At 71.0% G+C, this 113,161-nt stretch carries 99 protein-coding genes and 1 pseudogene (1 of these 100 only partly in view); 51 read left to right on the forward strand and 49 right to left on the reverse strand.

What is annotated here, in order from left to right; genetic code table 11:
- Positions 1 to 64: 64 nt before the first annotated feature.
- The gene (locus tag ACWDLG_RS31090) at positions 65 to 1,003 is read right to left on the reverse strand and encodes a hypothetical protein (RefSeq protein WP_449926731.1); all 939 of its coding nucleotides are present in this window, start codon (positions 1,001 to 1,003) and stop codon (positions 65 to 67) included.
- A 720-nt stretch (positions 1,004 to 1,723) separates the two neighbouring features.
- Positions 1,724 to 2,494, reverse strand: coding sequence for an SAM-dependent methyltransferase (locus ACWDLG_RS31095; protein ID WP_449926733.1), 771 nt, complete (start codon positions 2,492 to 2,494; stop codon positions 1,724 to 1,726).
- 1,676 nt (positions 2,495 to 4,170) lie between these two features.
- Between ACWDLG_RS31095 and ACWDLG_RS31100 the strand changes: the two genes are divergently transcribed.
- From ACWDLG_RS31100 to ACWDLG_RS31125, 6 genes are all read left to right on the forward strand, one after another.
- Positions 4,171 to 5,919: an ABC transporter family substrate-binding protein gene (locus ACWDLG_RS31100; protein ID WP_449926736.1), complete on the forward strand. Its 1,749-nt coding sequence runs from the start codon at positions 4,171 to 4,173 to the stop codon at positions 5,917 to 5,919.
- A gap of 263 nt (positions 5,920 to 6,182) precedes the next feature.
- Positions 6,183 to 7,625 carry an ABC transporter permease gene (locus ACWDLG_RS31105; protein ID WP_449926739.1) on the forward strand — a complete coding sequence of 481 codons (1,443 nt, stop codon included), beginning with the start codon at positions 6,183 to 6,185 and terminating at the stop codon, positions 7,623 to 7,625.
- Positions 7,622 to 8,620: an ABC transporter permease gene (locus tag ACWDLG_RS31110; RefSeq protein WP_449926742.1), complete on the forward strand. Its 999-nt coding sequence runs from the start codon at positions 7,622 to 7,624 to the stop codon at positions 8,618 to 8,620. Before ACWDLG_RS31105 ends, ACWDLG_RS31110 begins: the two co-directional genes overlap by 4 nt.
- On the forward strand, positions 8,620 to 9,693 hold the full coding sequence (locus ACWDLG_RS31115; RefSeq protein WP_354911111.1) for an ABC transporter ATP-binding protein: 1,074 nt from the start codon (positions 8,620 to 8,622) through the stop codon (positions 9,691 to 9,693). The genes ACWDLG_RS31110 and ACWDLG_RS31115 overlap by 1 nt, the downstream gene beginning before the upstream one ends.
- The gene (locus ACWDLG_RS31120) at positions 9,690 to 10,682 is read left to right on the forward strand and encodes an ABC transporter ATP-binding protein (RefSeq protein WP_449926746.1); all 993 of its coding nucleotides are present in this window, start codon (positions 9,690 to 9,692) and stop codon (positions 10,680 to 10,682) included. The genes ACWDLG_RS31115 and ACWDLG_RS31120 overlap by 4 nt, the downstream gene beginning before the upstream one ends.
- Positions 10,683 to 10,832: 150 nt before the next feature.
- Positions 10,833 to 12,386 (forward strand): glycosyl hydrolase family 18 protein, encoded by a 1,554-nt coding sequence (locus ACWDLG_RS31125; protein WP_449926749.1) that lies wholly within the window; start codon positions 10,833 to 10,835, stop codon positions 12,384 to 12,386.
- A gap of 93 nt (positions 12,387 to 12,479) precedes the next feature.
- Here ACWDLG_RS31125 and ACWDLG_RS31130 read toward each other — a convergent pair whose 3' ends face one another.
- The 8 genes from ACWDLG_RS31130 to ACWDLG_RS31165 form a co-directional block, all read right to left on the reverse strand.
- Positions 12,480 to 14,192: an ABC transporter family substrate-binding protein gene (locus ACWDLG_RS31130; protein WP_449926752.1), complete on the reverse strand. Its 1,713-nt coding sequence runs from the start codon at positions 14,190 to 14,192 to the stop codon at positions 12,480 to 12,482.
- Complete coding sequence (locus tag ACWDLG_RS31135; RefSeq protein WP_449926756.1) at positions 14,189 to 16,225, reverse strand: dipeptide ABC transporter ATP-binding protein; 2,037 nt, start codon at positions 16,223 to 16,225, stop codon at positions 14,189 to 14,191. Before ACWDLG_RS31135 ends, ACWDLG_RS31130 begins: the two co-directional genes overlap by 4 nt.
- Positions 16,222 to 17,064 carry an ABC transporter permease gene (locus tag ACWDLG_RS31140; RefSeq protein ID WP_354911100.1) on the reverse strand — a complete coding sequence of 281 codons (843 nt, stop codon included), beginning with the start codon at positions 17,062 to 17,064 and terminating at the stop codon, positions 16,222 to 16,224. Before ACWDLG_RS31140 ends, ACWDLG_RS31135 begins: the two co-directional genes overlap by 4 nt.
- 2 nt (positions 17,065 to 17,066) lie before the next feature.
- Positions 17,067 to 18,044, reverse strand: coding sequence for an ABC transporter permease (locus ACWDLG_RS31145; RefSeq protein WP_449926760.1), 978 nt, complete (start codon positions 18,042 to 18,044; stop codon positions 17,067 to 17,069).
- Positions 18,045 to 18,170: 126 nt separating this feature from the next.
- Positions 18,171 to 19,889 carry a malto-oligosyltrehalose trehalohydrolase gene (treZ, locus tag ACWDLG_RS31150; protein WP_449926763.1) on the reverse strand — a complete coding sequence of 573 codons (1,719 nt, stop codon included), beginning with the start codon at positions 19,887 to 19,889 and terminating at the stop codon, positions 18,171 to 18,173.
- On the reverse strand, positions 19,879 to 21,939 hold the full coding sequence (gene treY / locus ACWDLG_RS31155; RefSeq protein WP_449926766.1) for a malto-oligosyltrehalose synthase: 2,061 nt from the start codon (positions 21,937 to 21,939) through the stop codon (positions 19,879 to 19,881). Before treY ends, treZ begins: the two co-directional genes overlap by 11 nt.
- On the reverse strand, positions 21,932 to 23,962 hold the full coding sequence (gene glgX / locus ACWDLG_RS31160) for a glycogen debranching protein GlgX (protein WP_449926769.1): 2,031 nt from the start codon (positions 23,960 to 23,962) through the stop codon (positions 21,932 to 21,934). The genes treY and glgX overlap by 8 nt, the downstream gene beginning before the upstream one ends.
- Before the next feature lie 106 nt (positions 23,963 to 24,068).
- Positions 24,069 to 24,335: a hypothetical protein gene (locus ACWDLG_RS31165; RefSeq protein WP_449926772.1), complete on the reverse strand. Its 267-nt coding sequence runs from the start codon at positions 24,333 to 24,335 to the stop codon at positions 24,069 to 24,071.
- A gap of 142 nt (positions 24,336 to 24,477) precedes the next feature.
- On the opposite strand from ACWDLG_RS31165, the gene mscL reads away from it, so the two are divergent.
- Both mscL and ACWDLG_RS31175 read left to right on the forward strand, forming a co-directional pair.
- Positions 24,478 to 24,900, forward strand: a complete 423-nt coding sequence (gene mscL / locus ACWDLG_RS31170; RefSeq protein WP_449926775.1) for a large conductance mechanosensitive channel protein MscL — start codon at positions 24,478 to 24,480, stop codon at positions 24,898 to 24,900.
- Between the two features lie 30 nt (positions 24,901 to 24,930).
- On the forward strand, positions 24,931 to 25,602 hold the full coding sequence (locus ACWDLG_RS31175; RefSeq protein WP_449926778.1) for a hypothetical protein: 672 nt from the start codon (positions 24,931 to 24,933) through the stop codon (positions 25,600 to 25,602).
- On the opposite strand, the gene ACWDLG_RS31180 is transcribed toward ACWDLG_RS31175, so the two are convergent.
- On the reverse strand, positions 25,599 to 26,495 hold the full coding sequence (locus ACWDLG_RS31180; protein ID WP_449926781.1) for a threonine ammonia-lyase: 897 nt from the start codon (positions 26,493 to 26,495) through the stop codon (positions 25,599 to 25,601). The genes ACWDLG_RS31175 and ACWDLG_RS31180 overlap by 4 nt on opposite strands.
- Here ACWDLG_RS31180 and ACWDLG_RS31185 point away from each other — a divergent pair.
- On the forward strand, positions 26,494 to 26,799 hold the full coding sequence (locus tag ACWDLG_RS31185; protein ID WP_449926783.1) for an alpha/beta hydrolase: 306 nt from the start codon (positions 26,494 to 26,496) through the stop codon (positions 26,797 to 26,799). The genes ACWDLG_RS31180 and ACWDLG_RS31185 overlap by 2 nt on opposite strands.
- Entirely contained in the window at positions 26,796 to 27,767 is a 972-nt protein-coding gene (gene pip, locus ACWDLG_RS31190) for a prolyl aminopeptidase (protein ID WP_449926787.1), read from the forward strand. The genes ACWDLG_RS31185 and pip overlap by 4 nt, the downstream gene beginning before the upstream one ends.
- Here pip and ACWDLG_RS31195 read toward each other — a convergent pair.
- Both ACWDLG_RS31195 and ACWDLG_RS31200 read right to left on the reverse strand, forming a co-directional pair.
- Positions 27,691 to 28,269 (reverse strand): phosphatase PAP2 family protein, encoded by a 579-nt coding sequence (locus ACWDLG_RS31195; protein ID WP_449926790.1) that lies wholly within the window; start codon positions 28,267 to 28,269, stop codon positions 27,691 to 27,693. The genes pip and ACWDLG_RS31195 overlap by 77 nt on opposite strands.
- Before the next feature lie 88 nt (positions 28,270 to 28,357).
- Positions 28,358 to 28,675 carry a hypothetical protein gene (locus ACWDLG_RS31200; RefSeq protein WP_354911071.1) on the reverse strand — a complete coding sequence of 106 codons (318 nt, stop codon included), beginning with the start codon at positions 28,673 to 28,675 and terminating at the stop codon, positions 28,358 to 28,360.
- A 73-nt stretch (positions 28,676 to 28,748) separates the two neighbouring features.
- Between ACWDLG_RS31200 and ACWDLG_RS31205 the strand changes: the two genes are divergently transcribed.
- Positions 28,749 to 29,546, forward strand: coding sequence for a universal stress protein (locus tag ACWDLG_RS31205; RefSeq protein ID WP_449926793.1), 798 nt, complete (start codon positions 28,749 to 28,751; stop codon positions 29,544 to 29,546).
- A gap of 90 nt (positions 29,547 to 29,636) precedes the next feature.
- Here the strand turns inward: ACWDLG_RS31205 and ACWDLG_RS31210 are convergent, their stop codons facing one another.
- Both ACWDLG_RS31210 and ACWDLG_RS31215 read right to left on the reverse strand, forming a co-directional pair.
- The gene (locus ACWDLG_RS31210; RefSeq protein ID WP_449926796.1) at positions 29,637 to 30,779 is read right to left on the reverse strand and encodes a glycosyltransferase; all 1,143 of its coding nucleotides are present in this window, start codon (positions 30,777 to 30,779) and stop codon (positions 29,637 to 29,639) included.
- Positions 30,776 to 31,681 carry a glucosyl-3-phosphoglycerate synthase gene (locus tag ACWDLG_RS31215; protein WP_354911062.1) on the reverse strand — a complete coding sequence of 302 codons (906 nt, stop codon included), beginning with the start codon at positions 31,679 to 31,681 and terminating at the stop codon, positions 30,776 to 30,778. Before ACWDLG_RS31215 ends, ACWDLG_RS31210 begins: the two co-directional genes overlap by 4 nt.
- Before the next feature lie 105 nt (positions 31,682 to 31,786).
- Between ACWDLG_RS31215 and ACWDLG_RS31220 the strand changes: the two genes are divergently transcribed.
- Entirely contained in the window at positions 31,787 to 32,737 is a 951-nt protein-coding gene (locus ACWDLG_RS31220; protein WP_449926800.1) for a Gfo/Idh/MocA family protein, read from the forward strand.
- Entirely contained in the window at positions 32,730 to 33,821 is a 1,092-nt protein-coding gene (locus ACWDLG_RS31225) for a zinc-binding dehydrogenase (RefSeq protein WP_354911058.1), read from the forward strand. Before ACWDLG_RS31220 ends, ACWDLG_RS31225 begins: the two co-directional genes overlap by 8 nt.
- A gap of 18 nt (positions 33,822 to 33,839) precedes the next feature.
- Here the strand turns inward: ACWDLG_RS31225 and ACWDLG_RS31230 are convergent.
- The 3 genes and pseudogenes from ACWDLG_RS31230 to ACWDLG_RS31240 form a co-directional block, all read right to left on the reverse strand.
- Positions 33,840 to 35,018: pseudogene (locus ACWDLG_RS31230) on the reverse strand (MGH1-like glycoside hydrolase domain-containing protein); the annotation flags it as partial.
- Positions 35,015 to 35,800: a sugar phosphate isomerase/epimerase family protein gene (locus tag ACWDLG_RS31235; protein ID WP_449926803.1), complete on the reverse strand. Its 786-nt coding sequence runs from the start codon at positions 35,798 to 35,800 to the stop codon at positions 35,015 to 35,017. The gene ACWDLG_RS31235 and the pseudogene ACWDLG_RS31230, both read right to left, overlap by 4 nt.
- Complete coding sequence (locus ACWDLG_RS31240) at positions 35,797 to 36,834, reverse strand: zinc-binding dehydrogenase (protein WP_449926806.1); 1,038 nt, start codon at positions 36,832 to 36,834, stop codon at positions 35,797 to 35,799. Before ACWDLG_RS31240 ends, ACWDLG_RS31235 begins: the two co-directional genes overlap by 4 nt.
- A gap of 284 nt (positions 36,835 to 37,118) precedes the next feature.
- On the opposite strand from ACWDLG_RS31240, the gene ACWDLG_RS31245 reads away from it, so the two are divergent.
- The 4 genes from ACWDLG_RS31245 to ACWDLG_RS31260 are packed head-to-tail and all read left to right on the forward strand — an operon-like array spanning position 37,119 to position 41,470.
- Complete coding sequence (locus ACWDLG_RS31245) at positions 37,119 to 38,483, forward strand: ABC transporter substrate-binding protein (RefSeq protein ID WP_449926809.1); 1,365 nt, start codon at positions 37,119 to 37,121, stop codon at positions 38,481 to 38,483.
- Positions 38,480 to 39,469, forward strand: a complete 990-nt coding sequence (locus ACWDLG_RS31250; RefSeq protein ID WP_449926812.1) for a carbohydrate ABC transporter permease — start codon at positions 38,480 to 38,482, stop codon at positions 39,467 to 39,469. Before ACWDLG_RS31245 ends, ACWDLG_RS31250 begins: the two co-directional genes overlap by 4 nt.
- Positions 39,462 to 40,307: a carbohydrate ABC transporter permease gene (locus ACWDLG_RS31255; protein ID WP_354911045.1), complete on the forward strand. Its 846-nt coding sequence runs from the start codon at positions 39,462 to 39,464 to the stop codon at positions 40,305 to 40,307. Before ACWDLG_RS31250 ends, ACWDLG_RS31255 begins: the two co-directional genes overlap by 8 nt.
- A gap of 2 nt (positions 40,308 to 40,309) precedes the next feature.
- A complete protein-coding gene (locus ACWDLG_RS31260) occupies positions 40,310 to 41,470 on the forward strand; it encodes an ROK family protein (protein ID WP_449926816.1) in 1,161 nt (386 codons plus the stop codon).
- Here the strand turns inward: ACWDLG_RS31260 and ACWDLG_RS31265 are convergent.
- From ACWDLG_RS31265 to tpx, 3 genes are read right to left on the reverse strand one after another with little or no spacing between them, the layout of a single operon-like run.
- Positions 41,376 to 42,053, reverse strand: coding sequence for a phosphatase PAP2 family protein (locus ACWDLG_RS31265; protein ID WP_449926819.1), 678 nt, complete (start codon positions 42,051 to 42,053; stop codon positions 41,376 to 41,378). The two genes, ACWDLG_RS31260 and ACWDLG_RS31265, sit on opposite strands and share 95 nt — an antisense overlap.
- A gap of 16 nt (positions 42,054 to 42,069) precedes the next feature.
- Positions 42,070 to 42,813: a helical backbone metal receptor gene (locus ACWDLG_RS31270; protein ID WP_449926822.1), complete on the reverse strand. Its 744-nt coding sequence runs from the start codon at positions 42,811 to 42,813 to the stop codon at positions 42,070 to 42,072.
- Positions 42,814 to 42,867: 54 nt separating this feature from the next.
- Complete coding sequence (gene tpx / locus ACWDLG_RS31275; protein WP_449926825.1) at positions 42,868 to 43,368, reverse strand: thiol peroxidase; 501 nt, start codon at positions 43,366 to 43,368, stop codon at positions 42,868 to 42,870.
- A 138-nt stretch (positions 43,369 to 43,506) separates the two neighbouring features.
- Between tpx and ACWDLG_RS31280 the strand changes: the two genes are divergently transcribed.
- A complete protein-coding gene (locus tag ACWDLG_RS31280) occupies positions 43,507 to 44,916 on the forward strand; it encodes an LCP family protein (RefSeq protein WP_449926828.1) in 1,410 nt (469 codons plus the stop codon).
- 14 nt (positions 44,917 to 44,930) lie between these two features.
- Here the strand turns inward: ACWDLG_RS31280 and ACWDLG_RS31285 are convergent, their stop codons facing one another.
- A complete protein-coding gene (locus tag ACWDLG_RS31285; RefSeq protein ID WP_449926831.1) occupies positions 44,931 to 46,718 on the reverse strand; it encodes an N-6 DNA methylase in 1,788 nt (595 codons plus the stop codon).
- A gap of 76 nt (positions 46,719 to 46,794) precedes the next feature.
- Here ACWDLG_RS31285 and ACWDLG_RS31290 point away from each other — a divergent pair, with 76 nt between their 5' ends.
- From ACWDLG_RS31290 to ACWDLG_RS31315, 6 genes are all read left to right on the forward strand, one after another.
- Positions 46,795 to 47,565: a PP2C family protein-serine/threonine phosphatase gene (locus tag ACWDLG_RS31290; protein WP_449926834.1), complete on the forward strand. Its 771-nt coding sequence runs from the start codon at positions 46,795 to 46,797 to the stop codon at positions 47,563 to 47,565.
- 74 nt (positions 47,566 to 47,639) lie between these two features.
- On the forward strand, positions 47,640 to 48,161 hold the full coding sequence (locus ACWDLG_RS31295; protein ID WP_449926837.1) for a hypothetical protein: 522 nt from the start codon (positions 47,640 to 47,642) through the stop codon (positions 48,159 to 48,161).
- A 152-nt stretch (positions 48,162 to 48,313) separates the two neighbouring features.
- Positions 48,314 to 49,312 carry a CHAP domain-containing protein gene (locus ACWDLG_RS31300; RefSeq protein WP_449927077.1) on the forward strand — a complete coding sequence of 333 codons (999 nt, stop codon included), beginning with the start codon at positions 48,314 to 48,316 and terminating at the stop codon, positions 49,310 to 49,312.
- A gap of 53 nt (positions 49,313 to 49,365) precedes the next feature.
- The gene (locus tag ACWDLG_RS31305; protein ID WP_449926839.1) at positions 49,366 to 52,779 is read left to right on the forward strand and encodes a methylmalonyl-CoA mutase family protein; all 3,414 of its coding nucleotides are present in this window, start codon (positions 49,366 to 49,368) and stop codon (positions 52,777 to 52,779) included.
- Positions 52,780 to 52,890: 111 nt separating this feature from the next.
- Positions 52,891 to 53,505 carry a TetR family transcriptional regulator C-terminal domain-containing protein gene (locus ACWDLG_RS31310; RefSeq protein ID WP_449926841.1) on the forward strand — a complete coding sequence of 205 codons (615 nt, stop codon included), beginning with the start codon at positions 52,891 to 52,893 and terminating at the stop codon, positions 53,503 to 53,505.
- On the forward strand, positions 53,502 to 54,461 hold the full coding sequence (locus tag ACWDLG_RS31315) for a haloalkane dehalogenase (protein ID WP_449926844.1): 960 nt from the start codon (positions 53,502 to 53,504) through the stop codon (positions 54,459 to 54,461). Before ACWDLG_RS31310 ends, ACWDLG_RS31315 begins: the two co-directional genes overlap by 4 nt.
- 253 nt (positions 54,462 to 54,714) lie before the next feature.
- Here ACWDLG_RS31315 and ACWDLG_RS31320 read toward each other — a convergent pair whose 3' ends face one another.
- Positions 54,715 to 55,506 carry a GNAT family N-acetyltransferase gene (locus ACWDLG_RS31320; RefSeq protein ID WP_449926847.1) on the reverse strand — a complete coding sequence of 264 codons (792 nt, stop codon included), beginning with the start codon at positions 55,504 to 55,506 and terminating at the stop codon, positions 54,715 to 54,717.
- A gap of 269 nt (positions 55,507 to 55,775) precedes the next feature.
- Between ACWDLG_RS31320 and ACWDLG_RS31325 the strand changes: the two genes are divergently transcribed.
- The 10 genes from ACWDLG_RS31325 (at position 55,776) to ACWDLG_RS31370 (ending at position 67,457) form a co-directional block, all read left to right on the forward strand.
- Positions 55,776 to 56,675, forward strand: a complete 900-nt coding sequence (locus tag ACWDLG_RS31325) for a serine/threonine-protein kinase (protein WP_449926849.1) — start codon at positions 55,776 to 55,778, stop codon at positions 56,673 to 56,675.
- Between the two features lie 227 nt (positions 56,676 to 56,902).
- A complete protein-coding gene (locus tag ACWDLG_RS31330) occupies positions 56,903 to 58,213 on the forward strand; it encodes an ABC transporter substrate-binding protein (RefSeq protein WP_449926852.1) in 1,311 nt (436 codons plus the stop codon).
- A 60-nt stretch (positions 58,214 to 58,273) separates the two neighbouring features.
- Positions 58,274 to 59,227 (forward strand): carbohydrate ABC transporter permease, encoded by a 954-nt coding sequence (locus ACWDLG_RS31335; protein ID WP_354919035.1) that lies wholly within the window; start codon positions 58,274 to 58,276, stop codon positions 59,225 to 59,227.
- Complete coding sequence (locus tag ACWDLG_RS31340; RefSeq protein WP_449926856.1) at positions 59,224 to 60,033, forward strand: carbohydrate ABC transporter permease; 810 nt, start codon at positions 59,224 to 59,226, stop codon at positions 60,031 to 60,033. Before ACWDLG_RS31335 ends, ACWDLG_RS31340 begins: the two co-directional genes overlap by 4 nt.
- Positions 60,030 to 61,454 (forward strand): GH1 family beta-glucosidase, encoded by a 1,425-nt coding sequence (locus ACWDLG_RS31345; protein ID WP_449926860.1) that lies wholly within the window; start codon positions 60,030 to 60,032, stop codon positions 61,452 to 61,454. The genes ACWDLG_RS31340 and ACWDLG_RS31345 overlap by 4 nt, the downstream gene beginning before the upstream one ends.
- A gap of 74 nt (positions 61,455 to 61,528) precedes the next feature.
- Positions 61,529 to 62,866, forward strand: coding sequence for an ABC transporter substrate-binding protein (locus ACWDLG_RS31350; RefSeq protein WP_354919028.1), 1,338 nt, complete (start codon positions 61,529 to 61,531; stop codon positions 62,864 to 62,866).
- A gap of 132 nt (positions 62,867 to 62,998) precedes the next feature.
- Entirely contained in the window at positions 62,999 to 63,970 is a 972-nt protein-coding gene (locus ACWDLG_RS31355; protein WP_449927080.1) for a carbohydrate ABC transporter permease, read from the forward strand.
- On the forward strand, positions 63,967 to 64,881 hold the full coding sequence (locus ACWDLG_RS31360; RefSeq protein WP_449926864.1) for a carbohydrate ABC transporter permease: 915 nt from the start codon (positions 63,967 to 63,969) through the stop codon (positions 64,879 to 64,881). The genes ACWDLG_RS31355 and ACWDLG_RS31360 overlap by 4 nt, the downstream gene beginning before the upstream one ends.
- Positions 64,878 to 65,873 carry a LacI family DNA-binding transcriptional regulator gene (locus ACWDLG_RS31365; protein WP_354919023.1) on the forward strand — a complete coding sequence of 332 codons (996 nt, stop codon included), beginning with the start codon at positions 64,878 to 64,880 and terminating at the stop codon, positions 65,871 to 65,873. The genes ACWDLG_RS31360 and ACWDLG_RS31365 overlap by 4 nt, the downstream gene beginning before the upstream one ends.
- Positions 65,874 to 65,897: 24 nt before the next feature.
- On the forward strand, positions 65,898 to 67,457 hold the full coding sequence (locus tag ACWDLG_RS31370) for a sigma factor-like helix-turn-helix DNA-binding protein (RefSeq protein WP_449926868.1): 1,560 nt from the start codon (positions 65,898 to 65,900) through the stop codon (positions 67,455 to 67,457).
- Here ACWDLG_RS31370 and ACWDLG_RS31375 read toward each other — a convergent pair.
- The gene (locus ACWDLG_RS31375; protein ID WP_449926871.1) at positions 67,435 to 68,076 is read right to left on the reverse strand and encodes a TetR/AcrR family transcriptional regulator; all 642 of its coding nucleotides are present in this window, start codon (positions 68,074 to 68,076) and stop codon (positions 67,435 to 67,437) included. The two genes, ACWDLG_RS31370 and ACWDLG_RS31375, sit on opposite strands and share 23 nt — an antisense overlap.
- Before the next feature lie 75 nt (positions 68,077 to 68,151).
- Between ACWDLG_RS31375 and ACWDLG_RS31380 the strand changes: the two genes are divergently transcribed.
- Positions 68,152 to 69,255 (forward strand): serine hydrolase domain-containing protein, encoded by a 1,104-nt coding sequence (locus ACWDLG_RS31380; RefSeq protein ID WP_449926874.1) that lies wholly within the window; start codon positions 68,152 to 68,154, stop codon positions 69,253 to 69,255.
- A 20-nt stretch (positions 69,256 to 69,275) separates the two neighbouring features.
- Here ACWDLG_RS31380 and ACWDLG_RS31385 read toward each other — a convergent pair whose 3' ends face one another.
- The 5 genes from ACWDLG_RS31385 to ACWDLG_RS31405 form a co-directional block, all read right to left on the reverse strand.
- Positions 69,276 to 70,793: a glycoside hydrolase family 13 protein gene (locus ACWDLG_RS31385; RefSeq protein WP_449926877.1), complete on the reverse strand. Its 1,518-nt coding sequence runs from the start codon at positions 70,791 to 70,793 to the stop codon at positions 69,276 to 69,278.
- 7 nt (positions 70,794 to 70,800) lie between these two features.
- A complete protein-coding gene (locus ACWDLG_RS31390; protein WP_449926880.1) occupies positions 70,801 to 71,727 on the reverse strand; it encodes a carbohydrate ABC transporter permease in 927 nt (308 codons plus the stop codon).
- On the reverse strand, positions 71,724 to 72,629 hold the full coding sequence (locus ACWDLG_RS31395; protein ID WP_449926883.1) for a carbohydrate ABC transporter permease: 906 nt from the start codon (positions 72,627 to 72,629) through the stop codon (positions 71,724 to 71,726). The genes ACWDLG_RS31390 and ACWDLG_RS31395 overlap by 4 nt, the downstream gene beginning before the upstream one ends.
- 116 nt (positions 72,630 to 72,745) lie before the next feature.
- Positions 72,746 to 74,116: an ABC transporter substrate-binding protein gene (locus tag ACWDLG_RS31400; RefSeq protein WP_449926886.1), complete on the reverse strand. Its 1,371-nt coding sequence runs from the start codon at positions 74,114 to 74,116 to the stop codon at positions 72,746 to 72,748.
- A gap of 449 nt (positions 74,117 to 74,565) precedes the next feature.
- Positions 74,566 to 75,552, reverse strand: coding sequence for a LacI family DNA-binding transcriptional regulator (locus ACWDLG_RS31405; RefSeq protein WP_449926889.1), 987 nt, complete (start codon positions 75,550 to 75,552; stop codon positions 74,566 to 74,568).
- Positions 75,553 to 75,946: 394 nt separating this feature from the next.
- On the opposite strand from ACWDLG_RS31405, the gene ACWDLG_RS31410 reads away from it, so the two are divergent.
- Positions 75,947 to 76,807 (forward strand): TrmH family RNA methyltransferase, encoded by an 861-nt coding sequence (locus ACWDLG_RS31410; protein ID WP_449926892.1) that lies wholly within the window; start codon positions 75,947 to 75,949, stop codon positions 76,805 to 76,807.
- Positions 76,808 to 76,947: 140 nt separating this feature from the next.
- On the opposite strand, the gene ACWDLG_RS31415 is transcribed toward ACWDLG_RS31410, so the two are convergent.
- Positions 76,948 to 77,868, reverse strand: a complete 921-nt coding sequence (locus ACWDLG_RS31415) for a helix-turn-helix transcriptional regulator (RefSeq protein ID WP_449926895.1) — start codon at positions 77,866 to 77,868, stop codon at positions 76,948 to 76,950.
- A 117-nt stretch (positions 77,869 to 77,985) separates the two neighbouring features.
- A complete protein-coding gene (locus ACWDLG_RS31420; protein WP_449926897.1) occupies positions 77,986 to 78,483 on the reverse strand; it encodes a GyrI-like domain-containing protein in 498 nt (165 codons plus the stop codon).
- Between the two features lie 483 nt (positions 78,484 to 78,966).
- Here ACWDLG_RS31420 and ACWDLG_RS31425 point away from each other — a divergent pair, with 483 nt between their 5' ends.
- Entirely contained in the window at positions 78,967 to 79,911 is a 945-nt protein-coding gene (locus ACWDLG_RS31425) for an MBL fold metallo-hydrolase (RefSeq protein WP_449927083.1), read from the forward strand.
- Positions 79,890 to 81,410: an FAD-dependent monooxygenase gene (locus ACWDLG_RS31430; protein ID WP_449926900.1), complete on the forward strand. Its 1,521-nt coding sequence runs from the start codon at positions 79,890 to 79,892 to the stop codon at positions 81,408 to 81,410. The genes ACWDLG_RS31425 and ACWDLG_RS31430 overlap by 22 nt, the downstream gene beginning before the upstream one ends.
- Here the strand turns inward: ACWDLG_RS31430 and ACWDLG_RS31435 are convergent.
- The 3 genes from ACWDLG_RS31435 to ACWDLG_RS31445 form a co-directional block, all read right to left on the reverse strand.
- Positions 81,392 to 81,631 (reverse strand): DUF6343 family protein, encoded by a 240-nt coding sequence (locus tag ACWDLG_RS31435; protein WP_449926903.1) that lies wholly within the window; start codon positions 81,629 to 81,631, stop codon positions 81,392 to 81,394. The two genes, ACWDLG_RS31430 and ACWDLG_RS31435, sit on opposite strands and share 19 nt — an antisense overlap.
- 22 nt (positions 81,632 to 81,653) lie before the next feature.
- Positions 81,654 to 82,352 carry a maleylpyruvate isomerase family mycothiol-dependent enzyme gene (locus ACWDLG_RS31440; RefSeq protein ID WP_354918985.1) on the reverse strand — a complete coding sequence of 233 codons (699 nt, stop codon included), beginning with the start codon at positions 82,350 to 82,352 and terminating at the stop codon, positions 81,654 to 81,656.
- A gap of 174 nt (positions 82,353 to 82,526) precedes the next feature.
- Complete coding sequence (locus tag ACWDLG_RS31445; protein WP_354918982.1) at positions 82,527 to 83,249, reverse strand: hypothetical protein; 723 nt, start codon at positions 83,247 to 83,249, stop codon at positions 82,527 to 82,529.
- A gap of 188 nt (positions 83,250 to 83,437) precedes the next feature.
- Here ACWDLG_RS31445 and ACWDLG_RS31450 point away from each other — a divergent pair, with 188 nt between their 5' ends.
- Genes ACWDLG_RS31450 through ACWDLG_RS31465 form a run of 4 tightly spaced genes read left to right on the forward strand, consistent with a single transcriptional unit; the run spans position 83,438 to position 86,434 of the window.
- Positions 83,438 to 84,331 (forward strand): sugar kinase, encoded by an 894-nt coding sequence (locus ACWDLG_RS31450; RefSeq protein ID WP_449926907.1) that lies wholly within the window; start codon positions 83,438 to 83,440, stop codon positions 84,329 to 84,331.
- A gap of 57 nt (positions 84,332 to 84,388) precedes the next feature.
- Positions 84,389 to 85,660: an MFS transporter gene (locus ACWDLG_RS31455; protein WP_449926910.1), complete on the forward strand. Its 1,272-nt coding sequence runs from the start codon at positions 84,389 to 84,391 to the stop codon at positions 85,658 to 85,660.
- Positions 85,661 to 85,712: 52 nt separating this feature from the next.
- Complete coding sequence (locus ACWDLG_RS31460; RefSeq protein WP_449926913.1) at positions 85,713 to 86,081, forward strand: hypothetical protein; 369 nt, start codon at positions 85,713 to 85,715, stop codon at positions 86,079 to 86,081.
- An 11-nt stretch (positions 86,082 to 86,092) separates the two neighbouring features.
- The gene (locus ACWDLG_RS31465) at positions 86,093 to 86,434 is read left to right on the forward strand and encodes a YbaB/EbfC family nucleoid-associated protein (RefSeq protein ID WP_354918970.1); all 342 of its coding nucleotides are present in this window, start codon (positions 86,093 to 86,095) and stop codon (positions 86,432 to 86,434) included.
- Here ACWDLG_RS31465 and ACWDLG_RS31470 read toward each other — a convergent pair.
- The 11 genes from ACWDLG_RS31470 to ACWDLG_RS31520 form a co-directional block, all read right to left on the reverse strand.
- Entirely contained in the window at positions 86,431 to 87,306 is an 876-nt protein-coding gene (locus tag ACWDLG_RS31470; RefSeq protein WP_449926917.1) for a WXG100-like domain-containing protein, read from the reverse strand. The genes ACWDLG_RS31465 and ACWDLG_RS31470 overlap by 4 nt on opposite strands.
- A 68-nt stretch (positions 87,307 to 87,374) precedes the next feature.
- A complete protein-coding gene (locus ACWDLG_RS31475; protein ID WP_354918964.1) occupies positions 87,375 to 88,556 on the reverse strand; it encodes an MFS transporter in 1,182 nt (393 codons plus the stop codon).
- Positions 88,556 to 89,701 (reverse strand): YcaO-like family protein, encoded by a 1,146-nt coding sequence (locus tag ACWDLG_RS31480; protein ID WP_449926919.1) that lies wholly within the window; start codon positions 89,699 to 89,701, stop codon positions 88,556 to 88,558. The genes ACWDLG_RS31475 and ACWDLG_RS31480 overlap by 1 nt, the downstream gene beginning before the upstream one ends.
- Positions 89,702 to 89,733: 32 nt before the next feature.
- Positions 89,734 to 89,856 carry a hypothetical protein gene (locus ACWDLG_RS31485; protein WP_449926922.1) on the reverse strand — a complete coding sequence of 41 codons (123 nt, stop codon included), beginning with the start codon at positions 89,854 to 89,856 and terminating at the stop codon, positions 89,734 to 89,736.
- A gap of 51 nt (positions 89,857 to 89,907) precedes the next feature.
- On the reverse strand, positions 89,908 to 90,864 hold the full coding sequence (locus ACWDLG_RS31490; protein ID WP_449926925.1) for a hypothetical protein: 957 nt from the start codon (positions 90,862 to 90,864) through the stop codon (positions 89,908 to 89,910).
- Complete coding sequence (locus ACWDLG_RS31495) at positions 90,861 to 93,284, reverse strand: AAA family ATPase (protein ID WP_449926928.1); 2,424 nt, start codon at positions 93,282 to 93,284, stop codon at positions 90,861 to 90,863. The genes ACWDLG_RS31490 and ACWDLG_RS31495 overlap by 4 nt, the downstream gene beginning before the upstream one ends.
- Positions 93,284 to 94,423: an exonuclease SbcCD subunit D gene (locus ACWDLG_RS31500; protein WP_354918949.1), complete on the reverse strand. Its 1,140-nt coding sequence runs from the start codon at positions 94,421 to 94,423 to the stop codon at positions 93,284 to 93,286. The genes ACWDLG_RS31495 and ACWDLG_RS31500 overlap by 1 nt, the downstream gene beginning before the upstream one ends.
- Before the next feature lie 10 nt (positions 94,424 to 94,433).
- Entirely contained in the window at positions 94,434 to 96,185 is a 1,752-nt protein-coding gene (locus ACWDLG_RS31505) for an ATP-binding protein (RefSeq protein WP_449926931.1), read from the reverse strand.
- Between the two features lie 118 nt (positions 96,186 to 96,303).
- Entirely contained in the window at positions 96,304 to 96,990 is a 687-nt protein-coding gene (locus ACWDLG_RS31510; RefSeq protein ID WP_449926934.1) for a helix-turn-helix domain-containing protein, read from the reverse strand.
- Between the two features lie 60 nt (positions 96,991 to 97,050).
- Positions 97,051 to 97,776, reverse strand: coding sequence for a ThuA domain-containing protein (locus ACWDLG_RS31515; RefSeq protein ID WP_449926936.1), 726 nt, complete (start codon positions 97,774 to 97,776; stop codon positions 97,051 to 97,053).
- Positions 97,664 to 98,917 (reverse strand): MFS transporter, encoded by a 1,254-nt coding sequence (locus tag ACWDLG_RS31520; protein ID WP_449926939.1) that lies wholly within the window; start codon positions 98,915 to 98,917, stop codon positions 97,664 to 97,666. Before ACWDLG_RS31520 ends, ACWDLG_RS31515 begins: the two co-directional genes overlap by 113 nt.
- A gap of 66 nt (positions 98,918 to 98,983) precedes the next feature.
- Here ACWDLG_RS31520 and ACWDLG_RS31525 point away from each other — a divergent pair, with 66 nt between their 5' ends.
- The 3 genes from ACWDLG_RS31525 to ACWDLG_RS31535 all read left to right on the forward strand — a co-directional run bounded on the left by ACWDLG_RS31525 (position 98,984) and on the right by ACWDLG_RS31535 (position 103,323).
- Positions 98,984 to 99,925: a LysR family transcriptional regulator gene (locus ACWDLG_RS31525; protein ID WP_449927086.1), complete on the forward strand. Its 942-nt coding sequence runs from the start codon at positions 98,984 to 98,986 to the stop codon at positions 99,923 to 99,925.
- A 295-nt stretch (positions 99,926 to 100,220) separates the two neighbouring features.
- The gene (locus ACWDLG_RS31530; RefSeq protein WP_449926942.1) at positions 100,221 to 100,649 is read left to right on the forward strand and encodes a PepSY domain-containing protein; all 429 of its coding nucleotides are present in this window, start codon (positions 100,221 to 100,223) and stop codon (positions 100,647 to 100,649) included.
- A gap of 181 nt (positions 100,650 to 100,830) precedes the next feature.
- The gene (locus ACWDLG_RS31535; protein ID WP_449926945.1) at positions 100,831 to 103,323 is read left to right on the forward strand and encodes a heparinase II/III domain-containing protein; all 2,493 of its coding nucleotides are present in this window, start codon (positions 100,831 to 100,833) and stop codon (positions 103,321 to 103,323) included.
- Here the strand turns inward: ACWDLG_RS31535 and ACWDLG_RS31540 are convergent.
- The 3 genes from ACWDLG_RS31540 to ACWDLG_RS31550 form a co-directional block, all read right to left on the reverse strand.
- The gene (locus ACWDLG_RS31540; RefSeq protein ID WP_449926948.1) at positions 103,280 to 104,143 is read right to left on the reverse strand and encodes a 3-methyladenine DNA glycosylase; all 864 of its coding nucleotides are present in this window, start codon (positions 104,141 to 104,143) and stop codon (positions 103,280 to 103,282) included. The two genes, ACWDLG_RS31535 and ACWDLG_RS31540, sit on opposite strands and share 44 nt — an antisense overlap.
- Positions 104,144 to 104,189: 46 nt before the next feature.
- Positions 104,190 to 106,310, reverse strand: coding sequence for an SF1B family DNA helicase RecD2 (recD2, locus tag ACWDLG_RS31545; RefSeq protein ID WP_449926951.1), 2,121 nt, complete (start codon positions 106,308 to 106,310; stop codon positions 104,190 to 104,192).
- Positions 106,311 to 106,717: 407 nt separating this feature from the next.
- On the reverse strand, positions 106,718 to 107,065 hold the full coding sequence (locus ACWDLG_RS31550; protein WP_449926955.1) for a nucleotide pyrophosphohydrolase: 348 nt from the start codon (positions 107,063 to 107,065) through the stop codon (positions 106,718 to 106,720).
- 156 nt (positions 107,066 to 107,221) lie between these two features.
- On the opposite strand from ACWDLG_RS31550, the gene ACWDLG_RS31555 reads away from it, so the two are divergent.
- From ACWDLG_RS31555 to ACWDLG_RS31565, 3 genes are all read left to right on the forward strand, one after another.
- The gene (locus ACWDLG_RS31555; protein WP_449926958.1) at positions 107,222 to 107,884 is read left to right on the forward strand and encodes a nucleotidyltransferase domain-containing protein; all 663 of its coding nucleotides are present in this window, start codon (positions 107,222 to 107,224) and stop codon (positions 107,882 to 107,884) included.
- Positions 107,881 to 109,233 (forward strand): transaminase, encoded by a 1,353-nt coding sequence (locus ACWDLG_RS31560; RefSeq protein WP_449926961.1) that lies wholly within the window; start codon positions 107,881 to 107,883, stop codon positions 109,231 to 109,233. The genes ACWDLG_RS31555 and ACWDLG_RS31560 overlap by 4 nt, the downstream gene beginning before the upstream one ends.
- A gap of 77 nt (positions 109,234 to 109,310) precedes the next feature.
- On the forward strand, positions 109,311 to 110,213 hold the full coding sequence (locus tag ACWDLG_RS31565) for a hypothetical protein (protein ID WP_449926964.1): 903 nt from the start codon (positions 109,311 to 109,313) through the stop codon (positions 110,211 to 110,213).
- Between the two features lie 55 nt (positions 110,214 to 110,268).
- On the opposite strand, the gene ACWDLG_RS31570 is transcribed toward ACWDLG_RS31565, so the two are convergent.
- On the reverse strand, positions 110,269 to 110,673 hold the full coding sequence (locus ACWDLG_RS31570) for a hypothetical protein (protein WP_354918918.1): 405 nt from the start codon (positions 110,671 to 110,673) through the stop codon (positions 110,269 to 110,271).
- 214 nt (positions 110,674 to 110,887) lie between these two features.
- Between ACWDLG_RS31570 and ACWDLG_RS31575 the strand changes: the two genes are divergently transcribed.
- The 3 genes from ACWDLG_RS31575 to kstD form a co-directional block, all read left to right on the forward strand.
- Positions 110,888 to 111,535 carry a hypothetical protein gene (locus ACWDLG_RS31575; RefSeq protein ID WP_354918916.1) on the forward strand — a complete coding sequence of 216 codons (648 nt, stop codon included), beginning with the start codon at positions 110,888 to 110,890 and terminating at the stop codon, positions 111,533 to 111,535.
- Positions 111,536 to 111,545: 10 nt separating this feature from the next.
- Entirely contained in the window at positions 111,546 to 112,778 is a 1,233-nt protein-coding gene (locus ACWDLG_RS31580) for an amidohydrolase family protein (protein ID WP_449926968.1), read from the forward strand.
- Positions 112,779 to 112,865: 87 nt separating this feature from the next.
- Positions 112,866 to 113,161, forward strand: partial view of a 3-oxosteroid 1-dehydrogenase gene (kstD, locus tag ACWDLG_RS31585; RefSeq protein WP_449926971.1) — the 5' end (the start) only. It continues 1,477 nt past the right edge of the window; the window shows 296 of its 1,773 coding nt (coding positions 1–296); its start codon is at positions 112,866 to 112,868; its stop codon lies off the right edge, out of view.

A 113,161-nucleotide genomic window follows, 5' to 3' on the forward strand; every position in this document is an offset into this window, starting at 1 on the left:
GCACCGGGGAGTGTGCGTCGGTGTGGGGGGTTTGTCGACCCTGTTGAGGCCGGTGGTACTTCCGTCAGGGGGCGAGCAGTTCGTCGCGGCGGGCCAGGAGGGCGGTACGTTCGGCGGCCAGCTCGGCGCTCCGGCGGGCGATGGCCTCCACCGTCGCCCCGGCCCATTGCGCCACCTCCGCCACCGCGTCGCGCGTGCCGTCGATCCGCTGGTGCTTCAGTACGTCGGTGATGATGTTGTCGAAGAAGGTGTCCACGAACCACCGCGTGTCGACCTCGGGCAACCGAGGACTGGCGGCCACCCCGATGTCGGCCAGTTCCCTGGAGAAGACGTCCAGTGCCCGCTGCGCCTGCCACGCCGCCTGGTCCGCCTCCTCCAGCCGCCTGCGTTCGACCGCGTCCGCCATGTAGCCGCCGCCGAGCATGTCCCACTGCGACGCTCCACGCGCGCTGCCGAGCCGGTCGAGCACGTAGGCGAGTTCCCGCCCCGCGGCGACCCCCGCCTTGTGCGCTTCGTCGTGCTCGCGCAGGTCGGCGGCCCGGTCGCCGAGCCGTTCCGCCAGGTCTGCCAGCTCCCGGCCGCGCGGGTCGCCCGAGTCGATCAGCAGCCGTTCCTTCTCGGCGAGCAACATCGCGTACTCGTCGCGGACCGTGCCGAGCCGGGCCAGCTCACCGTCGATGGCTGCGAGGTCGGCCTCGAGCGAGGACACCCGGGCGCGCTGGCCGTCCAGCCGCTGACGTACGGCTTCCGCCTCCGCCCTCTCCTGGGTGAGCCGTTCCTCCTTCGAGCCGACCAGCTTCGCGAGGAACCCGGCGAAACCGGTCTCCAGGCGGGTCACGTCATTCTCTTCCTCGGCGAGGCGGGAGTGGAGGTCGGCGACCGCCTGCCGTACCTGGGACAGCTGGCCGGTGACCGCGCCTCGCTGCCGGGTGAGGTGGTCGAAGCGCCGCACCCGTTCCTTGGTCACCAGGAGCTGCTCGTCGATCCCCGCAAAATCCGTCATATCGGCTACGACGTAGGCCCGCCCACGATCGTTCCCACCCACACGAACCATCCGGGACCCGGCGAAGAGGGCTTGATCCGGCCGGCACAGGGCACACGCGAGCCGAACAAACCGCCCGCGACCCAAGCAACGGGACCCCACCGAACCGGCCGCAGCCGGGCAGGTCATCTCCCCGACATCGTGCACGTCGAGCCTCGCGTGGAAGCCGCACCACCAGGCCGCACAGGCTAACGCTGAGGCGGCCTGAGCGGACCGGCCGAGACCAGCGAAGGGGATCCGAACGAACGCCGCGACCGCACGAAGGCGAGCCCGACGAACCAGCCGAGAGCACGCGGAGGTGGACCGAGACGAACCGGCCAAGAGTGGGCGAAGACAAACCGAGCTGGTCGCGCGGACCGGGGCGATGGCGAATCAGCCTGAGGCCGGCCGGAGCCGGAGACCTGGACGGACATGTCCGAACAGTGGCCGTTCAAAGCTGCCAGCCGGTCAGAGCTGCCGGCCGGTCAGAACTGCCGGCCGGTCAGAACTGCCGGCCGGTCAGAACTGGCGGCCGGTCAAAGCTGGCGGCCGTGAGGGGCTCCGGCGGTTCGGAGCTCATGGCCGTCAGGACTCCGGCCGGTCAGAGCCAGAAGCCAGTCAAAGCCAGAAGCCAGTCAGAGCCAGATGCCGGTCAGGGCTCCGGCCGCTGGCGAGCACTGGTCGTTCAGGAGCGTGGGCCGTTCAGGTTTTGCGGCCGATGCCGGCCCAGCCCAGGATCGAGAACCGGCGCAGCAGATGGGCGGAGATGAACTTCCCCGAGTCGAGCAGCTCGAAGTCGCCGAAGAACCGCCTGATGTCGTCGAGGCTTCGGGGCACCACGCCCGAGCTCGCCTTCGAGTAGACCTGCCGTACGGTCTCGGTGTCGTCGCTACGTTCGTCCCGCATGGACAGATGCGTGATCACCAAGTGGCTGCCGGGCGCCATCAACTCCCTGAGCTTGGCGACCTCCTCGTACGGGTCCTCCAGGAAGTGGAGGACGGCGACGAGCAGTACTCCCACGGGTTGGCCGCCGTCGATCAGCCCGGTCTCCAGCGCGCGGGACCAGATCTCCTCCGGCCTGCGCAGGTCGCCCTCGACCATGGCGACCGTGGGCGAGTTGGCGAGCAGGGCACGGCCGTGCACGCACACGATCGGGTCGTTGTCGACGTAGACGGCCCGCGCCTCCGGGTTCACGCCGTGGGCGACCTGGTGCACGGTGCTCTGGGTGGGCAGCCCGGCGCCGATGTCGATGAACTGACTGATCCCCGCCTCTGCCGCGAGATGGCGAACGGCGTTGCCGAGGAACTCGCGGTTGAGCTTCACGCCCTCCCTCGATTCGGGGAACGCCTTGATTATCTGCTCGGCCGCTTCCCTGTCGGCGGCGAAGTTGTCCTTGCCACCGAGCATGTAGTCGTAGATTCGCGCGACATTGGGCGTGTTCACATCAATACCCAGGGGAGCGTTCTCGCTCATTCAGTCACCCCTGGCGCGCCGGTCGGCGCTTCTCGGTTACTGAGGTGATTCTCGCGGTTACCGAGATGAATCGACGAGAAGGCGGATGAGATGACGCCGGACTGGGACATCGCGCCGTCGGGCATGCGTGCCCGTGAACGCTGCGCCGCCGCATCGCGTGCCTCCCTCGCGAGGACCCCGTGCGATAAGGATCATGTACGTCCGTGATCAGGGTACCAGCCCGTAACATCCACATAACTCCGGATTTGGCAGGGGTTTCCGGTCATCGGCCCTTCGAGCTCGGATGTCCGGGCCGGGTGAATGACCACGACCTGCGGAAACGCCGCATGTCCGGCCGTTTCCGGGGATCATGCGACCACGCGTCCCCGCTGGCGAAGCGAGTCCGGTCGTTTTCGGCGATCATGCGACTGTGCGTCCCCGTTGGCGAAGCCAGTCCGGATGTTCTCGGGGATCACGCGACTGTGCGTCCCCGCTGGCGGGGCGCAACCGTCCGGCACGGCTCGCGGGAACGGCAGGAGCGCGACTCCGGTGACGACGGAAGGAAGACTGTCCGAGCCCGGCGAGCCCACCACCTGCTGGAACGCTCGGATTCCGCCGTTCCGGAGATCATGCGGCCACGCGTCCCCGCTCCTCGGGCAGCCGTCGGGCGGGCCGGCAGGACTTGCGGGAACGGCAGGGCGACTCCGGCGGGCGCGGGAGGAAGGCTGTCCGGGTCCCGCGGTGCGCTCACTGGGCGGGTCCGGACTCGGAAAGGGATGACGACCGCGCCAACGGTCGTGGCCGTCGGCGGACCGGACGCGGCGACCGCCGTACCTCGCGCGGATTTCCTCACCCAGGTCACGCGCTGCGACCGGTCGTCGGGCCACCTCCCCCGGCTCACTCCACGTGACCAGCGGTCCCCCTGACTCGCTCCAACCAGCCGCCGGGCCGGCGACCCCACGAGATCCCCACACAGACGCCCATCAGGCCGGCCAACCAGCCTTCCCACCGGTCACCCCACGGCGTCCTCACGCCGACACCCGCCGGGCTGACCGACCAGTTGCTCAGCCGGCCACCCCACGAAATCCCCACACGGGCACCCGGCGGGTCATCCCCCTGGTGGCTCGACGGCATCCCCAAGAGGCAGGCCGCATCGAGGCCCGGCAGGGGGAGCCGGTCACTCCAACCGGGCGGAGGGCCCCTCCCGCGAGCGGTCTTCCGGACCCTCCAGCAGCGGAGACGCACCCACGCGGCAGGAACGGCCCACCGCGGTCGGGACCACCGTGGCGGCCGCGGGCCGGACCGGCGCGCAACGCTCCCGGGAATCGTGCGCCTGAGGGGTGTGACGCTCGTGTACCACAGTGACTGCTGGGGAATGCTCCATCGAGGTTCCTCCCGGGTTGGGGGGTGGGGATCTCAGGATGGAGAATTGCGGCTTGACGGGCTGCGGCGAACGGGATTCTGTGGACGGTCAGGAGGGCTGTGGACGACCAGAGAACGCTCTCCCCCTCTCCGATCACCGTGGGTAACGAATATGTGGTGATTTGCACCTATTCGCCCCAGCTTTGTTACGGAACATGCCTTTGACGGCATCAGGTCTGCAACACTCTGCTGTGACCCCTTACCTCCGTCTACGGAGTAATGCTTCATTTTCCGCAAGACTGGCTGCGAAGTTTCAACCCCCAAGGAGTAAGTCCGTGTCATCTGCACGCAGGGCCGGAAGGTTCCTGGCAGCGGCGACGGGAGCAGCGATCCTGCTGACGGCCTGCGGCGCTACCGACAACGCGCCCGCCGCGGACCCGTCGGCCGGCGCCTCCGCTCCGGCCAGCGGCGCCGCGAACGCCTCGACGATCACGCACACGTTCGAGCAGGAGATCAGCTCCTACAACGCTCAGACCGCTGAGGAGTACTCCTCCAAGAACCACATCGTCCTCAACCGGGTCCTGGCGGACTTCTGGTACTACGGCGCCGACGGGTCCGTCACGCCGGACAAGGACATGGGCACGTACGAGAAGACCTCGGACGACCCGCTGACGGTGAAGTACACCATCAACCCGAACGCGGTCTGGTCCGACGGCAACGCCATCGCCTGCGACGACGTGATGCTCACCTACGCCGCGGCCTCCGGCAAGTTCCCCGAGTTCAGCTACATCAGCACGACGACGTGGGACAAGATCAAGATGCCGGACTGCAAGATCGGCGACAAGGAGGTGACGCTGAACTACACCAAGTCGTACGGTGACTGGGCAGCGGCCCCCGTCATCCAGCTGCCGGCGCACATCGTCGCCCAGCAGGGTGGGCTCAGCGAGCAGGAGCTGTTCGACGCCATCAAGGCCGAGGACCACGGCAAGCTCAAGAAGGCCGCCGAGTTCTTCAACAAGGGCTGGATCTTCAACGGCAAGCTGCCCGACAAGGCGCTCATCCCGTCCTCCGGCCAGTACGTGCTCGACTCGTTCTCCCCCGGCCAGTCCATCACCCTCGCCCGCAACGAGAAGTTCTGGGGCGAGAAGGCCAAGACCGAGAAGATCGTCATCCGCTTCATCGCGCAGGACCAGCAGGTCCAGGCGCTGCAGAACGGCGAGACGAACATCATCGAGCCGCAGTCGAACCCGGACGTCCTGGCTCAGGTGCAGGGTCTGCAGAACGTCACCGTCAAGACCGGTGAGCAGTTCCTCTACGACCACCTGGACTTCAACTTCAACAAGGGCCCGTTCAAGGACGCCAAGCTGCGTCAGGCCATCGCGCTCTGCGCCCCGCGTCAGCAGATCGTCGACAACCTGATCAAGCCGCAGAACCCGAACGCCGCCCCGATGAACGTCCGCAACATCGCGCCGTTCCAGCCGGGTTACGCCGAGGCCGTCACCGCCGCGGTCGGCACCAAGTACGACAAGGTCGACCTCGAGGGCGCCAAGAAGCTGGTGGCCGACTCGGGCGTCAAGACCCCGATCAAGGTCAACATCGGCTACAACCAGCCGAACCCGCGCCGCACCCAGGTCGTCGAGCTGATCAAGGCCTCCTGCGACCAGGTCGGCTTCCAGATCACCGACACCGGTAGCGAGAAGTTCTTCGACGACGCCGGTGACCTGGCCAACGGCAACTTCGACATCGCCCTGTTCGGTTGGGCCGGTTCGTCGCTGAACAGCGGCTGGACCTCCACCTACCAGACGCCCACGAAGTGCACCCCGTCGGCCAAGGGCAACAACAAGGGCTGCTACTCCAACAAGGAGTACGACAAGCTCGCCGAGCAGATCCTGGCCGAGACCGACCCGGCCAAGGTCGCGCCGCTGATCCAGCAGGTCGAGAAGATCCTCTGGGACGACCTGGCGACGATCCCGCTGTACTCGCAGCCGGCGCTGTCGGCCTGGAGCTCTAACCTCCAGAACATCCAGCCCAACCCCAGCCAGGCTTCCATCACCTGGAACATGCAGCAGTGGGCTGCCCAGTAGATTCGGCTTAACCGCCGGCTGACGCGGGGCCCGGTCTCAGACCGGCCCCGCGTCACGGGTGTCCACCCCACGTCGTCAACATCGTCAGCCCGTCGAAGCCGCGCCCACGAGGCACCGTGGCGGGCCCGGTTTCCGGCCCGAGACCGGCCACCTCCCGCTGTGGCACCGGAAGCCGTCACCTGCAGGAGGTCGGGGAATTGCTTGTATTCATCGCACGTAGGCTCGCGATATCGAGCCTGACGTTGCTAGGCGCCACATTCATCATGTTCTTCCTGGTGGCGCTGTCGGGAGATCCTCTCGCCGACCTACGCGAGAGCTCGGCCCCCGAGGCTCCGAAGCTCATGGAGGCGCGCATCGCCGCCATGCACCTGAACGAGCCGATCCCTGTCCGCTACCTGTCCTGGCTGGCGGGCATCTTCCAGGGCGAGCTCGGCGTGAACAAGGCGGGGACCACGGTCTCCTCGCTGCTCTCCGCGGCCATGGAGTCGACGCTCAAGCTCGTCGTCGTGGCCACCGTGCTCGGCGCGGTGATCGGTATCACGATCGGCATCATCTCCGCGCTGCGTCAGTACAGCACCTTCGACCACGGGATCACCTTCGCAGCTTTCGTCTGCTTCTCGCTACCGATTTTCTGGGTCGCCACGCTGCTGAAGCAGTACGTCGCGATCGAGTTCAACGACTGGCTGCGTGACCCGTTCATTCCGCTTCCCGTCATCCTGGCCGTGGCGGTGTTCGCCGGCCTGGTGTGGTCGTCGATCTACAACGGCGACCGCAAGGGCAAGCTGATCGCGGCCGGCATCGGCTTCGCCGTGACGGCCGTCATCCTGTTCACGCTGTCGGCGACCCGCTGGTTCGCCGACCCCGGTCTCGGCTTCCCGTTCATCCTGGTCGTCGGCCTGGCCACGGCCGCGGGCGTGACGGCGCTGATCGCGGGCGTCGAGCACCTGCAGCCGATGTACGCCGCGCTGGCCGCCGCGGGCGTCGGCGCGCTGCTGTACTACCCGCTGCAGCCGATGCTGGTTTCTCCGTCGTTCCTGACCCTGCTGGGCCTGTTCGTGGTCGCCGGCCTGGTCAGCGCGGCGATCGGCTGGCAGTTGGGCGGCCTGCTGCGCCGCCAGGCGATCCCGCTGGCGGTCTTCAGCGGCCTGTTCGTCGCCGCCATGATGTTCATGGACCGGCTGCTGGAGGCGTGGGACGGCTACGCGCGGGCGCTCAAGGGCCGTCCGGTGGCCACCATCGGCTCGGAGACCCCGAACTTCATGGGCAACTTCTGGCAGACCACCCTCGACTCCGGCATGCACCTGCTGCTGCCCACGCTGGCGCTGATCCTCGTCGGCCTGGCCGGCCACTCCCGCTACAGCCGGGCCAGCATGCTCGAGGTGATGAACCAGGACTACGTCCGTACGGCACGCGCCAAGGGTCTGCCCGAGCGGACGGTCGTCATCAAGCACGCCTTCCGCAACGGCATGATCCCGATCACCACGATCCTCGCCCTCGACTTCGCGGGCGTCTTCAGCGGCGCGGTCATCACCGAGGCCGTCTTCGGCTGGAAGGGCATGGGGGCGCTGTTCAGCCAAGCGCTGAGAGAGGTCGACCCCATGCCGGTCATGGGCTTCTTCCTGATCACCGGCACCTCGATCGTCGTGTGGAACATGCTGGCCGACATCGCCTATGCCTACCTCGACCCGCGGATCAGGTTGTCATGACAGAGAAGACCGAGACCGAGATGACCATCAACAGGGACGAGAGCACGTCCAGCGCCGCGCAGGGCATGACGATCGTCGCCCGCACGCAGGCCCAGCTCGTCAGGCGGCGGTTCTTCCGCCACCGTGGCGCCCTCGTCGGCATGATCCTGTTCGGCATCGTGTTCGTGCTGGCCTTCAGCTCGATCGGCTTCGGCCCGATCCCCGGCTGGTGGGACAAGCCGTGGACGGGTTCGGGCACCGTGGTCGACAGGGGCCGCCCGACGCTCAGCCTCATCCCCGAGTTCCTCGGCGGCGCGGGCATCCACCTGGGCGAGCACCCCTTCGGCCAGGACAACATCGGCAAGGACTACTTCGCGCTGACCATGCGGGGCGCGCAGATCTCCATCATCGTCGCGCTGACCATCGGCCTGGTCTCCACGGTCGTCGGCACCGTGCTGGGCGCCGCCGCCGGGTTCTTCCGGGGCAAGGTCGAGTCGGTCATCATGCGCTTCACCGACATCATGATCACCATCCCGGTGCTGGTGATCGCCGCGGTCGTCGGCAGCGCGACGGGCAACATGGGCCCCTACTTCATGGCCCTGTTCCTCGGACTGACCACCTGGACCAGCGTCACGCGCCTGGTGCGCGGCGAGTTCCTCTCGCTGCGCGAGAAGGAGTTCGTGGAGGCGGCGAGGGCGATCGGCACCTCCTCCTTCCGCATCATCTTCCGGCACATCCTGCCGAACACACTGGGCGTGATCATCGTCTCGGCCACGCTCGCGATCTCCGCCGGCATCCTGCTGGAGACCGCCCTCTCCTTCCTCGGCTTCGGCGTCAAGAGCCCCGACACCTCGCTCGGCCTGCTGATCAGCGACTACAAGAGCGCGATGCTCACCCGGCCGTGGCTGTTCTGGTGGCCAGGCCTGTTCATCATCGCGATCGCGCTGTCGGTCAACTTCATCGGTGACGGCCTGCGTGACGCCTTCGATCCCCGACAGAACAGGGTGCGCGACTGATGAGCTCCGTACACATCGCCAAGCGCCTGTCCGAGGCCACGCGCCCCGGCACGACCGAGGTGCTCAGGGTCGACAATCTCCAGGTGAGCTTCCCCACCGACGACGGCCTGGTCAAGGCCGTGCGCGGCGTGTCCTACGCGGTGCACGAGCGTGAGGTGCTCGGCATCGTCGGCGAGTCGGGCTCGGGCAAGTCGGTCTCCTCGATGGCGGTCATGGGCCTGCTGCCCAAGAGCGCCAGGATCACCGGCAGCATCTCCTACCGCGGTGACGACATCCTCAAGATGCCGGAGCGCAAGCGGCGGAGCCTGCGCGGCAGGAAGATCGCGATGGTCTTCCAGGACCCGATGACGGCGCTCAACCCGGTCCACACCATCGGCGACCAGCTCGCCGAGGCGGTGCTGGCGCACGAGCTGGTGCCGTACAAGCAGGCCCAGGCCCGGGCCAAGGAGATGCTGGACCTGGTCGGCATCCCGCAGGCGGCGGCCAGGCTGAAGTCCTACCCGCACGAGTTCTCCGGCGGCATGCGGCAGCGGGCGATGATCGCCATGGCGATCATCAACAACCCCGACGTGATCATCGCCGACGAGCCGACCACGGCGCTCGACGTGACCGTGCAGGCGCAGATCCTGGAGAAGCTGCTCGAGGTCAAGGACGCCGTCGACGCCGCGGTCGTGCTCATCACGCACGACCTGGGCGTCATCGCGGGCATGGCGCACCGGGTGCTGGTCATGTACGCGGGCAAGCCGGTCGAGATCGGCGACGTCGACCCGGTCTTCAACACGCCGCGCATGCCGTACACGGCGGGCCTGCTGGGCTCCATCCCCTCGCTGGAGGCCTCGGGCGACCGGCTGCGGCCGATCAAGGGCACCCCGCCCTCGCTGATCAACCTGCCGTCCGGATGCCCGTTCTCGCCGCGCTGCCCCATGGCGACGGCCGAGTGCACGGCGTCGGAGCCGGTCCTCGAGGAGACGGACAGCGGCGCGCATTACGCCGCGTGCCACCACTGGCCCAAACTGGCAGAGAAGGCGGATCCGACCGCCATCTTCCGCACGAACAGCGAGACCACCTCATGACCGAGAAACTGCTCGAGGTGACCGACCTCGTCATGAACTTCCCCGTCAGGGGGACCGGCCTCATGCGCCGCGTCGTCTCGCACGTGCAGGCGGTCAGCGGCGTGTCGCTGCACGTCGACAAGGGTGAGACCCTCGGCGTGGTGGGCGAGTCCGGCTGCGGCAAGTCGACCACCGGCCGGGCCATCCTGCAGCTGCACAAGCCGACCTCGGGTTCGGTGAAGTTCGGCGGCAAGGAGCTCACCTCGCTGTCGAACAAGCAGATGCAGGCCGTACGGCAGGACATGCAGATCGTCTTCCAGGACCCGTACGCGTCGCTGAACCCGAAGATGCCGGTCAACGACATCGTCGCCGAGCCGCTGAAGGTGCACGGCCGGTGGGACAAGAACGGGCCGAAGCGGGTCGCCGAGCTGCTGTCGCTGGTGGGCCTGTCTCCGGAGCACGGCAACCGCTATCCGCACGAGTTCTCCGGCGGCCAGCGGCAGCGTGTCGGCATCGCGCGGGCGCTGGCGCTGGAGCCGAAGCTGCTCATCCTGGACGAGCCGGTGTCGGCTCTCGACGTGTCGGTCCAGGCGGGCGTGGTGAACCTGCTGGAGGACCTGCAGGACTCGCTGGGTCTGGCGTACATGTTCATCGCGCACGACCTGTCGGTGGTGCGGCACATCTCCGACCGCGTGGCGGTGATGTACCTGGGCAAGGTCGTGGAGACCGGTCCTCGTGACGACCTGTACGACCGGCCGGCCCACCCGTACACCCAGGCGCTGCTGTCGGCGGCGCCGACGGCGAACCCGGAGGAGGAGCGCCAGCGCGAGCGGATCATCCTGACGGGTGACGTGCCGTCGCCGATGGACCCGCCGAGCGGCTGCCGGTTCCGGACGCGGTGCTGGAAGGCGCAGGAGATCTGCGCGACCGAGGAGCCGGCGCTGGTGGACCGGGGCAACGGGCACCCGGTGGCGTGCCACTTCGCCGAGGTGAACTCCAAGGTCGTCTGACGTCCGGAGTGGTTTCAGGGGCTCCGTCGCGGGATGCGGCGGGGCCCCTTTCCATGTCCCGGCAACCTGGCCTGTTGATGCCTATTGTAAGGAAACTTTCTTGTCCGGATAATCACCCGCAGAGCTTCACCCCGACAGAAGGGTGCCCCCGTGAAGCGAACAACGCGTCCCATCCTGCTCGCCGTGGCCTTCCTCCTGGCCGTCGCCGGCGTATTCGGCGCGCAGACGTCCGCCCGAGCCGCCAACCTCCTCGTCAACCCGGGCTTCGAGACCGGAACGCTGTCCCCCTGGTCCTGCGCCGGCGGGCTGGGGTCGGTGGTCGCCACTCCAGTCCACTCCGGGTCGAAGGCGCTGGCCGGGGCGGCCAGTGGCGCCGACAACGCCAGGTGCGTCCAGACGGTGACCGTACGGCCGAGCACCGCCTACACGCTGACCGCCTGGGTCCGCGGCGGCTACGTCTACCTCGGCGTCACCGGCGGCGGGTCCACCTGGACCTCCTCCCCCGCGGCCTACACCCAGCTGTCGGTCTCCTTCACCACCGCCTCCGGCCAGACGAGCGCCGAGGTCTACCTGCACGGCTGGTACGGCCAGGGCACCTACTACGCCGACGACGTCAGCTTCGACGGCCCCGGCGGCCCGACCCCCACCCCGACGGTCACTCCGACCCCGACGGTGACGCCCACACCCACGCCGACCCCGACGCCGACGCCGACACCGACACCGACACCCACTCCGACGCCGACCGACGCCACGTGCGCGGTGAAGTCACGCCCGGCGGGCAAGGTCCTGCAGGGCTACTGGGAGAACTGGGACGGCGCGGCCAACGGCGTGCACCCGCCGTTCGGCTGGACCCCGATCACCGATCCCCGCATCAAGGCGCACGGCTACAACGTCATCAACGCCGCCTTCCCCGTCATCCGCTCCGACGGGACCGTCCTGTGGGAGGACGGCATGGACGCCACCGTCAAGGTGCCCACCCCGGCCGAGATGTGCCAGGCCAAGGCGGCGGGGGCGACGATCCTGATGTCCATCGGCGGCGCCGCCGCCGGCATCGACCTCAGCTCCAGCGCCGTCGCCGACCGCTTCGTGGCGACCGTCGTGCCGATTCTCAAGCGCCACAACTTCGACGGCATCGACATCGACATCGAGACCGGGCTGACCGGCAGCGGCAACATCACCCAGCTGTCGCCGTCGCAGGCCAACCTCATCCGGATCATCGACGGCGTGCTCGCCCAGATGCCGGCCGACTTCGGCCTGACCATGGCGCCGGAGACCGCCTACGTGACCGGCGGCAGCGTCGTCTACGGCTCGATCTGGGGCGCGTACCTGCCGATCATCAAGAAGTACGCCGACAACGGCCGCCTCTGGTGGCTGAACATGCAGTACTACAACGGCAGCATGTACGGCTGCAGCGGCGACTCCTACGCGGCGGGCACGGTGCAGGGCTTCACCGCGCAGACCACGTGCCTGAACAACGGCCTGGTCATCCAGGGCGTCACGATCAGGGTGCCGTACGACAAGCAGGTCCCCGGCCTGCCCGCCCAGCCGGGCGCGGGCGGCGGCCACATGGGCCCGTCGCTGGTGAGCCAGAGCTGGAACGCCTTCGGCGGCGCCCTCAAGGGGTTGATGACCTGGTCCATCAACTGGGACGGGTCGAAGAACTGGACGTTCGGCGACAACGTCAGGTCCCTGCAGGGCCGCTAGCGCCAGGCCGCCCATGACCTGATGACGCCCGGCCGGGATCCCGGCCGGGCGTCATCAGACAGGCATGGTCAGACAGGCGTCGTCAGACAGGCGTCACTGGGTGAAGCCGACCGTGGACCAGTCCTTGGTCGCGAAGCCGAACGCCCCGTAGTTCGCCAGCGTCTTCTTCGTGGCGTAGATGGCGGGCCGCTGGTACAGCGGGATGGTGTGCACCTCGTCCCAGATCAGCTTGTCGGCTTGGTTGCCGAGCTCGATGTACTTCGCCGGGTCCATCTCCCCCGCCGCCTGCTCGATCAGCGCGTCCAGCTCCGCCGACCCGATGCGCGGGAAGTTGCTCCCGAAGTTGTCCTTGCCGGTCGGCTGCTTGTAGATCTGCGGCAGCGCCCCGTTCGGGAACGGCGTGCCCAGCCACGAGAACGGCACCAGGTCGAAGTTGCCGGGGATGATGTAGTCGTCGAAGAACTTGTCGTCGGGGACCGGCTCCACCTTGACCTTGACGCCGACGTCCTTCAGCATCGCCTGGGTCAGCTCGCCCTCCTGCTTGGCCAGCGGGTAGGCGGCAGGGACGACGAAGCGCAGCTCGAGCTCCTTGCCGTCCTTCTTGCGGTAGTCGCCCTCCATCTTCCAGCCGGCCGCGTCGAGCAGCTGCTTGGCCTTCTCGGGGTTGTACTTCCCGAGCTCTCCGGAGTTGTCGACGTAGCCCTTGTGGGTGTTCATGTACAGGTGGTTGTTGAGCACCTGCACCGGCCAGTCGAGGTCCTTGAGGTCGGACTGGGTGATGGCCTCGCGGTTGATGCCGAGCTGGACGGCCTGGCGGACCGACTTGTCGGTGAGGTTGGGCGCGGAGCCGTTGACGGTGATGTGCCGCCAGTTGGGCGCCGCGGCCTTGCGGATGTCGGCGTTCGGCACGTTCTTGGCGCGCTGCAGGTCGGCGGCGATGGGGCTGAGCTCCATCGCGTCGAGCTCGCCGTTGGCGAAGGCGTTCACGGTGGCGCCGGAGTCGAGGGCGCGGAAGATGACCTTGTCGAGCTTGGCCCGCTTGCCCCACCAGGCGTCGTCCCTGACGAGGGTGACGGTCTTGCCGGTCTGGTCGAGGGCGTCGACCTTGAACGGCCCCGCGGTCACCGGGATCCTGTTGATCCAGCTCTTGTTGAACGCGGTGGCGTCGGCGTTGGCGGAGGCCGGAAGGAGCGGGGAGAACATGCCCTTCCAGTCGGGGTACTGCTTGGCGAAGGTGACGACGACCTCGTGGTCGGTCGCGCCCTTCTCCACCGAGGCGACGCGGTCGTAGCCGTCGGTCGAGGTGGCCTGGAACTTCTTGTCGGTGCCGTTGAGCGCCTTCCACTGGGCGACGAAGTCCTTGTAGGTGATCGGCGTGCCGTCGGACCACTTCGCCTTGTCGTTGAGCCGGTAGGTGACGACCTGCTTGCCGCCCTCCTGCTCCGTCTTCCACTCGGTGACGTAGTCGGGGTTGTTGGTCACCTCGGCCTTGTCGTCGGCCTTGCCCATGCTGGGCATGACCGCGTCGAACACGTCGGAGACGGTCGCGTGCGTGCCGTTCACCTGGTTGTAGTTCCACTGCGTCTGCCACTGGGTCAGCGCGAGGGTGACGGTCCCGCCGTCCTTGACCTGCTCGTAGGCGACCGGGTTGACGGCGCTTCCGGGCAGCGCGGCGGCCTGCTCCTGCGCCTGTGCGGTGGCCTGCGCCGAACCGGCCTGCGGCTTGTCGGCACCGCCACCGCAGGCGGCGAGGGCGAGAGCCAGCAGGGCCGCGCCCGCGGCGGCCTTGTAGGCGACAACCTTCACGAGTTCCTCACTTCGGGGTAGTGGCAGGCGGCGCCGTGATCGTCGGCGTGCGCGAGCCGTGCAACGGGGGGCTCTTCGGCCGCGCACCGCGCGCGCTCCGGCTCGGGGAGCAGGGCGCGCTTGGGGCAGCGGGTGTGGAAGCGGCAGCCCGTCGGGGGCGCCGCGGGGCTGGGCAGGTCGCCGTCGAGGATGATCCTCTTGCGTGATCGCTCCAGCGCGGGGTCCGGCAGCGGGATGGCCGACATGAGCGCCCTGGTGTAGGGGTGGGCGGGCGTGCCGTACACCTCGGTGACGGCGCCGATCTCGACGATCTTGCCGAGGTACATGACCGCGACGCGGTCGGCCAGATGGCGGACGACGGACAGGTCGTGGGCGACGAACAGGTAGGACAGGCCCAGCCGGGCCTTCAGGTCCTCCAGCAGGTTGATGACGCCCGCCTGGATCGACACGTCGAGCGCGGAGACCGGCTCGTCGAGGACGACCAGTTTCGGCTCCAGGGCCAGCGCGCGGGCGATGCCGATGCGCTGGCGCTGCCCGCCGGAGAAGTGCTGCGGGTAGCGCTCGGCGTAGGAGGCGTCGAGGCCGACGAGGTCGAGCAGCTCGGCGACACGCTTGGCGACGTCCTTGTGGCCGTGGGCGCGCAGCGGCTCGGCCAGGATGTCGCCGACCGGCATGCGCGGGTCGAGCGCGGCCATCGGGTCCTGGAAGACGATCTGCAGGTCGCGGCGCAGTTCCTTGCGCTCGCGGGCGGTGAGCGTGCCGCTGTCCTTGCCGAAGACCACGACCTTGCCACCCTGGGCGGCCTCCAACTGCATGATCTGCTGGAGGGTGGTGGTCTTGCCGCAGCCCGACTCGCCGACGAGGGCCAGCGTCTCGCCGGAGGCGATGTCGAAGCTGATGCCGTCGACGGCGTGCACGGTGCCGACGCGCCGCTTGAAGACGGCGCCCTTCGTCAGCGGATAGTGCCGGACGAGGCCGTCGAGCTCGAGCACCTTGCCGCGCTCCGCGCGCGGCGCCGAGGCGTCGGGCCGGCCGAACCCCTCGGGTGCGGGGAAGACGTCGGCCCCCCTGAGCTTCTTCAGCTCGATCTCGTGGGAGCGGATGCAGGCCACCCGGCGCGCGCCGACTTCGACGAGTTCGGGCTCGGCGTCGTCGCACGCGGACACCTTCAGCGGGCAGCGGGGCGCGAAGGGGCAGCCCGGCGGCAGCGCGGCGGGCGAGGGCGGGGCGCCCTCGATCGGCACCAGGCGCCGGCTGTCCTGGTCCAGCCGCGGGATCGAGGCGAGCAACCCCATCGTGTACGGCATGCGAGGCTCGTAGTAGATCTCTTCGACCGTGCCCTGCTCGACCGGCTTGCCGGCGTACATCACCAGCACCCGGTCGGCGAGCCCCGCGACCACCCCCAGGTCGTGGGTGATCATGACGATACCGGCGCCGGTCTCCTTCTGCGCCGTCTTCAGCACTTCCAGCACCTGCGCCTGGATGGTGACGTCGAGTGCGGTGGTCGGCTCGTCGCAGATCAGCACGTCGGGGTCGTTGGCGATGGCCATCGCGATCATCGCGCGCTGCCGCATGCCGCCGGAGAACTCGTGCGGGAAGGCCTTGGCGCGCACGTCGGGGTGCGGGATGCCGACCAGGTCGAGCAGCTCGACGGCCTGCTTGGCGGCCTGCTCCCTGGTGACCTTCTGGTGGACGCGGACCGCCTCGGCGATCTGGTCCCCGATGGTGTAGACGGGGGTGAAGGCCGACAGCGGGTCCTGGAAGATCATGCTGATGGACTTGCCGCGCCGCTGGAGCATCTCCTGCTCCCGCATGCCGAGCAGCTCGTGGCCGTGCAGCCTGACCGAGCCGCTCACCTGCGCACCGGCGGGCAGCAGGCCCATGACGGCGAGCGAGGTCACGGACTTGCCGGAGCCGGACTCGCCGACGATGCCCAGGATCTCACCCCTGCCGACCTGGTAGGAGACACCCCTGACGGCCTTGACGCCGCCGCGGAAGGTCACGTGGAGGTCGCTCACCTCGAGGATCGTCATGAGTTGCTTCCCGGGTCGAGGGCGTCGCGCAGGCCGTCGCCGATGAGGTTGATGCACAGGACCAGCAGGACGAGCAGTCCGGCGGGGAAGAGGAACAGCCACGGGTAGCTGATCGCCTCGCTGCCGCCCGCGGCGGAGATGAGGGTGCCGAGCGAGACGTCCGGCGGCTGCACGCCGAAGCCGAAGTAGGACAGCGCGGTCTCGCCGATGATGGCGGCGCTGACGTTCATGGTGGCGTCGATGATGAGCAGCGACGACAGGTTCGGCACGATGTGCCGGAAGATGATCTGCCGGTCGCTGATGCCCATGTAGCGGGCGGCCAGCACGTACTCCCGCTCGCGCAGGGACAGCGTCATGCTCCTGACCACCCTGGAGGTGATCATCCAGGAGAAGGCGGCGAGCAGCACCACGAACCACAGCCAGGTGGCGCCCTTCAGGCGTGGCGACAGGACCGCGATGATCAGGAAGCTGGGCAGCACCAGCAGCAGGTCGGCGCCCCACATCAGGGCCTTGTCCAGCCAGCCGCCGAAGTAGCCGGCGAACGCGCCGACCACCGCGGCCAGGCCGGTGGAGAACAGGGCGACGAGGAAGCCGATGACGATCGACTTGCGCATGGCGTGCAACGTCACCGTGAACACGTCCTGGCCGATCTGGGTGGTGCCCCACCAGTGGTCGGCGCCGGGCGGGGAGCGGAAGGCGGTGAAGTCCTTGTCCTCCAGGCCGTACGGCGAGACCACCGGGCCCAGGTAGGCCAGGACGAGCAGCAGGAGGATTCCGGCCAGGCCGATGATGACCTGCGGCTTGGCCAGAACCCGGCGCAGGACGACCTTGGAACGCATCTCTAGCTCACCCGCACTCTCGGGTCGAGCGCCGCGACGAGCAGGTCGGACAGCAGTCCGGCGACCAGGACGCAGACGGCGGTGAACAGGGCGACGGCGGCCACGGAGTTGACGTCGTTGTGCTGGATCGACTCGACCAGCCAGGCGCCCATGCCGTGCCAGCCGAAGATCTTCTCGGTGAAGGTGGCGCCGGTGAGCATGGTGCCGAAGGCGAAGGCGAAGTAGGTGGCGGCCGGGATGAGCGCGGTGCGCAGGGCGTGCTTGTAGAGCGCGGCTCTGCGGGAGAGCCCCTTGGCCTGGGCCGTACGGACGAAGTCCTGGCCGAGCACGTCGAGCATCATGTTGCGCTGGATGCGGCTGTAGAAGGCGATCTGGCCGAGGCACAGCGACAACGTCGGCAGGATCAGGTGGTTGAGCCGGTTGAGCAACTGGTCGGTGCCGGTGAGCGCGGGGTTGTACTCGCCGGTGTACTCGATGAGCGTGTGCCCGAGCGCGTTGTTGATCCCGGTCGCGCCCATCGTCAGCAGGGTGGCCAGGACGAAGACGGGCACGGCCATGATGACGAACGAGGCCATGCCGATGGCCCTGTCGCTGAGGCGGTACTGCTTGACCGCGGCGAACGCGCCGACGGCCACGCCGAGGACGGAACCGAGGACGGTGCCGATCACCAGCAGGCGGAGGCTGACGCCGACCCGCCTGGCCATCTGGTCGTTGACCGACCCGCCGTCCCACGTCTTGCCGAAGTCGCCCCTGACCAGGCCGGACACCCAGGTTCCGTAGCGCTCGAGCAGGGGTGTCCTGTCGTTGAGGTTGTACTCGCTCAGCGTGCTGTCCACGACCCCGGCGGGGATGGGCGGCTGGCGCCCCTCGTAGTTGGCACGAGGGTTGAGGCTGCCGGCGGCGAGCAGGTACGCCAGGCTCGCGGCGATGGCGACCAGGATGACGCTCGACAGCAGCCTGCGCAGCAGGTACGTGCCCATTGCCCTCCGTTCGGACGAACGGGGGCCCTACAGCATGAAGCCGAGCGACGCCCCCACGACGAGAAAGCCGTGACCGTTCCTTGACGGGAACGTGACGACTCGTCGCAGGTTATCGGGCTGTCCGTATTACGGATTCATCTCGGACCGAAAGATCACCAGCGTCTGGCCCGGTACGGCGAGCCCGCCTGGAGCAGCGGAAACCCCCTCCTCGGAGGAAAGGAGAACCGACCCCACCGACACCGGCAACGTCACAGGATCCGTACAGAAATTTACCATGACGCTCAGTGACGATCTCTTGACAAGGAGCCATTTAGCCTGCTCATCGTAGTCGACCCGGGTCCGGTCCAGGCGCGGGTCCGTGAGCTCCGGCAGCGCCTTGCGCAGCGCGATCAGGTCGCGGTACCAGCACAGGACCGACCAGTGCTCCTCCTCCTTCAGCTCGCTCCAGTCGAGCTTGCTGCGCTGGAAGGTGTCCTCGGCCGACGGGTCGGGCGCGATCCAGTCGTAGCCGAAACCCTCGAACTCCTGAGCTCTGCGTTCGCCCTCGCCCTCGCGGAGGGCGGCCTCGACGTGGTCGGTGAAGAACAGGAACGGCGTGCGGGCCCCCCACTCCTCGCCCATGAACAGCATGGGGGTGAAGGGCGAGGTCAGCAGCAGCCCCGCGCCCAGCTTCAGCGCGGTCACGCCCAGACGGTCGCCGCCCGGCCGGTTGCCGATCTGGTCGTGGTTCTGCAGGCAGCACACCAGCCGGTAGCCGGGCACGCCGGTCAGCGGGGCGCCGTGCGAGCGGCCACGGAAGCCGGAGTAGCCCCCGTCGTGGACGAATCCCGACGCCAGGGCCTTGGCCAGGGCCGCCATCGAGGCGAAGTCCTCGTAGTAGCCGTGCCGCTCCCCCGACACGGCGGCGTGCAGCGCGTGGTGGACGTCGTCGTTCCACTGGGCGCTCATGCCGAGGCCGCCCGCCTCCAGCGGAGTGATCATGCGCGGGTCGTTGAGGTCGGACTCGGCGATCAGGGTCAGCGGCCGGCCCACCGAGCAGGCCAGCGCGTCCACCTCCTGGGCGAGCTCGGCCAGCAGGGGGACGGCGCGCCGGTCGTGGAGCGCGTGGACCGCGTCCAGGCGCAGCCCGTCGACGTGGAAGTCGCGCAGCCACTGCAGCGCGTTGTCGATGAAGTACCGCCTGACCTCGTCGGATCCCGGGCCGTCGAGGTTGACCGCCTCGCCCCAGAAGCTGCCGCGGTAGCCGCCGAAGTAGGGGCCGAAGGGGTGCAGGAAGTTGCCCGACGGGCCGAGGTGGTTGTAGACGACGTCGAGCAGCACGCCGAGCCCCGCCCGGTGGCAGGCGTCGACGAACTCCTTCAGGCCGTCGGGCCCGCCGTAGGTCTCGTTCACCGCGTAGAGGTCGACCCCGTCGTACCCCCAGTTGCGCCCGCCGGGCACCGGGGCGACCGGCATGACCTCGACGAAGTCGACGCCGAGCTCGACCAGGTGGTCCAGGCGCTCGAGCGCCGCGGTGAAGGTGCCCTCGGTGGTGAAGGTGCCGACGTGCAGCTCGTAGATGACCGAGCCGCGCAGGTCGCGGCCCTTCCAGTCGTGGTCGCTCCAGGTGAAGCGGGCATGGTCGTAGACGCGGCTGGGCCCGAAGATGCCCTCGGGCTGCCTGCGGCTGCGCGGGTCGGGGTAGGGCCCTTCGCCGTCGACCAGGTAGCGGTAGTCGGTGCCGTGCCCCGCCCCCGCCACCTCGGCCGACCACCAGCCGCCCGAGCCTGCCCGGAGCGGCTCCCGCCGGCCCATGGTCTCGATCTCAACGGAGGTCGCCTGCGGCGCCCACACCTCAAAGATCATGTCTCTCCAGGAGTGCGACGGGATAGCGGCTGAGCAGGTGGCCGACCGGGACGCGGCCGGTGTGGAGCTCGCGGGTCAGCAGGTCGCGCCAGCGTCCTGCGGGCAGCGTGACGGAGGTCGCGCCCCAGCCGCCGCGCCTGGCCAGCCGTACCGGCAGGCGGGTGGCGACCGCCACGGCGCGCCCCCTGCCGAAGACGACAGCGTGCTCGGCGGCCTCCCCCGAGGCCGCCATCGGCTCGTACGGCGCGGCGGGCCCCAGCCTGCGCCGCAGCCGCAGCGCCTGGGTGGTGACCAGCAGCTTGGCCGCGTCCCACGCCGACTCGGCGGCGCACGGGAAGGTGACGGGCCGCCGGTTGTCCGGGTCGACGAGGGAGAAGTCGGTGCGCTCGTTGCCCTGGTAGACGTCCGGCACGCCCGGCATCATGAGCTGCACCAGTTTCTGGCCGAGCGAGTTGGCCACGGCGTATCGGTCCACCTCGGCGGTGAAGTCGCCGACCGGCAGCCCGACCGCCTTGCGGGCGAAGGCGCGCAGCCCGTCCTCGTAGGCGGGGTCGGGAGCGATCCACGAGGTGGCGGTCTTGGCCTCGCGGGCCGCCTTGAGCAGGTAGTCGGTGAACCTGTCGACGGAGATCGGCCAGGCGGCCATCAGCGTCTGCCACGCCAGGTAGTCGAGGCTGGGGTCGAAGGCGAGCTGTCCCGCCCAGCCCTCCACGGCCGCCGCCCACTCCTCGGACAGTTCCGACAGCACCTGCAGGCGGGCGCGGACGTCCTCCGAGCGCTTGGTGTCGTGGGTGGACAGCGTGGTCATCGTGAACGGGCGCATCCCGGCGCAGTAGGCGTGGAAGTCCTCGACCGGCAGCCCGAAGTGGTCGGGCTCGCCGCCCACCTCGTTCAGGCAGGCCAGCGGGAACCACCGGTAGAGCGCGGTGTCCTCCACCCCCTTGGCCATGACCGGGCCGCAGGTCTGCTGGAAGCGGACGATCGCCTCGGGCGGGCCGTCCAGGACCGCGCGGGCGGTCTCCTGGTTGGGCGCGGCTTCCTCCACGATCCGCCTGGCCTGCGGGCCGGCCGGCCGGCCCGGCGTGACGTAGGCCCGGTAGACCGGCATGGCCACCAGCAGGTCGGCCAGGTCGCCAGCCCGCGCGCCGGTGACGCGCGACAGCCGGTCGAGCTCGCCGCCGAAGAACAGCTCGATGACCTCGCGCTTGGCGCGTGTCCGCACGAGCGGGTAGTCGGGGTCCTCGCCGGTCAGGCGGGAGAACAGGGCGACCAGCGGCGCCCTGCCCTCCGGGTCGACGAACAGGCCGTTGACGCGGTTGAGCGCGTCGTAGCCGGTGGTGCCGTCGCACGCCCAGTCGTCGGGCAGCCGCTCCTGGCCGATGAGGATCTTCTCCACGACCGTCCACACGCCGCCGGTCCTGGCCCGGAGCTTGTCCAGGTAGTCGCGCGGGTCGGCGAGGCCGTCGGGGTGGTCGATCCGCAGCCCCTCGACCAGCCCCTCGTCGAGCAGCCAGAAGATCACCTCGTGCGTCGCGGACAGCACGGACGGGTCCTCGACGCGCAGCCCGATGAGCGAGGAGACGTCGAAGAAGCGCCGGTAGCCCGGCCCCTCCCGCCAGTCGACGATGTGGTAGTACTCCGACTCGGGCAGGTCCTCGGCGAAGGAGTGGACGGCCACCCTGCCCTCGCGCCACTCGATGTCGAACCAGTGCGCGTACGGCGAGGCCGCGCCCTCGACGAGCACGCTCCTGAACTGCTCGTTGGCGGTGTTCATGTGGTTGGGCACGATGTCGATCACGATGCCCAGATCGTGGGCGGCCAGCGCGTCGGCCATCTCGCGGAACCCCTTGGCGCCGCCGAACTCCTCCCTGATCCGCGAGTGGTCGATGACGTCGTAGCCGTGCAGCGACTCGGGCACCGCCTGCAGGACGGGCGAGAGGTAGACGTGGCTGACGCCGAGGTCGCGCAGGTAGGGGGCGATGCCCGCGACCTCGGCGAAGCCGAAGTCGGGGGTCAGCTGGAGGCGGTAGGTCGAGACGGGCCTAGACACCGCGCAACACCCTCATCGAGCGTCCCGGCACCTGCAACCGCTCCCCTGCCCGCCTGACCCTGGTGTCCAGCATGATCGGCATCGCGGTGTCGATCTCGGTCAGCCACATCTCGCCGTAGTCCTTCGGGATCGTGAACCTGATGGTGTCGTGGTGGGCGTTGAACAGCACGAGAAACGAGTCGTCGACGATGGGTCTCCCCCTCCTGTCCGGCTCCGTGATCGCCTTGCCGTTGAGGTAGACGGCCAGCGACTTGGCGTAGCCCACGTTCCAGTCGGCCTCGGTCATCTCCTCTCCGGAGGGGGTCAGCCAGGCCATGTCGTAGTTGAAGCGCCTGCGCCGGAAGACGGGGTGCTCGCGGCGCAGCTTGGCCAGGCGCTGGGTGAACTCCAGCAGCAGCCAGTTGCGCCGCACGTCGGACCAGTCGACCCAGGTCAGCTCGTTGTCCTGGCAGTAGCCGTTGTTGTTGCCCTTCTGGGTGCGGCCCATCTCGTCGCCGTGGGAGAGCATGGGCACGCCCTGCGACAGGAAGAGCGTGGTCAGGAAGTTGCGTTTCTGCTGTTCCCGCAACGCCTCGGTGCCGGCGTCCCACGAGCGGTTGTCGTCGGTGCCGTCCCTGTTGTCCTCGCCGTTGGCCTCGTTGTGCTTCTCGTTGTAGGAGACGAGGTCGTGCAGGGTGAAGCCGTCGTGGCAGGTCACGAAGTTGACGGAGGCCACCGGGCGGCGGCTGTCGCTCTGGTAGAGGTCGCCGGAGCCGGTGAAGCGCGAGGCGAACTCGGGCAACGTGGCCGGCTCGCCCCGCCACAGGTCCCTGATCGTGTCGCGGTACTTGCCGTTCCACTCGGTCCACCTGGCCGGGAAGTTGCCGACCTGGTAGCCGCCGGGCCCCACGTCCCACGGCTCGGCGATCAGCTTGACCTGCGACAGCACGGGGTCCTGCTGCACCAGGTCGAAGAAGGCCGACAGCCGGTCGACCTCGTGCAGTTCGCGGGCCAGCGTGGCGGCCAGGTCGAAGCGGAAGCCGTCGACGTGCATCTCGGTGACCCAGTAGCGGAGCGAGTCCATGATCAGCTGGAGCACCTGGGGGCTGCGCATGAGCAGGCTGTTGCCGGTGCCGGTGGTGTCCATGTAGTGCTGGGGATCGCCGTCGACCAGGCGGTAGTAGGTGGGGTTGTCGATGCCCTTCAGGCCGAGCGTCGGGCCCAGGTGGTTGCCCTCGGCGGTGTGGTTGTAGACCACGTCCAGGATGACCTCGATGCCCGCCTCGTGCAGGTTCCTGACCATCGCCTTGAACTCCAGCACCTGCCCGCCGCGCTGCCCCTGGCTGGAGTAGCGGTTGTGCGGGGCGAAGTACCCGCTGGTGTTGTAGCCCCAGTAGTTCGTCAGCCCCTTCTCCTCCAGGAACTGGTCGGTGACGAACTGGTGGACCGGCATCAGCTCCAGGGCGGTCACGCCGAGCTTGGTCAGATGGTCGATGATCTCGGGGTGGCCGAGCGCGGCGTAGGTGCCGCGGATCCGCTCGGGGATCCTGGGGTGGGCGATCGTCAACCCCCGCACGTGCGCCTCGTAGATCACCGTGTCGTGGTACGGCTTGGCGGGCGGCCGGTCGTGCCCCCAGCCGAAGAAGGGGTTGATGACGATCGAGCGCGGGACGAAGGGCGCGGAGTCCTCGGGGTTGGGCCGGTCGCCGTCGTAGAGCGCCGCCTCCCAGGTGATGCCACCCTCGATCGCCTTGGCGTACGGGTCGAGCAGCAGCTTGGCGGGGTTGCAGCGCAGGCCGCGCGCGGGGTCGTAGGGGCCGTGGACGCGGTAGCCGTACCGCTGGCCGGGGCCGATGCCCGGCAGGTAGCCGTGCCAGACGAAGCCCTCGCACTCGGTGAGGGAGACCCGCGACTCCTTGTCGTTGTCGTCGAACAGGCAGAGCTCCACGCGATCGGCCACCTCGCTGAACAGCGCGAAGTTGGTGCCCGCGCCGTCGTAGGTGGCGCCGAGAGGATACGGGTCTCCCGGCCAGATCTCGATCATCGAGGCTCCCCTTACGCTCTGGCCCCCATGTTCGCCCAGGAGGCAGCGGCTGCCTAGATGCCCGCTGCGAAGCCACTGGTAACCCCGTCGCGGTCATCGTTCGCCTTCAGGGCCGCTGCCGTCCGGATCCCAGGCAGGAGTGGCAGGCGCCCCTCCTGGTGACCCCTTCCCCCGCGCAGCCGCCGCACGCGACCAGCGAGCCGAAGGCCGCGTGGCGGTAGACGTGGACGAGGGGCTGGGGCTTGACCACGGCCCAGCCCTGCGCCTCGGCCCTGCCGTCCCATCGGGCGAAGGTCCAGATGTCGAGCAGTTCGAGCAGGTTCCTGAACGGCAGGGTCAGCGCCGCTCTGACGTTGAGATCGCTGAGGCGCATCGGCACTCCTCTTTCCTCGCTGGAGATGTGCCCCGCTTGGCGGTCGCCAAAGGAATATGCCGGTTCTCCGCTTCTCGCTCCAGGAGTGGGAGAGTTCCGCGACGAGGTTTGGTGTGGCCCCCCACGGCAATATGCGTCCGCCATGGGTGGATTCAAGAAGTTCTTACTGAGGGGCAACATCGTCGAGCTCGCCGTCGCCGTCATCGTCGGGGCGACGTTCAGCGGGCTCGTGCAGGCGTTGGTCGCCGATCTCATCACACCGCTGATCGGGGCGGTCACCGGGGGCCGGGAGCCCGACTTCGCGCAGTACTCCTTCACCGTCAACGGCAGCGAGTTCAGGTACGGCGACTTCCTCAACCACCTGCTCAGCTTCATGATCATCGCGGCGGTCGTCTACTGGCTGGTCGTGATGCCGATGACCAGGCTGATCAGCCTCTTCGAGGGCGACAAGGCGGCCACGGTGAAGGAGTGCCCCGAGTGCCTCAGCGAGGTCCCCGTCGCGGCGAGTCGGTGCGCGCACTGCACGGTCGAGCTCGTGCCCGAATCCGACAAGCCCCAGGTCTGACCGCACCCGGCGGGCCTGCAAGATAGGGGCATGAGCATGGAGTTGATGGTCTGGCGCGCGGACGGTCCGGTCACCAGGGAGCGGGCCGCGGCCTTCTACCGCGCGGTCCGCGGCGCCGCACCCGCGACGGCGCAGACCGCCGCCGAGTCCACCGGGAGCGCCGGACCTGCCGAGAGCACCGGGGACGCCGGACCCGTCGCCGTCACCGGGCACGCCGAATCAGCCGAGGTCGCCGCGTTCGCCAAGGAACTGCCCGGCCACGCCACCGCCCTGGCCGGGCACGCGCTGGTCACCATGGCGCCCGAGGAGGTCGACGACGTCTCCAACGCGGCCTTCTCGTTGGCCCGGCAGTACGGCCTGGTCTGCTACGACCCGCAGCGCGACCTCGTGCACAACCTCGGGCCGCTCGGCGTCGACCCCGAGACCCAGCTCCACACCGGTGACGGCATGATGGTCGTCAACCCCGACCTGGGCCTGGTGCGTGACGTGCTCGCCACGCTCTCCCCGCAGAACCCCTTCGCCGTGCTGGTGACCTTCGGCCGCCACTTCATCCAGGTGTCGCCGGGCTACGAGCTGGAGTACAAGGAGGGCACGCTGCGCACCACGCTGGTGACCCGCCTGGAGGAGGTCCAGCGGGCCTTCGACGAGTACGCCAGGGGCGAGCGCGGCTTCCTCGACCGCTTCGCGTGGGTCGCCGGCTAGGGCGAGGGGTCCAGGTTGCCGCCCGACAGGACGGCCACCGTACGGCCCGGCGGCGTCCTGCCGGCCAGGTAGGCGGCGGTCGCGACCGCCCCGCTGGGTTCGGCGACCAGCCGCGCCCGGGCGGACAGGTGGCGCATCGCGTGGCGGATCTCGTCCTCCGTGACGGTCACGATGTCGTCGACTCGCGCCCGGACGTGGGCGAAGGTCAGCTCGGACAGGTCGGCCCGCAGCCCGTCGGCGATGGTGCGGAAGGTCCGCTCCGGCTCCCACGTGACGCGGCGCCCCGTTGCCAGGCTCTCCGCGGCGTCGGCGGCCAGCTCGGGTTCGACGCCGATCACCCGTACGGACGGGTCGAGCGCCTTGACCGCCGACGCGATGCCCGAGATGAGGCCGCCCCCGCTCACTGGGACCAGCACCACCTCGACGCCGGGCAGGTCGGCCATGATCTCCAGCCCGATGGTGCCCTGGCCCGCGATGACCGCCGGGTGGTCGTACGGCGGGACCAGCGTCAGGCCGCGCTCGGCGGCCAGTTGCTCGGCCGCGACCAGCCGCTGGGCCGGCGGCACGACGACCAGGTCGGCGCCCCACCCGCTGATCGCGTCGGTCTTGACCCGCGGGGCGCCCTCGGGGACGACCACGACGCAGCCGATGCCGCTGAGCCGGGCGGCGTAGGCGAGCGCCTGGCCGTGGTTGCCCGAGGAGTGGGTGACCACGCCGGGGGGTTCGAGGACGGCGAGCGCGTTGACCGCTCCCCTGATCTTGAAGGAGCCCACCCGCTGGAGGCTCTCCGGCTTGACCCAGAGGTCGTCGGCCTGGACCAGCGGGGTACGCAGCACGTGGGGGGCGACGCGGCCGGCGGCGGCCCGGATGTCGTCGATCGTGACCAGCTCCATGGCCCCATTGTCCGCGCCGGACCGCCCGCGGGAAGCCCGCCCGTCGGCCATGATCGACAAGGGGTTCCTGGAGGAGGGCCGGCTCATCCGCGACGTCCACACGATCCGGCACCTGCCCGCCGTCATCGTCCAGGGCCGCTACGACATGGCCACACCCGTCGCCACCGCGTGGGACCTGCACCGGACCTGGCCCGAGGCCACCTTCGAGATCGTGGAGGGGGCGGGGCACTCGGCCGGCGAGCCCGCCATCGCCGACCGGCTGGTCGCGGCCACCGACAGGTTCCGGTATGACAGGAGTCCATGAGCCTGTATCCGCCCATTGAGCCCCACGACTCGGGCCTGCTCGACGTCGGCGACGGTAACGAGATCTACTGGGAGGTCTGCGGCAACCCGAAGGGCAAGCCGGCGGTCATGCTGCACGGCGGTCCCGGCAGCGGCTGCTCGGCGAAGCACCGCCGCCAGTGGGACCCGCAGGCCTACCGGATCGTCCTGTTCGACCAGCGCAACTGCGGCCGCAGCAGGCCGAACGCCGGCGACCCCGGCGTGTCGCTCGCGGCGAACACCACCTGGCATCTCGTGCGCGACATGGAACGGCTGCGCGAGCACCTCGGGATCGACGTCTGGCAGGTTTTCGGCGGGTCATGGGGCAGCGCGCTGGCGCTGGCCTACGCGCAGACGCATCCCGACAGGGTGAGCGAGCTGATCCTGCGCGGCATCTTCACCCTCAGGGAGCACGAGCTGCGCTGGTTCTACCAGGAAGGCGCCTCGTTCCTCTTCCCCGACCTGTGGGAGTCCTACCTGGCACCCATCCCGGAGGAGGAGCGCGGCGACCTGATCGCCGCGTTCGCGCGGCGCCTGGACAGCGCCGACGAGCAGGTACGGGTGGCCGCCGCCCGCGCCTGGTCGCAGTGGGAGGCGGCCACCATCACGCTGCTGCCGGATCCTGAGCACGTCGCCGAGTTCGGCGAGGCCCACCGGGCCGTCTCCTTCGCCAGGATCGAGAACCACTACTTCGTCCACGGCGGCTTCTTCGAGCCGGGACAGCTCATCCGCGACGTCGGCAAGGTCAGGCACATCCCCGCGGTGATCGTGCAGGGCCGCTACGACGCCTGCACGCCGATGACCACCGCGTGGGACCTGCACAAGGCGTGGCCCGAGGCCGCCTTCCACGTCGTCGACGACGCGGGCCACGCGTTCACCGAGCCTGGGATCGCGGCTCGGCTGGTCGAAGCCACCGACTCCTTTCGCGGACCCGCCGTACGACGGGGATGAGGGCGCCGACGGCCAGCAACGCCAGGAGGGGCGCCATGAGCACGCCGAACAGGAAGCCGACGGCCACGTCGTGGGGGTAGTGGACCCCGACGAACACGCGGGAGAAGGCCATCACCGCGGCCAGCGGTAGCACCAGCCACGCCAGCCGCCGCCAGACCAGGACCAGTGCGCCTGCCGAGGCGGCGGCGAGCACCGAGTGGTTGCTGGGGAAGGACCAGTCGCCGACCGGCGGGCACGCCGCGATGGTGGCGATCCCGCCCCGGCACGGCCGTTCTTCCTTGATCAGCAGCTTGATGCCCTCGCTGAGGACGTAGGCGCCGATGACGGCGAGCGGGCCCGCGACGGCGAGCGCCAGGTCGCGGTCGGGTGCCGCCCGCGACCGCCAGGCGGCCAGCGCGAAGAGCGCGGCGAAGACCAGCAACCCTGCGTCCGTCCCGATCTCGGCGAGGGTGTGCACCCAGACCGGTGTGCTCATGGCGAAGCCGACGATGTCCCCGTACACGGTGGCGTCATGTCCAATCGGTGAAAGATCTATGAACAAGCCACCGTAGAGGGCGGAGCGCCCGTTCGCCTCGATCTTTCGGCCGATCTCAGGACCGTGTCAGGACCTGACGGTCGAGGTCGAGGTACTTCTGGCGTCGCTCGCCCTCGGTGATCAGGCCGCGGCGGTAGGCCTCGTTCGCCGCGTCACGTTCGGCGACGTAGTAGGCGGCCATGATCTCGCTGCGGAGCGGCGTGAAACCGTGCTCGACGCAGTCACAGAACACGTTGACCTTGCCTTCGACCAGCTCAGGTTCGACGGTGCAGGTCAGCTCTCTCGCTCTCAGCCTGCGCACCGCGTCGCGCAGGGTGGTCGGCCCGAGAGCACCGTTGAAACAGGTGTCAAGAGTGATCTTCGTCGTTCTCACCTTCCCCCGACGTCCCCCTCTGACAACCCTCGTGACGGCATGAATATTCCCAGGTCAAGCGGGGTACGGGCGCATGGTGATCGGAGAGCACGTCGTCGTCGGATACACGCAGGACCCGGGTGGGCGTGACGCCCTCGCGCTCGGGGCGGCCATCGCGCGGCTCACCGGCGGCGAGCTGACGGTGGCCACGATCCACCCTCCCGGCAGCCCCGGGCTCGCCGTCGAGGCCCAGGCGAACCTGGCGCACGCGGCGCAGGCGCTGGGCGAGGTCCCGGCCGAGTACGTCACCTTCGAGAGCCGCGGCGCGGGCCGGGGCCTGTCGGTGCTGGCCGGCCGCATCAGGGCCGACCTGATCGTGGTGGGATCCGCGCAGGGCGGGGTGAGAGGCCGCATCACCATCGGCAGCACGGCCGACCACCTGCTGCACATGTCACCGGAGGCGGTGCTGCTCACGCCGGCCGGCTACGAGCCGCCGGCCGAGCCGAGCCGGCTGACCCTCGCCTACGTGCACCGGCCGCAGGCCGACGAGGCGGTCGAGCGGGTGGCGCAGGCGGCGCTGCGGCTCGGCGTGCCCATGCGGCTGCTCACCTTCGACCTGCGCGTCGACGACCCGGGACGGCTGCGCGACGACCTGGCGCTGGCCGTACGGCTGGCCTGGGAGAGCACGGGGATCGAGGCGGAGGCCGAGACCGCGGAGGGGCACGACGTGGCGAGCGCCCTGGCCAGCGTGGAGTGGCCGGCGGGCGACCTGCTGGTGTGCGCGGCCAGCGAGGACGCCCAGCCGCACCGGGTCTTCCTCGGCGAGGTGGCCAGGAAGGCGCTGAAGGCGTCCACCTGCCCGGTGGCCGTGCTGCCTAGGGGCTTCACCTGAGCCTGGGGTTCCTTTCCGGAGCCGTGTGGCCACTCCTGAGCCGGCGGCGCGCCCGGTCCCGGCAGTGTCGGCCGGGGGCCGGGTTCGCGGTCAGCCGGCCGCGCGCCGGGGCGTGCTGCGTGCGGCGCAGGCCTCGCCGTACAGGCGCAGGTAGCAGTCGGCCATGACCGCGGGCGAGAAGCGCCGGCGCGCCTCGCGGCGGCACTCCTCGGGGTCGATCTCGTCCACCCGCAGCAGCAGCTCGGCCAGTTCCTCCTCGGTGTCGGCGAGCCATCCCGTGCGGCCGTGGTCGACCAGCTCGGGCAGGCAGCCGCGGCGCAGGCCGACGGGCGGCACGCCGAGGGCGAGCGCCTCGACCACGGCGGTGCCGCCGGGTTCGTCCCACTGGATGGGGAACAGGGCCGCCTTGGCCGAGGCGTAGAGCTCGTCCCTCGCGCTCCCGCCCACCCCGCCGATCCAGCGGACCAGGTCGCCGTCCAGGTAGGGGGCGACCTGGTCGTGGTGGTAGCGGACGTCGGGGTGGCCGTGCAGCGGATGGTCGGGATCCTGCAGGACGGCCTCCAGCTCCGCCGGGGTGTTCAGGCCGCTCACCGGGCCCGCCATGACCAGCGGCAGGCCGAGCTTCTGGCACACCCGGGCCGCCAGGTGCTGGCCCTTGAGCGCGCAGACCCTGCCCATGACGACGACCTGCTCGCCGGCGCCGCCGGCCGGGTGCCCGTCGGTGAGCGGCGTGGCCAGATGGACCGCGCCGAGGGCGGCCGCGCGCAGGGCCGCGGGCGCGCGGGCCAGCTGCGACTGGGAGACGCCGTTGACCGCGACGCCCGGCGGGAAGGCGCCGTAGAACGCCGGATGCTTGCGCAGGTCCCAGTGAAGGGTGTGGAGGACGGGCGGGCCGCCGAAGGCCGACAGCGTCGCCGGGCCCACCACCTCCAGGTGGTCGTGGACCAGGTCGATGTCGTCGCGGCTGCGCAGTTCCTCGAGCACGCGCGCCTGGTGCGCGTGGGCCAGGCCCATGACCTGGTTGTACGGCTTGTGCAGCTCGCCGAACCGCCCGTCGGGGAAGGTCCAGACGAGCTCGTCGGCCTCGATCGTGCTGGAAGCGACGGAGGCGAGCACGACGTGCACGCCGCGCGCGCGGAGAGCGGGCACCAGCGTGGCGACGACGTTCTCGATGCCGCCGTAGCCCGAGGGCGGGACCGCGAGCCATGGCCCCGCGTTCACGAGGATCTTCATGCCACGTCCTCCTCCATGACGTCGATCAGGGACGCGAGCGGTGGCCGCTCGGCGACCGACACGTCGGTGACCGTGTCGGGGTGGAACTGGCGCAGCAGGGTGGCCGGCGGCTCGGAGGCGACGATCCGGCCCTGGCGCTCCAGCCTTGACCACGCGGTGAGGATGATCTGGCCCGCCATCCGGCCGAGCGCCGCGGTGCTCTGGTGGGAGTGCTCGCGGGTGCCGAGGTCCACCTGGGCCATGGCGTCCAGGCCGATCAACTCCAGGAGATCGACGAGCAGGCCGAACTCGACGCCGTACTCGGTGACGAACGGCACGCGTTCGAGAACCGACCTCCTGGCGGCGTACTCGCCGCCCAAGGGCTGGGCGAACCCGGCGAGCTCGGGCCAGAACAGGTTGAGCAGTGGCCGTGCGACCAGCTCGGTGACCCGGCCGCCCTCGCCCGGCCGTCCGCGCAGGGGCCGCTCGTAGGCGCCCTTCACGAACTGGACCTTCGGCTCGGTCAGCAGCGGCCCGAGCAACCCCGTGACGAAATGGGAGCGGAAGTTGCGCAGGTCGGCGTCGATGTAGACCACCAGATCGCCATGGCTGGCGGCCAGGCCCTTCCACAACGCCTCGCCCTTACCCGACAGCGGCGGCAGTTCGGGCAGCACGTCGTCCTGGCGGACGACCTTCGCCCCGGCCTTGGTGGCGCGCGCGGCCGTGGCGTCGGTGGAGCGGGAGTCGACGACGAGGATCTCGTCGACCAGTGCGGACAGGTCTCTGCGGATCGCCGAGACGATCGCGCCGACGGTGCGTTCCTCGTCGCGCGCTGGAAGCACCACGCTGACGGTCGTGCCGGTCTTGGCCAGCAGCAACGCGTCAAGCGGCCAGTCGGCGGCGGTGCTGGTACCTGGTTCCATGCAGTCTGCCCCGATCTGATGACGTCATGGATGGCAGAACTGCCCCACCGATAGCGATTCGAACATCATTGTTTGCTCGACCGCAGGTGAGGCATATGCCAGTCCGTGACCTCACTCACCCGTATCGGCATCATCGGAGCGGGAAATGTCGCCGCACGCCACGCTGACGTCCTCTCCACGTTCCCCGACGTGACGATTGCCGGAATCGCCGACACCGATCCCCACAAGGCCGAGGCTCTGGCCTCACGGCATGGCTCCCTCGCCTACGGCGACCACGCCGACCTGCTGGCTGCCGGCAGACTTGATGCGGTTTACGTGTGTGTACCTCCTTTCGCGCACGGTACGCCAGAGCTTGACTGCGTGGAGTCCGATCTACCGATATTTGTTGAAAAACCGCTCGCGCTCGACCTCGAGACCGCCGAGCAGATCGGCGCGGAGATCACGCGCAAAAACCTGCCCTCGGCCGTCGGGCACCACTGGCGCTACCTCGACCTCGTCGACTGGGCAAGGGACCTGCTCGAAGGCCGTCCGATCCAGCTGGCCATCGGCCACTGGCTGGACAAGGTGCCGCCGGTGCCGTGGTGGATCAGGCGCGAGCTGTCGGGCGGCCAGGTGCTGGAGCAGGCCGTGCACGTGCTCGACCTGGCCCGGGTGCTGGTCGGCGAGGTCACCATGGTGCACGCCGTGCCCGGCGGGATCCCCGAGGACGGGGAGGTCGACAGGGCGACGGCGGCGCTGCTGCGGTTCGACTCGGGAGCGGCGGGGCTGCTCGCGGTGAGCTGCCTGCTGCCCGCCAAGGGACGGGTCGGGCTCGAGGTGTGCGCGGACGGGGTCTCCCTGGATCTCAGCGAAACCCGGCTCGTGGCCGACGGACGGAGCATCATGGAGGATCCGGGCAAGGCCAAGACGCGGGTGGACAGAGAGTTCGTGAACGCGGTCCAGGGCAGGGCGAGCGACGTGCGGGTGCCGTACGAGGAGGCGCTGCGCACGCACCGGCTGGCGCACGCGGTGGCGCGGTCGGCCACCGATGGGATTCCCGTGATGCTGAATGGATGAGATCCGCACGCTGAGCATCGAGGCGCCGGGCGAGATCACCTTCGTCGAGGAGAAGGCGGGTCCGCTGGAGGACGGCGGCTTCCGCGTCGAGACCGTCTACAGCGGCGTGTCCGCGGGCACCGAGCTGACCTACGTGAAGGGCACCAACCCCTACCTGAACGCCACCTGGGATCCGGTGCTGGGGCTGTTCACCGAGGGCGTGCCGTCGATCGGGTATCCGGTGCGCGGCATCGGCTACATGCAGGTCGGCATGGTCACCGAGACCAGGACCGGAGCCGTGCACGAGGGCGCCCTGCTGGCGATGGCCTACGGGCACCGCACCGGCTACGTGGCCGACCCGCTCAAGGACCGTTTCGTCGAACTGCCCGACGACCTCGATCCGCTGCTCGGCATCTACGTCGCCCACATGGGCCCCATCTGCGCCAACGGCCTGCTCCACGCCGCCGCCGACCTGTACGGCCCTGCCTTCCACAGCCTGGGCGACGGCGTCAGGGGCCGCAGGGTGGCGATCACGGGCGCGGGCGTGGTCGGCCTGCTCACCGCGTCCTTCGCGATCCGGCACGGCGCGGCCGAGGTCGTCGTGGTGGACGAGACGCCCGAGCGGCTGCGGGTCGCCGAGGCGCTCGGCGCCACGACCGTCGAGGAGGATCCCGCCGTCACGCTGAAGGAGCGCTGGCGGCACACTCCGGGCGACCGGGGCGCCGACGTGGTGTTCCAGTGCCGGGGGCAGGCCCGCTACCTCGCGCTGGCGCTGAAGCTGCTGCGGCCGCAGGGCACGGTGATCGACCTGGCCTTCTATCCGCACGGCGCCGACGAGGTGCGCCTGGGCGAGGAGTTCCACCACAACGGGCTGTCGATCAGGTGCGCGCAGATCGGCAGGGTGCCGCGCGGCCTCGCCCACGCCTGGGACAGGGAACGCCTGTCCTACGAGACGGTCGAGCTGCTCAGGAACGCCAGGGGGCTACGCGAGCACCTGGTCACCGACGTCGTCGGATTCGGCCAGGCCCCCGAGCTCCTCACCGACCTGGCGCATGGACGCCGGCACGCCGTCCAGGCCGTACTGAGCCAGGACGTCGAGGACTAGCGCGGCCGACCAACTGAAGTCGCGGCAGCCGTGTCCCTCCGCGGTGAACGGGTGGAAGTACTCCCTGAAGCCGGAGGTGGTCACCGCCCTGATCATCCCGTCGGCCAGCAGCTCGGCCAGGTCGGCCCTGCGGTGGCGCAGGCCCTGCCAGACCAGCCAGGTCAGGTTGATCCAGCTCGGCCCTCTCCAGTAGCGGACCGGGTCGAACTCCGGCGTGCCGGGCGCGAAGCTGGGCAGCAGCCCGCTCTTGATCTCGAACCGGTCGAGAGCGGTGCCGATGAGCGCGTTGACGATCTCGCGCGGCAGGTCGGGCAGGATCAGCGGCACCAGGCCCGCCGCGCTGTGGGAGCGCAGCAGGATGCCGCTGGCGGTGTCGCGGCTGTGGAACAGGCCGTCGTCGTAGAGGTGCGCGACCATGGCGGCGGTGATCCTGGCCGCCTCGGCGTGATGCGGCGCGGGGTCGTGGCCGCAGACGGCGGCGATCTTCGCGAGGGCGGACTCGGACGCGCCGTAGGCGGCGTTGAACAGCGGGTCCTCCACGGCGAAGGCGCCCGCCCTGCGGTAGCCGGTGTCGCGGTAGGCGCGGGCGAGCGCGGTGTAATGCTCGTAGTCGCGGTCGGTGGGCCGCTCGTCGGCGCTGACGTGGGTGAGGTCGCGGCGCGCCACACCCGCCGGCCCGGTGGCGACGGCGGCCAGCGGGATGTCCCACGCGGGGCTGTTGTCCATGCCCGACTCCCACGGGTGGACGATCGACAGCAGTCCGTCGGCCGACCGGCGCGCCGTCCGCAGGAAGTGCTGCTGGGCGACCAGGCGGGGGTAGAGGCGGCGCAGGAAGGTGGTGTCGGGCTCGGCGAGGTGCACCTGCCAGGCCGCGATGGCGTGCACGGGCGGCTGCACGATGCCCGAGGTGGCGCTGCCGGACGGCGCGCGGACCGCCCAGAACTCCGGTCCGGGGAAGTAGGCGCCGTCGGGCACGTCGGGGTTGAAGACGATGTGCGGCACCCTGCCGTCGCGCCACTGCGCCCCGAACAGCGACAGCAGCTCCGAACGGGCCCGGCGCGGCGACCACCGCGCGTTGCCGATGGCGATGAAGGCCGAGTCCCAGCTCCACTGGTGGGGGTAGAGCCGCCGCGAGGGGACGGTGTAGCTGCCGTCCCAGTTGGCGACCAGGACACGCACGGCGTCGCGTGCGATCATAGGAACTTCCTGATGAAGGCGGCGGTCTGCGGAAGGACGATCTCGGGTTCGCCGCGCAGGCGGCACTCCAGCGCGAGGTAGCCGTCGTAGCCGATGGCGTCGAGCGTGGCCAGCTGCGCCCCCCAGTCGAGGTGCCCGGTGCCCGGCTGGTTCCTGTTCGACTCGCTGATCTGCATGTGGGCGAGGTACGGCCCGGCCTCCACCAGCGAGCGGCAGGGGTCGTCCTCCTCGATGTTCATGTGGTAGGTGTCGCCGGCGATCCTGATGGAGTCCATGGCGCAGTAGGACACCGCCTCGGCCAGGGTGTTGACCATGTGGTTCTCGTACCTGTTGAGCGGCTCCAGCATGATCTTCACGCCGTTGCGCTGGGCGTGCTCGCCCAGCAGGCCGAGCGCCTCGGCCAGCACCTCGCGGTCCTGCTCGGGCCCGCGCGGCGGCTCGAAGGGCGGCAGCCGCCGCGAGAACTGCCCCCAGGAGGCGGGGGTCATCACGCCGATGCCGCCGAGCTCGGCGATCACCGTGAGCTGGGAGCGCAGCTGCTGGATGGCGTCCTTGCGCTTGGCCGGGTCGAAGTCGCCGATGAAGTGCGGCATGTCGACGCAGACCGTCGGCATGACCACCCCGTCGGCCAGCGCGCGTTTGAGCTCGGTCAGCCTGGTGGCGAACTGGAAGTCGCCCTTGCCGCGCAGCTCGATCGCGTCGAACCCGGCGTCGACCGCGAACGCGAACTTCTCCTGCAGCGTGCGCCCCGGCAACAGCTGCTCCTGTACGGCCAGCTTCATACTGTGTTTCCTTCGAAGGCGAAGACGAGTTGCAGAACGTCGGCCGGATGCCGGTCGAGCAGGTCGAAGGCTTCGGCGGCGGACTCGACGGGCATGACGTGGCTGACCAGCTCCCGCGCGTCGACCTCGCCGCGGTAGGTCAGCTCCATGAAGGTGCGCTGCAGCCGCTCGACGTCCCAGCGGTGCGACAGCCACGAGGCCACGCCGCCGATCTGCGAGGAGACCAGCTGCACCTGGTTGTGGTGGAACTCCTCGCCGAGCCGCAGCCCGATCCCGTCGCCCTGGTAGAAGCCCGCCGCGACGACCCTGCCGCCCTTGCGGACGGTCCTGATGGCCTCCTGCAGGCCCTGGTGGGTGCCGCTCAACTCGATGGCGGTGTCGGCGCCCTCGATGCGCTTGCGCACGAACTCGGCCACCGAGCCTGACCGCACGTCGAAGGTCTCGGCCGCGCCGAAGCGCTCGGCCAGGTCGAGGCGGCCGGGCAGGGCGTCGGCGGCGACCACGCGGGCCCCGTTGAGCACGGCGAGGCGGGTGGCCAGCAGCCCGATGACGCCCTGCCCGAACACGGTGACCTGGTCGCCGAGGTGGATGTCGGCGGCGTGGACGGCGTTGAGCGCGATCGCCCCGACCCTCGCGAAGACGCCGAGCAGCGGATCGACGCCGGGCGGGATCAGGTGGCCGACCAGCTTCTCGGCCGGCACGACCGCCTCGTCGCGGTGGCCCCAGATGCCCCACACCAGCGACCCGACGGGCGGGTCGGCGACGTCGGGCGCGGCCTCGACGACCTCGCCGACCTCCTGGTAGCCCCAGCCCGCGAGGGGGTAGGAGTGGCTCTGGCCCTCGACGAACAGCCGGCGCTCGGTGTCCCAGCGGCGGTTGAGGTAGGGGTTGGTCCCTCGGTAGGCGGTCAGCTCGGTGCCCGCCGAGACGCCTGAATACAGCGTGCGGACCCGCACGGTGCCGGGCGCCAGCTGGCCGGGCTCCTCCCGCGTGACGCGCACCAGACCCGGCTCTTGAATGGTGATGACGTGCATTCCCCACACTTACGCTTATTGATCAAACAAAAGTGGCTGATTTGGCGCATGATTGCAGACCATAGCTGCGCTCAATTCACACTTAAGTCTACGTCTTTAACCGAGCATTGCCGCGAATTGGAGGAGCTGTATCCGGAAAGCAACCTTTCCCATGATCAAACGCTCGGGCGCTGACCAGCCACGACGGCCCGCCGAGTTTCTCAACGGATGCCGGAAATTGCACAGGGCGTTGCTCGCCCTGCTCCAGGGGTACTCCAGGCACATCACCTCAGGAGGAGCGAGCCATGCCGTACAAGGTAACCGCCGTCCTCTCCGCCGCGATCCTGGCCGTCACCATGGCCGCGTGCGGCGGCGGCGCGGAGGGTCAGCCCGCCGACACGATCACCGTGTGGACCGAGGAGAACCTCGCCGACCGCATGGCGGTGCAACAGCAGATCGTCGCCGATTTCACCCGGCGGACCGGGATCAAGGTCAACCTGGTCGGCGTCGCGGAGGACCAGTTCAGCCAGATCATCACCTCGGCGGCGGCGGCCGGCAGGCTGCCCGACGTCATCGGCGCGCTCCCGCTCGCCTCGGTCCGCGAGCTGGAGGCCAACGACCTGCTCGACACCGAGACACCGGGCAGGATCGTGGACCAGCTCGGCCGCGACACCTTCTCGACCAGGGCGCTCCAGCTGGACAGCGCCTCGGGCAAGCTGCTGGCCGTTCCCAGTGACGGGTGGGCGCAGCTCATCCTCTACCGCAAGGACCTGTTCGAGAAGGCCGGGCTCGAACCGCCCGACACCTACGAGCGGCTGGAAGCCGCGGCCAGGAAGCTCCACACCGGCGGCATCGCGGGCATCACCCTCGCCATCGCACCCAAGGACTCCTTCACCGCGCAGAGCTTCGAGCACGTGGCCCTGGCCAACGGCTGCCAGCTGGTCGACGACGCGGGCACCGTCGCCCTCGAGTCCCCCGCCTGCGTGCAGGCCTTCGACTTCTACTCGCGTCTGGCCGGCCAGTACTCGGTGAAGGGCAAGCAGGACGTCGACTCCACCAGGGCCACCTACTTCGCCGGCAAGGCGGCGATGACGATCTGGTCGTCGTTCATCCTCGACGAGATGGCCGGGCTGCGGAACGACGCGCTGCCGTCCTGCGCGGCGTGCAAGGCGGACAAGCAGTGGCTGGCCGCCAACACCGGCGTGGTCACCGCGCTGAAGGGCCCCGCCGGCGGCACGCCCGCCCAGTACGGCGAGATCGTCTCGTGGGCGGTCACCAGGGACGCCGACGCCGCCGCCGCGCAGCGTTTCGTCGCCTTCATGATGAACGAGGGCTACGAGCGCTGGATCGGGATGGCCCCCGAGGGCAAGTTCCCCACCCGCAAGGGCTTCGAGTCGCGGTGGACCGCGCTGCCCGCGGGCGTCGACACCAAGAAGCCGCTGGCCGAGGTCTACCCCGCCGAGGTGCTCGAGGCGCTGCGCCGCAGCCCCGACACCTTCGCCCGGTGGGGCATCCCCCAGGGGCAGGGCAAGCTGGTCGGGGCCACCATGGGCGAGCTGCCCGTGCCCAAGGCCCTCAGCGCGATCGTGGACGGCTCGCTCACGCCGCAGGCCGCGGCCGCCCAGGCCGCGTCGGACGTCGAAGCGATCAAGCGCGGGATCAGGCAATGACCACCGGCATCGGCACCGGCGCGGGTCCCGGCCCCGTCACCGAGGAAAGGCAGGCGGGAAACCGGCCCGGCACGGCGGGCCGGACCAGGAGCAGGACGCTGCGGCAGCGGGAGGCGCGGGCCGGCCTGCTGCTCATCTCCCCCACTCTGGTCATCACCCTGGTCGTCGTGGTCGTCCCGCTGCTGTGGGCGATCATGCTGGCCTTCCAGGACGCCCGGCTCATCTCCATCAGGCGGACGGGCCTGTTCGGCGACTACACGCTCGAGAACTTCTCCTACGTCATCTCCGCGCCGGGCTTCTGGAGCTCCCTGGTCAACACGCTGGTCTACACCGTGGCGGGCACCGCCCTGTCGATCGCGCTCGGCCTGGTGGCGGCGCTGGCGCTGAAGAGCAGGTTCAAGGGGCGCACCCTGGTCAGGGCGGCCATCCTCATCCCCTACGTCGCCCCCGTCGTGGCCGTCGCCTTCCTGTGGGAGGTGATGCTGAACCCGCAGTTCGGCATCGTCAACACCTGGCTCAGCGAGCCGATCGCCTTCCTCACCCAGGCCAGGGGCAGCGTCCTCGGGCTCACCGTGCCGGTCGCGCTGCTGACCGTCATCGCCTTCGAGGCCTGGCGCTACTTCCCGTTCGCCTTCCTGTTCATCCTGGCCAGGCTCCAGGCGCTGCCCCGCGAGCTCGACGAGGCGGCGGTCGTGGACGGCGCGACGCCGACCCAGCGCTTCCGCCACGTGATCATGCCGCAGCTCTGGCGGGTGGTGGCGCTGCTGGCGGTGCTGCGGTTCGTGTTCACCTTCACCAAGTTCGACGACGTCTACCTGCTCACCGGCGGCGGCGCGGGCACCGAGGTGGTCAGCGTCAGGGTCTACACCTTCCTCACCGCTCGTGACGACATCGGCGCCTCGGCGGCCCAGGCGATCGTGCTGGCCCTGGTGCTGGCGGTCTTCCTGGTGGTGTACCTGAGGTCCTTCGGAGGCGAGCGTGAGTAGGGACCGCTTCGAACGCGCGCTGTTCAGGGTGCTCAGACCGCTCGTGATCGGGTTCCTGGCCGTGATCACCGGCTTCCCGTTCCTCTACATGGTGATGCTGTCGGTCCGCGACATCCAGGAGCTGATCCTCGACCCCGGATCGCTGTGGCCGCAGCGCTTCACCCTGGCGACCTACCAGGACGTGCTGGGCAGGCAGGGCTTCCTGACCTTCATGCGCAACAGCGCGATCGTCGCGGTCGCCTCGGTGGCGGTGACGCTGCTCATCTCGATCCCCGGCGCCTACGCGGTGGCCCGGCTGCGCTTCTTCGGCCGCCGTCAGGTGCACTTCCTGTTCCTGGCGGTCTACCTCTTCCCCGCGATCGTGCTGGCGATCCCGCTGTTCGTGCTGTTCACCATGCTCGGGCTGCGCGGGTCGCTGCCGGGGCTGATCCTGGTCTACATCGCCCAGATCGTGCCGGTCACCGTCTACATGCTGCGCAACTACTTCGAGACCGTGCCCCGCAGCGTGGAGGAGGCGGCCGCGATGGACGGCTGCGGCAGGATCGAGACGATCTGGCGGGTGGTGCTGCCGCTGTCGAAACCCGCCCTCATGGCCACCGGGCTCTACGCCTTCATGATCGCGTGGAACGAGTTCCTGTTCGCTCTGCTCTTCCTGGTGGAACGCAGGGAGAGCTGGACGGTCTCCCTCGGGCTGTCGCAGCTGGCGGGCAGTATCGAGATACCGACCACCGTTCTCATGGCAGGATCGGTCATCCTGACACTACCCATCGTCGTGGTGTTCTTCGCCGGCGAGCGGCTGCTGGCGGAGGGCCTGACGGCAGGCGCGGAGAAGGGCTAGTGATGCTGACGGCGGGACACGTCCTCCAGTTGATCAGGCAGGGCACGTGCCGTACCCGCAAGGAGCTGATCGACTACACCGGGCTGTCCAGGTCCACCATCACCGACAGGGTGGACCGGCTGATCGAGGCCGGCTACATCCGCGAGGCCGACAAGGGGGCGTCGGGCGGCGGGCGCCCTCCGTCGGTCCTCGCCCTCGACTCCACCGCCAGGGTCGTGCTCGTCGCCGACCTCGGCGCCGGCCACGCGCGGGTGGCGCTGACCGACCTCGCCGCCCGCCCGCAGGCCGAGGAGTCGGAGAGCATGCGCATCGACCGCGGCCCCGAGGAGGTGCTGGCCTGGGTGCTCCAGGCCTTCGAGCGCCTGCTCGACCGCACCGGCCGCACCAGGGAGCAGGTCTGCGGCGTCGGCCTCGACCTGCCCGGCTCGGTCGACCACACCTCGGGCAAGGTGCTCAGGTCCTTCCTGATGCCGGGGTGGGACGACCTGCCGATCAAGGCGGCCTTCGGCGCCCGGTTCGACGTGCCGATCCTGGTGGAGAACGACGCCAAGGCGATGGCGCTCGGCGAGTGGTGGGCCGCCTACCGGCACTCGCCGTCGCTGCTGCTGGTGAAGGTCTCCACCGGCATCGGCGCCGGCATCGTGCTCGACGGGCGCATCTACCGGGGCGTGGAGGAGGGCGCCGGCAACATCGGCCACGTACGGCTGCGCGAGAGCGACGACAGGGTCTGCACGTGCGGTTCGAAGGGGTGCGTCGCCTCGCTGGCCAGCGGCCACGCCGTGGCCAAGGACCTCGGGCAGAAGAGCAGCCGCGACGTGGTGCGCCTGGTGCAGGCGGGCGACCCCGAGGCCATCGCCCGTACCCAGGAGGCGGGGCGCACGCTCGGCCTGGTGCTGGCCACCGCGGTGAGCCTGCTCAACCCCGGCGTGCTGGTGCTGGCCGGCGACATGGCCGAGACGCGGGAGCACTACCTGACCGGCATCAGGGAGAGCGTCTACCGGCACAGCCTGCCGTACACGACGAGGAACCTGGAGATCGTCACCAGCGGGCTGGGCGGCAGGGCGGGCGTCATCGGGACCGCGGTGATGGTGACCGAGCATGTGCTCTCCCCGGAGAGCGTCGACGCGTCCCTGCGGGAAGCGCGGGCGGGATCGTCGGGGTGAGCACGGCGAGCACCGCGACGCCGAGCAGCATCCCCGCGACCACGTCGCTGACCCAGTGCACGCCGAGGGCGACGCGCGTGTAGGACACCGACAGCACCAGGAAGGCGGCGATCCCCCAGACCAGGACCAGGAGCACGGGCCTGCCGCGCAGCCTCGGGGTGAGCAGCAGCACGATCACCCCCGCGCCGAGCGTGGCGGTCAGCGCGTGGCCCGACGGGAACGACATGCCGACGGCGGTGGCGACCGGGTCGGGGAAGGCGGGCCTGGCCCGATCGATGACGATCTTCAGCGCCTCGCCGAGCAGGCCGCCGGCCACGATCACCGTGAGCGCCCAGGCGCCGGCCCCGAGCCTGCCCTTCCAGATCAGCCAGGCCGCGATCGCGATCACCACGATCCGCCATGTGGCCGGGCCCAGGGCGTCGGTCCACAGCAGCAGGAGGCGCGTCCACGCCGGATCGGCGAGCGCCCCGGCGTACAGGTCGTGCGCCACCGCCCGGTCGACCTGGTTGAGCGGCTGCCTGGCCAGCAGGAGCAGCAGCCCGAACGGGATCAGGGACACGACGAGGACGAGCCTGGTCAGCATCACCCCATCCTGCCCGCTACAGGCCGAGACTAGCCCGCAGGACGTCAGGAGCCTCCACCATCGAGGGTCCGTACCAGGTCAGCAGCCGCCCGCTGACCAGCGCGCTGCCGGCGAAGCACTCCGGCCCGTCGTCCGCGCCGAAGGCGTACGGCTCGTCCGGCAGCACCACCACGTCCGGGTCCTTCGCCACGAGCTCCGCGAGAGGGATCTTGGGATAGCGCTCGGGATGGGCGGCGTAGAGGTTGTCGACGCCCAGCCGCCTCAGCACGTCGCCGGTGAAGGTGTCGCGGCCGACCACCATCCACGGCCGCCGCCAGATCGGGATGATCGCGGTGCGCCTGACCGCGGGCTCCGGCAGGTCCCACGCCCGGCGCGCCCGCTCCAGCCACTCCGGCTCCGGGGTGCGGCAGGCCAGCTCGAACATCCTGCCCAGGGAGACGAACGCGGCCTCGACCGTCTCGATCCTGGTCACCCATACCGCGATGCCCGCCTGCCTGAGCGCCTCGAGGTCGGGTTCCCTGTTCTCCTCGGCGTTGGCCAGCACCACGTCGGGCGCCAACGCCATGATCCGGTCGAGGTCGGGGTTCTTGGTGCCGCGCACCCTGACCACGTCGAGGCCGGCCGGGTGGGTACACCAGTCCGTGGCGCCGACCAGCTTGCCGGTGGGCGCCATGGACTCGGTGAGGGAGGGCACGAGGGAGACGACGCGTTCGACCGTCGCGGGCACCCGCACCTCGCGTCCTGTGTCGTCGACGGCCACGGGCTCCTCCTTCGGGCCTGGCGGCGGACCCCGCGGGGGCCCGCCGCGAACGGGCTAGGCCAGGGCCTTGAGCGCGGCCTCGTAGTCGGGCTCCTGGGTGATCTCGGGGACCAGCTCCGAGTAGACGACCTTGTTATCGCCGTCGAGCACCACGACGGCGCGGGCGGCCAGACCGGCCAGCGGGCCGGACTCCTGGGCCACACCGTAGTCGGCCAGGAACTCCCTGCCCCGCATCAGCGACAGCGTCACCACGCTGTCGAGGCCCTCGGCGCCGCAGAAGCGGCCCTGCGCGAACGGCAGGTCGGCCGAGACGCACAGCACGGCCACGTCGGGGTGCTCGGCCGCCACCTGGTTGAAGCGGCGGACCGACGCGGCGCACACGCCGGTGTCGACGCTGGGGAAGATGTTGAGCACCTTGGTCTTGCCGCCGAAGTCGGCGAGCGTCACGTCGGACAGGTCCTTGCCCACGAGGCTGAACGCGGGGGCCGCGTCGCCGGGCTGGGGGAAGGTGCCGCCCACGGTGATCGGGTTGCCCTTGAAAGTGACATCGGACATGAGCGCCTCCCGGCGAAAAGGTGACAAAAGCCAAGGGCTCGATCCTATTGCTTCCCCTTGCTGCGGCTTCCGCCGTACCGGCGCCGTGTGACTCAGTACACTCGGCGAGGTTCGACTGGCCCTCCCCTGGAGTGACATGTGAGCAGCGGGCTCGTGGCCGCCCCGCATCCGCCGTCGCCCTCCGCCGAGCCGCCCGCCGGGCGGCGGCGCTGGCTTCGCCGGGTCGTGGTGGCGACGACGGTGGTGGCGCTCGCCGTCGCCGGCGCGATGGTCGGCGCGTACGTCAAGCTGACCAGCAACGTGAAGCACATCGACGTCACCGGCGACCTCGACGCCACGCGACCGCCGAAGGCCGCCACCACCGCGCTCAACGTGCTGATCGTCGGCTCCGACCAGCGCGACGGCAGGAACGCCAGATACGGCCGCGCCGTCGAGGGCGAGCGCACCGACACGATCATGCTGGCCCACGTGTCGTCCAGGCGCGACGGGGCCATGGTGATCAGCTTTCCCCGCGACTCGCTGGTCCAGCTTCCCCCCTGCCGCGCCAAGGGCAGGCTGCCGGGCCAGCCGGCCCATCTCGGCATGATCAACGAGTCGTTCAACTCGGGCGGCATCGGCTGCACGTGGAAGACGATCGAGTCGCTGACCGGCATCCACATCGACCACTTCGTGAAGGTCGACTTCACCGGGTTCAAGAGCATGGTCGACGCGGTCGGCGGGGTCGAGGTGTGCCTGCCCGAACGCGTCGACGACACCAAGGCGCTGCTCCACCTCGACGCGGGACGGCAGTCGCTCAACGGCGAGCAGGCGCTCGGCTACGTCAGGGCCCGCTACAGCATGGGCGACGGCTCCGACATCGGGCGCATCCAGCGGCAGCAGATGTTCATCGCCGCCATGCTCAGGAAGGTCATGAGCGGGCGCACGCTCACCGACCCGGCCAGGCTCTTCGGCTTCCTCGACGCGGCCACCAAGGCCGTCACCACCGACCCGGGGCTCACGCCCGGCGTCATGAAGGACCTCGCCGAGAGCGCGCGGGGCATGACGGCGGGCCAGATCCGGTTCGTCACGACGCCGTGGTACTACTCCGTCTCCCATCCCGGGCGGGTGGAGTGGGTGCAGCCGCAGGCCAGGACCCTGTTCCAGATCGTCGCCAAGGACCTGGAGGTGACGGGCGTCAGGGGCGGGCAGGAGAAGGTGCCGCCGTCGCGCATCCAGGTGGAGGTGCGCAACGGCACCTTCCGGCCGGGCCTGGCCGGCCAGGTGGCGGTGGGGCTCGAACAGCGCGGCTACCACGTCTCCAGGATCGGCGACGCCTCGCGCAAGCCGTACCCGAAGACCCAGCTCGCCTACTCCCCCAACGGGGAGACGCGCGTCCCCACGATCACCCGCGACCTGCTGTCGGCCACGCCGCGGCTGGTGGCGGGGGCGGCCACGCCGCGGCTGGTGCTGACGATCGGGGACGACTGGCAGGGCCTCAAGCCGATGCGGGTGGGCGCCTCCGAGGCGCTGAAGGGGTTCGACGCCACCCACGACACGTGCGCGGCCTGAGAGCGCCGCGCCGGTCAGGCCGGAGGTCGGAGGCGGCCGTCGGCCAGACCCTGGTGGCCGAGCCTGATGAGGGTCTCGCCGAGCTCGGTCGCCTCCCGCAGGGCGTCCTCCATGGCGGCCAGCCGGCGGAAGGCGTCGCCGTAGGCCCGCTGCTCGCTGAGCGACAGCCTGGGCAGGCGGGTACGGCGCGCGTCGACCCTGCTGGAGCCGGCCGGCACCCGGGCCCCGGCCGAGCGCAGAAAACCGGCGAGGAAGTGGGGGTCCACGCGGCGCTGGTCGACCCGGTAGAGGGTGAGCTGCGGGCCGAGGACGGCGCCGTCCTGGCCGACCACCCTCGCGGTGGCGTAGGTGGCCACGACGTCGCCGGGCTGGATCCTGACCATGCCGGGCTCGGCCGTGGTGGCGCCGGAGGGTGTGGTGGTGCCGCGCTCCACGTCGTCGGCCGTCAGCACCGGCAGGTCGCCGCCGTCGGCCGACATCCTGGGCGGCGCCTGGAGGATCGTGACCAGGCCTGCCTTGACCAGCTCGCCGATCGTGGTGACCGGCCGGTCGCGCGGCTCGTCGAGCACCACCAGATCGGGCGCGTCGACGGAGGCGGCCAGGAAACGGGCGCGGGCGTCGGCGAAGGCGCGCCCCAGGTCGGCTCCGCCGCGCGGGGCGTGGCGGGAGGGGCTGAGGTCCACCTCGTCGTCGAGCAGGTCGATGATGCGGACCCGGTGCGCTCCCTCGCGCAGGCCGGGCTCGACCCTGCTCAGGTCGCCCTCGGCGTCCATGATGACGATCTCGGACGGCGGGCGCTCCCCGCTCTGCGGCCTGCGCAGCAGCCACAGGTCGGGGCCGCCGGGCCAGAGCCCCACCACGGCGCGCAGGGCCCCGGCGCGCAGCAGGTTGCCCCTGATGCGGCGGCCGGCCCTGCGGCCGGCCGCGGCGACGGGCATGAGGATGGCCACCAGGCCGCCCGGCCTGACGTGGGTGAGGCAGTGCTGCACCCACGCCAGCTCGGACTCTCCGCGCGGCGGCAGGCCGTGCTCCCACCGCGGGTCGCCGGTGAGCTCGTCATAGCCCCACGACCGCTCGTTGAACGGCGGGTCGCAGACCACCGCGTCGGCCCGGGGGCCGGGGAAGGCGTCGCGCCTGAGCGAGTCGCCGTGGACGATCTCGGCCTCGACCCCGCGCAGCGCCAGCCGGGCGGCGGCGATGCGGGCCGAGGTGTCCTCCAGCTCCTGGCCGAGCACCCTCACGCCGTCGGGCGCCCCCGTGGCGCGGCCGCGGGGCGACAGCGGCAGCAGGAGGGTGCCGACGCCGCAGGCCGGGTCGAGGACGATGCCGCCGTCGGGGACGGCCAGCCGTACCATCAGGGCCGCGAGGTCCTCACGGGTGACGGAGAGCTTGCGGGAGTGGGCCTCGAAGTAGCGGGCGCACAGGAACTCGTAGGCGGCCGGCGCGCCCTGCTCGGCGGCCAGCTCGCGCAGCACCGCGACCTGTCCCTCGTCGAGCCCCTCGCCCCCGGCCCCGGGATCGGCGAGAAAACCTCCGGCGGCGGCCACGAGCTCGCCAAGCTGAAGATCTCCGGAAGCTTTCAGGCGTTGCCACGCGCGATCTGCCAGCGAGACCTGGTAGGACTTCCCATAGCGACTCAGCCATGCCTCGACCTCGCGCAGCGCGAAAAGCGGCTGTGCGGCGGTTCCGTCGACGGGTTTGGGGAAGTCGTCGTGGCGGCGGCGCCAGTTGCTCACCGCGGCCCGCCCGACACCGGCGAGCCGAGCGATGTCGCCGGCGTTCACGGTCGGGTCGTGGCTCATGGACGCCACATTAGTTCACAACACTCTTCAGCGCATCTGCTTGTGAAGTGTTTCAACCAATGATTTACTGCCTACTATGACGCACAACATCCGCTATGCCGCCGGGTCGGACGTGGGCCGACGAAGGGAGCAGAACGAGGATTCGGGCTACGTGAGCGCCCGCATGCTGGCGATCGCGGACGGGATGGGCGGCCACGCGGCCGGCGAGCTTGCCAGCTCCGCCACGATCGCGGTGCTGCGCGAGCTCGACGTCAGCTTGCCAGAGGCGGGGGCCGATCTCGAAACCGCCCTGGAGGCGGCCGTGCTGGAGGCGGGGCGCAGGCTTGCCGAACTGGTCGAGATCGACCCGGCTCGCAGGGGCATGGGCACGACGGTGACCGCCATGTTGTGGGACGGCGCGAGGTTCGCCCTGGCCCACCTGGGCGACTCGCGGGCGTACTTGCTGCGCGACGGCGCGCTCTACCAGATCACCAAGGACCACACGCTGGTCCAGTCGATGGTGGACGAAGGCCGCATCACGGAGGACCAGGCCGCGGTCCACCCGCGCCGCTCGATGGTGTTGCGCGTGCTCGGCAGCGAGGGCAGGGCCGAGCCCGACATGTCGCTGCGCGAGGCGGAGCTCGGCGACCGCTACATGTTGTGCTCCGACGGGCTGACCGACGTGCTCGGCCCCGAGACCCTCCACGAGATCCTGACCTCGTACGGCGAGCCCGACGCCGCCGTGCACAGGCTCATCGAACTGGCCAACGAGGGCGGAGGGCCCGACAACGTCACCGTCATCGTGGCCGACGTCGTACCGTCCGGCGAGGGCGGCACGTCGATGTACCGGGTGGGCGTCGGATCCTGATCGGTACGGCGGTTCTCAACCCATCTGAAAGCGCGGGAACCCACACTCTCGGTACAACGAGAAGGGAACTCCCGATGAGGACCAGCCGTACCATCCTGATCGCCGCCGCCGGCCTGCTGGCGGCCTTACCCGCCACCGTCGCGTCCGCGTCCGCTTCCGCGCCTGATTCCGCCCCCATCTCCGCGTCCGCCGCCACGGGCGTCGGGGCCGGCCCCAGCACGACGTGGGGCCCGACGTTCTCCTCCGGCAGGAAGGCCGTCGCCCAGGGCAGGCTCACCGTGCTCAGCCGGGACACGTCCACCACGCCGACGACCGCCACGGTGGAGATCAATGGCGCGATCACCGACCTGACCAAGGGGCCGGCCTGCGGCTGGGCGGCCTTCCGTGTCTCCTTCCTCAAGAAGGACGGAAGCGTGCCGACCAAGCACCTCTACAGCCTCGACTGCACCAAGGGCACCCCGAAGTCCTTCTCCTTCGTCGAGAAGCGGGTCGTCCTGGTCGAGACGAAGGTCTGCGGCGAGATCAAGGCCTCGAAGCCGTCGGCCACCTGCCTGTACGGCGGCAGCTGGAAGAAGCTCTACAGCTATCTCGACTAGTACGTCCCAGCAGCAACACTGCGCATATTTCGCCTCATATCTAGACACTTTCCGGATGTCCGGCCCGCGGCCACGACGGCACTACTACAGTCCCTCGTTAGTCGCCGGTCTTCTGGGAAGGAGTCGTCCTGGACCCGATCGCTGAAGGACTGCTGAAGGCGGCTCGCCCCGAGCTCGGCTACCGCGAGAAGGGCGGCCAGTACACCAAGTTCGGCACGTGGTACGCCGACCTCGTCCAGGACCCCCAGTATCGCAACGCGCCGTGGTGCGACATGTTCATCACCTGGGCCGCGCACAAGGCGGGCCTGCAGGAGTACGTCGGGCAGTTCGCCTGGACGCCCTCGCACGCGGCCTGGTTCATCCAGCAGGGCGCCTGGTCGCCAAAACCCGAGCCAGGCGCCCTGGTCTTCTACGACTGGAGGGGCGGCAAGAGCTACAAGGGCATCGACCACGTCGGGATCGTCGAGAAGGTCGCCGGATCGAAGATCCACACGATCGAGGCGAACGTCGACAAGGTCTGGCTCAAGCGCAAGGTCCGCGACACCGACAAGGTCGTCGGGTACGGGCTGCCCCGCCTGGTCAAGGAACATCCGACGCTGATCGAGGTACGCCCCTCCGACCAGCCGCTCGAGCCCTTCTCCGTCCAGGCGCACGTGCCGCCGGCAGCGACACGGGAGTCACCGTTCGACGTGCTGGGGACGCCGCAGGCCTTACTCGCCGCGATGGTACTCACCACCGTGGTCGTCTCGTTCCGGATGGCGGGACGCTCCCGCGGCTCCGGGCGCCATCGCCGGGAACTCGTCCCATGGGTCAGCCCCGACCCCGCGCCACCGCCACATGTCACCGCCGCCCGCACCACCCCCGCACCACCGCCGCGCGTGACCGCCGCCCGCCTCACGCCATCACTCCACGGTCCCGTCCCCGCCCTGCCGCCCCGGGCGCGCACCACGACCCCCGCACCGCCCGGCGTCCCCCGCACCCGCGTCCCGGCGGACGAGGCCCGCTCGCGCGCGCAGGCGGAACGCGCTCACCTGCCGTTGGAGCGTTCCGGCGAGCGCGCGCCCGCCGCGCCGGTCACTCCGCACCCGCTCACCCCGCCGGGCGGTACGGCCAGGCGGCGCAGGCCGTATGAGGCGGCCACTGGGAAATAGTAGGACGTCCTAGTATCTTCGAGAGGAGGCCCCTCACCAAGGAGTGATCAGGCGTGCACGTACCGGCCCATCCCGTCCGCTTCGTGACCGCGGCAGCGCTGTTCGACGGCCATGATGCCGCGATCAACATCATGCGGCGGATCCTGCAGTCACAAGGGGCGGAGGTCGTGCATCTCGGACACAACAGATCCGTCGACGAGATCGTCACCGCCGCCATCCAGGAAGACGTCCAGGGCGTCGCGATCAGCTCCTACCAGGGCGGGCACGTCGAGTTCTTCACCTACCTCGTCGAGCTCCTGCGTGAGCGCGGCGCCGGCCACATCAGGGTGTACGGCGGGGGCGGCGGCGTGATCGTCCCCGAGGAGATCGAGCTGCTGCACTCCAGGGGGGTGGCGAGGATCTTCTCCCCCGAGGACGGCCAGCGGCTCGGCCTCCCCGGAATGATCAACAAGCTGATCGAGGAATGCGACGCCGAGCTCGGCGACCCGCCGTCCGTGGAGGCCGTCGCGTCGGGCGACCAGGCGGCGCTGGCCAGGGCGATCACACTGATCGAGTCGGGGCGGGCGCCCGAGGAACTGCTCGCGGGGATCCGCGCCCTGGGCGGCGCGACCCCGGCCCAGAGCGCCACCGGTGTGACCGGCGATGCCGTGGCGGGGGCGGAGAACGTTCCGGGTGACGGTGCCGGATCGACCGTCCGGCGGGCGCCCGTCCTGGGCATCACCGGCACCGGCGGGTCCGGCAAGTCGTCGCTGACCGACGAGCTGCTGCGCAGGTTCCACGTCGACAACGACGACAAGCTGCGCATGGCGGTCATCGCCATCGACCCCACCAGGCGGCGCGGCGGCGGCGCCCTGCTCGGCGACCGCATCAGGATGAACAGCCTCGGCGGGCAGACCTACTTCCGTTCCCTCGCCACGCGAGGCGCGAGCGAGGTGCCCGACTGCCTCGACGACGTGATCGCCGCCTGCCGCGCGGCCGGGTACGACCTGGTCGTCATCGAGACACCCGGCATCGGGCAGGGCGACGCGGGGATCGTCCCGCACGTGGACGTGCCGATCTACGTGATGACGCCGGAGTTCGGCGCCGCCTCCCAGCTCGAGAAGATCGACATGCTCGACTTCGCCGAGGCCGTCGTGATCAACAAGTACGAGCGGCGCGGGGCCGAGGACGCGCTGCGCGACGTGCGCCGCCAGATGGTGCGCAACCGGTCCGCGTTCGGGGTGTCGCCCGACGCGATGCCGGTGTTCGGCACCATCGCCGCCCGCTACAACGACGCGGGGGTGACGGCGCTCTACCACCACCTGCGCGACCAGCTCGTGGAGCGGGGCATGCCGGCCGGCGCCGGCCTGCTGCCCAGGGTCGAGGGGCGCACCTCCAGGACGGCGGCGGCGGTGGTGCCGCCGGCACGGGTCCGCTACCTCGCGGAGATCGCCGAGACGGTGCGCGGCTACCACGCCGAGACGACGGCCCAGGTGGAGGTGGCTCGGCGCCGGCAGCAGCTGGCGGCCGTCCGGGCGCTCCTGGGCGAACCCGCCGGTTCGGCGGGCGGGGGGCAGGCGGGCGGGGCGCAGGCGGTCGCCCCCGCCGACAGGCGGGACGTGACGGATGCGCGTCTGGACGAGCCGGCTGCCCCCGCCGACAGGCGGGACGTGACGGATGCGCGTCTGGACGAGCTGGCTGCCCAGGCCGAGCGGGAGCTGTCCGACGAGAGCAGGGCGCTGCTGGCGGAGTGGCCCGCGTTGCGGGAGCAGTACACCGCCGACGAGCTCGTCGTACGGGTCCGCGACAGGGAGATCCACACCCCGCTGTGGCGCGAGACCCTCTCCGGCAACAGGATCCCGCGCGTCGCGCTGCCCCGCTTCGAGGACCACGGCGAGCTGCTGCGCTTCCTGCGCTCGGAGAACCTGCCGGGCCGCTTCCCGTTCACCGCGGGCGTGTTCCCCTTCAAGCGGGACGACGAGGACCCGACCAGGATGTTCGCCGGCGAGGGCGACCCGTTCAGGACGAACCGGCGCTTCAAGCTGCTGTCGGAGGGCCAGCCGGCCACCCGGCTGTCCACCGCGTTCGACTCGGTGACTTTGTACGGCCACGACCCCGACGTCCGACCCGACATTTACGGAAAAGTCGGGACCTCGGGGGTGTCGATCGCGACGCTCGACGACATGAAGGTGCTCTACGACGGCTTCGACCTGTCCGCGCCGAACACCTCCGTCTCCATGACCATCAACGGCCCCGCCCCCACGATCCTGGCCTTCTTCCTCAACGCCGCGATCGACCAGGCGCTCGAGCGCTTCGAGTCCGCCCAGGGCCGCCCGGCGTCCCCGCAGGAGGCGGCCGAGCTGCGCGCCAGGACCCTCGCCACCGTGCGGGGCACCGTCCAGGCCGACATCCTCAAGGAGGACCAGGGGCAGAACACCTGCATCTTCTCCACGGAGTTCTCGCTGCGCATGATGGCCGACATCCAGGAGTGGTTCATCCGCAACCAGGTGCGCAACTTCTACTCGGTGTCCATCTCCGGCTACCACATCGCCGAGGCGGGCGCGAACCCCATCAGCCAGCTCGCCTTCACCCTCGCCAACGGCTTCACCTACGTCGAGGCCTACCTGGCGCGCGACATGCGGATCGACGACTTCGCGCCCAACCTGTCGTTCTTCTTCTCCAACGGCATGGACCCCGAGTACTCCGTGCTCGGGCGGGTCGCCCGCCGGATCTGGGCCGTCGCGATGAGGGAGCGGTACGGCGCGGCCGAACGCTCGCAGAAGCTGAAGTACCACATCCAGACCTCCGGCCGGTCGCTGCACGCCCAGGAGATGGACTTCAACGACATCCGCACCACCCTGCAGGCCCTCATCGCGATCTACGACAACTGCAACAGCCTGCACACCAACGCCTTCGACGAGGCCGTCACCACCCCCTCGGCCGAGTCCGTACGGCGCGCGATGGCGATCCAGCTCATCATCAACCGCGAATGGGGCCTGGCGAGGAACGAGAACCCGCTGCAGGGCTCGTTCATCATCGACGAGCTGACCGACCTGGTCGAGGAGGCGGTGCTGAGCGAGTTCGAGCGCCTGTCGGACCGCGGCGGCGTGCTCGGCGCGATGGAGACCGGCTACCAGCGCGGCAAGATCCAGGACGAGTCGATGCTCTACGAGACCCGCAAGCACGACGGCTCGCTGCCGATCATCGGGGTGAACACCTTCCGCAACCCGCGCGGCGAGGTGGAGCACGGGCCGCTGGAGCTGGCCAGGGGGACCGAGGAGGAGAAGCACTCCCAGCTCGACCGGCTGCGCGGCTTCCAGGCGAGAAACCGCTCCACCGCGCCGGCGGCGCTGCGCCGGCTGAGGGAGGTGGCCATGTCGGACGACAACGCGTTCGAGGTGCTGATGGACGCGGCGAGGGTGTGCTCGCTCGGCCAGATCACCGAGGCCCTCTTCGAGGCGGGCGGCCAGTACCGGCGCAACGTCTGACCCCGCCGGAACGACAGGCCTCCCGGGGGCGCGTCACGCGCTCCCGGGAGGCCTGTCCGGTTGTGGGGCCCATGGCTTGACGAAATCAATATGAACGTCCATATTGGACTCATGGCGAGACCATCGAAGAAAGACCAACTCCTCGACCAAGGGATGGAGGCCGTCCGCAGGACGGGGCTGGTGGGCGCGAGCGTCCGCACCATCACGGCGGCGGCCGGCGTCCCGCTCGGCTCGTTCAGCAACCACTTCGCCTCCAAGGAGGACTTCGGGCTGGCGGTGATCGACCGCTACTTCACCGACGTCCGCGCGATCGTCGCCGCGACCCTGGACGACACCGGCAGGCCTCCGCTGGAACGGCTGCGCGCCTACTTCGACGCCATCACCGAACGGCTGCGGGCACGCGAATGGCACGACGGATGCCTGATCGGCAACACCAGCCTGGACTCGACCGAGACCAGCGAGGCCATCCGCACGCACCTGGCACAGATCTTCACCGAGTGGCACGAGCCGTTCGCACGCTGCCTGGACGAGGCGCAGCGGGCAGGCCAGATCGCGCTGCCGCTGCCCGCGCCCGACTTCGCCGACTTCCTGATGGCCTCCTGGCAGGGGGCGATGCTGCGGATGAAGGTGGAGCGCTCGTCCGATCCGCTGGAGCGCTTCACCACCGTGGTGTTCGGCACCCTCCTGGCCCCTTCCACCTCACCGACCGAAGGACGACACCCATGACCGCGAGCACCGTCACCGACACCGTCTCCGCCGCCGTCACCGACGCCGACACCAGCACCAGCCCCGCCGTCGCCGTCACCGACACCGGCACCATCTCCGCCGCCGACCCGCACCCGCGGCGGCAGGTGCGCGTGCTGGGCACCCATCTGAGCCACGTGGACACCGGCGACGGCGAGCCGGTGGTGTTCCTGCACGGCAACCCCACCTCCTCGTACCTGTGGCGCAACGTGATCCCCTACCTGGCCGACGTCCGCCGGTGCCTGGCGCCCGACCTGGTCGGCATGGGCCGTTCCGAGCCCGCGGCCGACGGGGCCTACCGGTTCGCCGACCACGCCCGCCACCTCGACGCCTGGTTCGACGCGGTGCTGCCCGAGGGGCAGGTCACGCTGGTGCTGCACGACTGGGGTTCGGCGCTCGGCTTCCACTGGGCGCGCCGCCACCCCGAGCGCGTGCGCGCGATCGCCTACATGGAGGCGATCGTCCAGCCGCGGCTGTGGGCCGACTTCCCCGAGGGCCGCGACACGCTGTTCCGCGCGATGCGCGGGCCCGAAGGCGAGGAACTGCTGCTGGGCCAGAACTTCTTCGTCGAGACGGTGCTGCCCCGAAGCGTGCTGCGTCCGTTGCGGGAGGAGGAGATGGCGGCCTACCGCGCGCCGTTCGGCGACCGGGACTCGCGCCTGCCCACGCTGGTCTTCCCCCGCGAACTGCCCATCGACGGCACGCCTCGGGACGTGGCCGAGGTGGTGGAGGCGTACGGGAGCTGGATGGCCCGCAGCGCCGTCCCCAAGCTGCTGATCTCCGCCGAGCCCGGCGCGATCCTGGTCGGCAGGGCGCTGGAGTTCGCGCGCACCTGGCCGAACCAGCGCGAGGTCGGCGTGCGCGGCATCCACTACGTCCAGGAGGACTCCCCGCACGAGATCGGCGCGGCGATCAGGGACTTCGTCCTGCGGCCGTGACCGACCGGCCCCGCCACCCGACTCCCACCCGACTCCCACCCGGCGCACCCACCCGGCACGCCCATCCGGCGCACCCGCCCGGCACGCCCGCCCTGCCCGCCCGCCCGGCACGCCCGCCCTGCGCGCCCATCCGGCGCGCCCGCCCGGCACGCGCGCCCATCCGGCGCGCCTCTCCGTCGGCCTGACGCGCGTGTCCATCCGGCCGCCCGTCAGCCCGCCCGGCAGCCCGCTCGTCCGTCCGGGAGGGTGAGCGTCAGGTCGCCGGCGGACGGTGCCACATCGTCAGCCGCATCAGCCGCAGGTATCCCATCGCCTCGTAGACCGGCCGGCCCTCGTCGCTGGCGATGAGCATGGCCGGCTGGTACGGCTCGGCGAGCGTGGCGGCCCAGGTGACGGCGGCGCCGATGCCCCTGCCGCGATGGGAGGGCAGCGTGGACACCCATTCGACGTCGACGATGCCGTGCCCGAGCCGGGATCCGGACGTGGCGACGGGCCGGTCGCCGGCGTATCCCACGAACAGCTTGATCGGGCCGTCCAGGACCCGCGCGTCGCCGAACACCGTGCCCTCCGCCTCCGGCATCGGGTAGGCCTCGACGAGCGTGCGGACGAAGTCCGCCAGGCCGCGGCGGTCGGTGACGGGGACGATCCTGAGCCCGTCGGGAAGGGGCGGCGGGCTCCCGCCCTGCGGGCGCAGCATGAGCGGAGGATGGCCCATCAGCCGCAGGCCCGCCGTGGACAGGTCCGGCGTCGGCCAGACCGACAGGAACACGAAGTGGCGTTCGGGCGGGTAGAAGGCGAGCAGCCGCCGCAGCGTGTCCGCCAGGTCGATGTACGGCGGTGGCGCCAGCAGCACGGCGGCGTTGTCGAACAGGACCGGCGAGGCGGGGTCGGCGACCGCGAGGTCCTGCCAGCGTTCGGCGCGCCCGCCCGCGCAGGCGGCGACGAAGGCGTTGCGGTCGGCGTTGGCCAGCACGAACCTGCGCACCAGGGAGTCTCCGGCGTCGAGGTCCTGCTCCCAGCCATGGGTGAGATGCTCGTCGGACACGCGGCGCACCTGCCTCTCGTCCGGGCGACGAGGTCCACGCTCGAGTCTAGAACCGTGGGAGGCCGACGACGAGCCGCGGGCGGCAACGGCCGCCCGCGTCCGCGTGAACCGCCGTGATCTCCTGACGCCCCATGGGCCGATCGTCGGCGGCCACGTCCGGCGCCCGCGGGACCGGGCCCGCGCCGCACGGCGATCAAGATCCACCTGGTTGCTGTAGATTCCCCGGAGAGTCTCAAGCGGGCTGGTCGTGGAGGGGGCAGGAGAGGCGGATGGTCATCGGTGACCGCTACGTGCTCGACGACCTTCCTCTGGGCCGGGGCAGCATGAGCGCCGTCTACCGTGGCCACGACCGGCATCTCGACCGGCGGGTGGCGGTCAAGCTGCTGTACCCGCTGCCCGGCAAGGACGCCGACGAGGAGCTGGAGCGGCGCTTCACCAGGGAGGCGCGCATCCTGGCGCGCCTGGAGCATCCGGGGGCGCCCGTCCTGTACGACTTCGGGACGCACGAGCAGCGGCTGTTCCAGGTGATGCAGTTCATCGACGGGGTCACGGTCGCCGACCTGCTGAGCGAGCACGGCCCGCTGCCGGTGCCGTGGGCGGTGGCGATCGCGGCGCAGGCGTGCGCGGTGCTGTCGGCGGCGCACGCGCTGGAGATCTGCCATCGCGATCTCAAGCCGACCAATCTCATGCTCTGTCGCGACGGCAGCGTCAAGGTGCTCGACTTCGGCCTGGCGATGTTGCGGGAGGCGAACGGCACGCAGTTCACCAGGATCGGGCAGATCCTCGGCACTCCGGCGTACATGGCGCCCGAGCAGATCCAGCGGGGTGTCGCCGAGCCGCGCAGCGATCTCTACTCGCTCGGCTGCGTGCTGCACGAGATGCTGACGGGGCGGCAGCTGTTCACCGGCCCGACGGAGTACGTCGTGTTCGAGAGGCAGGTGAAGGAGCGGCCGCCCCCGGTGCCCGGGCTTCCGGCCGCGCTCGGGAAGGTGCTGTCCGACCTGCTGGAGAAGCCGGTCGAGGACAGGCCGCGCGACGCCAACGTGCTGTACGAACGGTTGCAGGCGTTCGCGGTCGATCTGCCGATGCTGCCGGGGTTCCTGACCTCGCCGGCGACGCCGAGCCCCGGCCGGATGTACGCCAAGGTGCTCGGCCGCGTCCTCGGCTGAGAGAACGCTCTCCCGCTACAGGTAACACTCTGGAAACGGGCCGACCCTCTGGGAGCGCTCCCACCGCTCCGAGGCGTGGCCGTCACCTGCGGAAACGCCGCCACAGGTGAGAGAGCGCTCTCTTGTGCATCCCTGAAACCCTCCGTTGACATGGCAGGCCCCCGACCCGCAACCTCTGAGAGAGCGCTCTCTCACCGTCACTCCCCACCGCCCTCGAGGAGGGTTCCATGGCCACGCCGTACTCCCAGGCCCGCCGCTTCGGGCGGCTCGCCGTACCGGTGCTCACCGCCTCCGCACTCGCGCTCGCGCTCGCCGCCTGCGGCGGCGGATCACAGCAGACCGCCGCCACGGGCGGCGGCACCGCCGAGAAGGTGACGCTCAGCGTCGCGCTCTTCGGCGACTTCGGCTTCAAGCCGCTGTACGAGGAGTACAGGAAGACCCATCCCAACGTGGAGATCGTCGAGCGGGTCACGCAGTTCAACGACCACCACAACAACCTGGTCAAGCGGCTGGCCACCAACGCGGGCGCGGCCGACGTCGAGGCGGTGGAGGTGGGCTACATCAGCTCCTTCACCTCGCAGCCCGACAAGTTCCACGACCTCAAGCAGTACGGCCTGGACAAGCGGCAGGGCGACTACCTGGACTGGAAGTGGCAGCAGGGCCTGTCGAAGGACGGCTCCCGGCTGCTCGGCCTCGGCACCGACGTCGGCGGCCTGGCCATGTGCTACCGCAAGGACCTGTTCGAGAAGGCCGGGCTGCCCACCGACCGCGAGAAGGTCGCCGAGCTCTGGCCGACGTGGGAGCAGTACATCGAGACCGGCAAGAAGTTCGCCGCGAACGTCAAGGACGCCAAGTTCGTCGACTCCCCCGGCGAGATCTTCCGCGCGATCGTCAACCAGGCGCCCGTCGGCCTCTACGACGCCCAGGACCAGATCGTCGTCGCCACCAACCCCGAGGTCAAGAAGGCCTGGGACCTGTCCAACCAGCTCAGCCTGAACGGCCTGAGCGCCAAGCTGGCCGCCTTCTCCCCGCCGTGGAACACCGGCTTCGCCAAGGGCTCGTTCGCCACGATCATCTGCCCGGCCTGGATGACCGGCTACATCCAGGAGCAGGCCAAGGACGCGGCCGGCAAGTGGGACATCGCGAAGGTCCCCGGCGGCTCGGGCAACAGCGGCGGCTCGCACCTGCTGCTCCCCAAGCAGGGCAAGCACCCCAAGGAGGCGGCCGAGCTGATCGACTTCCTCACCTCGAAGGACAACCAGGCCCGCGTCTTCAAGGAGGAGGGCACCTTCCCCTCGATCCCCGCCCTCTACGACGACCCGTCGATCCAGAGCTTCACCAAGCCGTTCTTCGGTGACGCGCCGATCGGCAAGATCTACTCCGACGCGGCGCGCACCCTCAAGCCACAGCACCTCGGCCCCAAGGAGGGCGACGTGCGCGTGGCCGTCGGCGACGGGCTGGGCCGGGTCGAGCAGGGCAAGCAGACGCCCGACGAGGCGTGGGCGCAGGTCGTCGCGGACGTCCAGAAGATCAAGTAGCCCCCGGTACGGCGGGGCGCGCCCGTCCCGCCGTACCGCATCGACCTGGAGGACTTCCGCATGGCCACCCTGCCGGCCGCGGTGCCCGGGAGGCGCCGCCGCCTCGTCAGGCACGCGCTCGACCTCAAGCTCTCCCCGTACGCCTACGTGGCCCCGTTCTTCCTGCTGTTCTGCGCCTTCGGGGTGTTCCCGCTGATCTTCACGGCGTGGGTGAGCCTGCACGAGTGGACGCTCACCTCCGACACGCACACCTTCATCGGGGTGGAGAACTTCGGCACGCTGCTCGGTGACGGCTACTTCTGGAACGCCACGTTCAACACCTTCTCCATCGGCGTCCTGTCGACGGCGCCGCAGCTCGTGCTGGCCATCTGGCTGGCGCACCTGCTCAACCGCCCGCTGCGGGCGCAGACGTTCTTCCGCATCACGCTGCTGGTGCCGAACGTGACCAGCGTGGTCGCGGTCGTGGTCATCTTCAGCCAGCTGTTCGGGCGCGACTACGGGCTGATCAACTGGATGCTGTCGTGGTTCGGGATCGAGGGCGTGGCCTGGGCGGAGGGCACCGCGACCTCGCACGTGGCCATCTCGGTGATGATCATGTGGAGGTGGACGGGCTACAACGCGCTGATCTTCCTGGCGGCGATGCAGGCCGTCCCCAGGGAGCTGTACGAGGCGGCCACGATCGACGGCGCGTCGAACCTGACGCAGCTCAAGAAGATCACCATCCCGATGATCCGGCCCACGATCATCTTCGTCGTCACGGTCTCGACGATCGGCGCGATGCAGATCCTGGCCGAGCCCCTGCTGTTCGGGGCGGGCAGCGGCGCGGGCGGCATCACCAGCGGCGGGCCGGACCGCCAGTTCCAGACGCTCGCGCTCTACGTCTACGACCTGGGATTCACCAAGTTCGACTTCGGCTACGCCTCGGCCGCCTCGTGGGTGATGTTCCTGTTCGTCGTGGTCGCGGCGGGCGTCAACTACCTGCTGACCCGCCGGCTGGGAGGGGCCTTCAAGTGAGACGACGCCTCACTTATCTGACGCTGCTGGCGGTGGCCTTCTTCTCGGTCTTCCCGCTCTACTACAGCGTGGTCGTGGCCTCGCGGCACAACTCGGCGCTGGCCGAGGTGCCGCCGCCGCTGCTGCCCGGCGGCAACTTCCTCGCCAACGTGCAGCGCGTCTTCGACACCGTGCCGTTCGCCCTGGCCCTGCTCAACTCCTTCCTGGTCGCCGGGTCGATCGCGATCGCGGTGATGTTCTTCTCGACGCTGGCCGGGTTCGCCTTCGCCAAGCTGTCCTTCAGGGGCAGGAACATCCTGCTGCTGATCACGGTGGCGACCATGATGGTGCCGGCCCAGCTCGGGATCATCCCGCTCTACATGCTCATGGTGAAGATCGAGTGGACCGGCTCGATGTACGCGCTGGTGGTGCCCGCGCTGGTGAACGCCTTCGGGGTGTTCTTCATGACGCAGTACCTCTCCCGCGCGCTGCCCACGGAGCTGCTGGAGGCGGGCAGGGTCGACGGCGCGACGACCTGGGGGCTGTTCTGGCACGTCGTACTCCCCGCGGCGCGGCCGGCCGCGGCGGTGCTCGGGATGCTGACGTTCATGTCGGCGTGGAACGACTACTTCTGGCCGCTGGTGGTGCTCACCCCGGAGAACCCGACGGTGCAGGTGGCGCTGTCGACGCTGGCCAGCGGGTACGTCAACGACTACGTCCTCGGCCTGTCGGGGACGGCGGTGGGTACCCTGCCGCTGATCCTCGTGTTCGTCCTGCTCGGCAAGCAGATCATCGGAGGAATCATGCAAGGAGCTGTCAAGGGATGACGATCACGACCATGGAGGCGCGGGGGACCGTGGTCTTCCCTGAGAACTTCGTCTGGGGCGCGGCCACCGCGTCCTACCAGATCGAGGGGGCCGCGAAGGAGGGCGGGCGCGGCCCGTCGATCTGGGACACCTTCTCCGCGACGCCGGGGAAGGTGCGCGACGGCGACACCGGCGAGGTGGCCTGCGACCACTACCACCGCTACCGCGATGACGTGGCGCTGATGAGGGAGCTGGGCCTCGGGGCCTACCGGTTCTCCGTCGCCTGGCCGAGGATCCAGCCCACCGGCTCCGGACCGGCCAACTCGGCGGGCCTCGGCTTCTACGACAGGCTCGTCGACGAGCTCCTCGAAGCGGGCATCACCCCATACGTCACGCTTTATCACTGGGATCTGCCGCAGACGCTCGAGGACCTGGGCGGCTGGACCGTCCGCGACACCTCCCACCGCTTCGCCGACTACGCCGCGATCATGCACGACCGGCTCGGCGACCGGGTCAGCCACTGGACCACCCTCAACGAGCCGTGGGTCGCGGCGTTCCTCGGCTACGGCAACGGCGTGCACGCGCCGGGCCGTACCTCCGCGCACGACGCGCTCAGGGCCGCGCACCACCTGCTGCTCGGCCACGGGCTCGCGGCCAGGACGCTGCGCGCGAAGGGCGCCGAGGAGATCATGCTGGTGGTCAACTCGGCGCCGGTGCTGACACCCGCCCAGGTCAACGACCCCGACGCGGCGCCGTCCGCGGCCGACGCCGAGGCCGTCCAGCGCATCCACGCGCTGCTGACCCGCCAGTTCCTGGACCCCGCGCTGGCCGGCCGGTACCCGGAGGAGGTGCTGAGCGCCGCCGGTCGCAACGGCGGCACCGCGCACATCCGCGACGGCGACCTGGAGATCGTCAACGCCCCCATCGACCTTGTCGGCGTCAACTACTACAACCCCTGCGTGGTCGAGGCGGCGCCCGGACTGCCCGCCGACGCCGCGTGGCCGGGCTCGGAGGGCGTGCGCTTCGCCCCCGCCGACGCCCCCGTCACCGCCATGGGCTGGCCGATCGTGCCCAGCGGCCTGTCGCGCCTGCTGGTACGGCTGTCGCGGGACTACCCGCGGGTCGGCCTCATGGTCACCGAGAACGGCGCCGCCTTCGACGACGTCGTGGAGCACGGCAGGGTGCACGACGACGGCAGGCTCGCCTACCTCGAGGGGCACCTGCGCGCCGCACACGCGGCCATCACGGCCGGCGCCGACCTGCGCGGCTACCTGGTCTGGTCGCTGCTGGACAACTTCGAGTGGGCCGAGGGCTACCGCCGCAGGTTCGGCCTCGTCCACGTCGACTACGCCACCCAGGCCCGCACCCTGAAGGACAGCGCTCTCTGGTACAGGTCCGTGATCAGCGACAACGGGTTTACCTGGGGTCCCAACAAACCGTAATCCCCCCGATATTGACCTCGTCATGTGCGCCATCAATTCTCAGAGAACGCTCTCACCGGCACAGGAGGATGCACATGACCACCGCCCCTCGACTTCTCGTCGGAGCCGCGGCGCTGGCGCTCGTCGTCACCGGCTGCGGCTCCACCGGGTCAGGGTCCTCCACCGGCCAGGCGGCCCCCGCGGCCGACTGCGCCGCCTTCCAGCAGTACGGCAAGCACGACGGCAAGAAGGTCACGGTCTACTCCCCCATCAGGGACACCGAGGCCGACCTCTTCCAGCAGAACTGGAAGACGTTCGAGCAGTGCACCGGCATGAAGATCACCTACGAGGGCACGGGCGAGTTCGAGGCGCAGATCCAGGTGCGGTCCGACGGCGGCAACCCGCCTGACCTCGCCTTCTTCCCCCAGCCTGGCCTGCTGGCGCGCTTCGCGAAGGCGGGCAAGCTGAAGCCCGCCCCGGCCGAGGTCAAGGCGCTGGCCGACCAGGGCTGGTCCAAGGACTGGATCGCCTACGGCACCGTGGACGGCACCTTCTACGCCGCCCCGCTGGGCGCCAGCGTGAAGTCGTTCGTCTGGTACTCGCCCAAGACCTTCCAGGAGAAGGGCTGGCAGGTCCCGAAGACCTGGGACGAGCTGATGAAGCTGAGCGACACGATCGCGGCCGCCGGCACCAAGCCGTGGTGCGCGGGCATCGAGTCGGGCGAGGCGACGGGCTGGCCGGCGACCGACTGGATCGAGGACGTCATCCTGCGCGAGCTCGGCCCCGAGGAGTACGACCGCTGGGTCTCCCACGAACTGAAGTTCAACGACCCCAAGGTGGTCGCGGCGGTCGACAAGGTGGGCGCGATCCTCAAGAACGACAAGTACGTCAACGGCGGCTACGGGCCCGTCAAGTCGATCGCCAGCACCGCCTTCCAGGAGGGCGGCGTGCCGATCACGACGGGCAAGTGCGCGATGCACCGCCAGGCCTCCTTCTACGCCAACTTCTGGCCCGAGGGCACCAAGGTCGCCCAGGACGGTGACGTCTTCGCCTTCTACCTGCCGGGCAACGACCCGGCCACGAAGCCGGTGCTCGGCGCGGGCGAGTTCGTCGCCGCCTTCGCCGACCGGCCCGAGGTGCAGGCCTTCCAGCGCTACCTGGCCACGCCCGAGCACGCCAACTCCAGGATGAAGCTGGGCACGTACGTGTCGGCCAACAAGGGCGTCGACCTCGCCAACGCGCAGAACCCGATCGACAGGCTGTCGATGGAGATGCTGCGCGACGAGGCGACGGTGTTCAGGTTCGACGGCTCGGACCTCATGCCGGCCGCCGTCGGCTCCGGCACCTTCTGGAAGGGCATGACCGACTGGATCAACGGCAAGGACACCAAGACGGTGCTCGACTTCATCGACGCCTCCTGGCCCACCTCCTGAAGTCCCCGGTACGGCAGGCAGCCCGCGCGGCGCCTGCCGTACCGGTCAGGGGAACGCCCGCCCAGCCCGCTCACGTCCGCCCCCTCCGGCGCCGCCCCCGGCGCCCGAGGGCCCCCAGGAGGACCCTTGGACCTGGACTTCGACCTGGCCGCCGAGTCGCCCAAACTCATCCAGCTGGTCATCGGCGTCGTCGCGTTCCTCGCGGTCGTCGGCCTGGTCCTGCTGCTTCTCGACCGGGCCCCGATGCGCAGCAGAGCCCGCCTGCACGCCGCGATCCTGCTCGCCCCCGCCGTCGTCCTGCTCGCCGTGGGCCTGGTGCTCCCGGCCGTCCGCACCACGCTGCTGTCGTTCATGAGCGGTGACGGCACCGCCTTCGTCGGCCTGGACAACTACGCGTGGATGTTCACCCAGCCGGAAGCCGTCACGGTGCTGCGCAACACGCTCGTCTGGGTGGTCCTCGTGCCGCTGCTGGTGACGGCGATCGGCCTGGTCTACGCGGTGATCGTGGACCGGGCCAGGTTCGAGTCGCTGGCCAAGTCGCTGCTCTTCCTGCCGATGGCCATCTCGTTCGTCGGCGCCGGGATCATCTGGAAGTTCGTCTACGCCTACCGGCCCGAGGGCGTCGACCAGATCGGCCTGCTCAACCAGGTGGTGGTGTGGCTCGGCGGCGAGCCCCGGCAGTGGCTGCTCGACCCGCCCCTCAACACGCTCTTCCTCATCGTGGTGATGGTCTGGATCCAGGCCGGTTTCGCCACGGTCGTGCTGTCGGCGGCGATCAAGGGGATCCCCGCCGACATCGTGGAGGCCGCCAAGCTCGACGGCGCCGGGGCGGCGCAGATGTTCTTCAGGGTGACGCTGCCCTCGATCCGGCCCGCGGTGATCGTCGTGCTGGTCACGCAGTCGATCGGCACGCTGAAGCTCTTCGACATCGTGCGCACCATGACCGGCGGCCAGTTCGACACCAGCGTCATCGCCAACGAGATGTACAACCAGGCTTTCCGCTACGGCGAGACCGGCAAGGGCGCCGCGCTGGCGGTCTTCCTGTTCGTGCTGGTCACGCCGATCGTCATCTACCAGATCCGCAGCAGGAGGGCCCTTCGATGACGACCGCGCCAGCCCGGGTGCGCGCCCGCCTGTCGAGCAGGACGGCCTCCCTCGCCGCGCTGCTGATCGCGCTGCTCTGGACGACACCCACCGTCGGCCTGCTGCTGTCGTCGTTCCGGCCGGAGGACCAGATCAAGACCACCGGCTGGTGGACGTTCTTCTCCACGCCCGTGCTGACGCTGGAGAACTACCAGGAGGTGCTGTTCGGCACGTCCTCCTCCTCCGGGCAGCTGGCCAGCTTCCTGCTCAACTCGATCGTCATCACGATCCCGTCGGTGCTCTTCCCGCTGGCCTTCGCCGCCTTCGCCGCCTACGCGCTGGCCTGGCTGCCGTTCAGGGGCCGCGACTGGATCTACATCGGGATCTTCGCGCTGCAGGTCGTGCCGCTGCAGATGGCGCTGGTGCCGCTGCTGTCGTTCTTCTCCGAGGGCGTCGAGGTGTTCGGCCTGCAGCTCATGCCCGCCTGGAACCTGGAGGGCACCGGCAGGTTCGTCCAGGTCTGGTGCGCCCACACCTGCTTCGCCCTGCCGCTCGGCGTCTTCCTGCTGCACAACTTCATGTCCGAGTTGCCGCACGAGCTGATGGAGGCGGCCAGGGTCGACGGCGCCACCCACGGCACGATCTTCCGCAGGATCGTGCTGCCGCTGGTGGCGCCCGCGCTCGCCAGCTTCGCGATCTTCCAGTTCCTGTGGGTGTGGAACGACCTGCTGGTGGGGCTGATCTTCGGCGGCGGCACCGCGGAGAGCGCGCCGATGACCGTCCGGCTGGCGCAGATGGCCGGAACCAAGGGCAACGAGTGGCAACGGCTGACCGCGGGCGCTTTCGTGTCTGTCATCATTCCTCTCGTGGTCTTTCTGTCGATGCAGCGCTACTTCGTCCGCGGGCTCCTGGCCGGAAGCGTCAAGGGATGAAGCGCCCCACCCTCGAGGCGGTCGCCGCCAGGGCGGGAGTGTCGCGTGCCACGGTCTCCCGGGTGGTCAACGGGCAGTCGACGGTCGCCCCGCACATCCGCGACGCGGTGCTGCGCGCGGTCGACGAGCTCGGCTACGTGCCCAACCCGGCGGCGCGCAGCCTGGTCACCCAGCGGACCGACTCGATCGCCCTGGTCTTCTCCGAACCGCCGACCAGGGTGTTCTCCGAAGACCCGATGTTCTCCACCGTCATCAGGTCGGCCAGCGTGGAGCTGGAGGCGGCCGACAAGCAGATCGTGCTCATGTTGACCAGCTCGGCCAAGAGCCACGCGCGGGTGGAGCGCTACATCGCCAGCGGCCACGTCGACGGCGTCATGCTCATCTCCATGCACGGCGGCGACCCGCTGCCCGCCGCGATCGCGCGGATGCGGATCCCCGTCGTCTCCTACGGCAGGCCCGCCGTCCCCATCGACATCCCGTTCGTCGACAACGACAACGTCGGCGGGGCGGCCGAGGCCGTACGGCACCTGGTGGAGAGCGGCCGGCGCCGGATCGCCACCATCGCGGGCCCGCAGGACATGATCGCCGGCCTTGACCGGCTCGAGGGGTACCGCACCGTGCTGCGCGGCTCCGACCGGCGTTCCATCGTGGCGATCGGCGACTTCACCAGGGAGTCGGGCGCCGTCGCGATGCGGCAGCTGCTGGAGGACGACCCCCAGCTCGACGCGGTCTTCTGCGGCAACGACCTCATGGCCGTCGGCGCGCTGCAGGCGCTGCGCCAGGCGGGGCGCAGGGTGCCCGACGACGTGGCCGTGGTCGGCTTCGACGACATCGAGGCCGCCAAGTACACCGACCCGCCGCTGACCACGGTCCGCCACCACATCTTCGAGCAGGCCGCGGCCATGACACGGCTGCTGCTGGGGCTGTTCGAGGGCGGTCCCGCCGATCCGGTCATCCTGCCGACCGAACTGGTCATCCGCGAATCCTCCTGAGATGCTGGCCACGGAGGTGGCTGGATGGGTCCTCCTGACGGCTTCACCGATTTCGTGCTCATCAAGGGCATGGGGTTCGTGCGCTACGGCCTCGTGCTCACCGGCGACCAGCGCGAAGGCGTCCTGCTGGCCCAGGAGGCGCTGGCCGGGCTGCGCATGGCGAGGACCGGCCACCCCGACACCTTCGTCGGCACGGCGATGGCCCGCCTGTTCGTGCGCCAGCGGCGGCGCCGGGCGGCCCAGGGGGTGCCCGAGGCCGAGATCGCCGGGCACGGCGGCGATCCGGACGTCTGGCGGCAGCTGGCCGAGCTGCCTCCGCTGGCCAGGGCGGTGATCGTGCTCCGCTCGTACGGCGGGCTGTCGAACGAGGACATCGCGCGCGTCCTCGACCTGCCCGCGGCCAGGGTGCGCGACCAGAGCGTCGCCGTCCGGCAGGACGACCTGGTCAGGACCCTGGAGGCGGCGGCCGCGACGGCTCGCCCCGCCGATTTGCTGTCGGGCCTGTCGCGGTTGCGGCGGCGCCGTACCGGCAGGCGGTTACGGTCGGCCGCCGCCGCGGGCCTCGCGCTGGCCACGGTCACCGGACTGGTCGTGCTGGTCAGGCCGACGGTCGCGGCGCCCGCCGACCATGTCTCGGCCGCCGCCAGGCCCGTGCCCGCCAGGGTCGGGCTGGCCAGGGCGGCCCAGGAGGTGTGGCCGCGCGCGGTCTCCAGGCTGCCCGCCCGGTCCGCCGACGGGCTGGTCTACCAGCCGGCCATCGCGATCGACGACCGGCGCGTGGTGCTGCTGGCGCAGAACCGGCTCGGCCACGGCGACGTGCGGCTGGACGTCTACGACGCGGCCACCGGCCGGATCGGCCGGTTCGCGAAGCTGCCGGCGGGCGACGAGGTGCGCTGGTTCGCCACGGACGGCCGGCTCGTGGTGTGGAGCTCGCTCGGGCTGCGCGCGGACGAGACGCTGGAGACGCGGTTCTGGCGCGTGCCGGTGAAGGGCGGCAGGCCGCGCCTGGTCACCAAGGCCGCGCAGGGCGACCGGTCGGCCCCGCCGGAGGCCCGCTTCCAGGTGGGCGACGGCCACCTGTTCTGGAACACCGGCCAGGCGGTCTACCGCCGGCCGCTGTCCGGCAGGGGCGGCAGGGAGAAGGCCGGCGAGGGGCTGTGGCTGCTGGCCTGGCCGTGGGCCGCCGACCTGGCGAAGGGGACGTTGACCGACCTGGAGTCCGGGCGCTCGCGAGCGTTCGTGACCGGCGGGCAGGGGGTGGCGCGGTGTTCGCCCGACTGGTGCGTGGAGCGCCACCCGATCTCGGGGATGACGCTCGCGCGCAGGACGGACGGGTCCGGCACGGTCGAGTTGCCGGGGACGACGGCGAGCGGGCCGGTGCTGAACCGGTTCGTGGTGCTCCGGCTGCGCGCGGGGTTACAGGTCATCAAGGATCTGCGCGCGGGGACGCTGGCGACCTTCGACCCCGCCGACCCGTCGATGGCGGTCCGCCTGGGCGACAAGAACGATCCGGGGACCCTGCTGGCCTGGAGCGACACCGACGGCCGCGACCTGTGGATCCTCAACCTGAAAGCGGTGCGCTGACTCCGTAGGCGCGCAGGAACGCCGCCACCGCCGTCTCGGCCAGCCGGTCGAGCTCGGCGTCGGTGTAGGAGGCGTCCCCACCGCAGAACATGACCCTGTTCACCGGGATCCACAGCAGCAGGCCCATGAGGTGGTCGGCGGCCAGCCGGGGGTCGTCCAGGTGGAGCAGGCCGCGCTCCGCCAGGCGCCCGAAGCAGCCGGTCAGCGTCGCCAGCACCCGCTCGAAGCCCTGCTCGTACCAGGTGCGGCCCAGGTCGGGGAAGCGGTCGGCCTCGGCGATGATCAGCCGCCGCAGGCTCAGCACCTCGGGCCGCAGCAGCGAGCCGAGGAAGGCGCGGGCCAGCTCGCCCAGGGCCCGCCGGGGATCGTCGCTGTCGTCGAAGGCCGCCGTGACCATCCGGGTGAGGTGGTCGATCTCGCCGGTCGTGTCGAGCACGAGGTGGGTGAACAGCTGCTCCTTGTCGGTGAAGTACTTGTAGACCGTCTGCTTCGACACCGCGGCGAGGGCGGCGACCTCGTCCATGCTCGCGCCCACGTAGCCGTTGCGCAGGAAGACCGCCTTGGCGGCGTCGAGGATCTGCCTGCGCTTGAGTGCCGTGCGACCCACTTCCGTTGTCATGGTCCGGATAGTACTAGACAGTTCCGTACCGGTCTCAGTACTGTACCGTCTAGTTCCAAACATTGAAGGACGGACATGATGAGCGAACTCCAGAAGCTGGTGCAGCAGGCCGCCGACGACCTGGTCGAGTCGGGCCGGGAGCGGGGCCTCCAGGTGGCCGTCTACCGTGACGGCCGGCAGGTCGTGGACGTGGTCGCCGGTGTGGCCGACCCGGAGACCGGCCGGCTCGTGACGCCCGGCACGCCGTTCTACAACTTCTCCATCGGCAAGGGTGCCACCGCCACCGTCGCCCACGTACTGGTGGAGCGCGGGTTGTTCGGCTACGACACACGCGTGGCGGAGCTGTGGCCGGAGTTCGGGGCGCACGGCAAGGAAGGCGTGACGGTGCGCCACGTGCTGACGCACACCGCCGGGGTGCCCGGCCTCCCGCTGGACACCACGCCGGAGGACGTCTGCGACTGGGACACGATGGTCGCCGCCCTCGAGAACGCCGAACTGTGGTGGGAGCCGGGCACCCGCATGGGCTACCACGCCTACACGTTCGGATTCCTCGTCGGCGAGATCGTCCGGCGGGCCACCGGCAAGCCGATCTCGCAGGTGCTGCGCGAAGAGGTGAGCGGGCCGCTCGGCGTGGCCGACGAGCTCTACTTCGGCATGCCCGCCTCGGAGCACCACCGGCTCGCCCGCCTGGAGGACGCCTTCATGGACATGTCGGCGTTCGCGGACATGCCCGAGGACCTGCCGATGTTCAAGGCCGGCCCGATGGACCTGATGCCCACCGCCGGGCTGGGCAGCCGCCCCGACTACCTGTCGGCCGACATCCCCGCGGGCGGCAAGACCTCGGCCAGGGCGATCGCCCGCATGTACGCCGCCCTGCTCGGCGAGGTGGACGGCACGCGGCTGATCTCGCCCGACAGGCTGCGCGAGGTGACGACCACGGCCTTCAGCGGCGTGGACGAGGTGTTCGGCATGCCGTCGGCCTGGGGTCTCGGCTACGCGATCGGCCGGCCGGGATCGGCGCCCGAGGAGACGCCGACAGTGTTCGGCATGGCCGGCGCCGGCGGCAGCGTGGCCTACGCCGACACCGCCACCGGCCTCGCCTTCGCCGTCACCAAGAACCGGCTGACCAACGACTTCGACACCGTCACCACGCTCGGCGACATCGTCGCCCGCGGCTAGCCTCCCCGGCCCCGGGCCGGTCAGGGTTCCAGCCACACCGCCGTGTCGCACGGCAGCAGCCCGTCCCCTGTCGGCCCGCTGGCCAGCAACACCGCCGAGTGCGGCGGCAGCCGTACCGGGTCGGGGCCGAGGTTCACCACGCACACCACCCCTGTGTCCCGCGTGAACGCCAGCACGTCGGGGCCCAGGTCCAGCCAGGTCAGCGACCCGTCGCCGAGCCGGTCGCGGCGCAGGCGCAGGGCCGTGCGGTAGAGGGTGAGCATGGATCCCGGGTCGCCGGCCTGCGCCTCGGCGGTCAGTTCCTTCCACTCCGGCGGCTGCGGCAGCCACGGCTCTCCCGCGCCGGGGCCGAACCCGAACGGCGGCGCGTCGCCCGACCACGGCAGCGGCACGCGGCAGCCGTCCCGTCCGGGGACGGTGTGGCCGGACCTGGTCCACATGGGGTCCTGGCGCAGGCGGTCGGGGATGTCGTCGACCTCCGGCAGGCCGAGCTCCTCTCCCTGGTAGACGTAGACCCCGCCGGGCAGCGCCATCGCCAGCAGCGCCGCCGCCCTGGCCCTGCGGCGGCCGAGCGCCAGGTCGGCGGGCACGCCGTCCCTGCGGTCGGCGTGGTCCCACGAGGTGTCGGCTCTGCCGTACCTGGTGACCACGCGGGCGACGTCGTGGTTGGACAGCACCCAGGTGGGCGGCGCCCCCACGGAGGCGTGGGTCGACAGCGTCAGCGAGATGCTTGCGCGCAGCGCGGCGGACTCCCACGGGCAGGCGAGGAAGTCGAAGTTGAAGGCGGTGTGCAACTCGTCCGGACGCAGGTAGCGGGCGAAGCGCTCCTGGTCGGGCAGCCAGACCTCGCCGACGAGGATCCGGTCGTCGTACTCGTCGGCCACCCGCCGCCAGCCGCGGTAGATGTCGTGCACGCCGTCGAGGTCCTCGTAGGCGGTGGCCGACTTGACCAGCAGCGCGGCGGAGTCGACGCGGATGCCGTCGGCGCCCCTGTCGAACCAGAAGCGCAGCACGTCGTGGAACTCCTGACGCACCTCGGGGTTGTCCCAGTTGTAGTCGGGCTGGCCCGGGTCGAACAGGTGGAGGTACCACTGGCCGTCGGCCACCTGCGTCCACGCGGGCCCGCCGAAGATCGACCGCCAGTCGTTGGGCTCGTCGCGGAACCAGAAGCGGTCGCGCTTCGACCGGTCCCGCAGCGCCTCCTGGAACCACGCGCTGGCGGTGGAGCTGTGGTTGGGCACGACGTCGATGATGACCCTGATGCCCAGCCCGTGTGCCTCCCCGATGAACGTCTCCGCCTCGGCCAGCGTGCCGATCGCGGGCTCGATGTCGCGGTAGTCGGCCACGTCGTAGCCGCCGTCGGCCATGGGCGACGGGTACCACGGGGTGAGCCAGATCGCGTTGATCCCCAGGTCCTTCAGGTACGGCAGGCGCTCCCGCAGCCCGGCCAGATCGCCCACGCCGTCGCCGTCGCCGTCGGCGAAGCTGCGCGGGTAGACCTGGTAGATCGCGGCGCCCCGCCACCACGTGTCGGACATTGCGCTCCTAACCCTTGAGACTTCCGGCGGTGAGTCCCGCCATGATGTGCCGTTGGAAGAACAGGAAGATGACGATCGTCGGGAGGCTGGCGATCACCAGGGCGGCGGTGAGCGCGTTGGTCGGCATCGTCTGCGAGAGCGAGTTGATGGCGACGCTCACCGTCATGCGATCGGTGTCGGGCAGCACGAGCAGCGGGTAGACGAAGTCGCGCCACACGTTGACCACGGTGAAGATCGACACGACGCCGAGGATGGGCCGCGAGACCGGCAGCACGATGGACCACAGGATCCGCGCGGGCGACGCGCCGTCCATCTCCGCCGCCTCGATGAGCTCTCGGGGGACGGAGTCGAAGAAGCGTTTGAGCAGGAAGATGTTGAAGCCGTTGGCGGCGGCCGGCAGCCAGATCGCCCACGGGGTGTTGAGCAGGTCCAGGTCGACGACGGTCACGTAGAGGGGCAGGATGAGGACCATCGGCGGGATCATGAGCGTGGCCAGCATCATGCCGGTGATCAGCTTGCCGAACATCGGGCGCAGCTTCGACAGCGCGTAGGCGGCCGAGACGTCCACGGCCAGCGTGAACAGCCAGGCCCCGGCCGCGTAGAGCGCGGTGTTGCGCAGCAGCAGCCCCAGGTCGAGCAGGTTCCACGCCTCGGCGTAGGCCTCGAGGCTCGGATCGCGCGGGATGAGCGTGGGCGGGATCTGGTCGAGCTCCTCCGGCGGCTTGAGCCCGCCGGTCACCATCCAGTAGAGCGGGAACAGGAAGACCGCGGTGCAGCCGGCCACCGTCGTGACCAGCACGGTCCAGTAGATCGCCCGTCCGCCGCGGGTGTTGAGCTGGTGCGGCGAGACCAGGGTGCGGAACCGGGTCTCGATCCGGCGCCGGGCGAGCCTGCGCGGCCGGGGCTCGCGGTGCCGTACGGCGGTGGCGATCATGAGGTCTCCCGCGAGACGCGCAGGTACACGGCGGAGAAGACGATGAGCACGATCATGAGCATCAGGCCCATCGCGCCTCCACCTCCGAAGTTCCCGAAGTTGAAGGCGTACTGGTACATCAGGTACGCGACGGTCACTGTGGCGTTCTCCGGGCCGCCGCCGGTGAGCATGAACGGCTCGATGAACACCTGCATGGTCGCGATGATCTGCAGCAGCAGCATCACCAGCAGGATCAGCCTGGTCTGCGGGATGGTGACGTGCCGGATCCGCTTGACCAGGCCGGCGCCGTCGAGCTCGGCCGCCTCGTACAGCTCGCTCGGGATGGTCTGCAGGGCGGCCAGGTAGATGAGCGTGCCGCTGCCGAGGTTCATCCAGGTCGAGACGATGACCAGGGAGATCAGGGCGGTGTCGGTCGAGTCGAGCCAGGCGAGCGGCGGCAGGCCGACCAGGCCGAGGATCTGGTTGAACAGGCCGGGTCCCGGGTCGTAGAACCACTTGAACAGCAGGACGGACACGGCGGGCGGCAGCATCACCGGCAGGTAGACCACGAAGCGCAGGTACGCCTTGGCGTGGCGGAGCTCGTTGAGGACGATCGCCGCGGTGAAGGGGACCACGTAGCCGATCAGCAGGGCGAGGCCGGTGAAGGCCGCGGTGTTGAGCCAGGCCTGGGCGAAGGCGGGGTCGGCGACGACCGTGGCGAAGTTGTCGAGCCCGACCCAGGTCGGCGGGTCGACGAAGTTGTTCTCCTGGAGGCTCAGCAGGACCTCGCGGACCATCGGCCACCACGAGAAGACGGCGAAGCAGATCAGGGCGGCCGACAGGAAGCCGTAGGCGGTGAGGTTGCGTCTCACCTCCCTGCCGGTCCTGGAGGGGGGCCTGCGTCCCGAGCTTGCGACGTTCAAGGGGTCACTCCTGGTGATCTCGACTGCTGCCGCCGGCCCGGGGGACGGGCGGGTCCCCCGGCGCCCTGGGCGCGGGGACCCGCCGTCCGCATGGCCGGCGCGCACCGCGGGGTGGTCTAGCTGGACTTGACCAGCACGTCGTTGACCTTGGCCTCGGCTTCGGCGAGCAGCTTGTCGACGTCCGCGTCCCGCCGGGTGAGGACGGCCGACATCGGGGTGTCGAGGATCTGGTAGATCTGCTGGTTCATCGGCGGCTCGAGCTTGAGCGGGACGGCGGCCATCCCGTCCACGTAGGCGGTGAAGTTCTCCAGCGGCAGCGTCGCGTTGCTCCCGCGCAGGTCGAGCAGCTTCCGCCCGGTCGGGCTGTCGCCCCAGACGTTGTTGTCGGGAAGGCCGACCGCTCTGCCCGTCGCCTTCTGCCGCGCGTAGTCGAACTGGCCCCTGCCGGGGGTCAGGACGTAGTAGTCCAGCCAGAGCAGGCCGGCCTTGATCTGCTCGGGGGTGGCCTTCGGGTTGAACATGTAGCCGTCGCCGCCGCCCAGCGTGGCCTTGGCCTCGGGGAAGGCGGCCAGGCCGAAGTCCTCGTAGGCGGCCTTGCGGTTGTCGTGCAGTTCGGTGATGACGTCGGGTGCGCCGAGGATCATCCCCATCTTGCCCGCGCCCATGAGGCGCATGAGGTCGTCCCACTGGTAGAGCTGCTTGGTCCCCATGCTGTTGTCGGTCCAGCGCATCTCCTTGAGGTTCTGCAGGACCGCCTTGCCCTCGGGGCTGTTGAAGGCGGCCTTCTTGCCGCTGTCGTCGACGATCGCGCCGCCCCTGCCGTAGATGGACTGGGTGAAGTGCCAGCCGCCGGTGTTGCCCGCGCTGTACTCGCCGTAGCCGATGTAGCCGGGGCCCAGCGCGCTGATCTTCTTGGCCGCCTCGCGGATCTCGGCCCAGCTCTTGGGCGGCGTGTTCGGGTCGAGTCCGGCCTGGGTGAACAGCTTGCGGTTGTAGACGAGGCCGACCTTGTAATTCCCGCGTGGAACGCCGTAAGTCCTGCCGTTGACGGTGTATGCCGCCATCACGCTGGGGTCGATGTCCTTGAGCGTGCTGACGGTGTCGACGTAGGCGGTGATGTCGGCGGCCTGGCCCGCCTTGATCGCGGTCTGGACGTCACCGAAGTAGCCGTAGAAGACGTCCTCCATCTGGCCGCCGGCCAGCTTGGCGTCGTACGTCTTCACGTCGTGGCAGGGGAAGCCGTCCTTGCTGTCGACGGTGATGTTCGGGTGCAGCTTCTGGAAGGCGGCGACGTCGTCGTCCCAGTCCTTGCGCTGCAGGGGGTTGGTCTTGGGCGGCTGGCAGCCGACGGAGATCGTGACGGGCGCGGCCTGGGCCGTCCCGCTCACCGCGGGCGCCGGCTTGTCGGGCGTGGAGCCGCAGGCGGCGACCGGCAGGCTGAGGCCGGTGACGATCAGCAGGCCGAGTGCTCTGCGGGAGCTGCTCATCGGTCTGGACCCTTCTGATGGGGATGGGGAGGCCCACACGATAAGCAGCATCGACAGATCACTGCAAGATTTTGACAGCTGATTGAAATATAACGACTCCATGACAGCCGTAGCTCGCCGCGACCCATGTGCACACCCGCCCGCCGCCCGCCGGGGGGCTTGTGTGCGGGAACGCCGAGAAGCGTCAGGGCAGGCAGCCGTGCACGGCGATACCCGGGCGGTCGAGCACCCGGCAGGAAGCCGGCCCGCTCCCTGCCGGCGGGGCCGCCACGCGGGCGGGCCTACTGGACGCACGCGGGCTTACTCAACGCGCGGGCCTGCTGGACGCGGGGGCGTGGAGGGGTGCAGGCCTACTGGACGCGAGGGCGTGGAGGGGTGCGGACCTCCTGGACGCGGGGGCGTGGAGGGGCGCGGGCCTCCTGGACGCGGGGGCGTGGAGGGGTGCAGGCCTACTGGACGCGGGCCGTGGAGGCGCGCACGACGAGCTCCGGTTCGAACAGCAGCTCGTCGGCAGGCACCACCGCCTTGTCGATCAACGCCACGAGCAAGTCGACGGCCGCCCGCCCCATCGCGTCGATCGGCTGGCGGACGGTGGTGAGCGGCGGGTCGGTGCAGGTCATCAGCGCCGAGTCGTCATAGCCGATCACGGACAGGTCGTCGGGCACCTTGCGCCCGGCCCGCCTGGCCGCCCTGATGGTGCCGAGCGCGAGCAGGTCGCTGGCGCAGATGACGCCGGTGACTCCCTTGCGCACCAGCCTGGTCGCGGCCGCGTGGCCGCCCTCCAGCGAGAACATCGTGAACTCGACCAGGTCGTAGTCGCCGCCCCTTGCCAGGAAGGCGTCGAGCTTGCGCCTGGACGGCACGTGGTCCTTGGGGCCGAGCACCATGCCGATGCGTTCGTGGCCGAGGGCGCGCAGGTGGCCGAGCGCCATCTCGGCCGCCACGGCGTCGTCGGAGGACACCTGCGGGAAGCCCAGGTGCTCGACGGCCGCGTTGACCAGCACGGTCGGAAGTTTGCGTTCGAGGATGAGCTCGTAGTGCTCGTGCGAGGCGTCGCCCTGGGCGTACAGGCCGCCGGCGAAGACCACCCCGGAGACCTGCTGCTGCAGGAGCAGGTCGACGTAGTCGGCCTCGGAGACCCCGCCGACGGTCCTGGTGCACAGCACGCTGGTGAAGCCCTGCTGGGCCAGCGCTCCCCCGACCACCTCGGCGAAGGCGGGGAAGATCGGGTTCTGCAGTTCGGGCAGGACCAGGCCGACCAGCCGGGCGCGGTCACCGCGCAGCTGGGTGGGACGCTCGTAGCCGAGCACGTCGAGTGCGGTCAGCACGGCTTCGCGGGTCGCCTCGGAGACGCCCGGCTTGCCGTTCAGCACCCGGCTCACGGTGGCCTCGCTCACCCCGACTTTCTTGGCCACCTCTGCCAGTCGACGCGTCATGCGCAAACTATACGCCGATCCACGTAAGTCATTGCAAGTGCTTGCAGATTCGCTTGCGTTCATGGAGAACGACCCGGACGCGCTCGTCCATAGCCTCAGCTGCGCCGATGTTCCGTGAAATCGATCCTTATGGCCTGTCGTGAATTTGCGAAAAGTAGTCGAAATATTGCAGGCTGCCATCTTATAGTGCAGTCACTCCCCCATGACAGACGTACCCTCGCGTTACTCGCCGCGCTGGCGCTCGCGGTCCTCGGCCTGGCGCCCCCGCCTGGTCCGGGGCTGACCGCCGGACAGCGTGCTAGGGGTGCGCCGACGGGCGGAAACGGTATGCGAGTTGATCTGTTCGACCTCACCTGGTTTGCCATCGCTTGAGGAACTGATCATGCTGTAGAGCGTGACTGATCGGGACCCATCGTTATCGGCGCAGTTACGCATCACGCGGGCGAACGCGCGGTTCCAGCAGTGGCAGGCGCTGCTGGGAAACCGGGCCAAACGGCAGCGGGCCAAGGAGTTCCTGATCCAGGGCGTACGCCCGATCAGCCTGGCGATCGAGTTCGGCTGGCCGGTGCACGCGCTCATCTACGACGCCGAGCGACCGCTGTCGAGCTGGGCGAAGCAGATGCTGAAGGAGGCCGGCGGCGAGCGGGTGTCCATGGCCCCCAACCTGTTGCGGGAGCTGGGCGGCAAGGACGAGGACGTGCCCGAACTGGTGGCGGTGGTCGGGCTGCCCGACGATGAGCTGTCCCGTATCCAGGTGGGGCCGTCTTTCCTGGGCGCGGTGTTCGACCGGCCGAACACTCCCGGCAACATCGGGACCATGGCACGCTCGTTGGACGCGTTCGGCGGCGCTGGTCTGATCGTCACCGGGCACGCCGCCGACCCCTATGATCCTCGTTCGGTGCGGGCCTCCACCGGGTCGCTGCTGGCGCTGCCGGTGGTGCGGTCCCACTCCCACCGAGAGGTACTGGCGTGGGTGGCGGAGCTGCGCGGCCGGGGCTTGCCGCTGATGGTGGTGGGCACCGACGAGAACGGCAGTCGCGAGGTCGCCGAACTGGACTTGACTGGCCCCACCCTGCTGGTCGTCGGTAACGAGACCACCGGGCTGAGCGCGGGATGGCGGCAGGCATGCGACACGATGGCGCGCATTCCGATGGCCGGCTCGGCCAGTTCCTTGAACGCCGCCAGCGCGGCGACCGTGGTGTTGTACGAGGCCGCCCGCCAGCGCCGCAGCGGGACGAGCGGGTCGAGTCCGTGATGCTGCCCGTGCGCGACCGCGTGACCCTCGTGCGCAAGCGCTGACCCCTGACCCCTCCGTCACACCGGCCCCGATGCCGGCTGTGCGCACCTGCCTGCGAACGGGGTGGTCGGCGCGGTGGTCAACGGGTCACGCGACGGTCAGAGGCCGCCGAGGTCGAGGCGTGCGCGCAGGGCGCTGGGCGTCTCGGCGAGATGCTTGCGAACCGTCCGGGTCAGGTGCGCGTGATCGGCGAAGCCGTACATGGTGGCCAGTTCGGCGAACTGGGCGCCTCCGTCGGCCATGTGTTCCAGCACGGCCCGCACCCTCAGTTCGTTGCGATACTCGCTGATCGTGCGCCCGGTGACGTGGCGGAAGATCCTTCCGACATGCTTGGGCGAGGCGCCGACCAGCCGGGCCAGGTCCGCGACACTGTCGTTGAGGTGACCGCAGGAGAGCGCCTCTTGCACGGCGATGGTCATGCGGCGGTGGATCACCCGCGTCGTGGGCGGCATACCGGGGCCGGGCCGCTCGGTCCGCGGCGGGAGAGCCGCCAGCAGGCTCTGCAACCGTTCACCCACCTCCAGGTGGTCAGCGCCTCTCCTGCAGGCGGACAGCAGCTCGCGATGGCGCAGGTCGAGCAAGGCGGTGATTGCCAGCATCCAGCCTGGAGCGCCCTGGACGCCCGCGACGTATTCGTCGTAGGCGTCAGGGGTCAACATGATCCAGGTGTAGCGGATCTCGCTCGCCGACGGATAGGCGAAGCGCTCTTCCAGCCCTTTTCTGGTCAGGTAACCGCTGGCCGCGTCGAGGAAGGAGTCCTGCCCCGACGCGTGCCGGCGGAAGCCCCCCATCCGCATCAGCACCACGGCGTCGCCGACGTCCGGAGCCCACGACGACCAGCCCTTGACCTGCCCTCCACTGCGGATGTCATGAACGGACATGCCCAAGCTGGGATCCTTGCCGAGTTCCTGTCGCCGCATGACATCCAGACTCGCCGCCCGATCGCCTTCACCGCCGTCGAAATCATCGCGGTTCGGCAACACATGGACCAGTCGCGCGATCTTCCAACAGAGCGCCACGCCCGCGACGGCCCCGGTGAGGCTCTCGCGGCGGGAGGCGCGGGCGCGGCCGGCGGTGAGGGCCGGCGGCGAGCCGAGGATGCGAATGTCGGACGCCGTGATGGCGAACGACCGGCGTCAGCGAATCGGCTGGATCAGCTGGGTGCGCCAGGTCGCCGGGGCGGGCCAGCTCGACGGATCGGGTTGTGTGCTGAGGTCGAACCAGTGGTAGATCTCCCACGCCCCACCGTCAGGCTCGCGGTCGTGCTCCTTCAGCCATGCGCCCAGCAGGGCGTAGGTGTCGCCCAGGCTGTCGTGCGATCCGAGGTGCCACGTGGCGACGGCCGTGCCACCCGGCAGCTCGGCGGAGGCGACACGTCCCGCGCTGACAGGACGTCCGGCCACGGGCACGCCGACCTCCACGTCCGTCTCGCCCTCCTCGAAGGTGTGGTACCTGACGAAGGGCTGTCCCTCCACGCTCACGCCGGGCTGCTGGGTGTACTTCCACAGTTCCGAGAACCCTTCGCCCTGAGCCTCCGACAGGCGGGCGATCGCGACCGTCATCCTGATGCTCGCCGTGATCTGGGGATCGCGGTGGAGGATCTCGAAAGTGTGCCCGTGCGGCTGTTCCGTCATCGTCGTCCTTTCCTGGCCTGCAGGTCGTGCCTCATCCTTTCGGAGCCGGTCGGATCGACGCTTGAACATCGGTGCGCGACTGCGCCCGCCCCCTCAAGATCGGCCGATCCACCGCCTACTCAGCACTCGCGCGACGCTGACCAGCAGCTGTCCCACTCGCATACCGTTTCCGCCCGTTGGCACCCCTAGCAAGATCGTTCTCATCGACAACGGCTGTCCGGCGGTTCCTCAGCCCCGTGGTCCGCGGGGCCCGACCTCGCCGCGGGCAGGCAGATGTCCGAGAGCAGCCACACCGACGTCTATCCCGCCGCCAACGCCACCGACGGCAACCAGGCCACCTACTGGGAGTGCACCGACAACACCTTCCCGCGACCAGGTCATGCTCAAGGTGCCGAACGGCTGGCCGAGCCGTACCCGGACGCGGGACGGGTTCCGGCGGGACGGGGCGGTGGCTTGCCGCGCGGGCGGGGTAGAGATCCCGGTATGCGCGCGTTCGCCTCGTCCGCCGACCTGACGGACAAGACCCAGACCCTGGAGATCGTCGGCGAGGGCGTCTACGCGCTCACCGCCGAGGGCGACCCGAACGTCGGCGCCGTCGAGGCCGACGACTTCCTGATCTGCTTCGAGGCCATGGCCACCCCGGCCGCCGCCCGCCAGTGGCTTGAGCGGCTGCGCGAACACACCGACAAGCCCGTCCGGTACCTGGTCCTGTCGCACTACCACGCCGTCAGGGTGCTGGGTGCCTCGGCGTTCGGCGCGGACGTCATCGTCGCGCACGAGAACACCAGGTTCCTCATCGAGGAGCGCGGCCTGCAGGACTGGGAGTCGGAGTACGGCAGGATGCCGCGCCTGTTCAAGGATCCCGGCTCGATCCCCGGCCTGACCAGGCCGACGCTGACCTTCACCGACACGGTCCGTATCGACCTCGGCCGGGGCAGGTTCCTCGAGCTCCGGCACCTCGGCAGGGGGCACACCGAGGGCGACATCGTGGCCTGGCTGCCGGACCAGCGGATCCTGTTCGCCGGCGACCTGGTCGAGGCGCGGGCGGCCCTCTACACCGGCGACGCCTTCCACCGCGAGTGGTCGACGACCACGCTCGACCGTGTCGCCGCGCTCGGCGCCGCGACCCTGATCGGCGGGCGCGGGGCGGTCACGTGCGACGTGCCGGCGGCGATCGGGCAGACCCGTGACTTCCTCGAGGTGATGCTGCGCGAGGTCGGTGCGGTCCACCGGCGGTCGGGCACGCTGAAGGAGGCGTTCGAGGCCGCCCACGCCGCGCTGGCGCCCCGGTACGGCCGCTGGCCGATCTTCGAGCACTGCCTGCCGTTCAACGTCTCCAGGCTCTGGGACGAACTGGACGGCGTCGAACGGCCCATCATCTGGACGGCGGAACGGGACAGGGCGGTATGGAACCAGCTCCAGTCGTGATCGCGGGGGCCGGCCCGGTGGGGCTGGCCACGGCCCTGCTGCTGGCCAGATGGCGGGTGCCGACGGTGGTGCTGGAGGCGGCGGCCCGCCGCGACCCCACGGGCTCGAAGGCGATCTGCTTCCAGCGCGACGTGCTCGACATCCTCGACCGGGTCGGCGTCGCCGCCCCGATGGTCGCCGAAGGCGTCACCTGGACCACCGGCCGCACCTACTTCCGCGAGCACGAGCTGTTCTCGGTGACCTTCCCCAGGGCGGAGGTACCGCCGTGGATCAACATCTCGCAGGCGCGGGTCGAGGAACTGCTGTGCGCCCGCGTCGCCGCCGAGCCGCTCGTCGACCTCAGGTACGGCAGCGCGGTGATCGGCTACCGCGAGGACGCCGACGGCGTCGACGTTCTCACCGGCGACGGGCCGGTGCGCGGCAGCCACCTGGTCGGGGCGGACGGTCCGCGCAGCGCCGTACGCCGGCTGGCCGGGATCGGCTTCCCCGGCCGGTCGTTCGCCGACCTGTTCCTCATCTGCGACATCAAGGCCACGCTGCCCTTCCCCAGCGAGCGGCGCTTCTACTTCGACCCGCCGTGGAACCCCGGACGGCAGGTCCTCGTGCACCAGTGCCCCGACTCGGTGTGGCGGATCGACTGGCAGGTGCCGCCCGGCTTCGACCCCGGCACGGCCGACGTCGACGCGATGATCAGGCGGATCGCGGGCAGCCTGCCGTACGAGATCGTGTGGTTGACCGTCTACCGCTTCCACTCGCGGGTGGCGGCCGCCTTCGGGCGGGGGCGGGTGTTCGTGGCCGGCGACGCCGCCCACCTGTTCGCGCCCTTCGGCGCGCGGGGCCTGAACTCGGGCCTGCAGGACGCCGAGAACCTCGCGTGGAAGCTCGCTCTGGTACGGCGGGGCGCCCCCGCCGCGCTCCTGGACTCCTACGACGTCGAACGACGGGCCGCCGCGCTGGTCAACCTGGCGGTGACCGGCAGGACGATGGAGTTCCTGGTCCCGCAGAGCGCCGAGCAGTGGGAGTGGCGCAGGCAGGTGCTGGAGCGAGCAGTGCGCGACCCGCAGGCGCGGCGGTCGATCGACTCGGGGAAGCTGGCCGAGCCGTACTGGTACGTCGACTCGCCGCTGACGACACCCTCCCTCGTGCCGGTGCCGGCCGAACCGGGGGCGGCTCGGCCCCCGGTGCCCGGCGTGATCTGTCCCGACGCGCGGGTGCCCGGTGGGCGGCTGCGGCAGCGCTTCGGCCCCGGCTTCACGGTGCTGGTGGCGCGCGCGGACCGGGTGGAGCCGGCCGCGGCGGCCGTGGCCGGAGTCGCGCCCGTCGAGGTGGTCGCGCTCCCCGGCCTGGGCCTCGACGCGGGTCTGCTCGACGCGGGTGCCGACAGCGTGCACCTGGTCAGGCCGGACGGGCATCTGGCGGCCGTACTGCCTGCCTTCTCCGCCGCCGGCCTGGCCGCCGCGCTCCGCAGGGCGACGGGCGATCAGCGGCGCGTGCGGTGATAGTGCAGCACCCCCAGGTCGATGGCGGCGAACAGGGCCACCGCCGCGGCGATGGCCGTCTCCCACCACCAGACCTCCCGGCCCGTGCGCATCGCCAGGACGGTGAACACCACCGTTCCGACGAGCGCCAGGGGCAGCGCGACACTCGACATGATCGTCCTGGCACGCAGCGGGCTCCGCGCGCTGACGGGCTCCGTGCCCTCAGGATGCCGCTGCCACATGACCGCTCCTCTCCGGCTCCTCTCACGCCAGGCAGCGCAGCGCTGTCGCGATCCTCTGGTCGACCGCGTGCTCCGGAGTCGTCCTGCCCACGGTGGCCTCGACGAACGCGGGGAACGACAGGCTGTCGCTGGCCCCGTCGGTGTACACCCACACGTGGTCGGCCATCGTCTCCACCTGCACCTTCGCACCCTGCTCGGCCAGCACCTGCCTGGCCAGCTGCAGCCGCCACCAGGTGCGCTGGTCGCGTTCGTCGTCCGAGACGGGCGCGCCCACGTCGTCGGCGTGCGTGGCGTACTCGGAGTCGTAGTGGTAGGTCTGCATGTCGACCGGGTACGGCCCCGCGGACGTCTGCAGGACGCCTTCGCGGCCGAGGGCGCGCATCCGCTCGCGGGTCTCCCCGTTCTTGGTCCGCCACTCCTCCAGCACCTGCTCGACGGGCAGTTCGCGGCGCTGCTCGACGCACCACTGGTTGAACTGGTCGAACCCCTTGACACCCTCGCGCTCGACCAGGTCGAAGAACCCCTCCACGTCGCCGTCGAGGCAGGCGTGGTTGTAGAGCTCCTCGCCCGCCAGGTGCGCGAGCACGTCACGCACCGACCAGCCGGCGCACCGGGTCGGCCGGTCCCACTCTTCCTCGTCGAGCGAGGAGAAGAACCTGTCGAGCCTGGCCGCCTCGGTGTCGAAGATGTCGAAAGGATCGAATTCCTTCAACTGCTCCATACCGAGAGCGCTACCCCGGCTCCGGGCCGTCACGCCTGCCGGCGGGCACTCACCGCAGGTAGGAGCCTCGGGCTCGGCGATGCCCCGCATCGTCGCGCGAAAAAGCCGGCCCGCGTGCGCGCGGACCGGCTTTCTCAGTGGTGCTCAGTGGTACTCAGCCGAGCTCAGTGGTGCTCAGTGGTGCCAGCTGTAGACGCGGACCCAGTCGGTACGGCTCTCCGAACCGTTGGTCTCGTCGTCACCGTCGTAGACGGCCTTGAACGTGCCGCTCTTCCAGGCGCGGGTCTTGGCGCTGAACTTGCCGCCCCACCGGGTCTCGGTGCTCGTGACGTACTTCCAGCCGCTGGAGCCGTTGGCGCGGAAGTAGATCTCGACCTCGCCGCCGCGCAGGCCGTCCCAGCCCTCGTCGTCGACCTGAAGGCGGCCGGAGAACCAGATGCTGCGGCCCTTCTTCACCGGGTCGGGGTTGGCCCTGAAGCTGGTGATGCGGGTGTCGGCCTTGCCGCCCTTCACCTCGACGTCGAAGGTGGCCTTGTCGCGGTCGGTCTCGCCGCCCTTGGTGGCGGTGGCGATGGCGCGCCACTTGCCCTCGTCACCGGAGCTGAAGGGGACCGTGAACTTCCAGTTGTCCCCGTTGGGGATGACGCTGACGTTCTTGGCCGCGAACGTGCGGATGTCGCTCACCGGCTCGACCCTGAGCTCGACCTTGGCGTCCTTCGTGGCCTCGACGAAGAACGTGGCCGTCGTCTCGCCGCCCTTGGCGACGACGACGGGGTCGGGCTGGATGTCGTGGATCTGGACGTCAAGGGTGGTGCGAGCCTGAGCGGCGGTGCCGCCGGTGACAAGCAGAGCGCCACCCATGGCGGCGGCGATGAGGCCTGCTGCGATCTTCTTCATGAGGGTGCTGATTCCTCTCCCCGTGTTGATGGGGTCAGGCTCGGGATTGCCCGACCCCCTCTATCACTTAGAGGCACACTAACGAGAAAAGGTTGACTCGAGAGAGGGGAAAGTTTTGCTCACAAAACGATCATTTGTGTGACCTGGGATTCTGATGTGAAAAATTATGATTCTGTAGTGTTGATCACATGAGTGACGTCTACACGATGGGCGAGCCCCTCGGTGTGGTGTCCAGCGGCCGGATCCGCCACGACGGCGAGGCGCGCATCGACGTGGGCGGACCCGAGCTCACCCTCGCGATCGCGCTGGCCAGGCTGGGTCACCGGGTGAGCTTCCTCGGCAAGGTGGGCGCCGACGAGCTGGGCGCGCGGATCACCACGGTGCTGCGCGGCGAGGGCGTGGACGTCTCGGACGTGCGCGAGGACGGCACCGCGCCCACCGGCCTGCTGTTGAAGGAGTCGAGAGTCGGCCATGATCCCCGCGTCACCCATTACCGCGTCAGGTCGGCGGGCTCGCGGCTGTCACCGGGAAACGTGCCCATCGACAGGATCGCCGCCTCGCGCCTGCTGCACATCACCGGAGTAACCCCCTCGCTCGGCCTGGACCCGCGCGACGCGGTCGAGACCGCCGTCGGCGCCGCCCTGACCGCCGGGGTCCCCGTGTCGATGTCCGTCGACTACCACGCCGCACTGTGGCCCTCGCTCACCGAGGCCGAGGAGGTGCTGGGCGCGCTGGCGCGCAGGAGCTCGCTCCTGTTCGTCCGGCAGGACGAGCTCGACCTGGTCAAGCCGGCCCTCACTCCCGACAGGGAGGTCGTCGTCACGCGCGGCCCGAAGGGCGCCAGCGTGCGCTCCGGCGGAGTCCGCTACGACGCGCCCGCGCTGCCGGTGCCGGTCGTCGACACCATGGGCGCCGGGGAGGCGTTCGCGGCCGGGTACCTCAGCGCCGTGCTCGACGGGCTGACCCCGCAGGAGCGGCTCGGCAGGGGCGCCGCGCTCGGCGCCGCCGCGGTGACCAGCGCCAGCGACTGGCAGGGTCTGCCCACCCGGGCCGAGCTCGATGGCGGGATCCGGACCTCGTAACGCGGGGTCCGAATCCCGCGAGCCGGGCCGGGCACCGGCGCAGCAGGCTACGGAGCCGTGCTGCTTCGTATCGATGATGTGCGTCGCGACTTCGGCCTGCTGTGGGCAGGGCAGTCGCTTTCCCTGTTCGGCGACCAGTTCATGAAGCTGGCGCTGCCGCTGGTGGCGGTGACCGCGCTGGACGTGTCGCCCGCGCAGGCGGCGTTGCTGCCGTTCGCGCTTTTCCTCCCGTTCCTGCCGCTCGGCCTGCCCGCCGGGGCGATCGTGGACCGGCTGCCGCGCCGTACGGTGATGCTGGTCTGCGACGGTGTCCAGATTGCCGCGTTCGGCGCTGTCTGGGGGTTGCTGGCCACGGGTGCGCTGACCTTCCCGCTCCTGCTCGGGCTGGTGCTGGTGAGCGGCTGCGCGGTGGTGTTCTTCCAGGTGGCCTACTCCTCCTACCTGCCCTCCCTGATCCGCGACCGCGAGCGCCTGCACTCCGGCAACGCCCGCCTGGCGCTGTCGGAGTCGGTGTCCAACACGGTGGGCCCGATGGCGGCGGGCCCGCTCATCCAGGTGCTCGGCGTGGCGGGCGCGGTGGCCGCCAACGTGCTCAGCTTCGCCGCGTCGGTGCTGTCGCTGGCGTTGATCAGGCACAGGGAGCCGGTACGGCAGGCCCCCGCCCGGGAGCGCGGCTGGCTGCGCAGGGACATCGTGGAGGGCCTGCGCTTCGTGGCCGGCCACCCCCTGCTGGAGCCGATCATCGCCTGCGGCACCAGTTACGTGCTCTTCCTGTCGATGCTCGAGACGAGCCTGGTGCTCTACTGCCGCGACGTGCTCGGCCTGTCGCCGCAGTGGATCGGCGTGGTGCTGGGCGCCGCGGCGGCGGGCCACCCCATCGGCACCCTCGCCTCGGCGCGGCTGGTACGCCGGTTCGGCGCGCCGCGCACGCTGGTCGGCGCGGCCGTCGTGTCGGTGGCGGGCATCGTGTCCATGCCGGTGCTCGGCACCACGGTGGGCGCGGCCGGGCTGGTCGCGGCGAGCATCCTGCACTGCGTGGGCGAGGGGGCCTTCAACCCGACCTCGCTGACGCTGCGGCACACGGCCGCCCCCGCCGCGCTTCTCGGCCGGGTCGGCGCGGTGCACCGCTTCCTCATCTGGGGCGCCGTGGCGGTCGGCGCGCTGCTGTCCTCCGCGGCCACCGCCCTGGCCGGGCTGTCGGCCGCGGTGTGGATCGGCGCGCTCGGCACGGCGCTGTGCCTGCCCGCCCTGGTACGGCGGGGCGTGCGCGCCGCCGCGTTCGGCCGGAGGGGCGCGATGTCCTTGCGCGACGGTTTGCCAACCGAGTGATTAACCTATTAAAAAGGTAGGCAATACAGAACATGTTGTCGGAAAGGACTCCATGCCCCCGGACGAGCCCGCCCCCTCCGGCGCGCGACCGACCACGACCGATGCCCACTTCTCCTCCTTCGAGAGCGCCGCGAAGGCCTTCGCCGACGAGCACGACCTGTTCGGCGCCGACCTCACCGGCCTGGTGGCCGCCATCACCGCCATCGGCGACTTCGCCGGCGACGACGACAGAGGCGTGAAGTTCAAGCGCGACTACGTGAAGCACGCCACCGATGCCGCCACCTACGTCGAGGCGCTGCGGGACGCCTACCCGGAGATCGCCGCCCGCCTGCGCCTGTCGACCGTCAGTCTCGACGTGGCCACCTGGGCCACGATCAAGGCGACTCCGAAGGTGCCCGCACCGCCCACCTACCAGCCGTGATCGGAGTTCCCTTGACCGAGCCCACCATCGACACCGAGGTTCGCCGGCTGCTCGCCGACTTCGAGGCGGAGATGCGCCCCCTCCACGAGGCCAGGCAGCGCATGGCCGACGTCCGCGGCCACGGTGAGGCCGCGGACGGGCTGGTCCGCCTGGAGGTCGTCCCCGGCGGCGCCCTGTCCGGCCTGACGATCGATCCGCGCGCGATGAGGCTGGGCTCGGCGGCGCTGGCCGAGGCGGTGCTCGAAGCCGCGCGGGCCGCCGCGGCCGACGCCGCGACACGTGTGTCGGAGACGATCGACGACACCATGGCGCCCTACATCGAGGACGCCAGGCGCTTCTACGACTCCCTCTAGCCTCCCTGGCGGCTCCACCCCTTGCCGAGCTGCCCCGCGCCGACCAGGAACTTGCTGATCATCTGCTGCCAGGTCGGCAGCAGGCCGGCGGGGTCGTCGAGGATGTCGCCAGGCCGGTTCAGGGCGTTCGCGGTCACCGTGAACACGCTCGACCCGGCCAGGAACACCACGTACTTCTGCAGGTCCGCGTTCTTCGGCAGGATCTTGTCGACGCCCACGCGCTTGAAGTTGGCCGGATCGATGCTGTAGAAGACCATGGCGGCGGCGAAGTTCTTGCCCATGGCGACGAGGTTGTCCTCCAGCGAGCCGATGTCGTCGCCGAAGGCGAGCTTGACGCCGTCCACGATGATCTGGTCGGCGATGGCGTAGAACAGGCTGCCCGAGACGTACTCGGCCAGCCTGAGCAGGAGCTTGGCCTGCACCTTCCGCATCGCCCTCCGCGCGAACCAGGTCGTCATCCCGCCGATCTCCGGCCAGGCCATGAACATCAGCATCTCCAGGTAGGAGATGATGGCCATCTGGAGGACCTTGCGCTGGGTGTCGTCCAGCACGTCGGCGTAGTCGTCGCACACCTTGGCCAGGCCGCGCGCGTAGGCGGAGACCTGCGGCGGGTACGGCTTGAGCCGATCCCGCCAGTAGGCCTCGAACGCGTCGACGCCCTCGCCCGTGTTGGTCTTCCACACCGCCTCGGCGACCTCGTCCATGTCGCGCAGGCTGGTGTCGACGCGCGCGGCGATGCGCCGCCACACCGCCGCCACCTCGCGGGCCTTGCCGGGGTCGCCCTCTGGCCACTGGACGAGCAGCATGATCCCGACGAAGGTCGTGATGCTCATGCTGCCCAGGGGATAGACCGTCAGGCGACTGAGGGCCACGCGTCCTCCATTTTCCCTATATTTCAGGTTTGTTCAGTAGCTTATATCCTTCCGAACCAAAGGACCGGTCAGCCGAGAGACATCCGGGTGGAGGCGCGGACGGCGTGCAGCCCGGACAGCACGACGCACACGACCACCACCAGCAGCAGCAGGCGATGGTCGATCAGGGTCACGACGACGGCGCCCGCCGCGACGGACAGCAGCTGCCCGCCGCCGCTCAAGGCGTCGAAGGCGGTGGAGACGCGCCCCACCACCTCGTCGGGGCTGCGGCGCTGGAGCAGGGTGCGGACGGCGACGCCGGCGAGGGTGAGGCTGATCCCGGCCAGCGCCATCGAGGCGACCATCGCGGTCTCGGCAGGCACCAGCCACATGCCGATGGCCACGCCGTACAGGGCGATGCCCGCGCCGACCATGCGCAGCTCGCCGAGCCTGTCGACCAGACGGGCCACCACGAAGCCGGCGGCGATGGCGCCGACGCCCATGGCTGTGGAGGTGACGGCGGTGAACTCCGGCGGGCGGCCCAGGCCCTCGATGACCGCGAAGATGATCGACTCGGTCAGCCCGGCGGCCAGGAACATCAGCACGAACGCGGTGACGGCCGGGCGGATCGTCCGCTCGTGCCTGATGTGCCGCAGCCCCGCGGTGAACTCCTCCCGCCAGTGGCCCGGCGGACGCCGCGCCCCGCGGGCCGGCGCCGGGAGCACGGCGAAGGCGACGGCGGCGAGGACGAAGGTGGCCATGTCGAAGGCGACGGCCGCCCACAGCCCCGCACTGGTGTAGACGGCCACGCCGAGCAGCGGGCCGAGCAGCCTGGCCCCGTGGCGGGTGGTCTGCAGGGCGTTGTTGGCCTGCGCCAGCAGCGCGTCGGGCAGCATGGTCTTGAGCAGGCCGCTCAGCGCGCCGAAGATCACGGTGTAGGAGCAGCCCATCGCGGCCGACACCGGGTAGACCAGCCAGTAGGTCGCCCGGCCTGTCACCAGGGCCAGCGGCAGCAGCGCGACGGCCGAGACGAGACAGGCCCCGACGAGAAACCGCCGCCGGTCCACCCGGTCGATCACCATGCCGAAGAACGGCGCGAAACACATCGGCGCGGTGAAGAAGAACAACGCCAGCCCCGCGGCCCCGTCGGAGCCCGTCATCTTCTTCGCCAGAATCGACGGAATGAGCAGCAGGGAGGCGTCCCCCAGCAGACTCGCGGCCATTCCGAAGAACACCAGCCGGAAATCCCGGCGGCCGAGGACGGCACGCATCAAACCAACCGGCGCATGGCCCGGCCCGTCGGCAGGACGGGAATCGCGTTGTGCACCATGGAGAAGGTGTCCATTCCGGGAACGACGACCGTCACGACCGGGCAGCCGGGGCCGCCGGGATTCCACCGGAACAGGTAGGCCGACAGCCCCGCGGCGGCCAGGGTGTCGAGGACGACCGCGATCTGCGCCTCGACGCCGGCGGCGGCCGGCGCGTCAGGAGGGGCCCCGGTGTACGTCAGCCGCTCCCGCAGGGGCGCCGGGTCCACCCGCGCGCACTTGTCGAGCAGCGGCCACGGCCGCAGCGACTCCAGCCTGCGCTCCAGGGTGAGGTCCACGCCGAGCGACATGTTGAAACGCGACTGCGCCAGCTCGGTCACCGCCCGCTCGATCGCGTACGCGGGGTCGAGCGACGCCCCCGACCCCAGCACGCCAGGCGGATCACCGGCCGCGACCGGCAGCGCGCAGTAGGCGGGAATCCCCAGATCGGAGGTGATGTCCAGGACCAGAGCCGCCTCGTGCGGCACGGCGGCGATCGGCCCGTCGCCGAGATACCAGTCGAGCAGGGCGTGCGAGAGCGCGTCCCTCTCGACGACCTCCAGCAGGCCGTGCAGCACCGCCTCGTTCTCCGTCACGCCCGTGGCGGTGCCGCTGTCGTAGGCGTAACGCAGGTACGGCACGTAGCCCCGCAGGTCGTCGCCGGGAATCGGATGCTCCCTGCAGGCGGGTGACCTGGTGAAGGCCGGGTACCACAGCGGCCGCCCACCGGTCAGCGGCTCCAGCAGCAGGCAGGCCGGCGAGGCGGAGGGGAAGTCGCGGCCGAGCCTGGCGAGCATCTCGTCGCCCCCGATCCCCTCCTGGTCCAGGACGGCGGCGACGGGAAGCACGCGGACGCGCTCGGTGTCGAAGGGAAGCGCGGCCTGGCCGCGCTCGTGCTGGAGATGCTGCCACGCCTCGAAGAGAGCGCTCGCCCTGCTCTGTTCGCCACGCCCCTTGCCGAGCGACTCGGCCACGATCTCGCCGGAAGGGGCGAGGACCGAGCAGCGGTGGACGGGAAACTCCGACGTGCCGGCGGACACCAGTTCCACCGACAATCCCGCGTCCCTGAACAAGGACTCGATGATGCCGAGCGAATCGGCGAGGCTCACCTCGCGCTCTCTCCGGGCGCGCGAATCCACGGTCAGCGGACCGTGAACGACTCGTCGAGCAGCACCATTTCCGCGAGCGTGAGCGAGAATTCGTCTTCCAGGACGGAGGCACCTGGCTTGAGCAGGGTCACGCCGTCGGAATTGCTGTTTCCCATGACGCTCCTTTCTCGTGTTGATCACCACCGAAACACGAGAAAGGAAGGCGGTCAAGAATGGGCGGCGGTGCGCAGGGCGCGGTAGAGGAGTTTGGGATCCCCGAGGCGATGGCGCAGCAGCTTCTCCAGGCCGCCGATCGGCACGAGGTTCTGCGGGGCGCGCGGATCCTTGTAGTCGACCCCGGCCAGGGCGGGCAGCACGAGCGTGAGCGTGTCGGCCAGCCGTACGACCTCGTCGCGGGGCAGGTCCGCGCCCGCCTCGCAGCGGGCGATGCCCGCCCACGGCGCGGCCGAGCGGACGGGCAGCCGCACGTACCAGGCGTGCCGCCGCCAGCTGGTGCCCATGAGGAAGACCGGGGTGCGCTGGCCAGGCGCGAGCGCCGAGACGACCGCGCTCTGCGGGCCCGGCAGGTAGGCGGTGTGGTGGGTCTTGATGTAGCCGACCGTGCGCGGCAGATGGGTGCGCCCGCGCAGGGGCCCGTCGACCAGCAGCAGGTCGTCGGTCCGCGAGCGGTACCTGACCGCCAGGTCGACCTCCAGCTGCGTGACCTGCCGCTGCAGGGCCAGCGACAGCTCGTCCATGCTCGGCCCCGAGGCCCGCTCCGCCCGGTAGGTCGCGTGCGGTGTCTTGACCTCCGGCGTGTACGGCGAGGCGCTGAACAGCGACCTGCCCACCTCGAGGGCCGCGAGCGTCGCCCCTGTGGGGCCGCACTCGACGATCCCGGCCGCGTAGGAGGCGGCGATGCCCGGGATCGGCATCGGCGAGGAGGGATCGTGCACCCACACGCGCGCGTCGACCCTGCGGACCCCGTCGGCGATCAGCAGCGCCTGCGGCGCGGTCGTGCCGGGCGACGGGTCGACCGGCTTCCAGTCGGCCGCGTCGCACTCGACGTCGAGGACCAGCTCGGCGCTCGTCGGGCCCAGCTCGGCCAGCGCCTCGACGGCCAGCGCCGCCGCGTAGCCGGGGTCCCAGGGATCGACGGTGAACTCCGTCACGGACGCCGTCATGCTCCCACCCTCCGCAGGTGCGACCCCTTGGCGTCGCGGCCGATCTCGAACCGCACGGGCACCCGGTCGGCCAGCGCGGGAACGTGCGTGACGACGCCGACCATGCGGTCCTGTCCCGCCGCCAGGCGTTCGAGGGTGGTGGCGACGGTGTCGAGAGTGGCGGGGTCGAGGGTGCCGAACCCCTCGTCGAGGAAGATCGAGTCGAGGCTGCGCGCCACGGTGCCCGACAGCGCGAGGGCCAGGGCGAGGGCGGCCTGGAAGGTCTCGCCGCCCGACAGCGTGCGCGCGCTGCGCCGCATGCCCGCCTCGCCGTGGTCGATGACCTCGATGTCGCCCTTGCCGCCGAGGGTCAGCTCGTACTGCCCGTCGGACAGCTCGCGCAGCGTGTCGGAGGCGGTCACGACCAGGAGCTCCAGCGCCTCGGCGCACAGCCACCGCTCGAAGGCGTTGGCGCGCAGGAGCAGGGTCAGCTCGTGGGCGACCCTGGCCTCCTGCTCCTTCTCGGCGGCCAGCGCCTCGAGCGCGCGGGCGCGCTCGCGGTCCTCCCTGACCCGGTCGAGCCTGCTCTCGGCGCGGGCGACGGCGGTGGCGAGGGCCGCGCCGATCTGGTCGGGCCCCGCCTGGGCCGGGACGGCGATCTCGTGCTCGGCCAGCAGCCCGGTGAGCCTGGCCCGTTCCTCGGCCCGGCTGGTCTCCGCGCGGGAGAGTTCCGCCTCCCGTTCGGTCAGCGCGACTCGGGCCGCCCGCCCGGCCTCGTCGCGCCAGGCGATCAGCGCGCTCCAGGCCCGGTGCAGGTCCTCCCGGTCGACGGGAGGAGGAGGGGTGCCGTCGGGGTGCGCGCCGAGGGTGAGCACGCCGTCACGGGCCTGCTCCAGCTCGCGCCACGCCTGCTCCGTCCGGCGCCGCGTGCTGTCGGCGGTGCGCTGGGCCTGCTCCAGCCTGGCCCGGCCGGCCCGTACGGCCTTGCGCGCCTCGGCCACGGCCGCGTCGGCCTTGCGCACGGCGGTCATGCGCTCCTCCAGGGCGGTCCGCTCGCTGGGCGGCGGCAGCTCGGCCAGCCTGGCCGCGAACGCGGCGACCTGCGAGTCGAGCATGGCGGCCTCGGTCTCGGCCTTGCCGAGGCCGGTCCTGGCGCGCTCGGCCTCCGTCCTGGCGGCGCGCAGCGCGCGCTCGGCCGCGCCGACGTCGGCGAGCGCGGGATGGTGCGGCAGCTCGGTCAGCGGGCGCAGGCAGGTGGGGCACGGCTCGCCGACCGACAGGCGGGCGGCCAGGTCGGCGGCGGTGTGGGCGTCGCGCAGCCGGTCACGCTCGCGCTCGGCGGCGGCCAGCGCCTCCGTGGCACGGCGCGCCGCCTCCGACAGGCCCGGCAGCGCGTCACGGACCCGGGCGGCCACGGTCGTGGCCTCGCCGGCCGCGGCGGTCACCCGCTCCCGCTCGTCGAGGGCGGCCAGGCGGTGGGCGATCGTGTGCCGGTCGCCGAGCGCCGCCAGCTCGTCGTGGGCCCGGTGCTCGGCCGCCTCCAGCGCCGCCACCTCCTCCGCGAAGGCCGTCACGGTCGCCGCGGCCTGCCGGGCGCTCTCGGCGAGCGTCGGCACCTCCTGCGGCATCAGCAGCGACTGCAGCGCCTTGACCCGGACGGCGACCGCCTCGCGGTCGGCCGCCGCCCTGCGGATCTCCTCCTCGCGGGCGCGCAGCAGGTCGAGGTCGATCCGCTCGGCGAGCGCGCGCAGCGTGGCGACCTGGTCGGCCGCCGCCCGCTCGGCGTCGGCGTCGGCGCCGGACAGCTTGCCGAGCTGGTCGCGGGCGAAGGCGGCGGCCTGCTTGCTCGCCTCCTCCTCGCGGACGGCCCGCTGCCTGATGCGCTCGTAGACGTCGGCGTCGAGGAGCTGGACCAGCAGGTCCTGCCGCTCGCGCGGCGCGGCGTGCAGGAACTCGGCGAAGCGGCCCTGCGGCAGCACCACGCACTGGGTGAAGAACTTGTACTCCAAGCCCGTGACCCGCTGCACCTCCGGGGTGACGGCGTCGCCCTCGGCGACCGGCCGCAGCACCGCCGCCAGCACCTGCGCCAGCTCGCCCGTGACGGCGGGGTCGAGCTCGTCGAGCCTGGCCTCCTTGGTGCGGACGGTGCCCTTGGCGTCGCGCTGGAGCGCGCGGACCACGCCATGGCGGCGTCCGGCGCTCTCGAAGACCAGCGCCACCTTGCCCGCGGCGGCCGAAGGCGCCAGCGCGTGGGCGATCACGTTCTCCTTGCCCCAGCGCGGCACCGTGCCGTACAGCGCGAAGCAGATCGCGTCGATCACCGTGCTCTTGCCCGCGCCGGTCGGGCCGACCAGGGCGAAGTAGTCGATGTCGGAGAAGTCGATCGTGACGGGCGCGCGGAAGCTGCCGAAGTTCTCCAGGTGCAGCAGGAGCGGTCGCATCAGCCGGTCACCTCGTCGTAGAGCCGGTCGAACAGCCCGGCCACCTGGTCGTCGTGGCGTCCGGCGCTGGTGAGGTAGTCGCGGAACAGCTCGCGCGGGCTGCGCGAGGCGGTCGACGCCTTCGGTACGGCCCGCACCGGCCGGAACCGCTCGTCGAGCGCCACGTCGAGCGCACCCGGCAGCAGCTCCCTCACCGTGTCGGCCAGCCCCGGGCGCGGTTTCTCCTCCACGATCACCTTCACCCACGCGTCGCCGAGATCCATGGCCTCGAGCTGCTCCAGCGTGCCGGTGACCGTGCGCAGTGTCCTGGCCTGCCTGAACGTCACCTCGCGCACGACCGCCGGCCGTCCCGGCGAGACGTCGACCAGCAGCGCGCCGGGGGTGTTGGCCTCCTCGCCGAAGTCGACGGCGAGGGGCGAGCCGCTGTACCAGATCGGGCACGGCCCGGCGATCTGCTGCCTGCGGTGCAGGTGGCCGAGCGCGGCGTACTGGGTGGCGGAGGGGAACGCGGTGGCCTCGAAGTAGTAGGAGAAGATCGACTGCGCCTCCCGCTCGCCGCCGCCGAACGCCCCGCCGGGCAGCGTGCCGTGGGTGGCCACGATGTTGACGGTGTCGGCCTGGAAGGGGGCGGTCAGGGCGCCGAGCAGCTCGCCGATCCTGGCGGCGTAGTCACGGTTGTGCTCGGCGGGGGTGCCCGTCAGCACCTCGGCCGCGCGCACCACGTACCGGTGGGACAGGAAGGGCAGGACGGCCAGCCGCACGGGCTCGCCGGTCCTGGCGGTGAAGGACAGCGTGCCTCCCCTGTCGGGGCGGCGGAAGGCGCCGACGACCTGGATGCCGAGCGCGCCGAGCACCGGCCGGTAGACCTCGAGCAGCTGCGGGTTGTCGTGGTTGCCGGCCAGCACCACGACGTCGCGCCCGTCCTCGCGCAGCGCCATCAGCGCGGGCATGACCAGCGCCTGCGCCTCCGGGGTGGGCGCGGAGGTGTCGAAGACGTCGCCGGCGACGATGACGGCGTCCACGTTCTCCTCGCGGGCGGTCGCGACCAGTTCCCTCAGCACGGCGCGGTGCTCGTCGATGCGGGAGCGGCCTTTGAGCACCTTGCCGACGTGCCAGTCGGCGGTGTGCAGGATCTTCATCGGGCTCCGATCAGAACGGCGGGATGTCCTCTTCTTCGACCAGTCCGTGGAACGGGTCCTCGCTCGCCGGTCTGATCGGCACCGCCTCCGACGGCCGGGTGGCCCAGGCGGGGAAGGGGAAGGCGACGGCGAGCGGCACCGGGATCTCCGGCTGGGCGACGAACATGGTGCCCGGCTTGGCGATCGTGGCCCGGTCCCTGACGGCCGGCGGCAGCCAGCCGTACTCCGAGCGGCCCGCCTCGGCGGGATCGAGGCGGCCCGCCACGCGCACCGCGCTGTTGGAGACGATGCGGCGCTCCACCTCGGAGGCGGTCTGCTGGGCGCCGATGAGGATCACGCCCAGCGACCGGCCGCGCTCGGCCACGTCGAGCAGGATCTCCTTGATCGGCGAGTCGCCCTCGCGGGGGGCGTACTTGTTGAGCTCGTCCAGCACGACGAACAGCAGCGGCCTGGCCGTGCCCGAGCTCTCCTTCCTGGCGAACTCGCCGCGCAGGACCACGCCGACGACGAACCGCTGGGCACGCTCGGGCAGGTTGTGCAGGTCGACGATGGAGACCTGCGCGTCGGACGTGCGGATCGAGTGCGGACGGCCGCCCGACACGTCGGCCCTGATGATCGGCGACAGCGGCCTGACCGCGCTGCGCAGGCGGCGCAGGAAGGCGTTGACGGTGCCGAGCGGGGTCTGGGCGCCCGCCCAGGTGACCCTGCTCGCCTCGTCCATGAGCTGGTCGCTGAGCAGCTCGACCAGGTCGGAGAACGTGCGGCACACCCCGCCCTCTGGCAGCTTGATCGCGCCGCCTTCCACCGGGACGGCCCACGCCGCCAGCCGCGCCGCGACCTGGCCGACGAGCAGGGAGTAGCCGGCCCGCTCGTCGTCGGCGTCGGCGAAGACGAAGCGGAGCAGCTCCTCCTTGCAGAACTCCTCGAGCGTCCAGTAGAAGGCGCTGACACCGTGGGTGCGGGCGGCGACGTGCGGGACCGCGTTGGGGTCGTTCGGGCGCGGAGGGGCGAAGACGTGCACGCTGCCGAACGGCTCGGCGGGCAGGCCCAGGCGTTCGTACGCGGCGGCCGAGGCGGCGTCGAGCCGGCTGTTGGGATGGTCGAGGAAGAGCAGGTCCTCGCCCTTCACCGAGAAGATCAGCGCCTTGGTGTTGGCGGCGTCGCCCTGCAGGACACCCGAATGGAAGATCGAGTACAGCAGGAAGGTGGCGAAGGAGGTCTTGGTCGCCACACCCGAGACGCCCGAGATGGACACGTGGGCGCCGCGCGTGCCGTCGAGGAAGTCGAAGTTGACGAACAGCGGCTGGCCGTCGCGCCCCATGCCCATGGGGACGCGGCGCTCCATCACGTCGAAGTAGAGCGCCTGGTCGCGGTCGCCGGAGCCGGCACGGTAGACGATCTCGCCGGGCAGCGGCGGCACGAACACCTCAGGCTCGACCCTGGTGACCCGCACCTCGGCCACCTCGACGACGGCGGCGGGCAGCGCGCCGTCGGCGATGAGGAAGACGTCGGAGTCGTAGGCGGCGCCCTCGTGCCTGGCCTCGACGGTCGCGACCACGCCCGCGACCAGCACCTGGCCGTAGCCAGGGACCTCCCTGCGGGTGACCACGACGTCGTCGAGCTGGACGACCCGGCCTGGTTCGAGGCCGATCCAGAAGGAGAGCGGGGAGGCCGCCTGCGTGCCGAGCACCCTGCCGACCGCCTCACCGGACGCGACCGTCCCAGGCATCGCCGTACGGCTCGCCACTCCGTTCTCGATCACTCAGCCCCTCCGCCCCATAACGCCCTCAACCGCAGCGTAATGGGGTTGGGGGTGTGGGTTCGGCATCTTCCACGGGTCCGGCGGGTTTCCGCGCGGTCGCGCCCCCGCCGATCCGGGGTCAGGAGTCCTCGGGCGAGACCATGACGTAGCCGAAGTTCGGCGGCTTGCCGACGGCGCGTTCGAGCTGGCGGAGCACCTTGCGGGGCTCGTCGTTCGGGCCCACGACGTAGAACGGCCTGCCGTCCCTGCCGAAGGTGACGGTGCCGGCGATCTCCTCCTCGCCCAGGTGGCGGGCGAGCGGCGCGAAGTCCTCGATCGGGTCGAGGCCGAGGCTCCTGGCGTACTCGACCGAGCCCAGCACCAGCTCCCTGGCCAGCTCGAACGGCGCCTCCTGCCAGCCGGGGAAGTCGGAGAAGAAGTAGTCGCGGAAGCGGCGCAGCTCGCGCTCGTCCATGACGTCGGGGCCGACGGTGTGCCTGACGCCCAGGCAGTAGGTGTCGACCAGGTAGCCGCAGACCACGTACTTGTCCCAGCCGTGCCGGCGGGCGACCAGCACGCAGACGGTGCCGTTGGTGCCGTGCTCCTCCGGGGCCTCGTCGACCCACCCCGGCGCGGTGAGGCCGACGCTCCAGCCGGTGGTGACCCAGCTCCCGGCCACCTCCCCCATCTCCTCGGCGGGGGCCTCGGCCGCGACCGCCCGCACCAGCGGCGCCACCTTCGACGGCGGTACGCCGAGCGCGCGGGCGATCTCCTTGGGCGACTTGCCCTGGCCGCGCAGTTCGCGCACCTTGTCAATCAGCTCCATAAGGATGGGACTTTATCCGCTCCCCTCCGATCACCGGCCCGAGGGCGGGCGACCGGCGCCCTACCAGGTGATCGGCGTGTGGACGTTGCGCAGCGGCTCGCCCGCCCCTTCGGGGGGCGCCGCCCACAGCACGGCGTTGGCCAGCACCCGCAGGACGCCCTCGTGGTAGAAGACCGGGTACTTCTGGTCGCCCGGGCTGAAGTAGAAGATCCGTCCCTTGCCCCTGCGGTAGCAGCAGCCGGCCCGGAAGACCTCGCCGCCGGTGAAGGAGCTGATGAAGACCAGCTCGTCAGGGGTGGGGACGCCGAACGGCTCGCCGTAGGTCTCGTGCTGCTCGATGACGAGCGGGTTGGGCACGCCCGCCGCGATCGGGTGCGCGGGGTCGACCGTCCACACCAGCTCGCGCTCTCCCGCGTCACGCCAGGTCAGCGTGCAGGTCGTGCCCATCAGCGCGCGGAAGATCCGGGAGAAGTGCCCCGAGTGGAGCACCAGCAGGCCCATGCCGCCCAGCACGCGCTCGTGGACGCGGGCGACCACCTCCGCCGAGACCTCCTCGTGGGCGGCATGGCCCCACCAGGTCAGCACGTCCGTCTCGGCGAGGACCTTCTCGGTGAGGCCGTGCGCCGGCTCGTCCATGGTCGCGGTCCGCACCGCGACCCGTTCGCCGAGCCGCTCACGCAGCCCGGCGGCGATCGCGCCGTGCATCCCCTCCGGATAGCGCAGCCGGACGTCCTCCTCCCGCCGCTCGTGCACGTTCTCGCCCCACACCGTGACGTTGATGGCCACGCCGCCTTCTCCCTTCGGTCAGCACTCCGGTCATCGCCGCCAGCAACCACGCGGCGGTGAACCCGACCAGCCAGCTCCAGCCTGCCCTGCCGTACACGATGCTGCCCAGCGTGCCACCGACACTGCTGCCCACGTAGAAGAAGAGCGTGTACATGCCGGAGACGTGGCCGCGGGCGCCTTCGGGGGCCTCGGCGGCCGCCCAGCCGTTGGCGACGGCGTGCGCGGCGAAGAAGCCGCCGGTCAGCACCACCAGCCCGGTGACCACGAGGGCCAGGGAGTCGGGGATGGTCAGCAGCGTGCCGAGAACGGTGACCAGGAGCGCGGCGACGAGGACCGGGCGCTTGCCGTACCTGGCGACGAGCCGGCCGGCGGCGCCGGAGGACAGCGTGCCCATGGCGTAGGCGAGGAAGACGAGGGAGGCGACGGCGGGGGCGAGGCCGAGCTCGCGGATCAGCCTGAACCCGGCGGCGTTGTAGACGGCGACGAAGGAGCCCACGCCGGCGGCGGCCACGCCGTACTGGGCGAGGAGCACGGGGCGGCTGAAGGCGGCCCGCAGGCCGCCACCCGGTCGGACCCGCGGGCGCGGGGGCGTGGGCGGCAGCGTGAGGGCGGCGACCGCCGCGCAGACCGCGCAGACGCCGCCGACGACGGCGAGCGCGCCGTGCCAGCCGAGCGGTTCGGTGACCAGCCCGGCCACCAGGCGGCCGGCCATGCCGCCGACCGAGTTGCCGGCGATCATCGTGCCGACCGCGGTGGCCACCCCCGCCGCGCCCAGCAGATCCATCAGGTACGCCGCGGCGACGCCGGGGAAGCCCGCGATGGCCACGCCCTGCAGGGCCCTGAGCACCAGCAGCGTCTCGAACGTCGGCGCCAGCGGCAGCAGCAGGCCGAGCACGGCTGAGGCGATGACGGAGACGAGGATGATCCGCCGCTTGCCGACGACCTCCGACAGCGCGGCGACGGGCAGCACGGCGACGGCCAGCGCGCCGGTGGCCACCCCGACCGCCAGCGAGGCGCTTCCCGGGTCGAGGTGGAACTCAGCGGCGAGCTGAGGCAGGACGGGCTGCGGCGCGTAGAGCAGGGCGAAGGAGGAGATGCCCGCGGCCGCGACGCCGACAGCCACTCGAGGTGCGATAGCCACGAGTACGAAACTAAGCAACGCTAATAAATACGTCCAATACCGCAATATGCGAAAATTCATACCGTGATGCATGAATGGGCGCCGAACCTCGAACTGCTGGCCGCGATCAAGGAAACCGAGCACGTGACCAGGGCGGCGGAACTGCTCGGCGTACCCCAGCCGACGGTGAGCAGGCGGCTCGCCGCGCTGTCGGAGGCGGCCGGCACCCCGCTGGTCGTCCCGCACGGCAGAGGCGTCAGGTTGACCAGGGCCGGTCACACCCTCGCCGACGCGGCGGTCCGCGCGCTGGCGGTCATGGCGACGGGTGTCCGGGAGGTGCGGGAGGAGATCGACCCCGGCAGCGGCCGGATCGTGCTCGGCTTCCTGCACCTGCTCGGCCGCTCTCTCGTGCCCGCGCTGGTGGGCGGCTTCCGCGAGCGGCGTCCGGGGGTGCGCTTCAGCCTGGTGCAGGGCTCGCGGCAGGACATCCTGCGGCGGCTGCGCGAGGGCGAGATCGACCTGGCGTTCGTCGCGCCGCTCCCCTCGGGCGACGCCGAGCTGACCGGCACCCCGCTGGCCCGGCAGGAACTGGTGCTCACCGTCCCCGCCTCGCACCGGCTGGCCCGCCGCCGCCGGGTACGCGCCGCCGAACTGGCCGACGAGGACTTCGTCACGCTGGAGCAGGGGTACGGCGTGCGCCAGATCACCGACGAGCTGTGCGCCGCCGCAGGCTTCCGGCCCCGGATCACCTTCGAGGGCCAGGAGTCCGACACCGTGCGCGGACTGGTCGGCGCGGGACTCGGCGTCGCGCTGCTGCCCGGCTACGGGGTCGCGCCGCTGCCGGGCGTGGTCGAGATCCCGCTGTCGCCCGCCGTGTTCCGCACGATCGGCATCGTCAGGCCCGCCCAGCTCACCCCTGTGGTGCGGGCCTTCCACGCGCACGTGGTGGCGGAGACGCGCGACGTCGGTCCCGAGTTCAGCCCCCTGGCGGAGAAGGGGAGCCGTTCCCGCGCAGCCGGCCGACCATGAGGTGAACGGTCGCCGGGCTCGTGTTGTCTCCCCTCTGGGCGTGGCTTTACGACGATCCGGGCAGTCCACCCATATGACTGGGTCAAAACGGACAAAAGCCATCATCGGTGCCGGAGTTGCGGGTGCGGCCCTGCTCGCGGCCGCCGCATGCGCCGGCACGCCGACCGACGCCGCCAAGGCGGCGCCCGCACCCGCCGTCGGAGGCGCCGTCGCCGGCCTCGCGTCGCCGACGATGCCTCCCGAGCCCAGCCCCGGCGAGATGAGCCCCGGGGAGCCGAGTCCCGGAGTCGGCGGCATGGAGGACATCACCCGGGCGGGCACCGCCGCCATGGACGCCGTCGAGGGCGGCACGGTCGTCTCCCTCGAGGCCGAGGAGAACGGCAAGATCTGGGAGGTCGAGCTGGCCGAGAAGAACGGCACCGAGCAGGAGCTCGAAGTGGACTCCTCAGGAAAGGTCGTCTCGGGACCCACGGCCAGGGAAGGCGACGCCGAGGACAAGGCCAAGCTCCTCGCCCTCGTCAAGGGTGCCGAGCTCACCTACCAGGACGCGGCCGAGAAGGTGGCCGCCGCGGTGCCCGAAGGCAAGATCACCGAGCTGAAGCTCGACCGGCACAAGGGCGCCGTGGTCTGGGAGTCCGACGTCGTCGGGTCGGACGGCACCAGGCACCAGATCAGGGTCGACGCCAAGGACGGCACCGTGACCAAGAGCGGCCAGACGAGCTGAGAGCCCACACCGCACACCCGACGCCCTGATGCGCCGCGCGCCTCCCCCACGCGCGGCGCTGCCACCGCTGCCCCGCGTCTCCCGTGCGGCCGGGCGCCTCCGTGCAGCCGGAGATCGCCGGATGGTCGCCGGATGACCGGCGGCGCGGCGGGCAGGACGGGAGGGTGGGCAGGATGGGGAGATGAGCGCCGCGTACACGCCCGCGTGGCCCGCGATCCGGCGCAGGCTGGAGACCAGGCCGTGGGCGGCGGAGATCCTCACCGCCATCAGATCGGACTTCACCCGCTGGTCGCGCGACCTGGTCATCCCCGGCCCCGACCAGCCCTCGGCGTGGACGCACCACTACTTCTGCGACGCCGACGGCGCCCCCCTGGTGTTCGACGCCGCCACGCCCGCGCGGCACGCCTGCTCCGCCTGCGACCGGGTCTACCGGGGCGAGCCGTGGGACGGCGCGTGGCGCACCACGATGCACGACGCCGCGGCCGTCCAGGCCCAGCGCGCCGCCCTGCTCGTCCGCCTGTCGGACACCGCCGCGGAGGCCGCCGCCGAACTCGAACGCCTCGCCGCCGCCTACGCCCGCCACTACCTCTCCTACGAACCCCACGGCGGCAACGCGGGCCAGGGGCGGGTCCAGCCGCAGTCGCTCGACGAGGCGGTCTGGGCCGTCGGCCTGCTGCGCGCGCTGCGCTGGGCGGGCGACGTGCTCAGCCCCGCCACCTCCGCCGCCGTCGACGCCATGGCGAGCGCCATCGCGGATCTGCTGCGCCCGCAGGCCGGCATGGTGCACAACATCCACTGCTGGCTGCTGGCCGCGCTGGCCGAGTGCGCCGCCCGGCTCGGCGACCGGAACCTGACGGAGTGGTGCCGCGACGCGCCCTTCGGCGCGGAAGCCCAGGTCATGGAGGGCTTCCACCCGGAAGGCCTCTGGTACGAGATCAACGCCCACTACCACTACTACGCGGTCGCCGCCCTCCTGTCCTACCGCGAGGCCGCCGGACCCGAAGGACTGTCCGAGCGGGCGGCACGACGGCTCGCGCGCGCGATCGCCGCCCCGCCGTCGCTCGCCTACGCCGACACCCGCCTGCCCGCCTACGGCGACGGCTGGGCCGAGTGCCACGTCGGGGACTTCGCCGCCCAGGCCGAGGCGGCCTGCACGCTCCTCCCCGAGGCGGCGGTCGACCTGGCCCCCTACTACGAACGCCGCCGTCCCGGCCCGGTGCGTCCGTGGTTCGGCCGCCCCGACGCCCTGCCCGGCGGGGTGGACGTCGGGTACCGCTCGTCCGTCGCCGCCCTGCTCTTCGGCCCGGACGAGGTGCCCGCGGCCTCACCGTCCACCGCCCCGGCCTCCGGAACCAGCCGGAAACCAGCAGGCTCGCCCGCCGCCCCCGCCTCCGGAACCGACCGGAAGCCCGCGGGCTCGCCCGCCGCCCCCGCCTCCGGAACCAGCCGGAGTCCCGCGGGCTCGCCCGCCGCCTCCCGCTACTTCGCGCCGGACCGGGTGGCCGGGCGTCGCTCGTCCTTCGTGTGGCCGCACGCCGGGATCGGGGTGCTGCGCTCCCCCGCGGTACGGCTGGCGATGCGGTTCGGCCCCGACGCCGGCTGGCACGACCACCGCGACAAGCTCAACGTCGACGTCGAGACCGCCACCGGCTGGTACAGCCTCGACCTCGGCACCAGCGGGTACGGCTCGGCGTTCACGGCGTGGATGCGCTCGCCCCTCGCCCACAACGTGGCGATCGTCGACGGGGCCCGGCAGCCCCCGCACACGGGACGCCTGCTGGAGTCGTCCGAACGCCGTCTCGTGGCGGAGTCGGCGTGGGAGGGCAACGTGCTGCGCCGCTCGGTCGCGGTGACGGACGACGGGTGGACCGACGAGGTCACGGTCACGCTGCCCTCGGCACGGCGCATCGAATGGGCCTTCCACGGCGACGGCCTCTTCTCCCCCGACCCGACCCGGGACCACCCCGCCACCCCCTCCACCTGCCCACCCTCCGACTCACCCGACCCGACCCCGGACCACCCCGCCGCCCCCTCCACCTGCCCACCCTCCGACTCACCCGACCCGACCCCGGACCACCCCGCCGCCCCCTCGACCGGCCCACCCTCCGGTTCTCCCGCCCAGGGGGTTCGGGAGCCCTCGGCCTCCGCCCGCCACGGCCGGGAGCCCTCTTCCTCCCGGCCCGCGTGCGAGCCGCGTGATCCCAGCGACTCCGCCGCTCACTCCACCGGCGTCTCCTGCTCCTCCACGATCTCGCCCTCGGGCCCTTGCGACGCCGGCTCCAAGGTCCCCCGCGATGTCCGACCCGAGAACGTGGGCGCCGCCGGCTCCGCGAGCCCGCGTGACGCCCGACCCGGGAACGGTGGCGACGCCCGACCCGAGGGCCGTGACGCGGGCGTCCTCGGTCAGGAGGCGGCGGCGTTGCGTGATGTCCGCCGGCTCGCCGTCCCCGCCGACGGGATCCTGCGCGGCACCTGGGACTTCGACGGCGCCCCGCACCTCGCGCTCGCCGTGCCCGATGGGTTCGCGGCCTACGCCGCCACGGCGGAAGGGAACCCGAACGGACGCCCGCTCGGCCTGCTCATCCTGCGCGGGCACGCCGCCCGTGCCCGCTTCCGCGCGACCTTCACCGTCAGCGAGAGGCGCCGGCGAGCAGCCCCTGGCACAGCTCCATGAGAGTACGGCGCAGCGGCGCGGCCCGCTCGGCGAACCCGCGCTGGGCGGCCGCGTAGGCGACCCTGCCCTCGGGCGTCTCGATCGGGACGGGTGCGTAGCCGAGGGCGCTCAGGTCGTAGGGGCTGGCGCGCATGTCGAGCGTCCTGATGTCGCGGGCCAGCTCGAAGCAGTCGGCGACCAGCTCGCTCGGCACGAGGGGCGACAGCTTGTAGGCCCACTTGTACAGGTCCATGTTGGCGTGCAGGCAGCCGGGCTGTTCGAGCTCCACCTGGCGTTCGCGGGTCGGCCGCAGGGCGTTGAGCGGGCGTGCGGCCTCGGTGAAGAACCTGAAGGCGTCGAAGTGGCTGCACCGGGCGCCACGGCGCTCGACGACGGCGGCGATCTCCTCGGACGGCATGCGCAGCGGCTGCGCGGCGTGCCGTACCTGGTCGGCGGGCAGTTTGTAGACCATCGCCCACTCGTGCATGCCGAAGCAGCCGAAGTTGCCCTGCCGTGCGGCGGTCGCCGACAGCAGCGCGGCCGTCCACTCGACCATCGCGCGCCGCTTGTCCAGCAGCCGGTCGACGTCGACGGTGGCGCCCTCGCCGGTGTCGAGGTAGTCGGCTCCGTAGCCCTGGGCGTCGGCCAGCACGACGCCCGCTCCGGGATGCCACCTGCGCAGCCGCCCGGGGCGGTAGCCGTAGTAGTCGAACAGGAAGTCTTCGACCGGGTGGGCCCTGCCCTCCTTGCGGCGGCTCAGGTGCGGCCCGACCCAGGCGTCGACCCTCCGCTGATGCGCCTCGGCCCGTGCCTGCCACTCCCGCTTGTCGAGGATCCTCACGGCTTCATCGTAGGAACCTCCGCCCGGTGCCGGATCCCGAGCCGGGTCACCGGGCGAGCACGAACGCGAGCCGCCGGGCCAGGCCGGTGTTGCGGCGCAGGCCGAGCCGGTGGACGGCGAGCTCCAGCGCCTCACGCTGCCCGACCAGCACCACCCACGCCTTGGCCCTGGTGACCAGCGTGTAGAGCAGCCTGCGGCGCAACATCACCCCGCCCGCCTCCACCACCAGCGGCGCCACCACGAACGGGTACTCGCTGCCCTGGGAGCGGTGGACGCTGATCGCGTAGGCGTGGGTGAGGTCGTCGAGCTCGTCGAACCCGTAGGACACCACCTCGCCCTCGTCGATGAGCACCTCGACGACGCGCTCCTCCCTGTCGAGGGCGACGATCGTGCCTGTCTCGCCGTTGAAGACGCCCTTGTCGTAGTTGTTGCGGATCGGCATGACGCGGTCGCCGACCCGGTAGACCGACGCGCCCGACCAGTGCTCGGCCGTACCGTCGCGGGCCGGGTTGAGCCGCTCCTGGATCAGCCGCCCGAGCTCGGCGGTGCCCGCGTCGCCCTTGCGCATGGGGCACAGCACCTGAACCTGCTCGGGACGGACGCCCTGTTTCGCGGGGATCGCCTCGGTCGCGAGATGCACCACCCGCGCCGCCACCGCCGACGGGTCGTCGAGCTCCTCGAACCAGAACCCGCCGCCGCCCGGTGTGTACGGCACCGCACCCGACCTGATCTGGTGGGCGGCCTGGACGATGCCGCTGCCCTCGGCCTGCCTGAAGACGTGGGTGAGCCGCATCCGGGGGATCGTCTCGACCCGCAGCAGGTCGGACAGCACGCTGCCGGGCCCGATGCTCGGCAGCTGGTCGCTGTCGCCCACCAGCAGCAGGTGGCTGCCGTCGGGGATGGCCGAGCACAGCCGGGTGGCCAGATGGAGGTCGAGCATGGACGCCTCGTCGACCACGACGAGGTCGGCCTGCGCCGGGGTCTGGTCGAAGAGCTTGTCAGGATCGGGCTGTACGGCGAGCATCCGGTGGACCGTCGTCGCTGGCAGCCCGGTCAGCTCCGACAGCCGCTTGGCCGCCTTGCCCGTGGGCGCGCAGAGCGTGACGGCGCCGCCCATCGCCCGCACGGTCGAGGCGATCACTCGCACGGTGTGGCTCTTGCCGCACCCGGGGCCTCCGGTGAGGACCGAGACCGTGCTGGTCAACGCCATGGTCACGGCGGCCTGCTGATCGTCGTGCAGGCCGGGGTCGTCGCTGAAGGCGCGCAGCGGCAGCGTCGACCTGGCGGCGCAGAGCCTGGCCAGCTCCGCCGCCAGCTTGACCTCGCGGCTGTGGTGCTCCTTGGAGTAGACGACCAGGTCGTCGTCGGTCTCCTCGACGACGACACGGCGCTCGGACAGCAGCGCGTCGACCATCCGGCCGACCAGCTCCTCCTCCAGCTCCAGCCGTTCGGCGGTGCGGGCGACCAGCGCCGGCAGCGGCAGGAAGCAGTGGCCGTCGCGGGCGGCGGCCGCCTCCAGCCGGTCGACGAGGGCCGCCTTGATCCGCTGCGGGCTGCGCTCGGGGACGCCCGACCGCAGCGCGATCCTGTCGGCCGTGGCGAACGCGACGCCCCTGACCCTGCCGATGAGCTGGTAGGGGTCGGTGGCCAGGATCTCCGCCGAGGCGTCGCCGTACACCTGGTAGATCTTGGCGGCCAGCAGCGGGCTGACCCCGTAGCCCTGGAGCACCACCATGAGCGCGGCGACGGCCTTCTGCTCCTTCCACGCCTCGACGATCTGCGCCTGGCGGGCGGGGCCGATGTTGATCACCTCGGTCAGCCGCTCGGGGGCGGTGTCGATGACGGTGAGCGTGTCCTCGCCGAAGTGGCCGACGATCGCCTGGGCCAGGCGCGAGCCGATGCCGCGGATGAGCCCCGAGCCGAGATAGAGCTGGATGGCGTGGACGGTGGACGGCACGACACGCTCGCACGCGGTGACCGCGAAGCGCTTGCCGTAGGTGGCGTGCTCCTCCCACTGGCCGTCCAGGCGGAGCGTCTCGCCCGGCTGCGCCCCGGCCAGCGCCCTGCCGGAGGCGACGAAGCCGGACCCGCCCGCCTCGCTGCTCATGCGGGCGACGGTGTACGCGTCCTCCCTGACGTACACCAGGTGCTCGACGGATGCCTCCACGTACGGGATCCAACCACGCGGCGCCGACATTCGGCGGCACCCCACCGCCCCGGACGGTCCGGCCAGGGGCGCCACCTCCACCGGCCCGGCCCGAGGGACGCGGCGGCACGGATGCAGACAGCGCCGGACAGGCGATGTGGGAAAACCCACGCGGGAAAACCCACGCGGGACAGGGCCGAGGCGGGACAGGGCCGAGGCGGGACAGGGCCGAGGCGGGACAGGGCCGAGGCGGGACAGGGCCGAGGCGGGACAGGGCCGAGGCGGGACAGGACAGGGGCACGAAAGGGGCAGGAGAGGGGCGGGGCGGGGGAGGGGCAGGGGGCGGCGCGGGGTGGGGTTCAGGACAGCGGTGGGGTTCAGGACAGGGGTGGGTCGGGACAGCGGTGGGGGTCGGGAGGGCTGCGGGGTCAGGACAGGGGTGGGGCCTTGCGGGCGGAGCCGCGGTAGAGCTCCGGGTCGTAGCGGCGCTCGCTCTCGTCCAGCTTGGCGTGCGCCGCCGCCACGAGGTCGACGCCGAGGACGTCCGCCAGCCGTACCAGGTAGCCGGTCACGTCGCCGAGCTCGGCGCGCACCCGCGCCATCGTCTCCTCGTCGGGCCGCTCAGCCTCGGCGAGCCACTGGAACTCCGCCACCAGCTCGCCGACCTCTCCCGCCAGCGCCATCACGAGGTTCTTGGGCGTGTGGAACCGCTCCCATTCGCGGTCGCTCGCGAACCCGCGCAGCCGTACCGCCAGCTCCTCCAACGGGGACGTCATGGCTGGTGACACTACCCCCTGTGTCACCCGCCGGTTCGCGGGGACCGCACCACACGCCGCTGCCGGCGGCGGTGGGAGCGGGGCTCGCCCGGGGCCGGTGCACCCCGCGGACTCCACCGATGGCGGACACGGCCGGTCTCACCCGACAATGGGCTGATGCCAGGCGTTGAGACACCTGAGACACCGTGGGGCCGCTGGGAGCCGGCGCCGCTGGAGGAGGTCGTCGCCCTGTTCGGGGCCTCGACGGTGCCGTGGTGGGTGAGCGGCGGCTACGCGATCGAGCTGGCCGTCGGGCGGGCCTTCCGCGAGCACGGGGACGTGGACGTGTCGGTCCTGCGCCGGGACCAGCTCGCGGTACGCCGCCTGCTGGCCGGCTGGGACTGCCACGTGGCCGATCCGCCGGGAACGCTGCGGCCGTGGCCGGTCGGCGAGGTATTGCCGGAGCGGGCGCACGACGTCTGGGTGCGCGCGAGCGCCGGAGGGCCGTGGCGGTTCCAGCTCATGCTGGACGACGCCGAGGGCGAGGAGTGGGTCTACCGGCGCGACCGGAGGATCCGCCGCCCGCTCTCCACGCTGGGGGTTCCTGAGGACGGTTTCCAGCGGATCGCGCCCGAGGTGCAGCTGCTGTACAAGGCCAAGGACACGCGTCCCAAGGACGAGGCCGACTTCGCCGAGGTGCTGCCGCTGCTGACCGGCGAGCAGCGGCGCTGGCTCGACGACGCGCTGGCGATCGCCTTCGGCGCCCACCCGTGGCGGCCTGCCGTCCAGACCGGGGCCGCCCCGCAGGGGACGCGTGCCGTACAGGAGGAGAGACCGTGATCGACCGTGACCGGCTGCGCGCGCTGATGGTGCGCGAGCAGGCCGACTACATCGCCCGCCATTCCGCCTCCCGCAGGGCGTTCGCCGCGGCCGACCACCTGTTCGGCAGGGTGCCCATGACGTGGATGAACAAGCGGGCCGGCGCCTTCCCCCTCTACCTGCGCGGCGCGCGGGGCGCGCGCGTCACCGACCTCGACGGCCACGAGTACATCGACTTCGCGCTGGGCGACACCGCCGCGATGGCGGGCCACTCCCCCGCCCCGACAGTGGCGGCGGTCGCCCGGCGCTTCGGCGAGGACGGCGGGGCGAGCACGATGATGCCCACTGAGGACGCCGAATGGGTGGGCGCCGAGCTCACGCGCAGGTTCGGCCTGGCACTGTGGAGCTTCTCCCTCACCGCGACCGACGCCAACCGGTGGGCGATCAGGATCGTCCGCGCGGTCACCGGACGGCCCAAGATCCTCTTCCACAGCTACTGCTACCACGGCAGCGTGGACGAGTCGCTGATCGTCCGCGGCCCCGACGGCGAGGGCGTCAGCCGCGAGGGCAACGTCGGCGCGCCCGTCGACGTGACGGCGACCAGCAGGGTCGCCGAGTTCAACGACGTCGAGGGCCTCGAGCGGCAGCTCGCGCACGGCGACGTGGCGGCCGTCCTCATGGAGCCGGCGCTGACCAACATCGGGATCGTGCTCCCCGAGCCCGGTTACCTGGAGAAGGTGCGCGAGCTGACCCGCGCGTACGGCACGCTGCTGATCAACGACGAGACCCACACCTTCTCCGCCGGCCCCGGCGGCGCCACCGGGCTGTGGGGCCTCGAACCCGACATGCTGACCATCGGCAAGGCCATCGGCGGCGGCGTGCCCGCGGGCGCGTACGGCATGTCGGCCGAGCTGGCCGAGCGGGTGCTCGCCCGCACCGACCTGGACCTGGTCGACATGGGCGGCGTCGGCGGCACGCTGGCGGGCAACGCGTTGTCGATGGCCGCCGTCCGGGCGACGCTCGGCGAGGTGCTCACCGACGCGGCGTTCGCCCGCATGATCGCGCTGGCCGAGGTCTTCGCCGACGACGTGCGCGCCGTCATCGCCGACGCCGGCCTGCCGTGGAGCATCCAGCGGCTCGGCGCGCGGGCCGATTACCGGTTCGCCTTCCCCGCTCCGGTCAACGGCACCGCCTCCCGCGCGGCCACCGACGACGAGCTGGACGACTACCTGCACCTCTACCTCGCCAACCGGGGCGTCCTGCTGACGCCGTTCCACAACATGGCGCTCATGTGCCCCGACACGACGCGCGCCGACGTCGACCGGCACGGCGTGCTGTTCCGCGAGGCGGTGGAGGAGCTGGTCGGCTGACGTTCCCCCGCCAGGGGGAGGCGCCTCCCCCAGCCGGGCGAATCGCGGCGGGGCCGCCGGGCGCGAAGCTCGTGAGCATGACGCGATGGATGACGTGGGTCCCGTGGGCCGCCGCGGCCGGCGCTGTCGCCTACGGGGCGGTGCAGGCCTCCTGGGCGCTGGGCGACGCACCGTCCTGGGTGCTCGGCTTCGACTTGACCTTCCCCGCGTGGGTGGTGGTCGGGCTCTGCGCCGGCGTCGTGCTCGTGGTGGCGGGGTTGCGCGCCACCGGGGGCCGGCTGCCGCTGGTGCTGGCGGCATGGGCGCTGAGCGCCGCGCTGGTGTCGGCGTCGGCGGTGCTGCTGCTCGACGTCGTCGGCGGCATCCTGCCGGGGCTGGGGCTGCCCCGCGACCTGCCCGCCTTCCTCAGCAGGGCGAGCTGCGCGACCGTCGGGCTGCTGGCGGGCGCCACCGCCCTGTCGTGGCAGCGCCGCCGTACGGCAGGCTGCCTGCGCTGCGTCCGCCTCCCGCGCCTGGAGGCGACCCCTCGCTGGGGTTACGCCGCCGCCTACGCGGCGGTGGCGGGCTGCCTGCTCAGGATCGTCGCCCAGCTGACCATGGGCGTCGCCATCCCCTACGCCGCCAGCCCCTCGCTGCTGGTCTTCGAGTTCGGTTTCCTGCTCGCGGGCGTCCTGCTGCCCCTCGCGCTGGTGCACGGGTGGGGCAGGGTCTGGCCGCGCTGGGTGCCGTTCCTCGCGGGGCGGGGGGTGCCGCGCTGGCTGGTCGTCGGCCCCGGGTTCGCGATCGCGGGCGCGATGCTGGCCTACTTCGGCACCGGCATCACGCAGATGGTGACCGAGACGATCGACGGCACCCTGGAGGAGCCCGCGTTCATGTGGGTGGCCGTCCCCGCCTACGTCGTGTGGGGCGCCGGGCTCGCCGTCGCCTCCGTCTCCTACTACCTGATCACCCGCCCCGCGTGCGCGGCCTGCGGCCGTTGACCGTGCGCACCCGGGACGACAGCGCGCACCGGGCCGACAGCGTGCACCCGGGACGTCAGCCGCCCTGGGTGTAGACGGTCCTCCACCGGGAGCAGCGCCCCGTCGGCCCGGTGGCGGTGCCCCTGCACACCCTGACCCTGATGTGCAGGACACCGCCGACGTCCCGCCGGAAGCCCTTCGTCCCCGGCACGCAGGCGCCGGCGGACGCGGTCCGCCAGCGCCCGTTCTCGCTGCTCATCCCCTTGATCTGGACCCAGGAGCAGCCGGCGCCCCTGGTGTCGGCGAGCGTGCCGGACACGACGAGGCCCGACTGGCCGGCGGCCACCTTGCCGGCGGCCTCGGCGTGGCCGTCGGTGGAGCGGACGGGGCCCCACCTCCAGACGGTGGGATCGGCGGCGGCGGGGACGGCGCCGGAGACGGCGATGACGGCGGCGGCGGTCAGGCCGAGGAGTGTTCTCATGCCTCAAGAGCTACGCCCTCCGACTTGTGCCCGGCTTGGAGCCCGTTGCACCCCGATGGAGCCGCCCGGCGGGGCGGGCATGGGGGCGGCCCGGCGGAGCGACCCGGAGGCGGCCCGAGAGGGAGCGGCCCGGAGGAGCTGGACTGCGTGGCGGCTCGGCGGGCAGGTGGAAACCCGCATGCGGCCGGACGGGAGGTTCTCGTAGGCTGCGGCCGTGCTGCCCGACCTGCCCTGGCCCTCGATGACCCACCGCCACGCCACGGCCGAGCTGGTGCTGGCGGGCTGGACCCCGTGCGGCGTCGGCGACTGGGCGACGGGGTTGCGGTCGCCCGACGGGCTGTGGGTGGCCAGGGTGTGCCCGTTCGACCCGGCCTATGCCGCCTTCCTGGAGCTGTGCCGCCGCCGGCCAGGCAACCCGTACCTGCCGCGCGTCGCCTTCGACTCCCCGCTGGAGGGCGGCGGCACGCTGGCCGTGCTGGAGTTCCTGGCGCCGCTCGAGCCGGCGCGGGCCGAGGAGGTGGCCCGCCGGTGGCGGGAGGGCGGGGGCGACGACCGGCATCTGGCGGAGGTACGGCAGGCGGCCGCCGCCGTCGACGCCGAGTTCCGGGCGCGCACGCCCTGGTGGGACGGCATCGACCTGAACCCCGGCAACGTGCGGCGGGCCCTCGACGGGCGGGTGGCGGTGATCGACGTGTTCTGCATGGACGGCGCCTCCGTCTACGCGCAGGTGCTCGAGGACGCCGGCGTGGTCAGGCGGAAGCTGCCGGGCAGCCGCCACCTCCTCGACATCCCCTACATCGCCCGCGAGAGCACCCCCGACGAGATCCGCGCCCTCCAGGCCGCCTGGTACCGCACACCGTAGGGTCGGCTACGTGGACCTGCTCGTTCGCAACGCCACCCGGCGCGATCGCCCGGGCCGCTGGATGCTGGCCGCCGACCACGGGATCCTCACCGTCGTGGCGCCCGAGGACCGCGACGCCCCCGGCGGCGCCACCACGGTGATCGACGCCGAGGGCAACCTGGTGACCGAGCCGTTCGCCGACGCCCACCTGCACCTGTGCAAGGTCCACACGCTCGACCTGGCGGGCTCGCGGGCGCTGGAGGCGTACACCGGGGGCTCGATGGGCGCGGCGATGGCGGCGATCGAGGCCGCCGCCGCGGTCAAGCGCGACCAGACGGCCGCCGCCGTCGCCGAGCGGGCCCGGCGGGCTCTCACGGAGTCGGTACGGCACGGTGTCCGGGCCGTGCAGGCGTTCGCCGACGTGGACCCCGACGCCGGACTCACCGGGGTGGAGGCGCTGCTGGCGCTGCGGGAGGAGTTCCGCGACCGGGTCGAGGTGCGCGTCGTCGCATTCCCTCAGGACGGCCTGCTGCGCCGGCCCGGCACCGAGGAGCTGGTCTCGGAGGCGGTACGGCTGGGCGCCGACGTCGTGGGCGGCATCCCGTGGATCGAGTACACCGACGCCGACGCCGCCGAGCACGTGCGCCGCATGGTCGAGCTGGCCCGCCGTACGGGCAGGCGGGTGGCGATGCTGGTCGACGACGCCGGCGATCCGGGCCTGCGCACGACCGAGATGCTCGCCTCGGCATTGCTGTCCACCGGGGTGCGCGGCAGCGCGCAGCACGCCCGCGCGATGGCGCTGTATCCCGAGCCCTACCTGCGCCGGCTGATGGGGCTGTGCCGGGCGGCCGGCCTGGGCTTCGTCAGCGACCCGCACACCGGGCCGCTCCACCTGCCGGTCTTCGCCCTCGCCGACGCGGGGCTGCCGGTGGCGCTCGGCCAGGACGACATCGAGGACGCCTACTACCCCTTCGGCCGGCACAACCTGCTGGAGGTCGCGTTCCTGGCCGCCCACCTGCTGGACGCCCGCGCCGACGCCGACCTCGACCGGCTGTACGACATGGTGAGCCTGGAGGCGGCCCGCGTGCTGGGCCGTCCCGTCCACCGGCTCGTCCCGGGAGCGCCGGCGGACCTGGTGGTCCTGGAGGGCCGGACGGTACGGCAGGCCCTGGCCCTGCACGCCCCGCCGCGACACGTCGTCGTGGGCGGTCGGGTGGTCGCGAGTACGCGCACGCGGACGGAGTTCTCGCCCCCCGCCCGTTGACAGGCATACCAACCAAGCGCATGCTTCGTTCGGCGCCCGGGCGCGAGGTGCCGGTCAAGGATCAGCCTCACGTCGAAGGGATGCGCCATGCCCGCGGACCACACCCCCCAGCCCGCACCACGGCACACCAGGCGGCAGGTGTTACGCGGCGCCGCGGGAGCCGTCCTCACCACCGGTGTCCTGGGTGGTCTCGACGGCACCGCCCACGCGGCCGTCGCGGACTACGACGTCGTCGTGGTCGGCTCCGGCGCCGCCGGGATGACCGCGGCGCTGCGGGCGGCCAAGCGGGGGCTGCGGACGGTGGTGATCGAGAAGGCGCCGACGTTCGGCGGCTCGGCGGCGCGTTCGGGAGCGGGCATCTGGATCCCGAACAACGAGGTCAT

The organism is Nonomuraea sp. NPDC003727 (assembly GCF_053586935.1).

Excerpts from the sequence above, each read along its gene's own strand:
- ACWDLG_RS31500 (WP_354918949.1), bottom strand. The coding sequence starts at position 94,423 with ATGAAGATCCTGCACACCGCCGACTGGCACGTCGGCAAGGTGCTCAAA.
- ACWDLG_RS31365 (WP_354919023.1), top strand. The coding sequence starts at position 64,878 with ATGAAGCGCCCCACCCTCGAGGCGGTCGCCGCCAGGGCGGGAGTGTCG.
- ACWDLG_RS31555 (WP_449926958.1), top strand. The coding sequence starts at position 107,222 with ATGCCAGGCGTTGAGACACCTGAGACACCGTGGGGCCGCTGGGAGCCG.
- tpx (WP_449926825.1), bottom strand. The coding sequence starts at position 43,368 with ATGTCCGATGTCACTTTCAAGGGCAACCCGATCACCGTGGGCGGCACC.
- ACWDLG_RS31425 (WP_449927083.1), top strand. The coding sequence starts at position 78,967 with ATGCGCGCGTTCGCCTCGTCCGCCGACCTGACGGACAAGACCCAGACC.
- ACWDLG_RS31285 (WP_449926831.1), bottom strand. The coding sequence starts at position 46,718 with ATGAGCCACGACCCGACCGTGAACGCCGGCGACATCGCTCGGCTCGCC.
- ACWDLG_RS31385 (WP_449926877.1), bottom strand. The coding sequence starts at position 70,793 with ATGTCCGACACGTGGTGGCGGGGCGCCGCGATCTACCAGGTCTACCCG.
- ACWDLG_RS31370 (WP_449926868.1), top strand. The coding sequence starts at position 65,898 with ATGGGTCCTCCTGACGGCTTCACCGATTTCGTGCTCATCAAGGGCATG.
- glgX (WP_449926769.1), bottom strand. The coding sequence starts at position 23,962 with ATGATCGAGATCTGGCCGGGAGACCCGTATCCTCTCGGCGCCACCTAC.
- ACWDLG_RS31120 (WP_449926746.1), top strand. The coding sequence starts at position 9,690 with ATGACCGAGAAACTGCTCGAGGTGACCGACCTCGTCATGAACTTCCCC.
- ACWDLG_RS31205 (WP_449926793.1), top strand. The coding sequence starts at position 28,749 with ATGGTGATCGGAGAGCACGTCGTCGTCGGATACACGCAGGACCCGGGT.
- ACWDLG_RS31380 (WP_449926874.1), top strand. The coding sequence starts at position 68,152 with ATGATGAGCGAACTCCAGAAGCTGGTGCAGCAGGCCGCCGACGACCTG.
- ACWDLG_RS31350 (WP_354919028.1), top strand. The coding sequence starts at position 61,529 with ATGACCACCGCCCCTCGACTTCTCGTCGGAGCCGCGGCGCTGGCGCTC.
- ACWDLG_RS31295 (WP_449926837.1), top strand. The coding sequence starts at position 47,640 with ATGAGGACCAGCCGTACCATCCTGATCGCCGCCGCCGGCCTGCTGGCG.
- ACWDLG_RS31345 (WP_449926860.1), top strand. The coding sequence starts at position 60,030 with ATGACGATCACGACCATGGAGGCGCGGGGGACCGTGGTCTTCCCTGAG.
- ACWDLG_RS31570 (WP_354918918.1), bottom strand. The coding sequence starts at position 110,673 with ATGAGAACACTCCTCGGCCTGACCGCCGCCGCCGTCATCGCCGTCTCC.
- ACWDLG_RS31565 (WP_449926964.1), top strand. The coding sequence starts at position 109,311 with ATGACGCGATGGATGACGTGGGTCCCGTGGGCCGCCGCGGCCGGCGCT.
- ACWDLG_RS31140 (WP_354911100.1), bottom strand. The coding sequence starts at position 17,064 with ATGCGTTCCAAGGTCGTCCTGCGCCGGGTTCTGGCCAAGCCGCAGGTC.
- treZ (WP_449926763.1), bottom strand. The coding sequence starts at position 19,889 with ATGATCTTTGAGGTGTGGGCGCCGCAGGCGACCTCCGTTGAGATCGAG.
- ACWDLG_RS31225 (WP_354911058.1), top strand. The coding sequence starts at position 32,730 with ATGGATGAGATCCGCACGCTGAGCATCGAGGCGCCGGGCGAGATCACC.
- ACWDLG_RS31490 (WP_449926925.1), bottom strand. The coding sequence starts at position 90,864 with ATGACGGCGTCCGTGACGGAGTTCACCGTCGATCCCTGGGACCCCGGC.
- mscL (WP_449926775.1), top strand. The coding sequence starts at position 24,478 with ATGGGTGGATTCAAGAAGTTCTTACTGAGGGGCAACATCGTCGAGCTC.
- ACWDLG_RS31310 (WP_449926841.1), top strand. The coding sequence starts at position 52,891 with ATGGCGAGACCATCGAAGAAAGACCAACTCCTCGACCAAGGGATGGAG.
- ACWDLG_RS31510 (WP_449926934.1), bottom strand. The coding sequence starts at position 96,990 with ATGGAGCTGATTGACAAGGTGCGCGAACTGCGCGGCCAGGGCAAGTCG.
- ACWDLG_RS31335 (WP_354919035.1), top strand. The coding sequence starts at position 58,274 with ATGGCCACCCTGCCGGCCGCGGTGCCCGGGAGGCGCCGCCGCCTCGTC.
- ACWDLG_RS31400 (WP_449926886.1), bottom strand. The coding sequence starts at position 74,116 with ATGAGCAGCTCCCGCAGAGCACTCGGCCTGCTGATCGTCACCGGCCTC.
- ACWDLG_RS31215 (WP_354911062.1), bottom strand. The coding sequence starts at position 31,681 with ATGGAACCAGGTACCAGCACCGCCGCCGACTGGCCGCTTGACGCGTTG.
- ACWDLG_RS31525 (WP_449927086.1), top strand. The coding sequence starts at position 98,984 with ATGCATGAATGGGCGCCGAACCTCGAACTGCTGGCCGCGATCAAGGAA.
- ACWDLG_RS31095 (WP_449926733.1), bottom strand. The coding sequence starts at position 2,494 with ATGAGCGAGAACGCTCCCCTGGGTATTGATGTGAACACGCCCAATGTC.
- ACWDLG_RS31485 (WP_449926922.1), bottom strand. The coding sequence starts at position 89,856 with ATGGGAAACAGCAATTCCGACGGCGTGACCCTGCTCAAGCCAGGTGCC.
- ACWDLG_RS31475 (WP_354918964.1), bottom strand. The coding sequence starts at position 88,556 with ATGCGTGCCGTCCTCGGCCGCCGGGATTTCCGGCTGGTGTTCTTCGGA.
- ACWDLG_RS31450 (WP_449926907.1), top strand. The coding sequence starts at position 83,438 with ATGAGTGACGTCTACACGATGGGCGAGCCCCTCGGTGTGGTGTCCAGC.
- pip (WP_449926787.1), top strand. The coding sequence starts at position 26,796 with ATGAGCCTGTATCCGCCCATTGAGCCCCACGACTCGGGCCTGCTCGAC.
- ACWDLG_RS31440 (WP_354918985.1), bottom strand. The coding sequence starts at position 82,352 with ATGGAGCAGTTGAAGGAATTCGATCCTTTCGACATCTTCGACACCGAG.
- ACWDLG_RS31180 (WP_449926781.1), bottom strand. The coding sequence starts at position 26,495 with ATGGAGCTGGTCACGATCGACGACATCCGGGCCGCCGCCGGCCGCGTC.
- ACWDLG_RS31420 (WP_449926897.1), bottom strand. The coding sequence starts at position 78,483 with ATGACGGAACAGCCGCACGGGCACACTTTCGAGATCCTCCACCGCGAT.
- ACWDLG_RS31165 (WP_449926772.1), bottom strand. The coding sequence starts at position 24,335 with ATGCGCCTCAGCGATCTCAACGTCAGAGCGGCGCTGACCCTGCCGTTC.
- ACWDLG_RS31115 (WP_354911111.1), top strand. The coding sequence starts at position 8,620 with ATGAGCTCCGTACACATCGCCAAGCGCCTGTCCGAGGCCACGCGCCCC.
- ACWDLG_RS31405 (WP_449926889.1), bottom strand. The coding sequence starts at position 75,552 with ATGACGCGTCGACTGGCAGAGGTGGCCAAGAAAGTCGGGGTGAGCGAG.
- ACWDLG_RS31530 (WP_449926942.1), top strand. The coding sequence starts at position 100,221 with ATGGAGGACATCACCCGGGCGGGCACCGCCGCCATGGACGCCGTCGAG.
- ACWDLG_RS31315 (WP_449926844.1), top strand. The coding sequence starts at position 53,502 with ATGACCGCGAGCACCGTCACCGACACCGTCTCCGCCGCCGTCACCGAC.
- ACWDLG_RS31430 (WP_449926900.1), top strand. The coding sequence starts at position 79,890 with ATGGAACCAGCTCCAGTCGTGATCGCGGGGGCCGGCCCGGTGGGGCTG.
- ACWDLG_RS31550 (WP_449926955.1), bottom strand. The coding sequence starts at position 107,065 with ATGACGTCCCCGTTGGAGGAGCTGGCGGTACGGCTGCGCGGGTTCGCG.
- ACWDLG_RS31290 (WP_449926834.1), top strand. The coding sequence starts at position 46,795 with ATGACGCACAACATCCGCTATGCCGCCGGGTCGGACGTGGGCCGACGA.
- ACWDLG_RS31105 (WP_449926739.1), top strand. The coding sequence starts at position 6,183 with ATGTTCTTCCTGGTGGCGCTGTCGGGAGATCCTCTCGCCGACCTACGC.
- ACWDLG_RS31175 (WP_449926778.1), top strand. The coding sequence starts at position 24,931 with ATGAGCATGGAGTTGATGGTCTGGCGCGCGGACGGTCCGGTCACCAGG.
- ACWDLG_RS31375 (WP_449926871.1), bottom strand. The coding sequence starts at position 68,076 with ATGACAACGGAAGTGGGTCGCACGGCACTCAAGCGCAGGCAGATCCTC.
- ACWDLG_RS31135 (WP_449926756.1), bottom strand. The coding sequence starts at position 16,225 with ATGACGATCCTCGAGGTGAGCGACCTCCACGTGACCTTCCGCGGCGGC.
- ACWDLG_RS31210 (WP_449926796.1), bottom strand. The coding sequence starts at position 30,779 with ATGAAGATCCTCGTGAACGCGGGGCCATGGCTCGCGGTCCCGCCCTCG.
- ACWDLG_RS31445 (WP_354918982.1), bottom strand. The coding sequence starts at position 83,249 with ATGAAGAAGATCGCAGCAGGCCTCATCGCCGCCGCCATGGGTGGCGCT.
- ACWDLG_RS31390 (WP_449926880.1), bottom strand. The coding sequence starts at position 71,727 with ATGATCGCCACCGCCGTACGGCACCGCGAGCCCCGGCCGCGCAGGCTC.
- ACWDLG_RS31145 (WP_449926760.1), bottom strand. The coding sequence starts at position 18,044 with ATGGGCACGTACCTGCTGCGCAGGCTGCTGTCGAGCGTCATCCTGGTC.
- ACWDLG_RS31460 (WP_449926913.1), top strand. The coding sequence starts at position 85,713 with ATGCCCCCGGACGAGCCCGCCCCCTCCGGCGCGCGACCGACCACGACC.
- ACWDLG_RS31325 (WP_449926849.1), top strand. The coding sequence starts at position 55,776 with ATGGTCATCGGTGACCGCTACGTGCTCGACGACCTTCCTCTGGGCCGG.
- ACWDLG_RS31240 (WP_449926806.1), bottom strand. The coding sequence starts at position 36,834 with ATGCACGTCATCACCATTCAAGAGCCGGGTCTGGTGCGCGTCACGCGG.
- ACWDLG_RS31360 (WP_449926864.1), top strand. The coding sequence starts at position 63,967 with ATGACGACCGCGCCAGCCCGGGTGCGCGCCCGCCTGTCGAGCAGGACG.
- ACWDLG_RS31265 (WP_449926819.1), bottom strand. The coding sequence starts at position 42,053 with ATGCTGACCAGGCTCGTCCTCGTCGTGTCCCTGATCCCGTTCGGGCTG.
- ACWDLG_RS31435 (WP_449926903.1), bottom strand. The coding sequence starts at position 81,631 with ATGTGGCAGCGGCATCCTGAGGGCACGGAGCCCGTCAGCGCGCGGAGC.
- ACWDLG_RS31245 (WP_449926809.1), top strand. The coding sequence starts at position 37,119 with ATGCCGTACAAGGTAACCGCCGTCCTCTCCGCCGCGATCCTGGCCGTC.
- ACWDLG_RS31235 (WP_449926803.1), bottom strand. The coding sequence starts at position 35,800 with ATGAAGCTGGCCGTACAGGAGCAGCTGTTGCCGGGGCGCACGCTGCAG.
- ACWDLG_RS31090 (WP_449926731.1), bottom strand. The coding sequence starts at position 1,003 with ATGACGGATTTTGCGGGGATCGACGAGCAGCTCCTGGTGACCAAGGAA.
- ACWDLG_RS31535 (WP_449926945.1), top strand. The coding sequence starts at position 100,831 with ATGAGCGCCGCGTACACGCCCGCGTGGCCCGCGATCCGGCGCAGGCTG.
- ACWDLG_RS31260 (WP_449926816.1), top strand. The coding sequence starts at position 40,310 with ATGCTGACGGCGGGACACGTCCTCCAGTTGATCAGGCAGGGCACGTGC.
- ACWDLG_RS31110 (WP_449926742.1), top strand. The coding sequence starts at position 7,622 with ATGACAGAGAAGACCGAGACCGAGATGACCATCAACAGGGACGAGAGC.
- ACWDLG_RS31185 (WP_449926783.1), top strand. The coding sequence starts at position 26,494 with ATGGCCCCATTGTCCGCGCCGGACCGCCCGCGGGAAGCCCGCCCGTCG.
- ACWDLG_RS31495 (WP_449926928.1), bottom strand. The coding sequence starts at position 93,284 with ATGCGACCGCTCCTGCTGCACCTGGAGAACTTCGGCAGCTTCCGCGCG.
- ACWDLG_RS31330 (WP_449926852.1), top strand. The coding sequence starts at position 56,903 with ATGGCCACGCCGTACTCCCAGGCCCGCCGCTTCGGGCGGCTCGCCGTA.
- ACWDLG_RS31250 (WP_449926812.1), top strand. The coding sequence starts at position 38,480 with ATGACCACCGGCATCGGCACCGGCGCGGGTCCCGGCCCCGTCACCGAG.